Genomic DNA, 114,066 nt, shown 5'->3' with positions numbered 1-114,066 from the left:
TCAGGTTAGTAATTCTCGTATTTAAAATATCCATCTTAGGCTGAACAAAGGATTGAAAGTGGTCAGTCACTGCTAGTTCCCCATTTGCCATACGCACCCGTACGGCGCCAATCTCAATAATTTCCGATAACCTGTTCGTCATTTCCAGATCATACACAATATAATCCATTATCTTCACTCCATCCCATTCTTCTTGCCTGCAGTGTCTGCTTTTTACTTTCTATTTTAGTTAATTTTTGAAGGTATTGGAATGATGTTGCCATTATTTTTATACGTTCTGCTGGTCATATTTTTTATTGTATGTCGGCAGTGCTGATTATTGCCTATACCATCAAGAAAAAACCTGGGTTGGCAGGCTTCATTTCTTCCGTTATAATATTCAGAAATAAATAATTATTCACATTTGAATAAAAAGGGTGATAAGCATGACATCTCAACCATGGAATGAAAATGAAGCAATCCTCCATTCTCTTCAGGATGATATTCTCGTTACTAATCTTGATGGTACCATTTTAAAAGTGAGCGAGGCGACTGGAAAAGTATACGGAGTATCCTCTGAAAGTCTGCTCGGGAAATCAGTCTATGACCTGGCAGCAAAAGGCATGTTTACCCCGATCGCTACCCCTATGGTCCTGAAGGAAAAGAAAAAAATCACGTTCGTTCAGACGACAAATACCGGAAAGAAATTGCTTGTGACCGGCATCCCTGTGCTTGATGAGAACGGAAAAATATATAGAGTGGTCAGCTACTCGCATGATGTGACAGAGCTGCTGGAGCTGAAGAAGTTCCTCCAGACGATGGAGGGAGAAATGGAACGGGTAAAAAGCGAGCTGGATCTATTGCGCAGCCGCCAGCTTTACGACAGCGGCATTATTGCCAACAGCACAGAGATGAAGAACGTCATCACCACTTCCCTCCAAGTAGCAGAAGTAGATGTGAACGTCCTGCTGCTAGGGGAATCAGGCGTCGGCAAATCGCTGATCGCAAAATTTATTCATAACAAAGGCAGCCGGAATAAGGGAGCGTTTATTGAAGTGAACTGCGGAGCAATTCCTGAGAACTTATTTGAGGCTGAGTTTTTCGGATATGAAGCAGGGGCTTTTACAGGAGCGAATCGGAAGGGAAAGCTGGGACTGGCTGAACTGGCTGATGGAGGCACTTTATTTCTGGATGAAATCGGCGAACTGCCTCTTGCCCACCAGGTGAAGGTATTGAAGTGTATACAAGAAAAACAGTTTTACAGAGTAGGAGGAACAAAGCCGATCTCTGTCGATTTCCGACTGATCTCGGCGACCAATAAGGATCTTCTCAAGGCCATTCAAGAAAGAACGTTCCGTGAAGATTTGTATTTCCGGCTCAACGTTGTTCCATTAACCATTCCACCGATCAGAAAAAGACCTGAAGATATCATCCCTTTAATCCACTATGTACTCGATGTTTTTCAAGAAAAATATAAACGGGAAAAACGGCTCGATGAAGCGGTTCTCCACCATTTTCTTCAATATGACTGGAAAGGAAATGTCCGTGAACTTATTAATCTCATAGAACGCCTTGTTGTCATTTCCCCCGCCACGCTTATTACAACCGAACATCTTCCCGATTACATAAAAGCCTCTCATTCTATCCCTGCTCCCCCCTCCAATCTGTCAAAGCCTCTGAAAGAAGTGTTAGAGGATGTGGAAAAACAGATGCTGCAAAGAGCGCGCAGAGACTATAAAACTACCGTACAGATGGCAGAGGCGCTAGGGATCAGCCAGCCTTCCGTCGTACGAAAAATGCAGAAATATGACATTGATTAAACAGATTGGCACAATACTTGCAAGATAAAAAAGTAAGACTGCAAATGTCCCCTTAGAATCAAACACATGAGGAGGTACGTGATTGTGCCACAAGAACTAAACACATTGATGAACGAGCTTTCCGATTTGCTGGCTCCGACCATGGCCAAGGACCACCCAAATCTGCCTGTCGTAAAAGAAGAAGGCTGCTATTACTACGGACTGGATGGCAAAACATACCTGGATTTCACCTCTGGAATTGCTACCGCTAACACCGGCCACCGCCATCCGAAAGTGGTCAAGGCCATTAAAAAAGCAGCAGATGAACTGATGCACGGTCCTTCAGGTGTCATCATGTACGAATCCATCCTCAAGCTGGCAAAGGAACTGCGTACGGTCCTGCCTGCAGGATTGGATTGCTTTTTCTTCGCCAACAGCGGAACCGAGGCCATTGAAGGGGCGATCAAGCTTGCCAAGCATGTGACCCGCCGGCCGTATGTCGTTTCTTTCACCGGCTGTTTCCACGGCAGAAGCCTCGGAGCTTTAAGCGTCACCACATCAAAGGCCAAGTACCGAAAGTATTTGCAGCCAAGCGGTCTGACATATCAAGTTCCTTACGCTTCAACAGAAGGATGTCCAAAAGGTATGGACCCCGGCAAATTTGCAGCTGACAAGCTGGAGAAAGACTTAACTTCTCTTTTCAAGCACCAGGTTACACCGGAAGAAGTCGCCTGTATGATTGTCGAACCCGTTCTAGGTGAAGGCGGATATGTTGTGCCCCCTGCTGCATGGCTGAAAAAAATGAGGGAAATCTGCAGCAAGCACGGGATCCTTCTCATTTTTGACGAAGTACAGACAGGTTTTGGCCGTACTGGAGAATGGTTTGCGGCTCAGACTTTCGGTGTAACACCGGATATCATGGCGATCGCTAAAGGCATCGCGTCCGGGCTGCCCTTAAGCGCTACTGTCGCCTCAAAAGAACTGATGAAACAATGGCCGCTCGGAAGCCACGGGACTACATTCGGCGGCAACCCTATTGCCTGCTCTGCCGGACTGGCTACTCTTGAAGTTCTAAAAGAAGAAAAGCTGGTGGAAAACTCAAAGGCGATGGGAGCCTACGCGCGTGAAAAGCTTTTAGAAGTAAAAGAAAGACATTCGGTTGTAGGCAGCATCCGTTCCATCGGGCTGATGATCGGCATTGAAATCATGGATCCGGCTACCGGTGCTCCAGATGGTGAAGGCGTGATCTCCATCCTTAACAAGTGTCTTGAAAAAGGAGTATTGTTTTATCTTTGCGGCAACGAAGGAGAAGTCATCCGGATGATTCCTCCGCTGACCGTCAGCCAGGATCAGATCAACGAAGGCATTGCCGTGCTGGAAGAGTCGATTGCAGAATACGAAGCAGAACGGCTACCGGGGCGCAAACTGCAAAATGTATAACAGCTGAAAGGAGACAGTATCCATGTATAAACCAAAAGATTCTTCAGCCTCTCCCCGCTTTTGCGGTGTGAAGACATTTATGCGGCTGGAACATGTTCAGACAACCGAAGATGTCGATTTCGCGGTGATTGGTGTGCCATTCGATACGGGTGCTTCCAACCGTACAGGCCAGCGGAATGGCCCGCAGCATATCCGCAACTTTTCCACCCTTCTCCGCCCGTACAACCCTGATCAGGACATTAACATTTTTGATCATTGCGGCGGTGTGGATTATGGGGACATCGACGTAGTGCCCGGCAACATCCATCAAACGTACAGCAACATGGAGAACTTTTTGCAGCCTCTGCTTTCTTCAGGGGTCACTCCTGTCATCATGGGAGGCGACCACTCCATCTCGCTCGGCAACCTGAGAGCATTTGCTAAACAATACGGACCAGTGTCACTTGTGCACTTTGACTCTCACAGTGATACGTGGGATCACTATTTTGGCGAAAAATACACCCATGGCACGCCATTCCGGAGAGCTGTGGAAGAAGGGTTGATCGATGTCGAACATTCCATCCAGGTCGGCATGAGAGGTCCTCTTTACGGACAGGAAGATATTCAGGATGCACGCGATCTCGGATTTGAAGTGTTAACTATGAGAGACGTCCGCAAGCTCGGCTACGATGAGGTAATCCGGAAAATCCATGAGCGCACAGGGGACAAGCCTGTTTTTGTATCCTTTGATATTGATTTCGTTGATCCTGCTTACGCACCGGGAACAGGAACACCTGAAGCTGCCGGTCCGACGAGCCATGAAGCGCTCGACCTCGTCCGCAATCTTGATGGGCTAAATCTGGTCGGCTTTGATCTTGTTGAAGTACTTCCTGCCTATGACAGCGGAGAAATCACAGCCATGCTCGCAAGTACTGTGATGTTTGAAATGATTACATTGATTGCTCTGAAAAAAGCAAGACTGACATCAAGAGTGGAACAAGCAGCACAGCAGTAACTATTCAAAAATGAATAAAGGAGGGCATTAAAATGGGGATCTTGGACACAGTTATCATTTTTCTTTATTTTGCAGTGTTAATTGCGGTAGGTATCATCGGTTCAACGAAGGCTAAAACGACAGAGGAATTCGCTCTCGCCGGCCGTAACCTCGGGCTTTTCATGTATCTTGGCTGTTTGTCTGCTGTTATTTTGGGTGGAGCGTCGACCATTGGTACCGCCAAGCTGGGCTATGAATTCGGAATTTCAGGCATCTGGTTCGTTACGATGATCGGCCTTGGCATCATTCTTTTGGGAACATTTTTTATTAAACGCATCTCCAAGTATAAAGTAACAACGATCAGTGAACTGCTCGGAAAAAAATACAAATCCGAAGCAAGGCTCATCACTGCTATCGTCGCCTCCATTTACACACTCATGGTCGCGGTTACCCAGGTCATCGGGATGGGCACAATCATCAATGTGCTTCTCGGCTGGAATTTGACAACCTCCATGTTTGTAGGCGGCGGAATCGTTCTGTTCTACACCATCCTTGGCGGAATGTGGAGCGTTACCGTAACAGACATCATCCAATTCGTCGTCATGACCATCGGAATCTTTGCCATCATGCTTCCAATGAGTATTGTGAAGGCAGATGGAATTGGCAATCTGCTAACAAAATTGCCGGAATCTCATCTCAGCCTGACATCGATCGGCTATCAGCAGATCTTTCAGTACTTTTTACTGTATACGCTTGGCATGGTTGTTTCACAAGACATCTGGCAGCGTGTATTCACAGCCAAAAACCCGTCCATCGCGAAAAAAGGTTCTATGTATGCCGGCCTCTATTCCATCGCCTATGCTTTGGCAGGCAGCATCATCGGGATGTGTGCGTTTATCATCCTGCCAAACATCGACAACACTCAGAATACCTTTGCCATGCTGGCTTTAAAGATCTTGCCAACGGGCATCCTCGGGCTTGTGCTCGCGAGCGTGATCTCAGCGCTCATGTCAACGGCTTCCGGCACCTTGCTCGCTTCGTCCACCCTGATCACTAACGATATTCTGCGCCAATATTTTATTAAAGATATCAGCGACAAGAAGTTTTTGGTGCTCTCTCGTGTGACGACACTTGCTGTCGGCCTGCTCGCCATTACGTTTGCAGTATGGATTCAGGACGTTCTCGTCGCTCTTGATGTTGCCTATGCTATTCTTTCCGGCGCGATTTTCGTACCTGTGCTGCTCATGTTCTTCTGGAAGAAATCAACGGCCAACGCCGGTTTTTATTCTATTCTTGCCAGCACGGTCGTTGTCATCGGCGGATTGCTCATTGAAGGGCTCTCTTCCACCAATCCGATCATGTACGGCATCGTCACTGGCTTCGTGGTTTTGGTAGGAATCTCCCTGATGACCAACTACCGAAACAAAGAATCCCTCGTCGGATCGTTCAGCAACACGAAACAAGGCTAACTTATAGCCGTCGCCGCTAAAAATCCGCTCATGCCTCGGTTTCTCAGCCTGCTTGGTATCATATGATGTATGGAGGAGGAGGGCAACCTCTTAAATAAAATAATCCGGGAGTGAAGATAATGTCTGGTGGTATCTTTAACAACTTTAGTTTAATTGTTGTCCTATTCATCCTGCTGATTATTGTTGGATGCACCTGTTACGGCGGTTACGGCGGCTTCGGCGGCTTCGGCTACGGGTACGGATATTAAAAAGCAGGAAAACCGGTCTTCTATGGAAGGCCGGTTTTTTTGGTTCTTTTGGTACATTTTGAGCGTTGCGGTGATAAAGTAAATTGGAGAGACGAAGAAGTGTGAATATTTAGATCGGTTTAATTCCATATTTTCCACCACAAAAAAGAACCCTCAGCACAGCTGAGAGCCCTTTTCTTACCCTATGAAACTCGTTCTTCTTTGGAAATGATCTTTCTCATGGCTTCTGCCACTGCTTCAACGTCCGTTCCGACGACTACCTGGACATCGGTGGAGCTCAATTTGAGTACTGCTCTTGCTCCCGCCTTCTTCAATTCGGGCTCATTCACTTTCTCAACATCTATTACTTTTAATCGCAGCCTTGTGACACAGTTATCCAGAACCTCAAGATTATCTGCACCGCCTAAGGCAGCAAGATAACGCGCCGCAATTCTATCGTACTTGTCATCGCCTCCTCCTTCACTCGTATCTTCAACGATGCTTTCATCATCTTCATCTTCACGGCCCGGAGTCTTCAAGTTCAACTTAACAATCAAAGCATAGAAGACGACATAATAAACCGCTGCAAAGACAAGTCCGAGCAGGACCAGAAGCCATGGCCGTGTTGCAAGATCCAGGTTTAAGAAGTAATCAATGGCTCCCGCGGAAAACGTAAAACCATGATGAATGTTTAATAGAACCGCAACCGCCATGGAAACTGCCGTGAGAAGTGCATGAATCACGTATAAAAGCGGGGATAAGAACATGAATGAAAACTCAATCGGTTCCGTAATTCCTGTTAAAAAGGAGGTAAATGCCAAACCAAGGAGCATTCCGGCAACAGCTTTACGCTTTTCCTTTTTAGCCGCCATGATCATCGCGAGACAAGCAGCCGGCAAACCGAACATCATGATTGGGAAGAAACCAGCCATATAGAATCCTGCAGAAGGATCTCCTGCAAAGAAACGCCATAGATCACCATGGGCATTTTTGTAATCGCCGAACACGAACCAGATAAAATTATTTAAGACGTGGTGAAGGCCTAGAGGAATCAAAAGACGGTTTAAGAATCCGAAAACAGCAGCACCAAAAGCACCTGCGTTAACAACCCAGTGTCCGATCGCTTCAATGCCATCCTGAATAGGCGGCCAGGCAAACCCAAACACCCCTGCTAGTACGACCATGGCCCCGGCGGTGACTATGGGGACAAACCGCTTTCCTGCAAAGAAGCCGAGATAGTCTGGAAGTTTAATATTATGGAACCGGTTATAAAGAAGTCCTGCCACGATCCCCGAAACAATACCTCCCAGCACTCCAACATTGATGGTCTTATCGATGGCAGTTGCCCCGCTCGTCAAAACAAAATACCCGATAGCACCTGCAAGAGCTGCTGCTCCATTCCCATCCTTTGAAAAACCAATCGCCACACCAATCGCAAACAAGATAGCCAGATTTTCAAAAATGGAATTCCCCGCTTTTTCCATGAACGGAATATGCCATAGTGCACCGAGTCTTAATACAAGCCCCGCTGCCGGCAGTACCGCGATCGGCAGCATGAGCGCGCGGCCGATCCGTTGTAAAAAACCTAACATTGTAGGTCCCCCCTATTTTTAGTTTTGATAATGAGAATTTATCCCTTAAATTCCTTGAGCGACTGTTTCAGCATGCCGTTTTTCTTTTCCAAAAGTGTTTTCGTTTCACTTGGAGAAAGCTCAGTTAACAGCTGCAGAATCGCTCCTTTCGCATAACCATCATGATCAGAAAGCGCCTGTTCCGCTTCTTCAGGTGAACAGCCCGTCGCTTCGACCACGATATTCTTCGCACGCTGGACGAGTTTCTTATTGGACGGCTGTACATCTACCATCAAATTACTGTACACTTTGCCGATTCCGATCATTGATGCTGTGCTGATCATGTTCAGAACCAGTTTTTGCGCGGTTCCCGCTTTCATGCGGGTAGATCCAGTCACCACTTCCGGACCGACGACCGCAGCGATCGTGTGTTGTGCCACCTTGCTCATTTCGGAATCAGATGAGCAGACTAAAGCAGCACTCACCGCCCCGATCTCATTCGCATACTCCAGAGCACCGATCGCATAAGGCGTCCTTCCGCTGGCAGCGATGGCAACGACGACATCGTCCTTTGTTAGGTCAAGGTTTTTCAGATCATTCATACCAGCTTCTTTGTCATCCTCAGCTCCTTCAACGGCCGTATGGATTGCTTGGCCGCCTCCTGCAATAATGCCGATGACCATCTCAGGCGGTGTTCCATAAGTTGGAGGACATTCCGAAGCATCAAGAATTCCCAGCCTTCCGCTTGTTCCCGCTCCTGTATAGATGAGCCGTCCTCCATTGCGGAACGCTGCAACGACCTGGTCTACGACAGACGCGATCTCAGGCAGCACCTTTTCAATCGCTGCCGGGACCGTTTGATCCTCGTTATTGATTTTTCGTACGACTTCAAGGCTCGAACATTCATCGATGTCCAAAGTATTTGGATTTCTTTTCTCAGTTGTTAGGTGATTAATTTTCATGAAAATTCCTTTCACAGCACTAAAAATTTTTGTCCCGGACCAATATAGGGAAGCAGCATCAGATCTTCTTCACGAACTTGGCCGAACACGTTCACTCGTTCATCAGCCGGCAAATCGGTCTTCGTAATCTGAAGTTCCCCCGCATATCTCCCGTATTTTTCATTATCGATCGTGATACTTCCTAACGGACGGGGCAACGGCGGATTCTGAGGCGCAGCTTTTTCACCATTGTTCAACGCATACGACCGGGATTCCACGGAACGAATCACATCCCGTGCGGCATCCTGACGATTCGTATGAACCCCCGATACAGACTCTCCCTCCATCCAATCTACTCTCAACGTTAAAATGCCGTCCTTCCATGCTGAAAGTCGCTCCAGCGTCTCGTCACTGGCTTCCACATCACCAATTAAAATGTGATCAGTCTGAAGGCTGCCCAGCTCGACAGCGGCGTGAAAAGGATTGGCTTTCCGGTGCTTTTCAAGAGTTGGAAGCCCTTCAAAAACAGGCCCTCTGAGGGTCTTGTCACCGGGTACAAAAGCCGCCGTTTGGAGCCCGAGCGATTTTAAAAAGATATTTTTCTCCCGCAAGAATGACGAGGGGATGCCTGTGTTTTGGCGCGGATAAAAATTATGCCACGCTTCCACATTTTCAGTCAGCAATCCGTTATCTTTCCAGTTGTTCACCGTTTCTTCATCAAGGGTACTCGCGTTGATTCCTACTTTCATTTCCTGTGACAAGGTGATGATCTCTTTATCAGAAAAACCGTAATCAGCACGGATCCCATCAATGTTCCATTCACGCAGGTGCCCGATCGAATCCATGCTGATGCCGATGCTCTTCAGCGATTGCGGCCCTGCATCTGCCATGAGGGCCATACCAGCCTTTCCTGCCGCTTTTCCGAGAAGAATCAGCCTCTCCCGCAAAAGAGAGGCGTCTTCCTCAGGAATATGAAGCGAGGTGAAGATTTTTCGAAAACCGCAGGAGCCGGCTTTTTGGATCCACTTTATGTTCTGGTCAGGATCATTCCCGAGATAGACTGAAATTCCTAACATGCCTGCCACTCCCTGCTATTTATTGCTTTAGATATTCTTGGCCATTGACTCTTTGTAGCCAAACAGCCATGTGAAGATGAATCCGAAAATATACGCTAGTAAAAGTCCGACGATATAAAGAATGATCTGGTTCGTATTTTTAATCAGGAACGCCAACGGAAGTCCGGAAACACCAATCGCGATCGTGCCAATTTTAAAGAAGGCCTGGAACGCACCACCGACAGCTGCACCCAGACACGCTGTAAGGAACGGACGTCCTAGCGGAAGGGTTACACCGAATATCAGAGGCTCTCCGATTCCGAGGATACCAACTGGCAGGCCGCCTTTGATGACGCGTTTCAGCTTGGCATTTTTTGTTTTAAAGTAGATAGCAAAGGCTGCACCAACTTGGCCTGCTCCACCCATCGCCAGAATCGGAAGCAAAGGATCCACTTTAATCGAGTTCAATAATTCCATATGAACAGGTGTCAAACCTTGATGCAAACCGGTAACAACAAGCGGAAGGAAGGTACCTGCAAGGACGATTCCGGCAAAGATACCGCCAATATCAAGAAGGTTTAATAATCCTTTTGTGATCAAGTCAGAGATGAAGCCACCGACAGGCTGTAGAACGAACAGTGTCGCGATTCCGGTAGCCAGCAAAGCTAATGTAGGAGTTACAATAATATCAACTGCAGCTGGTACGAAACGGCGGATTCGTTTTTCACTCCAGGCAATAAAGACAGCAGCAAGCATGACACCGATCAGACCGCCTCGGCCTGGCAATAGCTTTTCGCCAAACAATGTGATGTTGGCAAGCGCCGGGTTGATGAGCATGATTCCGGCCGCGCCGCCAAGTGCCGGTGTTCCGCCAAATTCTTTTGCGGTGTTGATTCCGACGAAGATCGCAAGGTAACCAAAAAGCCCCCATCCGATCATATCGAGCATCTGCATAATTGGTACTTCTTTTGGAACACCGCTTCGGACCAAAACGTTAGTAATACCGGCAATCAATCCGGAACCGACAATCGCCGGGATTAACGGAATAAAGATGCTGGCGATTTTACGAAGAAACAGCTTAAACGGTGTAGCGTTTTTCCGGTTGATTTCATCTTTTGTAGTCTTGGCGAGATCATCTTCTCCATCTTCATCCAGTGCTGAAACTTGAAGTCCCGTATTTCTGGACATCTCATCGGCTACCCGGTTGACTGTTCCAGGTCCGACAATGATTTGAAGGGTCTCATCCCCTACAACACCCATGACCCCGTCGATGTCTTTGATGCCTGCTCTGTCCACTTTGGATTCATCCTTCGGCGTTACGCGAAGCCGTGTCATACAGTACGTTAAGCTATGAATGTTTTCGGCGCCGCCCAGTTTTTCAGTTATCTGCTGCGCCATTAATTGTTCTTTTTTCATGATCTTATCCCCCTTTTAAGAAAAGCGTAGCGTCCCGTTAAGGTCCGACAAGCGCTGGAACTCTTACACAGCAACACGCTTTTTGTGTTGAGGGGTAAGAGTGAAGCGACCAAAGACGAATTGTGTTTTTCAATTCGTCCTCCGAGGACCTATGCTGAAAACAAGAAACACGTTTTCTGCTTTGGACGCTGGAGCTAGACATCACTTCTATGCGAGTTCAAATACAAAAAAGCGCTTACATCATCCCCGCTGCATATCGATGATGAATTTATAGCGGTCCCCTCGGTAAATTGACTGCACGAGCTCCAACGGACGCCCGTCTGTCAGGTAGGTGTATCTTCGAATAAATAAAACCGGTGATCCCTTCGCGATTCCAAGAATCTCGCTTTCAGCTTCGCGGGCGACAGAGGCTTCGAGCTCCTGTGTTGCATAATCAATGCTGAGTCCAAGCTCCTCCTCTACGTATTGATAGAGTGAACCTTGTACGATCTTTTCGTTCAGTCCTCTGACCAAGTCAGCCGACAGGAACGTGGTTTCAAGCGCCATCGGTATTTGATCGGCGAGCCTGACCCGCTGGATCTCATACACCGCAGCCTCCGCTTGAATTCCTAAACCTGTGGCCGTTTTCCCCTGGGCTTCACTCAGTTTAAAATCCAATAGTTTGATAGATGGCGAGAGCCCTCTGGCCTTCATGTCTTCTGTGAAGCTCGTCAGGCCGACCAGCTTTTGCTCAATCTTTTTGTTGGCGACAAAGGTTCCCTTGCCTTTTCGGCGGGTCAGGTAACCATCATTGACGAGGTTGGTTATCGCCTGTCTGACAGTCATCCGGCTGATTCCGTAAGTTTCAGCGTATTCCCGCTCGGAAGGAATCATCTCCCCTTCTTGAAGTTCTCCTTTTTCAATCCGTCCTTTGATCGCTTCTTCAATTTGAAAATAGATCGGCAGTGGTGAGTATTTATCAATCATTTCTGTATCACTTCCCTAACGAGTTCACCAGTTTTAATGCCTGTGAATCTGCAATAATGGTTACATTTCCATGCATGTTCAAGGCCGATGCCGGTACGGTTTCTGTAATTTCTCCGCGCAACAGATGGAACAGCGCGTCCTGTTTCTTTTCTCCCGAGGCGAGAAGAAGGATTTCCTTGCTTTGCAAAATGGTGGAGATGCCCATCGTGAGTGCTCGTGTTGGCTGTTTGGAGAGATCTGTAAAATACTCCGCGTTTGCCTCAAGCGTCGATGGCGTTAAGTCCACCACATGTGTTTTTGATGAAAAAGGCGTTCCCGGTTCATTAAACCCGATGTGCCCGTTCTGCCCGATACCGAGCAGCTGCAGGTCGACGCCACCGATGCTCTCAATCAGTGAGTCATAGCGCAAGCATTCTTGAAGGAGTTCCTCAGCCGATCCGTTTGGAATGTTCGTTTGATCAAGCGGAATGCTCACCCGGTTAAAAAGGTGCTCACACATGTAGGAAAGATAGCTTTCCGGATCGCTTGACGAAAGTCCCACATATTCATCGAGATTGTACGTGTGCACATGGTCATACCGCGTTCCGTTTTCCTCATGATCCCTAACGAGCTCCTTGTACGTGCCAAGCGGTGTGCCGCCTGTCGCAAGTCCCAGTGTGACATGTTCCTGGCTCTTGACTTTTTCCAACATAATTTGGGCACTAACCCTGCTCATTTCCTCGTAATCCGCAACTTCAATGATTTTCATGTTATACGTCCTCCCTCCGCTGATAAGAAAGTTTTCCACGGCAGAAGGTGAAGATAACGTCTTTTTCCTCGTTAAGCACGACAACATCGGCATCCTTGCCTGCTGTCAAACTTCCCTTGCGTTCATAAACTCCAAGCTCTTTCGCCTGGTTAATGGCGGTCATCTGAATGATGTCCTCCGTGGAACACCCGGTAAACTCCCTCATGTTTCGGGCCGCGTCCTTCATCTTTAAGATACTGCCGGCAAGCGTACCGTCTGCCAGCGTCGCTTCGTTTCCATCGACCGTTACGTCCTGCCCGCCAAGTGTATATGAACCATTGCCCATACACTTTGCCCGCATGGAATCGGTAATGAGTACGACCCGCTCGCTGCCTTTGTTGCGGTAGGCGAACTTCACCATCTCAGGCCGGGAATGAATGCCGTCGACGATGATTTCTGTTGTGATCTCATCATGCAGCAGAATCGCTCCTGCCACTCCGGGTTCACGGTGGTGAAGACCCCTCATTCCGTTATACAGATGAGTCGCATGCGTAACACCTGAATCAATGCTCTTCACAACCTCCTCATACACCGCGTCAGAATGGCCGATCGATGCGACAACTCCAGTTTCTTTTAAATAGGAAGACAGCTCGTATCCACCCGGTTCTTCGGGTGCCAAAGTTACGAGTTTAATCGAGTTGCCAGAAAGCTCCTGCCATTTCTGAAACAGCTGGACGTCCGGATTTTTAATATGGTCCAAAGGCTGGGCTCCTGCACGCTTCGGGGAAATAAACGGCCCTTCTAAATGAAGGCCGATGATCTCCGCCTCCCCGGGAGAATTGTTTTTCCCCATGTACTCTCTGACGTTTTGCAGTGCGCTTTCAATTTCCTTTTCGCCTTGCGTCATCGTCGTTGCAAGAAAGCCCGTCGTTCCTTCTTGTGGAAGGGTAACTGCCATCGTTTTTAGGGCTTCCTCTGTCCCGTCCATCACATCTGCGCCAGCAGCACCATGAATGTGCAGATCAATCATTCCGGGAACAACAGATGACTTGCCGGGCAGCTCAAGAACATCATAATCTTCAAGATTTAATGCATCAGCTCCTTTGCCCACCTCTGCTATTTGCTGGTCTTTAATTATGAGGTATCCATTTTCCAGCTCACCATTTTCTGTATAAATGGTACCTCCTGTTAATAGTAATGGTTTCATCTCCACTCACCATCCTTATTATCTCTATGCACAGGGTACCATGCTTATAACTAGTCGTCTATACCAGTCGAACTATTTTGTTAATTCAGAAAATAGTTCTTATCACCTTATTTATAGAGAAGGTAGTGCTTTCTGATCTTTTTGAACTGGTCAAGCTCAGGCATCCACTTCTGTCTGATCTCTTTTAAAGATGTTCCCTTTTCGATTTCTTCCCGTACCCAGCCGTTTCCGATCAGGTTATCAAAATATGAAATTCCCTGGCTGTTTTCTGCTCTGAACTGAAAATCATTAGGATACAGATCATGTATCGTTTTCACAACCGCAAGCCCTGTATCCACAGAATTATAGGAACCATAATCGGTCACATGAATCTGAACACCGTTCGACAGCACATTTGCAAATTTTGAGAACGTTGGGGTGAAGGAATTTGAACGGAACATCACTCCCGGAAGCTTCAGTTCGTTCAATTTTTGTGCGAGCACATCTCCGTCAATGAACGGGGCTCCGATCGTTTCAAACGGCCTCGTCGTTCCTCTTCCTTCTGACACATTTGTTCCTTCAATCAATCCTGCTCCAGGATAGACGAACGCGGTGTCCACAGTTGGCATGTTAGGCGAAGGCATCACCCACTGAAGCGGTGTTTCGTAATACGTCTTCCAGCGGTGCCAGCCTTTCATTTTAACAACCTTCAGATCCGCATTGATATTGAACTCCTTGTTAAAAAGCATCGCGAGTTCACCGACCGTCATCCCGTGGCGAAGAGGAATCGGATATAAGCCGACAAACGTTGCATACTTCGGCTCAAGCACCGGCCCTTCCACTGCTTCCCCGCCGAGCGGATTCGGACGGTCAAGCACGACAAACTCGATGTTGTTTTCCTTCGCCGCTTCCATCGCGTACGCCATCGTATAGATGTACGTGTAAAAACGGGTACCCACATCCTGGATGTCAAAAACGAGAACATCAATGCCCTTCAGCATCTCCGGGGTTGGTTTTTTCGTTTTCCCGTAAAGGCTGTAAACCGGAAGCTGTGTTTTCTTATCAATGTAAAAATCAACATACGACCCTGCCTGCTCGCTTCCCCGAACTCCATGTTCCGGACCGTATAAGGCTTTCAGTTCAAAGTTCGGGTTGTTGTGCATCGCGTCGACGATACTGTTCAGCTTACCGTCAACTCCTGTTGGGTTCGTGATGAGCCCGACACGCTTCCCTTTTAAAAGGTCTTGTTGGTCTTGAAGCAGCACTTCTGCACCCGTTTTAAAATTTCGCGGTGAATTTTTATGATGATTGTCATCCTCTGCCATCGCCGACGACAGCAAGGTGATCACCAAAACAAATAACATCCCTGCACTCAACCACTTTTTCATCTTATTTCACCCCTTAATAAGATAGTCCGTGCCCGTATGGATACAATGTTTCTTTGTTGCTGTTATAGATGGTTACTGGCAGCTTTCCCGACGGATTATTCTTGCCGAAAATAGTATCCGCCACTGCTGCAAAGCTTGCTGTTCGGAAGCTGTATTGTGCGAGATATGCATCTACATCAGGAAACGCCATAATGTCATATGGATTTCGGATCCCGACCGCAATGACTGGTTTGTCACTTTCACTGTTCACTTGATTCACCATTTTCATTTGGGCACTGTCAGGGGCTCGTCCTGCTACAGAAGATGTGTACGTTCCAACGATGACAGCTTTTGCTGATTTTACCGTTTGAAGCTGATCATTCGTTAATGGGCCAGCGGCTTTAATCATGACACTGTTTGGATACAGCCGTTTCACTTGAGCAGCCAAATCTTCTACATACGTGTTGCCGATCACGACAACTGGTGCACCCGGATCCGTACTCAATGGAAGAGTATTTTGGTTTTTAACGAGTGTAATCGACTTTTCTGCTGTTTCCTTTTCGATCTGTTTATGTGCAGGGGAACCGACGACTTGTTGAGCATTTTCAATGAGCTTGTTTACATCTGCAGATTTTTCAGCTTTAAAGATGCTGCGTTTCACTTTCAATGTAAGAAGCCGTTCAACAGACTGGTTCAAGCGTTCCTGTGTAATTTCACCTTTATGGACCGCATCATATAAACCATTCGCTACGGCCTCAAGACCGACAGGCATGAGTACGATATCCGTTCCAGCGTTTACCGCACGGATGGCAGAGTCTACAGGTCCAAAGTTGTCAGAGATCGCCTGCATGTTCATCGCGTCGGTTGTAATGACACCTTTATAGCCCATGTCCTCTCTCATCAGTTCTGTCAGCACTTTATGGGAAAGTGTGGCTGGGATGGCAATCGTGCTGCCGTCTTTCTTGGAAATAGCGGTAGATGGATCGATTTTTGGGAACGTCACATGAGCAGTCATGATTGCGTCCACCCCAGCATCCATCGCTTTTTGGAAAGGAAACAGCTCTACTTTTTTCAAGCGCTCCAAGTCATAGGGTACTTCCGGAAGGCCGATATGGGAATCAACTGCTGTGTCCCCATGGCCCGGGAAATGTTTTGCTGCACCCGCGGTGTTTGTGGACTGCAAGCCTTTGATGTAAGCAGTTCCTAAATCTGTAACGAGCTGAGGATCTTCTCCAAAGGAACGAGTTCCAATAACAGGGTTGTCCTGATTGTTGTTTACATCAAGCGAAGGTGCAAGATTAAAGTTGATCCCAAGCGCGTTTAGTTCTTCACCAATCGCTTTCCCTACCTTTTCAGCTAACTCAGGAGATCTTGTTGCACCAAGTGCCATGTTTCCTGGAAAATCTGTTCCGCTTTGAAGGCGGGTAACAATACCACCCTCTTGGTCAATCGAAATAAGCAATCCGTTCTTTTCTGAAGCTTCCTGATAATTGGCCACAAGTTTGGTTGTCTGTTCTGTCGTTACAACATTTTCACGGAACAAGATGATGCCGCCTAGATGATATTTCTTCACGAGGGCTTTAATCTCTGGTGTGACCTCTGTTACGTTCTTGCCATTAAACGTTCGGAAGTCCGGCATTAGCATCTGACCTACCTTTTCTTCCATACTCATCTGTTTGATGGCTGCCGGAATCACATTGTACTTTTTCCCTTTTTGCTTTTGGATTACAGCTGTCTTTGTTCCTTTATGGTCTTTCACGGAGATTTGTGTATGGTCGATCTTTCGTCCGTCCGTCACAAAAATGCGAGTTTCGCCGCTGTGGCCTTTAAGTGTTACAAGTCCTTTGGGGTCTACTGTGGCAACCCGCGGATTTGCCGACCACCATCTTAAAGCTTCCGTCTCCGTGAAATGGCCGTCCACTTTATACACATGAAGAGCATGAAGCTGGATTTGACCACCATTAACCTCCTTTAACGCCTGTGGAATGTTGCTGGAGATGATCAAATCTTTTTGATCAGGATGGCTTGCTGCAGCTGTCTGCTTTGGAACCGCTCCAAGGAACGAAGCAACGACGAGCATACAGGCCATCGCATATAAAAACGCTAGTCTTTTCTTCATTGCATGTTATCCTCCTTTAGTTTTATGAACGATACTTCTTTCTGGAGGAATTTGTCGTTTCCTTTCGACTCAGGCGAAAACAAAGCAATAGGCCCAGGAAGGTTTTCTGCCATATAGTTCTAGTTGTCTATACCAGTTAACTTTATTCACAAAAGAGTGGTAATAAATCCTTATAAAGGAAAAAAGCTGTGGAAGGAGCTCCACAGCTTTTAATAACTTTGTCTTTATTGCGTGGGTGGGTTATGAGGAAACTGGGACATGTACCCGGTAAACTGCTGGGCAGCCTGCTGCAGCTTCTGCGGCTGTTCCGGCGTCAGCGCATACCAGCCTTTTTGGAACATAAGCTCATAGAGTTCACGCTGCATGTTCTTCGTCTCATCAAAAATCGAATGAATCTCCTGATAGAGCGCGTCATGGCTCGCTTCATTCATGGCTGTTGAATACGAAGCGGTCATGTACTTTTCATAGGAAAGAATGTCATTCAGGAAATCCCGGTCATTCATCTGAGGCGTTTTCGGCACCTGAGACTCTGGATTTTGAATTTTGTTCTGATTGTTATTCATCTTCCGTTCCCCCTATTGATTCATATTCTGGCTTCCGCCGGATTGAAGTTTCTGCAAGATCTGCTGATAATGCTTTTCGTGCATGTGGCACGCCTTCTCAAGCGCCGCACTCACCTGCTGGTCCTGACACTGGCTCGCTGCAAAATGCGCCTTCTTAAATCCAAGCAAATTCCATGAAAGCATGTCGGTTAAGTAGTTAAAGTCTTTCCCTGTGATCACATTCGGCGGCTGTTGATACATTGGCTGCTGGTTCTGTCCCTGATTCGGTTGCTGCTGTTGCATACGTACGTCCTCCTTTATTCCTTGATTTACCATGTTAGCTTTCCATCTTTTTGAGAAAGTATGCCAATAAGTTGGTAAATTAATGGAACTTGAAAAGATGAGCCCTGTTAAGGCTCATCCCTCATTGAAAGAATTTTTAATAAAGAGGCTTGCTTTTCTTTCTGCTTCTGTTATATAATTTTTCTTGTCAGCAACAACCATCGTGGGGGCTTAGCTCAGCTGGGAGAGCGTTTGGCTGGCAGCCAAAAGGTCAGCGGTTCGATCCCGCTAGTCTCCACCATATATAAATTATCCAAACCCTTGGTAATCCAAGGGTTTTTATTTATGTTTCGCTTTGCATGGTTACGCATATGAAAAAAGTTACAATGGTCACAATCGGGTCACACAGCATTGTATATAAGAATTTCATTTAGCCTAAAAAAGGAGTACATGCAGCACTCCTTTAAGTCGTTCCTATTTACTTAATTTTGTGATGCGGCCCTCAATTGCAGGGTAAACTTCCCCTTTAGATTTGATATAGTTGATCAACGCATCCAGGTCGGGAATATCAACCATTTTGTTTTTTCCATCCTTTAAAGCGGTAAATCCATCCCCGCCGCTTGCCATAAAGCTGTTGACGGTTGCAGTATAAGTTTTCGATGGAACAATCGCAGTACCATCAGGAAGGGTGGCTTCAACGATGCGGTCACCTTCTCGACGAGAATCAACATACTTTACGTTTAGACCCGAAATCTGAAGGATATTTGTTTTTTCCGGATCCGCCCATTGCTGATTCAACAACTGTTTCACTTGATCCCCTGTTAACTCCATTTTTACAAGATCGTTGCCAAATGGCTGGGCTGTAAATATTTCCTTCCACAAAATTTCGCCCGCATCAATGTCCGCCCGTATTCCACCTGGATTCATAAATGCAAATTCTGTATGCGTTTGGGCTCTCATGGCATCTGCAATCATGTTTCCTAATGGAGATTCTCCGTTCGCATTTTGTTGTTTACTGATTGGAGAAGAGGCTTTTCCAATCTTTTGACTTAGAATTGGAGCGACATCAGCCGTATAGTTATCCACCATCTTTTTGGTTTTTGCATCCGGTTTGATTTTGTCACGATGGGTAATCACAATTTCTGCTTTCTTCTTAAAAATATCTTTGGTTACGGGGTTAATCACCAGATGAACATCAGAAAACGCAGTTCCGTAGGAGTAAGACTCCACAAGTAATTTATGGTCAACCGTGGTATTGGTTAACGCATGATTATGGCCGCCAAAAAGCACGTCTACTTCATCATCTGCTCCTTTTGCAATGTCTACTAATTCTCCAGAAGCCTTTGAACCATCCTCATTAGATGTAGCCGGATTATGTGCTAATACGACAATGGATTTAATTCCTTTAGCCTTTAATTTTCCTGCATATTTATTGATCGCTTTCGTCTCATCAGTAAATCTGACGCCATCTGTTCCGCCTGGCATGACGACGCTAGGTGTATCGGATAACGCAATACCAATAAAGCCAATAGGAACTCCACCTACTTTTTTAATGACGTATGGGGGGAGCAATGGCTTATTTGTTTTCTTATCAATAACATTGGCTGCTACATACGGAAAGTTTGCACCTTCAAACTTGCCATATTTGTCCACCGTTTTAGGGTTGCTGCCTCCGTTTATAAGACGGAGCATCTCGCCTACTCCCTCATCAAACTCATGGTTCCCAACAGTTCCTACATCAAAGCCCGTATGATTTAGAAACTCAATAGTCGGTTCGTCCTCAAGCAAAGCCGACACTGGAGAACTGGCACCAACCTCATCGCCAGCATGAACCATAAGCGTGTTTTTTGGATTTGCAGCTTCCCTTTTCTTAAGATAGGCTGCAAGATATTCCGCACCCCCGGCGTTGAGTTTTTTATCATACGTATCAAGCTGTCCATGAAAATCATTAATACCAAGCAATTGAACATTCACATTCTTTTGCTTATGCGCTTTATCATCAGCGAATGCATTTACGGCGTCTACTGCCCAAGGTATGGAAAGTACAGATAATGACATGGATGCAGCTATAATAGTCCATCTTAATTTGGTAAATGGCTGTTTCCACATGAACAAATCCCCCCTATGAATCTAGTTGACAGCCACATTACAGTTTTCAAACATTAAGCGAAAAGGGTGTAATCGTAAAAGTTAAGTAAAGGATTGTACTTGTTCCTTGAAAACACCAGCCACCAAAAAAAAATAAAACGAAGCCGCTAACTTGCGGCTTCGTTTTTCTTATTAAGAACAGAATTTATCTGTTGATTTCGGGACGGATAATCCGAATAACGGACGGATATACAAAGCAAAAAAGGTTCCAAGCATCGCCATAACCGCCCATACATAGCCATGCAGGCTAAAGGATGCGATCCCACTGAAATACGCTCCAATATTACATCCAAAAGCAAGGCGTGCTCCATACCCCATGAGCAGTCCGCCGATGATCGCCGCGGCGGCTGTACGAAGAGGCACTTTCTTTAGAAGGAATACACCTCCAAGCGTAGAAGCAGCCAGTGCCCCAACAATAAGGCCAAAGTCCATTACACTGGTTCCATCCATGAAAACAGATTGATGGAGAGGCGCTGCTTTTTCACCTGCCCAGTAACCCCATTGGGTAACGTCGACTCCCATTGCCTGTGCGGCTTTGGATCCCCATAAGGCAAAAGCGGAAGTAATACCCCACGGACTTCCTTTAACAAGTAAAGTTGCGGCATTAAGAACTGCCAGGAGGACAGCCGCAGTTAATATTGGCCATGAGCCGCGGATGACACGGGCCCAGCCTTTTGCACCTGGAATAGGAGCCATTTTTGGGGGACGTCGTTTCTTTTCAACTTTAAATGTCAGCCAAGTGATACCCCCCAGTATAATCATTTGGATCACCCAGCCACCAAACCAGCCAAGACCTGTACTTGTCGCCAGGGAAAAAGGCTTAAATGCAGGGAGATTCATCCAAAACTCGAAGTGCCATGCTCCAAAAACAGAGCCGACTATAAATGCAATTAATGTGAGAAACATTTCAGAACGGCCGCCGCCTACAGCATACAATGTGCCAGATGCACAACCGTTGCCGAGCTGCATTCCGATGCCGAAAAGAAAAGCACCCACAATTAAGCTTACCCCGACCGGAGAGACATTTCCAACCGGACTTCCGCCAAATAGGGTAACGTCAGCCGCAAATATAATCGCAAACAACGTACTGGCAACTGCCAGCATGAGCATATGGGCACGAATAGCTTCACCGTTCCCGACTGCCATAAACCGTCTAAAGGCAGATGTAAAACCAAACCTTGCGTGAAAGAGTGTAAATCCAAGCAAAAGGCCGAGCCACAAGAGCATTCCTTGCTTTAAACCTCCAGCCTGGATGCTTGCATAGCTCAATATAACTGTTAACAAGCCTGCAAACACAACCCAGTAAGCCTGAACCGCCCCCGTGCTTTTCCCTTCACCAGTCGGCTTTCTTTCTTTATTTTGTGACGTATTAGAAGAAGCTAATCCCATCAAATCACCCCTTAATCCCATAAAACTAGTCGGAAATATCCTTTCTCTGTATACTACAACTTATATTGAAAAAGGGGAACCATTTTGCTTGTGTTAATTTTAGAGAATATTAAAAAAGCCCGAGCCCCCTTTAAAAAGAGGACTAGCTGACTAAATTCAGGTTGATTTGAACATTCCTAACGGTAGTAAAAAAAGATTTTGGCAGGCGGAAACAAGCATTTGTTTGACTCGTCCATCAATTGCTATTTTTTTCCTTGCCTAATTACATAATTATTATAAACTACGACAATTACAATGGTTTAGTTTGACAAAGGTATGGCTTGATTCAATACTGTATCCATACATCGCTGTATTTGTTCCTTCTTTTCAGCACTTAAAGGACGTGAAGGTGCCAATACATCGGTAGAGATCTCAATTCCACGCATCCGTATGGCTTCTTTAGCTACATTCACAAAAGGAGAATCGAGTTTATATAAAAGGGGAAATGGCGCTAACTTTTTGTGTAATTCAATCGCTTTCCCGTAGTTTCCTTCCTTAAAAGATTGATAGAGGCCAACAGTAAGCTCAGGGATAAAATTGGCCGTTAGCGGGATGGCACCGTCCCCGACAACAGATAATGTATTTAATAAGTGATCATCGTATCCAGAGAGAACCGCAAAATCTTCTTTAAAGGACTTCACCGTTAAGATCATTTCCCTGGTATGTCCCACTGATTCAACCGTTTCTTTAATGCCCACGATATTTGGATGCGATTTCACAAGCTTAAGTACAAATTCTGGTGATAAATCTTGTCCTGTTAATCCAGGGAAATTGTAGAGCAGAATGGGTAAATCAATCGCTTCAGCAATATCGGCATAATGTTGAAAAAGATTCTTCTGTAAGTTGCAAATAATAAGGGTTAATGACAACAATACCGTCTGCTCCAGCCTCTTTTGCATGCATACTAAATGAGATGGTTTCTAGTGTGCTTGGAGTACCTGTTCCAATTAGAAGGGGACTCGGCCGTTAACATACTGAATGGCAAATTCAGCTACAGCTTTTCTTAATTCAGCCGTCATCTGGCTGAATTCACCACCTGTCCCTTAAAAGAACAGTCCATCTACTTTTGATTCAATTAAGAAATCAATCAGATTTCCCATACCCTTTTCATCTAGTCGTCCATCTTTATGTAATATGGTTGGAATCGGTGGAATAACACCTTGGAATTTTGCTGACATATGATCTCTCCTTTTTTAAAAATGGCTGTTTTCGTAACCTTTGTTGCTCTTAGGAGTGGTTGATTTCCATTTCAGGCTGCTCGCTTTCAGCGGGGCGTGCGGTGAGCCTTACCGGCGCCAGCGCCTACTTTCTCGGCGCATGGCGCCTGTGGGTCTCACCTGTCCCGCTAGTCCCGCAGGGCAAGGAAGGCTTCGGCAGCGTTATATCGCACGAAGAAAATGTGAAATTTATTTTCGAGGAGTCTCGCACCTTGCACTCCAATCAACTTGTCAATGAAGATTCTTTAAAAAATGTGCCTAAAGCAACAATCTTTTAGAAAAGAGCCTTAAAAATTGATAAATAGTATTAAAGCAGATTTGAGCTATATAAACCCCCTTTCTATCTAAAGGGTTTTATAATATCAAACAAGGTTTCTATTCTCTGAATTATTTTCCGAAAAGTTAGAGTTGCGTGCCGATGGATTATAAAAAAAATGACCTCTGTTGAATACAGAGATCGTCTTATAAAAACTGCTTAGTTTTTTTTAATGTCCTTGTTTACTTCATTACGGTTGTGTCTATACTAGTCGTCCAGTTTTGCCGCAGTTAAGTTAGCGTCAAAGAGATTAATTTGTGTAGCAGTTGCATTTTTCACTTGGAGAACTTCGTTTTCCTCTAAACAAACGATTTTACCCACTTTAGCCAAAGTGGTGTTAGGGAGAACGGTAACAGAAGCGATCAATCGAGCGTTAGCGAAGATTTCGAAAGTTGCATTTGTACCGCTCTGTAAATTCGCATTAAACGTGATTCCATAGGTGCCAGATTTTTTGATCGCGAGTCCGCCAATTGGAGAAATGTCAGTACACTCTGCAATCACTTCATTGTTTAACGGTATAAATTCATCGGGGTCAAATAATCTTCCATTATTAGCACTGAACGAAGCATATCCAAGGACTTCATGACACTTTCTGCATTCCTTTTTACACGTAGAGGAGCTAGAGGAACTCTCGTGTTTGCACTTAAATGAACTGGAGCTGGAGCTTTCATCTTTATGAGAATCCAACCTCGCCGCAGTTAAGTTAGCGTCATAGAGTGTAATCGTGGTAGCTGCTTTCACTTGGAGAACTTCGTTTTTCTCTAAACAAACGATTTTCGCCACTTTAGCCAAAGTAGCGAAAGGGTAAACGGTAACGGACGCGATTAATCGAGCGTTAGCATAGATTTCAAAAACTGCTGGCGTAATTTGTCCACTGCCTGCTAAATTCACATTAAACGTGATTCCGTAGGTTCCAGATTTTTTGATCACGAGTCCGCCAAGAGGAGAAATGTCAATACATTCTGCAATTACTTCATTGTTTAACGGGATCAGTTCTCCGGGATTAAAAGTCGTACCCTCAAAAGTAGGAGCACTGAACGAAGCAAATCCAAGGACTTCTTTACACTTTCTGCATTCCTTTTTACACTTCGAGGAGCTGGAGGAACTCTCTTTTTTGCACTTAGAAGAGCTGGAGGAGCTAGAGGAACTGGAACTTTCATCTTTATGAATATGGCATTTTTTTATAATTTTAACACCCTTCTTTTTAACTCTCCTATTCGAGGAGCTAGAGGAACTAGAGGAGCTAGAGGAACTGGAACTTTCGTCTTTATGAAAATGATGACTTTTTTTCATAATTTTACCACCTTTTTTTTAAATCTTCTATATTATATTAATTTCATAATTCTATGTATGGTTGAATGATAGAGGACAAACGTACATTTAATAGTAAAGAGTAGCCAATTATGATAGAAACAAGAATAGCGTCCATGTTTTCGCTCTTGTGTTACTATCCACTATCGCCAGATCACCCTTTGTGACCATTCCGTTACTTATGCTTTGGTCCTTCTCTGCATGGTCGTCTGGCCCAAGTTGCAGTATAACCCGGTCTGTCTCGCTCCAGAAGCTTCAGAAATTCTACTTAGCCTGTATGGTTCTTGCATACAGTTAGGCATAGCAGCCGCCGCTGGGGTTTAGTTGAGAAAAAGCGCATTAATTCCCTACCACTGGGAAAACTTTGATTATGCATGATAGACAAACTAACTATGAAAAGGGGTATGAACCATGAAGAAAGACCACGAACAAAAGCCATCGGTCGCTCCAGGCATGAATGATGCAGAAGAATTAAACCAAGAGGCTACACAGGAAGAAATTGAAAGCGGCAATTATACAGAAGTAACAACGATGTCTTGGGACGAAGTGGATCCAAGTGAATAAGGCTATATAGCTTTTATGAGCCAGAACAAAGCCCGTACAAACTATAAAAAGGCATTATAATGCCTCTTTATAGTTGTTTTATTTTGCTTTTCTTACTCCTGGCAGCATGAGAGCCCGTATAACTAGACGTTCTGTTCCCTCTGTTCGAAATAATGGATAGGCCGGATCTCAATGCCCCAACCAAACTGCTCACCAGCTCTGACTTGCGTGGTCGGATGTAGTAAGGCTATCCGAATCGCATCCTCCATGTCCTTTGCTTCAATGAGGAACGCACTGCCGATCAGCTCTTTGGTCTCTACAAAAGGACCGTCCGTAACCATTACCTTCCCGTTCTCCCGGCGCAAGCATTTGGTTTCTAAGTCGAGCCCAGCATCCATCATCACTTGACCGCTTTTGTAGAATTCCTTGAGGTGGGGCTCACATTCGCTCATGACAGCCTCAATCTCCGCCTTGGGACGGCCATCCATTTTTTCTTGATTGAAGTAACCTAAACATAGATATATCATTTTAACATCTCCTTTATATCATTGATATTGGCTTACATTTTGCTGTTTGTTTTAAGTCGACGATCGGCATACAGTAAAATGGACACATCACTAATTGTTTTTCTAGACTTTTTTCATCGGTTTTTGCGAGTTATTCCTCCATACATTCAGAGGCCCGCTTCAGAAGCAGTTCCAGCTCGGGTGCATTGCGGGTAAAATCCATGTGGATCTGGCATTCGTATCGCCCATTCTATTGCTTCTTCTCTAGATTTAACCTCTATGAGAGTAAAACCAGCAATCATCTACTTTGATTCTGTAAATGGTCAATCTATTACTTTTGGTTCCTGCCAGGTTCGGGGTACGAGATTCGAATTCCGTTTGAGCTTGGATGAAGCCCTTCAGCGGCTAACAGAACACCTGCTTTCACCAATTCCTCGTTATATTTCATCATGGCATCCATAAGTTCTTTACTAGGCAATACACCTGCCTCTAATCCTTTGTGGCCTTAACAATCATCATGAATCGGATATAAATTCCTCCCACTATTTATTTACTTTGGTTAGATCACTAGGTTATAAAAAACTTTTGAACTCTGCCTATACTATTACAACGAACGAGGAATTACTAAATCGACATGAAAAAATATTTTAGACATTCATTACTATCGTTAAATTATTCAATAAAAAAGTGCACAACACCTTTTGAGTGTGCAGTGATATCTATTTTTATCTCATTGAAAAGAAAGTCATTTAAGTTTCAATACTTCATAAACCCCTTTAGTTACAAATAAAAGCTTTACTTCTTATAATGCAATGTCCAACCATTACAAATCGCTCTTGCCTGGACCATCCGTTCAAGCAACGTCATAGCGATTCCAAAAGCGGTTCAAAAAGAACATGTTATAGCAAATGCCGAAGCGGCAATGATTGAGATTACTGAAGAAGATCTCAATAAACTTAATCAAGTATTTTCTAAACCTACAAAGAAAATGCCATTGGATATTATTTAAAAGGACTTTTTTTATTTACATTTGTGATTGAAAATACGTGAAGAGAGGAACATAGAGAAGAGAGTATTTACTTATGGAGGCAGATAAAAGATGAGCACGGAAATCAAAGCTTTTGTTTTTGATGTGTATGGAACATTATTTGATGTCCATTCTGTGAAGGAAAAATGCGAGGAATTCTATCCTGGAAAAGGAGAGAAAATCAGTCAAATCTGGAGAACGAAACAAATTGAGTATTCCAATTTACGCCAGCTTATGGGCAATTATGAGACGTTCTTAACGATTACAAACGATGCCTTAAAATATGCCATTAAAGCCAGTGAAGAAGAATGGGGCGAGGAAAAAGAAAAGGCATTGATTGAAGCTTATTTGCAATTAACTCATTATCCTGAAGTAGAACGTGTACTTGTGCAGCTAAAAGATAAAACATTGGCCGTCTTCTCGAATGGTTCCCATGATATGCTTGATCCCTTAATCCAACAGTCCGGGCTCTCCCCTCTCTTTGACGCCATCATCAGTGTGGATGAAGTGAAACAGTTTAAACCCACACCCGCTTCGTATGATCATGCGCTAAAAACATTGAATGTCAAAAGAGAAGAAGTATTATTCATGTCTTCCAACGGCTGGGACATTTCCGGAGCAAAAAACTTTGGATTTCGTACGGCATGGATCAACCGAAACGAGCTGCCCATTGAGGAATTGAACCTTGCTCCTGATACCATATATTCTGATCTTAATGGAATTCTTGAGTGGAAATAATAAAGAGGGAGAAGCCGTCATGGCTCCTCCCTGTATTTTTCCCTGTAATGGCATAGAGCAAGAAGTGGCCAGACATGATTATAGCTATGGTAATAGATATAAAAGCTTCCTGGCAACCCAGCGCCTGTTGGGTAGGTCAGGCTTTGAACATTATAATTTCCACGGTTTAATAGATAATCAATGCCTCTTTTTATGGTTCTGTTCGGTGTGGGACAAGCAGTGATCAAGGCATCAAGTGCCCAGGCTGTCTGGGTTATGGTGCTGTATGAAAGGGAAATATATTTCTTTTCGATATCACTTCTGCATGATTCTCCCCAGCCACCGTCGGAATGCTGAATTTCTGACAGCCATCCTATTGCCTTTTGAATGGTGCGGTCTTGCTCACAGATGCCCGCTGCCATCAATCCTGTCACACTTGCCCAGGTTCCGTAAATGTAACTAATTCCCCAGCGGCCGTACCAGGAACCGTCATTTTCCTGATTTCTTTTTAACCATTGCACGGCTGCTTTAATCCGAGGAGACGGCAGCAGCAAACCGTCATAGTTACAAAAAAATTCGAGGGTACGTCCTGTGAGATCAGCAGTGGAAGGATCCGTAAGGGCATCTCCCGCGTTTTCAACAGGCAAAATCCGCAGCCATTTTTTATTGGCGTCCTTCTCAAAAGCCCCCCACCCTCCATCCTTATTCTGCATGGATAACAGCCAGTCTCTTCCTCTTTTATAGGCATGATTCAGGTTCTTGTTTATTCTTTGGTATCGGTTTATTGTTCGAAGGGCAGCCTGTGTGTCATCTACATCAGGATGGCGGGTATTGCCTTCACTGAAACCCCATCCGCCTGGAGATGCATCCGGATTATGATACTTCCAATCACCATAGCTTGAATGCTGATTCTTCAGGAGGAACTGAAGGCTTTTTTTCAGACTGGGATGTGTAGAGGCAACCCCAGAAGACAATAAAGCATAGTTTATCAGAGAGGTGTCCCATATAGTGGAGGGAGAATTTTGGATATGAAAGGTCTGACCGTTATAGCACAACAAGGAAATAAGGCCATGAACGGCTTGTTTTATCATAGGTGAATCCTTCTTATAGCCGATTGAGATAAGCCCATACACCATAAGAAAGCTGGTACTTGCATAGTTAAGCAATGTACCGTCAGCTTCAATACGCTTTAAAATATAGTTTTCCAGAAAGGCAGTTTGATAAGAATACGAAGCCTTCCTACGAGTGACCTGTGTCTCATCCCATAAGCCATCTTCCATTTTTGTAAACAAATGTTTCAGACACGGCGTGCTGCCGCTTCGTAATTGGAACTTTTGTGACATACCTAACAAAACGGGGGCAAAATGTGCCCTGGCATAGCTGCTGATATCATAAAAGTTTAAGTTAACTTTCTCCATTATTCGAAAAATCCTTGCAGGATCAGCTGTATGTTTCGGCCAGGGGTATAGGCCGTTAAACGCAAAAAAGACTTTTGTCATCAAACTTACTTTTTTTAAACCGCCCTGATTTCTAATAAAACTGACGGCTTGCCTTAGACGGTTTGTCTCATTTGGCACGTGCCCTGAAAAGAGGAGAGCGGTATACGCTTCTGCTGTCGCCGTCAAATTCCCCTTTTCCTCATCAGGATAGGCTTTCCACACTCCATTCGTTTCCTGCTTGGACAACAATCGTTGAACGAGCCGCTGAATCAGTTTTTCGTCTTTCCATCCCAGAGTCCGCAATAAAATAATCATGTAAGCGTCAGTCATTAAAGCATTTTCGAAGCAACACCTCCATGATCCATCCTGTTCCTGCAGCTCAAGAAGGCAGGAACTGCGGCTGTCAATTTCCCTATTTACCTCAGCAAGTCTGTACATGGCATCCATCACTCCGGTTAAGTCCCTTGGCAGTTGCTTTACTGCCTATAATGTATGTGTGTACAAGGGTACCTGTGACTGATATCTTTAATGCCATTCTAAGATTTAAAGATTGATATACTATTTACAATCTATTATTTTGCATGCATAAAATAGGTGTTCAATAAGGGAGTGATTCTAATCAATAACTTACATAGCAAAATTGCACTCGTAACCGGAGGAACAAAAGGCCTTGGCAGACATATCAGCGCAGCCTTGGCACAATCAGGAGCAACCGTTATCGTCAATTATGCACACAGCCGGGAGACTGCCCTCCAAACCGTCGACTTCATTCAATCCAGCGGAGGAAAAGCATTTGCTGTTCAAGGCGACGTAACAAATGAAGAATCCGTAAATCGCCTAGTTAAAGAAAGCGAAGAGATAACGGGCGAGACAATTGATATTCTGGTAAACAACGCTACCGGCCCGCAGCCAGAGCTCTCACTTGAAGAAAGCACATGGGATGACTATTTGGATCAGCTGAACTTTTTTGTGAAAGCTCCTCTGTTATTAACGAAGGCGGTCTTGCCGGGGATGAAAGAAAAAGGAGAAGGCCGAATCATTAACATTGGAAGTGAAGTCATCCAATTAGGGAACGCAAACTTTGCAAACTATGTAACTGCGAAATCCGCTCAGCTTGGGATGACCCGATCTTGGGCGAATGAACTCGGACGTTTTGGAATCACGGTGAACCTTCTGAACCCCGGCTTTATACCAGTGGAGCGGCATGAAGGGATCGATCCAAGTAATTACCAAAAAGGCGTGCCCCCCGGCCGCATGGGAGAACCCCTTGATATCGGAAACGCGGTTGTATTCTTGGCATCCCATGAAGCCAAGTTCATCACCGGACAATCACTATCCGTGAACGGCGGGAAAACGTTTGGTATATAACTTCTTTATTCCCTTTTGATTCATGCACCCAGTTAACGGTTCCTTCATATTTTAATGGAAAAAAGGAAGGTCTCTCATGCCCTCTTTTGGCCAGTTGTGTCAGCAATACGCCCAAATATTGAATGGAACTCCCAAGGTTGAACATGGGGTATGCTCGGTAGAGTTCCAGCGCAATCTGCATGTTACCATTCAAGGACGTCCGAGCCGCGGCGAACTTCATGCTGGTCTGATGTTTGAATCTGTGGATCAACAAGGAAACGCCCTTAACCTGGGGGAAGTGGTTTTATTAGAAGAAGAGGTACCTTTGTTCACGAGTATTCTTGTTAAAAATAAAATCATGATAAGCGCACTTCATAATCATTGGATGTATACAAAACCGAGTATCCTTTATCTTCACTTTCAATCTGTTGAATCTCCCTTAACGTTTGCTCATAAAATGTCAGAAGCATTTAGAGCTCTAAAAATTAATGTCTCATGATACTAACTTTAAATAACTAAGTAAATAAGCCCCCTGGGAGATCAAGGGGCTTTTCTAATTATGACGTAGTCTCAGCGCCAACAATCTCTGGACATTCACTATCATCCTCTTGAGCAGGCAGCTCATTAAGCTTTGGAAGCGGTGAAAATACAATCCACAATAGAGCGGTCAGGGTACCTATCGCGCCTACAACGAGGGTGAGACGCAACCCAATGAATGTTCCGAGGTACCCTCCCAGAAGTGCTCCAATCGGGGTAACTCCTGAAACGACAAATCGATAGCTTGCATTCATTCTGCCAAGGAGATTCTCAGGTTGATGGATTGGCGGAGGCTGATGACATGAACGTTGGAGATGACGACACCCACACCTCCCAAGAAGAATGAAATGATAAGAATAGGAGATGTGATGTAAAGTCGTCCGCTAGCCATAGGAACGAGAAGAGGTGCCAGGGGCACGCGACAAACATGGCTCCGAAGATGGTCGGACCCGTTTTAAAGCGTGTGCCGATATAGTTGGCAAGAAGTGAACCAAAGAATGCGCCGACACTTGCCATTGCCAGGATGACCACGAGTAAAGTGGGTCCGATCTGCAAATCGTGCGTCAGGCCCACGCGGGAGATGATCCGAATGAATGGGTCGAAATCCATGGGCTTTTTCCATCTACTGCTTTACCTTTTTAAACGCCTCTTCTGTATACTTATTCTTCGGATTCCAGAGCAAGTACTCATCCACACCAAGCTCCTGCCCAGCCCGAATCTGATCCTTCACCTGCTGTGGCCCGTATTCAATATGGCCGTCCACCCAGGTGGCAGTGAAATCCTGGTACCACGGACGGATTTCAGCGACCGGTTTCTTTTGTTTTTCGAGCACCTTGTCCCGGTCGACAGCATACTGGAGAGCTTTCTTGATCAGTTCATACGGCTTGGCATCCGGAACACTTATGCCGTACACCCCTGGTCCGTAATGGGACGGGTACGTCATTGGGCTGATCACATCGACGGTCGGAGTAACTGACTCCCACTGCTGGCCGATGCCCGAATCGTCTTTTTGGCTTGTGGACACACCGAACACATCTGCTGATACTTTGACGCCGTAAGGCTTCAGATCCTTTTTCGCATAAAGAAGGAAGTCGTGAATGTTTTGCTCTTTAGACTTTTTAGCCGGGTTATCAAACTTCACTTCGCGATCCACCTGCGCCCCGTTGTCGGGGAATCGGACATAGTCGAACTGAATCTCATCAAACCCTTGCTTTGCAGCTTCTTTCGCAATAGAGATCACATAGGACCAATACTCTTCATTATACGGATCAACCCAGGGAATGCCATCGTTGTAATACAAGCCACCGCTTTTCTTCTTCATGGCATACTCTGGTTTTTTCTTAGCCATATAAGGATCCTTAAAGGTAACGATCCTGGCAATTGTATATATGTCTTGGTTCTTCAGCACTTTCATCCGCTGAGAGATATTGCTGATTTTCGGGTGCTGATCTGAGCCGTTTTGATTAATGGCAGGCACCTTTGAATCATATGTAATCTTCCCGTCATCTTCTTTTACATCTACCACGAGTGCATTGAGTTCTGTATCATCCACCAGCTTGACCAGTTCATTAAACTTTTCATTATTTCCGGCGGATGCTCCTGACATGTAGACTCCCTTTACTTTCACATCTTTCGGTTTTTTAACAGGAACTTTCCTTTCCTTTGCTGCTTCTTCTTTCTTTACCGGCTGGTCTTTTGCTTTCGTTTCATTCGTTGTGCTTCCCGACGTCTTTTCTGCGGTCCCGCATCCAGCCAGTCCGCCAACTACAAGCAGACAGGTTAACGAAATGCTTCCGAACGCTCTCTTCATTTGGTGCTTCCCTCCCCTGATGCAGCATCTAGCTATGTTCTATGGTTCGCAGTGTTAATACCCTCTTTTAGAGAGTTTAAGCGCTTTCTCTGCTTTTTTAACAATCATTTAATAGAAGGAAGAGAGAACTGATACCAACTGGTTTTATTTGGTCATACTAAAGGGAAATAAGTAAATAACTCGCAGAAGTTAACTTACCATATATGTCGCAGGAAAGGTTGGTGCAGGAGTTGAAGAAAGAAGAGGATTTGCAGCGGGGGTTGAAAAATCGCCATATCCAGCTGATCGCCATCGGCGGAGCGATTGGAACCGGTCTTTTTTTAGGCGCGGGAAAATCGATTCACCTGGCGGGGCCGTCCATCATGCTGAATTACGCACTTATTGGAGTTATGCTGTTTTTCATGATGCGTGCCTTGGGTGAAATGCTCATGTACAGCCCGACATCCGGCTCGTTCACTCACTTTGCCGAATCGTTCATCGGGCCGTGGGCAGGTTTTATCACGGGGTGGACGTACTGGTTCTGCTGGATCGTAACAGGAATGGCCGAAATTACAGCGGTCGGATTGTATGTGAAATACTGGTTTCCGAGTATTCCTCAATGGCTGACGGCACTGGCCGCTGTACTTGTTTTGCTGCTCATTAATATGTCGGCGGTTAAAGCGTTCGGGGAGATTGAATTCTGGTTCGCTCTTATTAAAATCATTACCATTATTGCGCTCATTGGTATTGGAATCGTGCTGATCGTCATGGGCTATGAAAGCCATGGCACTCAGGCTTCATTATCCAATCTCGTAAATCATGGCGGATTTTTCCCAAACGGTTCATCGGGCTTTGTTCTTGCCTTTCAAATGGCACTCTTCGCATTCGCAGGAGTGGAGCTTGTCGGCGTAACAGCCGGTGAAGCACAGGATCCAGATAAAACCTTGCCAAGTGCCATCAACAACATCCCAGCACGGATTCTTCTCTTTTATATCGGGTCACTGATCGTCCTCATGTCCGTCTATCCATGGGATAAAATAGATCCAGACACAAGCCCGTTCGTGTCGGTCTTTAAGTTGATCGGCATTCCGGCAGCATCGGGCATCATCAATTTCGTCGTCCTCACTTCCGCAATGTCGTCTTGCAACAGTGGCCTGTTCAGTACGGGACGAATGCTTTACACACTGGCGAATGAAGGAAAAGCACCTAAAAAGCTTGGATTGCTAAACAAAAAGCAAGTGCCGGCACCCGCTCTTATCGTTTCAACATTTTTCCTCTCGTTTGGCGTTTTGCTCAATTATTTATTGCCGGAGGAAGTGTTCACGCTGGTGACAAGCATCGCGACCATCTGCTTCATCTGGGTATGGGGAATCATCCTGGTCGCCCATCTCCGCTTCCGGAAACTAAAGCCTGAGGACGCGAAAAAGAGTGCATTTAAAATGCCGCTTTCGCCGGTGATTAACTGGATCGTACTGGCATTCTTCGCTTTTGTGATCGTTGTGCTTGGTTTTGCGGCAGATACACGGATCGCCCTGTTCATTACACCTGTCTGGTTTGTGATTTTGATCATCGCTTACATGATTACAAAAAGAAACACTGAAAAAAGCGTTCGTTAATTTTAAAACCCCCGAGAACTCATACCGTTCCGGGGGTTATTTGTGTTTTACAGTAATTTACATAAAGTGTAAAATAATAGGTAACTTGTGTATATTGTGGAGGGATGTATTTGTTTTCTCTATTAAAAAATTCTTTTTACCTGCGATTTTGGCTTGGGCAAGTCATTTCCCAACTTGGAGATGGAATCACAAGAATTGGGATTACCTATCTTGTGGCAACGCTATCCAAAGATCCGCTATTAATCGGACTTGTCATTTTCGCCCAATTGCTTCCCACTGCAGTCTTTGGAATTTTTCTGGGTCCCCTCGCTGATCAATGGAACAGAAGGTGGCTGATGGTTAGTGCCGATCTGTACCGGATGGCTATGGTTATAGCCATGATTTTTTTCTATGATTCTGTTCCAGCATTAATCATTTTGACTGCTTTTCACGGAATCGGAACGGCTCTTTTTGATCCTGCACGTACATCTTCCATTCCAGACCTGGCCGGAGAATCCAACCTCTCGGAAGCCATTTCACTGTCTCAATCTACAAAAGCTGCAATGGATATCATCGGCCCGTCGTTAGGGGCTTTGCTGTTAATGAGTAAGCAGTATTCCATCATTTTTTTAATTGATGCAGCTACATTCGCCGGCTCTGCACTTCTTCTCTTTACACTTTTTTCTATTGGAAAAGTACATGCCTATTCGCCTGAGGACAAGAAGACCTATTTATCTTTTATTACCTCTGGCATAAAGGAGTCACCGGCATGCCTTCTCTGCGCTTTCTTCTCTTACTGCTGCTTCCTATCACACTGGTCGTCGGTATACTGAATACAAACCTGGTGGCTGTATTGACCACTACATTCCATGTATCTGCGTTTCACTTTAGCCTGATTGAATCTTCCATGGCGATCGGGGTGATCATCGGAGCTGTCTGGTTCGGTCCTTACCTTATGAAACGATTAAAAGCAAATACTCTTTTAATCTCAGGAACGGCTGTTATCGGCATTTGGATGGCACTCATTCTTCCCCTTGACTGGATAAGGGAAGAAACAGGAATTGGAGCGATCTATATTTGGTGCACATTAATAGGAGGTTTTAATGCCCTGATTAATGTTCCGTTAAGTACCCTTTTCCTTCAGGTAACTCCTCCTGATTTCAGAGGCAGGGGATCTTCCCTATTAGGGCTGACGAGCAGTTCAGCGCAAATGATTGGCATACTGTTCGGAGGCTGGATCGCAAAAGAAACCGGAGTTCTCTACGGCACAGCTCTTTCGGGTTTGCTTCTAATCCTTGTCGCCATTATTCTTCCATTTGGTAAAGGGTATAAAAATTTGTCAAATTCGGATCACAGTAAAAAGAGGAAGGAAGCTGCTGCTCTATAACAAGGTTTCTGTTAAACTCACAATGTATTTGAAACACTTGCCCAACGTGATATAATAAAAAAAGAAAATGTTCATCGTTCTTCGGTAATATCAAATTGCTGGAAGAGCTTGTCATTTAATGGAATAGCGGGATGGATGGCTGGTATTTAAAATGCTTAGCAATTAACCCACTGTAAAGGAATTTGTGCAGCAAAAGCACAGATTGTTTTATAGTGGGTTTTTTTTATGTTTTCTAATAGGAGGAAAGTAAAGTGGCAAACAAGATTAGGATTGAAATAAACGGGAATTTACAGGAGGCTGAGGAAGGGACCAGGGTACTGGATCATCTTCTGGCACAAGGTGTAGAGCACCCGCACATCTGCTATTCGGAAACACTGGGGCCGATCCAGACGTGTGATACGTGCATGTGTGAAATCGATGGAAAGCTGATGAGAGCCTGCTCCACCGAAGTAAAGGAAGGCATGAATATTCTTACCTCCTCTCATTCTGCAAAATCAGCCCAGAACGAGGCGATGGATCGAATTTTAGAGAATCACCTTCTCTACTGTACGGTTTGTGATAATAACAATGGAAACTGTAAGGTCCACAACACGGCAGAACTATTGGAGGTAGAGCATCAAACTCGCCCGTTCCGTGAGAAAGGTTATGAAGTGGATATGTCCCATCCCTTCTACCGCTATGACCCGAATCAATGCATCCTTTGCGGAAAATGTGTAGAAGTATGCCAGGATCTTCAAGTGAATGAAACACTGACGATTGACTGGGAAAGAAAGATGCCCAGGGTTATATGGGACAACGATAAATTAATCAATGAATCTTCCTGCGTCTCCTGCGGTCAATGTGCAACCGTCTGTCCGTGCAATGCCTTAATGGAAAAATCAATGCTTGGGGAAGCGGGTTTCATGACCGGAATCAAGCAGGACCTGCTCAATCCGATGGTCGACCTCATAAAAGAAGTGGAACCCGGATACAGCGGAATTTTTGCAGTTTCTGAAGTGGAAGCTGCCATGCGTGAAACCCGTACAAAAAAAACAAAGACTGTTTGTACCTTCTGCGGAGTCGGCTGTTCATTTGAAGTATGGACGAAAGGCCGCCAGATTTTAAAAATTGAACCTTCCGAAGATGCACCAGTTAACAGTGTTTCTACCTGTATCAAAGGGAAATTCGGGTGGGATTTTGTGAACAGTGACCAGCGCCTCACTGCACCGCTCATCCGCAAAGGCGATGAGTTTGTATCAGCAACCTGGGAGGAGGCTCTTTCCCTTATCGGTGAAAAATTGAGCCATATCAAAAATACGTATGGGAGCAATGCGTTAGGTTTTGTCAGTTCATCCAAAACGACAAATGAAGATTCCTATCTTATGCAGAAACTGGCCAGGCAAGTATTTGAAACGAACAATGTGGATAACTGTTCACGTTATTGCCAATCCCCTGCCACCGACGGTTTGCTTGCAACAGTCGGGTACGGCGGAGATTCCGGTACGATCAAAGATATCGCAAGAGCCGGACTTGTCATCATTATCGGGGCCAATCCTACAGAAGGACATCCTGTATTGGCCACACGTGTCAAACGGGCGAAGAAACTTTATGGACAAAAATTGATTGTTTCTGATCTTCGCAGACATGAAATGGCGGAGCGATCCGATCTTTACCTGCACCCGAAACAAGGTTCTGACCTCGTCTGGCTGGCGGCGGTAACCAAATACATCATCGATCAAGGCTGGCATGATGAGGACTTTATCAGGGAAAGGGTTAACCAGTATGAGGACTACCTTCACCTGCTTAGAAAATATACGCTTGAATATGCAGAGGAAGTCACAGGACTTTCAAAAGAACAGATGATCAAAACGGCGGAAATGATTCATGAAGCAGACGGCACCTGTGTTCTTTGGGGAATGGGTGTTACGCAAAATATCGCCGGATCCCATACGTCTGCTGCGATTGCAAACCTGCTGCTGGCTACTGGCAACTTCGGGCGCCCGGGTGCAGGAGCTTATCCGCTGCGCGGGCATAATAATGTACAAGGCTCCTGTGACATGGGAACTCTTCCTCAATGGCTTCCCGGGAACCAGAGACTGTCCGATGATGCTGCACGTGCAAAATTTGAAGAAGCATATGGAGTATCCATCTCCCCTAAAGCAGGATTTACAAACATTGAAATGCTTCAGGAAGTGGAAAAAGGCAATTTAAAATCCATGTATTTGATGGGAGAAGACATGGCCTGGGTGGATTCCAATTCCAATCATGTCCATGACATGCTAGGCAAACTGGAATTCTTTGTCGTTCAGGATGTTTTCTTTACAAAAACGGCTCAATTTGCCGACGTTGTCCTTCCAGCTTCTCCATCACTGGAGAAGGATGGCACATTCACCAATACAGAACGCCGCGTTCAGCGTTTGTATCAGGCGCTTGAACCTATGGGAGAATCCAAGCCGGACTGGTGGATCATCCAGCAGATCGCTAGGCAGATGGGAATGGACTGGAACTATTCACATCCTCGTGAAATTATGGATGAAATTGCACGCCTTGCCCCTATTTTTGCCGGAGTCAGCTATGACCGTCTAGAGGGATGGAACAGCCTCGTCTGGCCGGTGCAAAAAGATGGCAGTGATGAGCCGCTTCTTTACACTGAGCGCTTTAACTTCCCTGACAGCAAAGCACGCTTCTCCCTTGCTGAATACGTGCAGCCAGTGGATTATGAAAAGGAATTTGATCTGATCTTGAACAACGGCCGTCTGCTTGAACATTTTCATGAAGGCAATATGACAAACAAGTCAAAAGGCATCCAGTACAAGCTTCCTGAAGTCTTTGTTGAAGTTTCGCCTGAACTCGCCAGTGAAAGAGGCCTTCAGGACGGCTCTTCTGTCCGCCTGATCTCACCGTACGGTTTTATTAAATTGCGCTGTATCGTCACAGACCGGGTCAAAGGAAATGAATTGTATGTACCGATGCATTCTGTAAGCCACGAAAATGCCATTAATATGCTGACCGGCAGTGTTGGTGACGTCCGGACCCAGACTCCTGCCTATAAGCAGACAAAAGTACGAATGGAACTTATTCAAGTTAAAGGCAGAACACCGCTTCCAATGTATAATCCGCGATATGCAGAACGGAACCCTCAGGCTGGTGTTCAGGTCGAACGCAAGTGGGCCCGAGAGGATTACGTGCCAATTGCCGATATTAATGTACCAGTGGGAGGCCGACGATAATGGCACAGCCTATTACAAAGATTGTTCATTCAACACGAACCGAAAAAGAAATGCAGGAGCAGCAAATTGAAACGATTGTAGAGGATCTTGCAAAGAGTGCAGATGGAATAAAGGAACTGATCAAGCTTTTTCAGCAGCTTCATGACAGCGGAATTTTAGGATCGGTGAATGGCCTTGTTGAAGCGAAGGAGAAGGTGGCGGGGATTGCGGTTGAACAGCTGCTCCGCCCCCAGATGACCAATGCCATTAATAATATGATGGCGGCGGCCGGTGTCTTGTCCGATACCAACCCTGAAATGACGAAGAAACTGATGAGCAGCCTTGGCAATGGAATTCAAAGGGCGGAAAAGGGACTTATCAGTAATGATAAGGTAGGCATTTTCGATCTCATGAAAGCCCTAAAAGACCCTGACATTAACAGGGCAATCGGATTCGGTATGAACCTGTTAAAAGGTGTCGGGGAAGGATTGAAGGAGTAAGATGGTCCGCATGCTAGAAATAATCTTACCGGAAAAGTGGAAAACCATCAGTAATGGTTTACAAAAATTATTAAATCTCTCCCTTGTTCTGCTTGGCGGTATGCTGGTATTTTTTCTTTTCAGAGAGCTTATCTATATTTTCATGGACGCCTGCACAGGGAATCACAATGTTCATGATATACTTGGTAAAGTACTCGTGTTTTTCTTATATTTCGCCTTTATTTCCATGATTGTGACCTACTTTAGCGAAAGCCACCACTTTCCGCTTAGCTATCTTCTATACATTGGAATTACGGCGGGTGTCCGTTACATTATCGTCAACAACGCCAATCCATTAGGAAACTTTTGGCTTTCAATCGTCATCCTTCTGCTGGTTATCAGCTATATCATGCTGACGCCTAAAGGCAAACGATTAAAGGATACAAGGAGAAGGATACAATGACCAAAAATATAGAGCATCAATTCAGTATGCTTGTCCGTGAAATACGCAAGGAATTTGTCGGCAACGGTCCAAAGGAAATCAGCACACGCTTTGTTGGCTCTTGGGCCGTTAGTGAGATGAAAGGAAACCTTACGAATATCGAAAAATTCATGATGGGTTCAAAAGAAGGCGAGAAAATGGTTCACGAAGCACGTACCGGTCTCGTGAAAAAAATTTATACCGATCTCAGTGTCCGCAGAAAGTTTGAAGATCTTGCTGGTGCAGCCATCCTGCGTATTTTTTCTGATATCGACATTGAGGCTGATATTGCCATGACAATCTTTGTCTTTGACCGCCCCTTATTTTCTAAAGAGAAATAATAAAAACCCGGATCCTTTGTCAGATCCGGGTTTTCTCGATTTAAAAAAGGATTTATCGTACAGAGCTGTTTACGGTTAAAATATCATCAATTCTTTCTAGCTCTTCATCACTGAAATCAAGGTTATCCAGTGCTGCAATATTTTCTTCAATTTGACTCACTCTGCTTGCACCTATTAAAGCAGAAGTTACCTTACCGCCGCGAAGAACCCATGACAGTGCCATTTGAGGAAGGCTCTGTCCTCTGTCTGCAGCGATTTCATTGAGTCTGCGGACTCTTTCAACTACTTCAGGAGTGACTTCATTCTCTCCCAACGCTCCAGTCGATTTTGCCGCACGTGAATCAGACGGCACACCGCTTATATATTTTTTCGTCAACAAGCCTTGGGCAAGCGGGCAAAACGCGATGGACCCTACCCCGTTTTCCTCTAAAACATCCTGAAGTCCGTCTTCGATCCAGCGGTTTAGCATGGAATAGCTCGGCTGGTGGATAACGAGCGGTGTTCCCAGATCATTCAAAATTTTAATAGCTTCCGTCGTTTGTTCCGGGCTGTAGCTGGAAATCCCCACGTAAAGTGCTTTCCCCTGGCGAACGATAGCATCCAGCGCTCCCATCGTTTCTTCAAGAGGAGTATTAGGATCCGGACGGTGGGAGTAAAAAATATCCACATAATCGAGCCCCATACGCTTCAGGCTCTGATCCAGGCTTGCAATCAAATACTTTTTGGATCCCCATTCCCCATATGGTCCCGGCCACATGTAATAACCGGCTTTGCTCGAGATGATCATTTCATCACGGTACGGAGCGAAATCAGTCTTTAACATCTTACCAAACATTTCTTCTGCAGAACCTGCAGGCGGTCCATAATTGTTAGCCAGGTCAAAATGGGTAATACCGAGATCAAACGCTCTTCTCAGCATCGCGCGGCCATTTTCAAAGCTGTCGACTCCGCCGAAATTATGCCAGAGACCAAGAGAAATCGCAGGAAGAAGCAGCCCGGAGCGGCCGCTTCTGTTATATTTCATAGACTCATAACGATTCTTTTCTGCTGTATAGACCATCATTTATCTCCTCCTCAATTCTAGTAAAGCGCTTTCACTTTCAGTCAAAGAAATGAAGTTCAATGCATTCCGCCAATGCCTCCGACCCTTTGCTGCTTGGATGAAGGTGATCCCCCGAATCGAATTCTCGTAAAAGTCTTTCAGGATGATTTGGATCTTGTACAACTGCCTCAAAATCAATGACTTGATCAAATTCTCCAGAGTTCCGGATCCAATGGTTTACCTTCTGCCGCTTGGCTTCCTCGGTATCAGTAACCCCTCTATATCCGCCGAAGGGCAGGAGCGTCCCGCCGAATATCTGTATATTTTTTTCATGCGCCCACTTGATATAAGTTTTTAAGCCTTCAATAATTTCTTCCGCTTCAACTTCTTCTGAGATTGGATTTGATCCACAGGAATGAATGATATCATTCACGCCATGCAGGACAATTACATACTTAACATCTGAAGTTCCAAGTGCATCCTGCTTAAATCGTTTAATGCCCGATACACCAAAATTATAATGTTCTGGGCTGTCAGTTAATACCTTGTTCCCGCTGATTCCCCGCCTCAGCAAATGACACGGTACGGATTCTTTCACCAATCGCTCTTTAAAATAATCCGGCCATTCCATCGCGGTTATCGAGTCTCCGAAAGCAACGATAGAAGGAAGAAACTCCTTCTCCCTCTGACTCTCCTCGATTCCATTTGTCATATCTTTCTTATCCCCTCGCTTTCAAGGTATACTGTAAGATTCAGGATCACAAACCATACAAACATAGAATAGATGCCCAGAGCAAAAAAAACAAAGAATATGATCATTCGATGACGTTATTTCGATGGATTAACGGTTGTCACATCGAATTATCGTACCCAGGTGCCTTTTACATTTACCTTTTAATAAATTTTTTATTTAACATAGCGTGAACTCCTTTTACCCCGTTAACCACTTGAGTAATTCGCATATCCACACCTAAACTCGCCAAAGTCAGTGCTTCTTTTCGTTTTAGCCCGTATTCACTCTGCATGATATCAAGCATGCCATCAAGCGCAATAATCATAGCCTCATCGAGACCCTCATGAAAACCAAAAGAGATCCATTCTGTTTGCGTTTCAGCGCTGGGCATTTTCAGTTTCAAATCATCCCTTACAATAAACGTTAGATCGACACGTTCCATTGGACATTCTAATGCCGATACGCCAACCTCGCCATCTCCCTGGACACCATGACCGTCTCCTGCTGAAAACAAAGCGCCCTCTACAGAGATCGGCAAGTACAATGTTGTCCCAGAAACAAGCTCTTTGCAATCTATATTGCCTCCGCAAAAACGGGGAGGCGTTGTGGAATGGATTCCCTCTTCATTCGGAGGCATCCCCATAATCCCCATGAAAGGCTTCAGCGGAACTTCATGTCAAAATTGGCTCTTTCCTGTCATGTGAGTCGAATCTAATCCCCAGCTGAGAAGAAATTCCTCCCCCTCTGCCAGTCCTAGCCCATCGTTCACACTATGAGGGTATCCTCCCTCCCGGAACAATATCATTTATCCTAATTTCCAATGTCTTGCCTGGTAAGGCTTCATGGATATAAACAGGGCCGCAAAGAGCATGTCCCTGGTCCCTTGGCATTTCCCGAGGTTCGAACTTTTTCCTTTTTTTGGCGAGACTGACCAATGGTTCTAACCCCCAGCCCTCATCTAAAGTCTGAAACCGGACAGATTCCCCTGAATGGATTTGAAGAATTGATACATAATCCCTTCCCTTGGTCTGCTATTATTTGGAATAACCCGATACTTTCATTATCTTTTTATGACAACCTTATGAGCCATAAACTTTCAAGGAGTTTTATTTGCCTGTTTTTGTATTAAAAGCACAAAGTTTTCATGTATAATTATTCAGTATAAAAAAGTAAAATTTTGTGGACTACTGTCCATTCAGAATAGAAGAAAAACAGGTAGATGAGGGGTTGCGATGACCAACGAAATTATTCAATTTAAAAATGTGACAAAGCAATATGACGATGATCCGGCAGTGCTCGATAACGTCAGCTTTGAAATTGAACGGGGAAAATTTTATACGCTTCTCGGTCCTTCCGGCTGCGGAAAAACAACCATACTTCGCTTGATCGCTGGCTTTACGGAGGCATCTGAAGGAGAAATTTATTTTAACAACAAGAAGATTAATGATGTACCGGCGAATAAACGCCAGGTTAATACCGTTTTTCAGGATTACGCACTATTCCCGCATTTAAATGTATTTGAAAATGTGGCATTCGGACTTCGTATTAAAAAGTTGAAAAACAACGAGATACAAAAGAAAGTGAAAGAAGCGCTCAGCTTTGTTAACTTGGAAGGCTATGAGACGCGTGAGATCCGGGAAATGTCCGGAGGCCAGCGCCAGCGTGTGGCCATTGCAAGGGCTATCGTCAACGAGCCGGAAGTCATCCTGCTTGACGAGCCGTTATCTGCTCTCGACTTAAAACTGAGGACAGAAATGCAGTATGAATTGCGTGAGCTGCAAAGGAGACTGGGAATTACCTTTATTTTTGTTACCCATGACCAGGAAGAAGCTCTTGCCATGTCTGATGAGATTTTTGTATTAAACAAGGGGAAAATTCAGCAAAGCGGTACGCCAATTGATATTTATGATGAACCGATCAACCGGTTTGTCGCTGATTTTATCGGGGAGTCCAATATCGTAGAAGGAAAAATGATCAAAGATTATCTTGTAGAGTTCGTCGGAGGACAGTTTGAGTGTGTCGATAGAGGACTGAACGCTAACGAACCGGTAGAAATTGTGATACGTCCGGAAGATTTGGAGATTACAACGCTTGAACGAGGAAAACTTAAGGTGCGTGTAGATTCACAGCTGTTCCGCGGGGTTCACTATGAGATCAGCTGCTACGATAAAGACGGCAATGAATGGCTTGTCCATTCTACGAAAAAGGCAGATGCAGGAAACGAAATCGGATTATATTTCGATTCGGAAGCCATCCATGTCATGCGGTTTGGGGAGTCAGAAGCAGATTTCGACCGGCGTCTTGAGGCTTATACTGCTGGAGATGCTCATGAACAATAAGATCACCCGAAATCTTTACCTTTTGCCTTATGCAATATGGATTGTTCTTTTCGTTATTGCACCGCTTCTTCTTGTTCTTTATTATTCGTTTTTTGATATCGAGGGTCACTTTTCACTGGTGAATTACAAGAACTTTTTTACGCCGGTTTATTTGAAGATGACCTTCAGTTCGTTCTGGTATGCGTTTTTGATCACACTTATTTCCTTTATCATCTCTTACCCGACGGCTTATTTGCTGACGAAAACGAAGCATAAGCAGCTATGGCTGTTATTGATCATCGTTCCTTCCTGGATCAACCTGCTCTTGAAAGCCTATGCTTTCCTGGGCATCTTCGGGACAAAAGGAATCGCGAACAGCTTCTTGGAAGCCATAGGTGTTGGATCGAAACAGATCCTGTTCACTGATTTCAGTTTTATATTTGTATCGGTTTATATTTTCATACCGTTCATGATTTTGCCGATTTTTAACTCATTGAATGAAATGAATCCTACCTTATTGGATGCAGCCAATGATTTGGGGGCATCCAAGTGGACAACATTTCGCCGCGTCATCTTCCCTTTAACGATTGATGGCGTAAAGTCAGGCTGCCAGGTCGTATTTATCCCTGCGCTGTCTCTATTCATGCTCACACGCTTGATCGCAGGAAACCGCGTCATTACGCTTGGTACAGCGATTGAACAGCATTTTCTTGTCACCCGTGACTGGGGCATGGGTTCGACGATTGCGGTTTTCTTAATTATTATCATGTTCCTGATCATGAGTGTGACAGGGAACCGGAAACGAGGTGTATAAGTTGGATAATAAAATAAACTCGATGTCACGAATCTTTCTCGTGTTGATATTCCTTATCCTTTATGCACCGATCTTCTTTCTTGTGTTCTACTCGTTCAACACCGGTGGAACGATGTACGGCTTCAAAAGCTTTACACTCTATTGGTACAAGGAGCTCTTTCAGGATTCACGCTTGCTGATCATCGTGCTGAATACGTTTGTGATTGCTCTTCTTTCCTCTTTATTTGCAACCATTATCGGGATTTTCGGAGCACTAGGCATCCACAGCATGAAGAAACGGCAGACGAAAAACACGCTGCTGTCACTGAACAACGTACTGATCGTCAGTCCGGACGTTATAATTGGTGCCTCCTTCCTCATCCTGTTCACGATGGCAGGAGTGAAGCTTGGCATGTTTTCCGTCTTGCTCTCACATATCGCGTTCAGTATTCCGATCGTCGTTCTGATGATCCTTCCCAAGCTGTCCGAGATGAGTCCGACGCTGATCGATGCAGCCAGAGATCTTGGAGCAAGCCACTGGAATGTGTTGACCAAAGTTGTTCTGCCCTACATCACGCCTGGAATTTTTGCCGGCTTCTTTATGGCGCTGACGTACTCTCTGGATGATTTTGCGGTTACGTTCTTTGTTACCGGAAACGGTTTTACTACGCTTTCTGTTGAGATTTACTCATTGGCCCGCCGTGGAATTTCGTTGAATGTCAACGCGCTGTCCACCCTCTTGTTCCTTTTTACACTCGTGCTTGTGGTTGTGTATTATTTCATATCTCAGCGCAACAAGCCGAACGGATGGGGGGTTAAAAAATGAGGAAGCTTGTCCGTTTTTTCCTGGCGATCATTCTTGTTTCTGCGGTTCTCTTTTATACTGTTTCTGAGCTGAACAACTCAGAGGGGTATTCAGGGCGGAATACCCTGACGATCTACAACTGGGGCGATTATATTGATCCCCAGCTGATCAAACGGTTTGAAAAAGAACACGGCATTAAAGTCATCTATGAAACGTTTGATTCGAATGAAGCAATGCTGACAAAGATTGAGCAAGGCGGGACTACGTATGATATTGCTATTCCGTCTGAATACATGATCGATAAAATGAGGAAGGAGCATCTGCTCATTCCTCTCGATCATTCCAAGCTTCCGAATTTGCATTATATCGATAAGCGATTCATGGACCTCCCGTTTGATGAAAACAATAAATATTCAGTTCCTTATTTCTGGGGTACAGTCGGCATCGTCTATAATCCAAAAATGCTCGGCGGCAAGAAGATTACGAGCTGGAACGATTTATGGGATCCCAGCCTTCGGAACAAGATTCTTCTGATCGACGGAGCCCGCGAAGTGATGGGCATGGGACTCAACAGCATCGGTTATTCCCTGAATGATACGAATCATGCCCACCTTCAGAAGGCAAAAAGAAAACTGGATACTCTGACACCGAATATCAAAGGCATCGTTGGGGATGAGAGCAGATTGCTGCTTGAAAATGAAGAAGCTTCAATCGGGCTTGTCTGGTCCGGGGTCGCTTCAGAAATCATGAGCGAAAACAAGGACTTAGAGTATGTTGTTCCTAAGGAAGGCTCCAACTTGTGGTTCGACAATATGGTCATCCCGAAAACAGCAAAAAATAAAAAAGCGGCACACAAGTTCATCAACTTTATGCTTGATCCAAAGATAGCCGCTAAAAATGCAGAATACGTCAACTATTCAACGCCAAACAAAAAAGCTCTATCTTACATGCCGAAAGAAACCGTGAACGATGAACGCTTTTACCCGTCGCCACAGCTTACTGAAAAGCTTGAGGTATACGAGAACCTTGGGAAAAAGAATTTGGCGTACTATAACGAGCTGTTCCTGGAATTTAAAATGCACCGCAAATAAAATAAGAGGAAGAGCTATTGCTTACAGCTCTTCCTCTTTTCTTATGGCTATTTTCGTAAAGGTTGTGATTCATCCTATTGATTAAGTTTATGTACCTCACGAGCAATGGATTCCAGTATATAAACAACAGGCACTTGTGCAGTAATATTAGCCTTCTTCAAAAGATTCCTCGGTTACATAATACGGAATGTTTATATCAGAAATTTTCGCAATGGTAGATAGTTTATTGTTTGTAATACTGATTATTTTACTTCCTTCTTGTTTAAGAATGTTAAGATGAGTGACTGTAAAATTATTTTCTCCTGAGACAGATAAAGCAATGGTTACGCTATTATTGCGGAGTTTGGAGTGAATCGGAAAGATATATAACGAAAATTTACCTAAACTTGAGAAATATCTAGCTCCATATTCAGCAAGAATACCTGAGCTTCCTATCCCGCTTTGGTGACTAAACTTGCAGCTTTCCTGACTTTTTCTTCTATATCACCTTTTAAAGTCCGTTCAAAAAATTCTACTACTGATTGTTGGGAACTTTTGATCGTCGTCTTTTTATTCTCTTTTAATTGCATTTTAAGCCTTATTTTAAATTCGGAAAAACCCTCACAATTTAGTTTCCTGCAAAAACGTAAAATCGTAGCTGTTGATACATGCGTTTTATCTGCTAGTTCACGAATTCGCATATAAGCCACTTTATCCATGTTTTGACTAATGTAGTTGTATAAAGAAGTTTCTAATTCATTGAAAGAAGCGATGATTTCGTTCGACCCTCACCCATTACCTGCCCGTCTTTCATGGCAGTGGTGCCGGCAACTTCTACACGTTTACGTATACGGATAGCTCTGCATTATCCTACGACCGGCTCCCACGGTGAACCTGTTAACACCATTGTTCGATGATCCATTAAAAGCATCCCCGCTCTCTTACTGATTTTTCCTTTTGAGTCTCACGTATCTCCTAAAGACATATTAACCGCTTCAGTTGCATGTATTAAAGCTGTATCAAATAATGGCACTTCTGAATCTTCTGGTTTTACGAGTAATCCGATCTCTGTACAGCCCAAAATAATCCCTTCCGCTCCAGAAGCAACCAATTGATTAATAACCTCTTTATAATAATCCTTTGATGATTGCTTAATCTCCCCTAAACATAACTCTTCATAAATAACTTGATTAATTCTTTCCCTATCCTCTTTGTCTGGTACAAAAACATGAATACCTTGAGACTCTATTCGTGATTTGTAGAAATCCTGTTCCATCGTATATTTAGTGCCAAGCAATCCAACGTTTTTTATTTTTGATTTGTGAATTTGAAAAGCTGTGGCATCAGCAATATGCAGTATGGGTATATTTATTTTTTTCTGTATATCATTGATTACTTTATGCATGGTGTTCGTACAGATCACAATGAAATCGGCGCCTGCTTTTTCTAAGGACCCAGCAACATTCCCCAGGATTTTTCCGGCACTTTCCCAATCGCCTGCTGCCTGACAGCGTTCAATCTCTTCAAAATCAATGCTGTATAACAGGCACTCTGCTGAATGCAAACCACCTAATCTGTTTTTAACTTCTTCATTTATTTTTCGGTAATATTCTGCGGTGGATTCCCAGCTCATACCACCAATTAAACCGATCGTTTTCATAGAATCACCCTGTTTTCCTATTTACTTTAATTGAAATATTTTTCAATATCCTGGTTGTTCTTTAATATAATCAGTTTGTGATCATATTGGTTTAGTAGTTTTAATATTTTGGGTTTACTTTCCTTTTCAAAGTAGGAGTTCCATATAAACATGTTCCTGAAGATCTTTAACGTTGGCCTGTAATTTGCCTTTTCGATTTTTAATTTTTGATAAACGAATCTCTTTATGATTCTAATAGTCCGTTTAGAATAATCAGTATCTAAGAGGATAATAACATCTGCATTTTGAAAACTTGGATTCACCCAAGTATGGTGAACTCCCTCTACAATCCATTTTTCAGAGGAAATGATTTCATTCAGATACTGATCCCTCTCTTCATCACTTCTTCTTATATCTTCAGGCTTGTTCCTTTTCCATACGACGTTGTCCAGTTCAATGTACGGAACATTTAAACGAGATGAAAGTGTCCTTGCTAACGTTGTTTTCCCGCTTCCTACTGAACCAATAATATGTATCTTACTTGGATTTTTAATCATTTTTTCCTTAATAACTAACCATCCCTTTTATTATTTTAAAAGCATTGCGGTTTTTCTTCCCTGTTTTGAATCCTTCTTTCGTATCAAAAATAAACACGGTTTTAGCCATCCAGATCCGGAAATAAAGAGAATGAAATTTATTCCCCCTAATGAACACCAAATTAACTTCGATATGAAACCCATTTTTCCTTCTTCAACCACCTAGTGATGGAAGTAACGTTACGAACCTTGAAATCGTCTAATGATAAAAAGAGGGCTGGACAGATGAAATTACAGATGATGGCTTTTTCTTTTCTTGCTTGGGCTAGTCTCTCATGGAGGTGCCTTTTATGTCTTTACTTTGAAAGTCTTTTAGCGAAAAAAACAAGCACCTCCGCTAAGAGATGCTTGGCTGTTCTATTTGCTGTAAACTGCATTGGAAAGCAGGCGGAAAAGATAATCGGTATGATCCCTGAAGCCCGCTTCGATTCCCATAAGCGTGACGTCCTTGGACTGGTCCTTGATTATGACAGCCTGTCCCTGGGCGGCCTGGCGATTTTTCCAATGCCCTGCCATAAAGAATTCGCTGCTGTTTTTAAAAGAAGCTGCCGTTTCATAACCATCCGTATTGGAGTACCAAACTGGGCCGTATACAAATCCGTAATCACTCTCATTGTAGCCTTGAGTCAGGGCGCTTTGATTATAATCGACGCGAACAATCCCATTGCTGTCAGGGTTTCCTTTGTTGATGGTCACATTGGTCAGCCCAAGCGTTTTTGTAGCACTTGCTGCTCCAGAACCAATAGCAATGTACTTCCCGCCTCCATTAACAAAATCAGTAATGTTCTTTTTCAAGGCTTGGAATTGTGCTTCGTTTTCCAGGCCGAACTCCGCGTTTGCTTTGCTGTTTTTATAGGAAATGAGATTGGATGTTCCGTTATAGAAAAATACATCAGTATTGCCAAGTCCTTTAACTGCGAGATCTCTTGGTGCGAGTTCTCTCACGTTAAAGCCCAGCCGTTCAAGGGCAAGCTTTGTTCCGGAGTGGGACTGAGTTTTGCCCATTCCTCCATCTTTTAAAATGGTGACATGCAGCTGTTTTACGTTTTGGGCTTGATTAGGAATGGCCGCACTTTTGACGATCAGTCCAGACTTTCTGACGAATTGCATAAGATCATGGTTCACTCTGCTTTTAATGTAAAAAGAACCTTCTGTCCCGCGTTGGACTGCGTAGCCTCTGTTGATCAGCTTGTTGGCAAGTTCAACTGATTTTACCGATGTGTTCGGAATTTTATATGGCCCTTTCCCGATGAGCTTGCCCTCATCGTGCGCACTTTTGACATCCTGTAAAGAGAATTTCAGGTTACTGTCAGCCGGTACCTGAATCGCGTCAAATCCCCACAGTTCCGGGAGACTCCATGCTGAAATGTCGTACATCGCTGGAGTATCATCCGTGATGTCTTCCCCATCCCAAAGCATCGTGTTGGCCAGTCCTGCTTTCGCCTGGCTCATGTTCACGATGTACGTTCCGGCAGGATAGGTCTTGCCATTAAAATTGAACGTTTTTTTTGATTTGCTTACTTCAATATCGTTTTTCATGAGATGGCTGACCGCCTTTTCTGTTGCTGAAGAATCTGTTGGATCAGAAGGCAGGATATAAGCCTTCGGGAAGAATCCTTTTTTATGGAACGGATGATCAAAGTTGATGCCTCGTTTGAAGACTTCAATCTGATCCTTCACCATACCGGTTTTATTTTGGCTGGCGTAGTTCAGAGCACCCATTACCGCGTCGTAATGCCACTTTACGCCATCCCAGTCATTAGTCGGCGTTTCAAGAGTATAGCCGTAAGATCCGTGATACATGGCATACATCGGAGTGAAGATCGGCGGATAATCGTCCCAGCCTGCTGTGTCATCCCGCTGTGGTATATAGGCTCCCTTCATGTTCTGGTAATCTACTTTTGAAGTAGCCGTATTCGTATTCTTATAGTCTTTCCGGTTGCTGACGATTTCAGACTCCATTGCTTTCGCCTGGTTCATCGCCCAGTTGGAGAAAAGGTCATATTCATAGTTTGGATTATGAGGCGGCGTACACGGCTCGATCAGCCCCGGTTTATCTGGACCGCCATAGTCTTTTACATAACCATGAAGATCAAGAAACACCATCGGGTTCCACTCTTTGATGAGTGACACCATCGCTTGAGTTTCCGGCTGGGATTGCGTGATGAAGTCGCGGTTTAAATCAATGCCGTTGCCGTTAAAACGGGTCGCATCAATTCGTCCATCAGGGTTGGCCACTACATTAAAGATAAGGATCTGATTCCTGAGGATCTGCTTTGTGTCTGCGTCGTTGTTTTTCGCAAACCGTTCAATGAGCTGAAGTACGGCATCTGATCCAGCAAACTCTGTTCCGTGGATTGATCCGTTGATCATGACAGGCACCTTGACGTCCGGATGCTTGTCAATAAAGACTTGAGCTTTTTCGGGATTCTTAAACATCTCTTTTCTAAGTTTCTTGTAAAATCCTAATTGCCCTTTTGCTTTTTGGTCAGCGATTGTGACCACATACATATCCCGGCCGTTTGCTGATTTCCCGTACTTGGTGACCGTCATCCGATGGCTTTGCTTCTGAATCTTCAGAAGCTGCTGGCCGATCTGTGAGTATTTCGTAAAGTTATAGTTCTCGCTGTTGAATAAGCTGCCGTCTTTTTCACTCAGAGTTTCAAATGCGTTTACGTTATGCCATTGCGGCGTTGCTTTTCCCGGTGATTCTGCCCATGCCGCATACGGTGCTGCCAGGATGCTGAGGCCGATCAGCCCTGCTGCTGCTTGTTTCTTAAATCCCATCTTTCAATCTCCCCTTTTCCAAGAAATGAAAAAAATATACTATATTCATAGTATCGTATATTTATTCGACAAAGCATCTGTAGAAAGCCCTAATTTGCATAAATGGTGCCAGGCACTCCAATTACACACTTGTGTAATTGGAGTGCCTGGCACCGACAAAGAAGCCTATATTAATTTACTAAAACCTAAAAGGAGAGTTATTGATATGCCCAAAAAAATTCTGATGATCACATCTCTATTTTTTCTTCTTATATTAACTGCGTGCAATGAGGAAACCAGTGCTGTTGAAAAGTTAAAAGAGGAATATCCAAGGGATATAAAAAAAGTAGCTGAGGCCTTTCCAAAAGATGTTCAAAAAGAATTGGAGGCTCCAACGAAATTTCCTTTCAAATCCAAAAATGCCGACTTAACTTTTGCAAGTGAGCCTGCGGGAGATCCGAAAGGGAAAATTATTATGACAGAATTTATATTTGGCAATGGAGTCGACTCCGTTTTGCATGCCTCGACCTATCATAATAAAAACACAAGTTTTGATTCAGACGGCAAGAAGCCTAAAACGGTTAAGTTAAAAGACGGAACGAAAGCAACCATAGTAAATAACAGCAAGACTTCAAAAGTAATCCGATGGAAAAAAGACGGCCTTTATCACTCCATCATGCTGATTAAATCACCTAAAAGCAAAAAAAAATATTCCATTAAAGACATCGTAAAAACCGCAGATTCCATGCATCACTGATCCATTCTTTCAGAGCACCTATGTTTTTTGGTGCTTTTTCCATTTCTTGCTTTAAACTAAAAGTAAGAATGAATAAATCAAAAGGAGGCCGCTATGGACCGTCTTACCGATCATTTACTCGTCATATCATTCGATTGTCTTTCGTCACTGGACTTCCCTATGCTGCAGGAGCTTCCCCATTTTGCCGAACTCCTGCAGAACGGATCCTATTGCAAGAATGTTGAATCAATCTATCCATCTGTCACCTACCCTTGCCATGCCACGATCGTTACCGGCAATTATCCCAACAGGCATGGCGTTGTGAATAATACCTATCTTCAGCCAGGCCGGCCCTCCCCTGACTGGCATTGGCACCGACGGCATATTAAAGGCACAACCCTGTATGATGAAGCGAAGAAAGCAGGCATGACGACCGGAGCCCTTTTATGGCCGGTAACCGCCAAGGCTGAAATGGATTACAACATGCCAGAGATTTTCGCCAACCGTTCTTGGCACCATCAGATACCTGTCTCTCTTTTTAATGGAAGCGTCACCTATCAGCTCGAGATGAACCGCCGTTTTGGCCATATCCGAAAAGGGCTTAGTCAGCCTGAGCTTGATGATTTTGTCCTGGAATCAACCGTCCATACCATTCAAACAAGAAAACCGCAGCTCTTGCTCGTTCATTTTACCGATCTGGATACCAATCGTCATTACCATGGCTTTTCTTCAGATGAAGCGATGGATGCCCTCAGACGACACGACGCTCGGCTCGGCCGGATCGTAAAGGCGCTCAAGGAGAGCGGTATTTACGATCAATCGACCATTGTGGCACTCGGTGACCACAGTGCCCTCGATGAATCCATTGCCATCCAGCCTAATGTCTACTTCAAGGAACAAGGACTAATTACCGTTAATAACAGAGGAAAAGTCACAAATTGGAAGGCATACTGCCATAGCTGCGACGGCTCGGCATATATATACATAAGTGACAAAAATGATCGTGACACAAAACACAAGGTTCAACAATGGCTGCAGGAATTATCACAAGATGAAAGCAGCGGAGTTGAACAGGTATTAACTGGAGAAGAAGCCGGAGCCAGAGGTGCGGATGCGCACTCTGATTTTATGCTGGAGGCACGAAGGGGTTATTATTTTAAAGAAGCGCTGAACGGCGGCTTCCTGCATCACATTACAGCTGAAGATGTGAAGGCAAAGCGATACACCTGGGGTTCCCATGGCTACTCCCCTGAAAAGGAAAACTACTGTACGTTCTTTGCAGCGGCAGGCAAGGGAATTGTCCCTCATCAGGCCATTCCGTCCATGCGCCTCGTAGATGAAGGACCAACATTTGCCCGACTTCTTGGTCTTCACTTAGGGAATACAGACGGAGCGGCTGTTGAAGGATTATTAACGCTATAGGGAGAAATAAGAAGCGGAAAGAATGAAAATGGGAATAAAAAGGGGATAAGAGGATGAAGCGTTTCTCGAAGGAAGAAAGCAGCTGGATGTTTTATGATTGGGCTAACTCTGCGTATTCGATTATCATCACAACCGCTGTGTTTCCGCTTTTTTATAAAGCGTCCGCGATGAAAGCCGGTGTAAGTGGTGCTGATTCTACTGCGTACCTGGGCTATACAATTGCCATTGCGACCTTTATTCTGGCTATGCTTGGACCTATCCTCGGAACGATTGCGGACTATCAGGGAATGAAAAAGAAGTTCTTCACCTTCTTCTTTACACTGGGTGTCGTCTCAACTGCTGTCCTTGTTTTTGTTCCAAGTCAGCACTGGCTCCTGTTATTGATCATCTACACGTTTACAGCCCTGGGATTTAACGGTGCTTTAGTTTTTTACGATGCGTTTCTTATCGACATCACGACGGAAGAACGGATGAACCGTGTTTCTGCCCGTGGATTTGGGTTAGGGTATATCGGAAGTACCATTCCTTTTCTCATCAGCATCGCCATCATTATCCTTGCTCAAAAAGAAGTGCTGCCCTTCTCTACTGCCGCTGCAAGCAAGATTGCCTTTTTTATTACCGCATGCTGGTGGGCTCTGTTTACGATCCCCATGTTTAAAAATGTTCATCAAAAATATTACGTTGAACAGGAACCTTCTCCTGTAAGAAATAGCTTTAAACGCCTCGGCAAAACCCTAAGGGAAATCAAACAATATCGTTCTCTATTTCTTTTCTTACTCGCCTACTTCTTTTATATTGATGGAGTCGGCACCATTATTTCCATGTCGACCGCATACGGAACGGATTTGGGAATCAGTTCAACGAGTCTGCTCATCATTTTGTTTGTCACACAGGTTGTTGCTGCACCATTTGCCATTCTGTACGGCAGACTTGCTGAAAAGTTTACGGGTAAAAAAATGCTGTACGTGGGAATTGCCGTTTATATCATTGTCTGCATTTATGCCTATTTCTTAAAAACAACGCTCGATTTTTGGATCCTGGCAATGCTGGTCGGAACGTCACAAGGAGGGATCCAGGCGTTAAGCCGTGCTTATTTTGCGAAGCTTGTACCGAAAAAGAACGCCAATGAATTTTTCGGATTTTACAACATCTTCGGAAAGTTTGCTTCCATACTCGGGCCATTGCTGGTCGCTGTCACCGCTCAGGTAAGCGGCAATTCAAGCAGCGGTGTGTTCAGCCTGATTCTGCTTTTTATTATCGGCATGATCATCCTCGCTTATGTCCCTGAGACAAGAGCAGATGCAATCGATCAGTTCGATGAAAAAAAGCAGACAAAAATAACATAATTTTCCCGGCAACTGCACATAATAATCGCGATATTCATTGAATATCACCCTTGTTTCTTAGGGTCTACTCTTAACGGATGAGGTGAAAAGCAATGAGTTACAAAGATCATTTAGATCCCCACTCAGGTAAGTTTCACCACAATTGGACACGGCCGAAACGTTCAAAATCTCAAGTAAATGGACATACTGAGATGTCTCAGAACAACATTATCTTGAGAAGCAACGCTAAAGCCCACCACTGGTAAGGATTGCGAATAAGAAACAAAAAAAGAAGGCCACAGCGCCTTCTTTTTTATATTTTTCTGCATATAAAAGGATTGAAGCTTTCTTTAGAAAGTGGAGATCTTATGGATCCTAACACCAGAACCGTGAGAGTATTTATCGCCAGTCCCTTCTTTGATAAGGAGCAGCTGGAACGAATTCAAAGGCTTGAGAATGCCTTAACCCGAAATCCATATGTCGCGGAATTCTATTCTGCCCGCTTCCACCAAAATCAGCAATATCCATGGGGATCCAAGGGATGGAGAAAAGTTGTTTTTAACCTTGATCTCTATTATCTGCGAAGAGCGGATGTAGTAGTTGCCATTCACGATTACGAAGGATTATGTACTGACAGCGGAACGGCATTCGAACTTGGCTATGCCTTTGCCTTTCAAAAACCGATCATCCTTATTAAAGAAAAAACAAGTGTGCCAAATCTTATGCTGATTGAGAGTCTCCATGCCTATTTGACGAAAGCCGATGATATTGCAACCTATGATTTTCACCTGATGCCATCCACTCGGTATGAAGGTCCACTAATTTAACCTGCTCGTCCAAGCAAATGCTAGAGTTCTCCATATAATGATAGAGAGAAGAGAGTTATATTCTCTTTTCTCTATTATTCAGTTATTGGGGGATGATTGAATGTCAAGTCGCAGGAAAAAAGTCAAATGCAGAGTGAGAACTAGGCGTACAAGCGGTGGCCGCCGTGTTACCATTATTAAATGCAGAATTAAAAACAGAAGAAGACGCAGATCCAGCTCATTTTAAGCTTACAGGGATGCTACCAAATTGGTGGCATCCTTTTTTATTTTTTTTTTACCTTAAGCTTACAATTGCTTCACTCTTTCGTAACTATACCTTCATAATGCACTGTTAGTCTAACACTGCATTACGATAAAGGAGGTTGTTCAATGAAAGTTTTGAAATCACTTATCATGTTTTTTACCATATTTTCTTTCGCTATTCCTGTTACTCAAGCTCATGCCATAAGCGGCGGTGGAAGCCAGGATGGAGGGGTCGGAAATTCAGAGCACTATCTTGATCAGGATTCCAGCATGACAGCAGATCCCAAAATTAAAAACATCATCTATCCGCTGATGTCTACACCAGCCATTAAGAAAAAAGGCAGCAGTTTCACTATACAAGTGGATACACAAGGGAAAACACCTTCAGGATGGGGTGTGAAACTTCAGGAGAACACGGCTTCCCAGGTTGATGGAGAGTATGCCCTTCCAGTGACAAAGGTTGAGAAAGGTACATCTTATTGGAAAGACAGCTCCTCGATTTACAATGTTACAGTCACGATTCCCGATGACATCCCTGAAAAACTTTACGATTTAAATATTTCTTATTCGGCCGACGGCGCTCAAGTGAGTGATGAAGAACCGAATTCAGTAAAAGTTGTGAATGAATTTAAAAAGGATTTTCGTTTTATTCACTTAACGGATATCCATGTCGGTTCTCCCCGTAATCTAGCTAAGCCGGAAGATGCTGCGGAGGCTGGATTTTGGACTCCTGATGAGTCCAAAAGATGGCTGTACCTGCAAAAGACCATTCGGGAGGTCAATCTGCTCAAGCCCGATTTCGTCGTACTAACCGGAGATTTAATGTTTGGGCAGATGAATCCTAAGGAATATATTTATGAGTATAAAGAAACGTACCGCATGCTGAAAAAATTTAATGTACCAGTCTATGTTGTACCAGGCAACCATGACTATTATGCACAGGATGCTACATTAACCGATGGCGCCAAATATTGGGAACAATACTTTGGACCGCAGTATTTCTCTTTTGATTATGGCCCTTATGCCCATATGATTGGATATAACTCGTTTGACTGGGATAAGTTTGACCGGCAAGGACATGGTTCCGTTTCTGTTCCAACATGGGGCGGACAAGTGAGGCAGCAGCAGATGGACTGGATTAAAAACGACCTTGCAAAAAACGCTGAAACTGCCGATGCGGAACAAATAAAAGGTCTCTTCTCCCACCACAATCCATTATGGCGGGACCGTGATATCTGGCCTTCGAGCGATTCACAGGTTGCAGATTATTGGAAGAATTATGACGCTAAGCATGACCCGCAAAATCTTCCTACATTGCTGCAAGGAGAAGTCCTTGGCCAAAAGTATGATCAGCAGTGGCACGGTGAAGGAGCTCAGCAGATGATTGATTTAATGAAACAGTATCATGTGAACTTATCGCTGCATGGACATACACATATTGACAACATTACGAAAAAGGATGGCATTTTATACTCTACAACCTCTTCCATCGAGCTGACCGGGCAGCCATGGGTAGGTTACCGAATCTTCCAAAAGAATCCTGCCAGCCCTGATTTTAGTTCCTATATCTACGAAGGAACAGAGCGTTCTACGCCTGTCTATCAAAATGGGAATACAGCAGCGGGCACGGTTTCTTTTGAGGCCAATTACACCCAGCCGAATGACGGAACCCAGAGAAAACAGACCGTTACAGCTGTAAATCGTTTGAACAAAGAAGTAACATTGAACATTCCTTTATATATGAAACCCGGAAGCTACAGCTCCACAGAAGGTGAAATCACTGAAAGTAAAGCATATGGACTGAAGCAATGGATGGATGTAAAAGTCACCGTCCCTGCGAACTCCAGCAAGGACGTCACCATCCAGCCAAAATAAAAAGCTTTGCTTTAAAGGGGCTGTCCAAGAAGTCTGTAAGCTGTTGATTTCTGTTCCAGGCTGCTCGCTTTCCGCGGGGCGTGCGGTGAGCCTTACCGGCGTGAACGCCTACTTTTTGGTGCAAGCACCGGCGGGAGTCTCACCTGTCACGCTAGTCCCGCAGGAGTCTCGCATCTTCCACTTCAACTAACTTTTCATTGAAGATTTTTCAAGCCAAAAAGGGGCTGCCTGAAGGTCAATTTTCGACTTTCTGGACAGCCCCTTTTTGTGGTTTTCTTTTATCTTTCAAGAGCCTTTACTTTCACTTTTTGTCTGCCATTCCTGGCGGAGTCAGCTGTTCTTTTTGTCTTACTAAACGGGCTGCTCCACCCTCTGAAGCATCGTACCGTTCTTTTCAAAGTTGATATGCCAGGACAGCGCTTTTTCCAGGATGTGAGGCGTTTGTCCTCCTCGTTTCTTCGCTTCCTCATAATAGGCCGATAACTGCTCGCGGTACATCGGATGGACACAGTTTTGAATAATCTTTTCCACACGCTCTCTAGGTGCAAGTCCACGCAAATCCGCATAGCCCTGCTCTGTGACAATCACATCCACATCATGTTCATTATGATCCACATGTGATACGAACGGAACAATGCTTGAAATGTTGCCGTTCTTGGCAATGGATTTGGTCACAAAAATGCCGAGGCGGGCATTGCGGGCAAAATCACCGGAACCTCCGATGCCATTCATCATTTTCGTTCCCATCACATGAGTAGAGTTCACGTTTCCGTAGATATCCAGCTCCAGTGCTGTATTGATTGAAATAATCCCCATTCGGCGGATCAGTTCAGGATGATTGGAAATCTCCTGCGGCCTGAGCATCAGCCTGTCACGATATTTTTCAAAGTTAGAAAAAACCTTGTCCATCTTAGACGAGGATAAGGTGATTGAACAACAAGACGCAAAACGTACTTTATCCGCATCCAGCAGATCGAAAACCGCATCCTGAAGCACTTCTGAATAAACCTCCAGATCGGTAAACTCTGAATCCAGTAATCCATGAAACACGGCATTGGCGACCGATCCAATACCGGATTGAAGCGGAGCAAGTTTATCTGTCAGACGGCCAGCCTTGATTTCTTCCCGCAAAAAAGAGATTAAATGCTGCGCCATGATGACTGTTTCATCATCCGGTTCCACAATAGTTGACGGGGAGTCGAGTTGATTCGTAAACACAATCCCTTTAATTTTATCCACATCTACTTTCATACCGGGTAGTCCGATTCGGTCGTCCGGCTTTGTCAATGGGATGGGCGAACGTTCCCCTTGTTTTTCCGGTTCATAAAGATCATGAATACCTTCTAGTAATTCAGTCTGTGCTGTATTGATTTCTACAATTATATTTTTTGCGTGCTGTGAGAATACCATGGAGTTGCCGATCGATGTCGTTGGAATAATCATTCCGTCTTCGGTGATTGCAACCGCTTCCAGAATAGCGTAGTCAATAGGTTCCAAAACATTGGAGCGAATCCATTCTGACGTATGCGACAAATGCTGATCAACAAAATGAAAGTCTCCCGCGTTAATGCCTTTTCTCATAGTCGCATCGGCCTGGAAAGGAAGACGCTTATTCAGCATGTTCTTCTCCGCAAACAGTTTATCAACATCTGAACCTAACGAAGCGCCTGTATAAACATTCACTTTCAGCGGTTCGTGTTCTGCCCGTTTTGCCAAAGCAAACGGAACGGCTTTCACATCTCCTGCCCGTGTAAAGCCGCTCAAGCCAAGGGTCATCCCATCATGGATCCACGAGGCAGCTTCCTCTGCTGAAACAATCCGATCATGTAAGCGTTGATCTCTAATTCTATTGTAAACGCTTTCCATTCTCTTCACTCCTATCTCGCTCTTTTCATAAGTGTAGCAAAGGATCAATATCGGAAGAAAAGAAATGGATAAAATCACGAAAAATTAGGATAAAACAGAACATTCAGTTCTTGAAACAGAAAAAAATCCGCCTAGAATCCAAGCAGATTTCTGAAATAACTTGCATACGACTGGCTGACGGGAACCTGATCTCCGTTTTTCATTGAAAGTAAAAATGTGGAGTGGGTTTCCGGATAGATCTCCCGGATGTGATGAACATTGACGATGAACGAGCGATGGCATCGGACAAAGTCATCTTTCGGTAAAAGAAAATCAAATTCATTCAGCGTATCCTTATGGCTGCCAGTATGTTTTTCACCGACCACATACGTCTTTCGTTCCTTCGCCTCCAAATAAAGAATATCTGCGAACGGAATCGGAATCCAGCCATCCTCGCTTTTTATGGTAACGACCGTCTTGCCGCTCGTTAATGCCGGAAAGATAGCTGTGACACACCCCTTCAGCTCTCCTTCATCCATCAAGGGGACCGCCATTCCGTAATATGGGGTGCCGAAAATATCACGGTTAATAAACTGCGATACTTTTTGTTTGGAAACCAGCGCTTTATGTGTAATGGTGCCTTCTTTAATTCCATCACCCGGCTTGATCTTCAGGTTGATCCTTTTGCTTGGCTGGTAGTAAATATAATGGTCTGTATCTGTTACTGCAATAGAAGCTTCATGTGAAAACAGGTCACTGATTACATCAAGAAGTGCCGATGTTTTAAAAGGTTCCATGGCTCACACCTTTCCTTTGTTTAGCTTAGCTTCTTCTTATTCTATCATGAAAAAAGAGAACGGGTTTCCGCTCTCTCTCTTCACCCTTATTCTTTTTCCGTAAGCTCAAGAGCAAAATCACCAACAGCGTTCTCTTTGTACAAATCAGTGATAGACGTAGAATACTGGCTGATTTCAGCTCGGAATCGGAGGTCTTTTTCAGGGACTTTTACTTCAAAATCGTTTTTGTAAAGAAGCGTCGTAATGTCGTGATACTCACTATGCTCTACTTTAAACTTGAAATGGATCTTTTTCAGTTGGCTGGCTGTAGTAGTAAGATGCAAATCTGTTACATCAAATTTCCTATCATTGAGAATGACGGTATTCAATATGATAAACAACTCCTAAAATGGATGACTGCCCTCAAATGCTGCAGGAGCTGTCAGAGCATTGATCATCCTTATTTTCTTTCTTCTCACTGCTGATAATCACTTGGATCGGGCTTTTTTGCTGTTCTTCTTCCTGCACCTTTTCTAGGACTTCGGTAAAGACAGCTTCCGGCTGTGCGCCTGATACACCATACTTTTGATTGAAAACGAAGAAAGGAACACCGGTTATCTTAAGTTGTGATGCTTCCGCCTCGTCTGCACGGACATCGTCTGCGAATTTCCCATCTCTTAATACAGCAAGTGTTTCTTCCTGATCAAGACCGGCCTCTGCCGCAAGCTTCGCCAGTGTTTCATGCTCACTGATATCAAGGGCTTCTGTAAAATAACCTTTAAGGATACGTTCTGTCACTTCTTTCAGCAGTCCCTTTTGTTTGGCAAAATGAGAAACCCGGTGGGCATCAAAGGTGTTCGTCGGTTTCATATTTTCAAAATCATAGGTTAAGCCAACTTCTGCCGCTCTCTGTGTCATCTGATCATTCATTCCTTTTGCTTGCTCATAGGACATGCCGTACTTTTCAGCCAAAACGGTATGCATGTTTTTATTTGTTTCATTTTTGAAAGAAGGATCGAGTTCAAAACTCCTATAAATGACTTCCACGTTTTCACGGTCTTCAAAGTCGTTCAGCGCGTTCTCAAAACGTCGTTTTCCGATATAACAAAATGGACAAACATAATCTGACCATATTTCAACTTTCATAGTTTTCCCCCCTATTACGTACAACTATTCCCTATTGTATCCATAATCAGCGAATCATGCAGAAATCCTGCTCAAAAAAGCCTATTGAGACGGGAAGATTCCTCCGTCCGGGATGGTTACTTGCGAGTTGACAGGAAATACTTGCGAAATTGGGCCATTACTTGCAGTTCGACAAAGATTACTTGCGAAAAACGGCCCGTTACTTGCGGTTCCACAAGCTTTACTTGCCAAACACATCATTTTCATAAAAAAGAGAAGCCAAAACGCGCTGCCTTGGCTTCTTTTCCTCTTCTTACTCCACATTCTCACTATACCTATGTTTTTCGAGTTCAGACCTGATGTCTTCCGGAATCACTTCCGATTTACCCTTTTTAACATCATGATTTACGTAGACGGCCGTCCCTTTTGCACAAAGCCTGTTGTCCTGGCGAATTTCTTCATACAGCTCGAGGCTTGTATTTCCGATCCGTTTTACCCACGTATACACTTCGGTATCTTTTCCGAAATAGATCTGATCCACATAATCAACATTCATGTTCAGGATGATCATTTTCCAGTTTTCGAAGGAACTGTCCGGTGTGAACAGTTTAAACAGTTTGTTCCTGCCCGCCTCAAACCAGATGGGTATCGTCGTATTGTTGATATGTCCAACCCCGTCTGTTTCTGAAACGCGCGGTTCGATGATCGTTTTAAACATATTTTTCTGCCCTTTCGATTGGTTTGGTAGATGGAATAGCAGGTTCCCCTGTAGCAGCCGTAAAAATAATCCAAAGTCAGCTTCCTCCACACTTACGAGAATCGTGCGTATCTTTTTCAATCTTTTCTACTTCGCTCTGTACTTCTTTAATCCTTTTAAAATAAATAAAAACGAAGCAGCCGAAAGCGGCTGCTTCATTTTTTATATCCTTTATACTTGTCGTGCCCAATGGCGATGCTGCGCCACAGCTTGAATAAAGGACTCGCTGTTCCTGCTTTCCAGGATTACCACTCCAGCGGCCCTGGAGTCAACACCCGCTGCTGCCAGCAGTTCCGTTCCTTCTCCGGCTGTACCGATCGCTTTGAAATGTGCAAATGCCTCATTCACAAATGTCGTTGCTTCTTTTACTGCTTTTAAGCTGTTCACACTGTCTTTTCCGCCGGCCACATAAACGGCGTCATAGAGTACCGAATCACTCGTAAGCAAAGTTTGATCGACTTCCAGCTCCTGTCCGTCGCTGCTCGAGATTGGATTAAGTGTTTCACTGACAATTTCAGATGTGATTCCAGCCTTCTTCAATGCATCCTTCAACCCGCTGACTTCTTCAAAGTTAAACCCGTCTTCTGCCAGAATGGCGACTTTTCTTGTTGCCGGAGCTTTGATGGTGTTTTCTTGGCTTAATGCCGGTGATGACGCGGTTTCCTGAGAAGGTTGAGCACTGTTCGAGACTTTTACACCCACTCCTGCTGCAATCTGTTCAGCAAGGTCGGCATCAACATGGCTGAACAGATTTACAACCTGCTGCTGAACACTTTTGCTTTTCACCTTTCCGACTTCAAAACGGAACGCTTTAATAATATGCTGCTTCTCGACTTCTGACATGCTGTTCCAGAAGAGCTTCGCCTGGCTGAAATGGTCCTTGAAGCTGTCGCTGCGCTGCTGAACCTTCCGCCCTTCCACTTTCTCCTGATAATGAGCATAGCCGCCCTCTTCCTCAGTGGCTGGCGCTGGATCGTTATTTTCCAAAGAGTTTTTATGATAAGCAACAGGCCCTTGATTAATCGTCATGCGATGCATACCGTCTCGCTGGTTATTGTGGAACGGGCACACCGGCCGGTTAATCGGCAGCTCATGGAAATTCGGACCGCCAAGACGGGAAAGCTGCGTATCTGTATAGGAGAATAAGCGCCCTTGAAGGAGCGGATCATTCGAAAAGTCAATGCCGGGTACGACATGTCCAGGGTGGAAGGCTACCTGTTCTGTTTCAGAGAAGTAATTATCAGGATTGCGATTAAGTGTCATCTTCCCGATAATTTTCACAGGAACAAGCTCTTCTGGCCAGATTTTCGTGGGATCCAGCACATCAAAATTAAATTTAAACTCATCTTCCTCCTCGATCATTTGAACACCAAGCTCCCATTCCGGGTAGTCTCCTTTTTCAATGGCTTCATAAAGATCTTGGCGGTGGAAGTCAGGATTTTTACCGGCAAGACGCTGTGCCTCGTCCCAAACGAGGGAATGCACACCGAGCTTCGGCTTCCAGTGGAACTTAACGAAGCGAGCCTGCCCCTGTTCGTTCACAAAGCGGAACGTGTGCACACCAAAACCTTCCATCATACGGTAGCTGCGGGGAATGGCACGGTCGGACATCGCCCACATTACCGTATGAGCTGATTCCGTATTGTTGGCAACAAAATCCCAGAACGTATCATGAGCAGTGGATGCCTGAGGGATCTCATTATGCTGCTCCGGTTTAAATGCATGAACAAGATCCGGAAATTTAATCGCATCTTGAATAAAAAAGACAGGGATATTATTTCCTACGAGGTCATAGTTCCCTTCTTCCGTATAAAACTTGGTGGCAAATCCCCGCACATCACGTACAGTATCCCCGGAACCGCGTGATCCGGCAACTGTGGAGAATCGGACAAATACTGGTGTTTTCACAGATGGATCCTGAAGAAACCCAGCCTTCGTAAACTCTTTCATGGATTCATAGACTTCAAATTCACCGTGCGCCGCATACCCTCTTGCATGCACAATCCGCTCAGGGATTCTTTCATGGTCAAAGTGAGTCATCTTTTCACGGAAATGAAAGTCTTCCATTAATGTCGGTCCCCGCACTCCAGCTTTTAGTGAGTGTTCATCCTCAGAAACGCGAAGCCCCTGATTGGTGGTCAGCTTCTTCCCTTTATTGTTCACTCTGAATGCTTGAAGCTGCTTGTCCTTCTTATTTTCCCCGCTGCTGTTTTTCGGATCATTCGTACTCAAAGTTCAATTCCTCCTTGTAGGGCCGTATTCAGACTATAAATTATGTATATCCATAAGTACGTTTCCCTTCCTTTCCAAAATTAAACTAGTTTATTAGATTGCAGGTGGCATTTAATAAAACAAAAAAATCAGCCGTAAAAGGGCTGACTATAGTATTTATCTATTCATTTGATTTTTTTTCACGATGGATTTCACAGCTCCTTCAATTTCCTCGTACCCCGTGCAGCGGCATATGTTGGAATTCAGCCACTCAGCGATTGTATCGTCTTTGGCATCTGGAACTTTTTCCAGCAACGCATGGCAGTTCATAATAAATCCCGGAGTGCAGTATCCGCATTGAAAAGCAAAATGCTCAATAAAGGCCTGCTGGATGGGTGTTCCTTTTAAGCCTTCGATCGTTGTAATCTTCTTGCTCAGACTTTCCACTGCGAGCATCAGGCAGGATTTCATCGCGAGCCCATCGACGTTTACCGTGCAGGCGCCACAGTCTCCGTTCAGACATCCTGGCTTTGCTCCCGTTAATCCCATCTTCTCTCTTAACACGAACAGCAAAGTGTCCGTTGGCTTGATGACTACCGCTCTTTCTTCATCATTGACATGTAAGACTGCTGACAGACTCCGTGCTGCATTCATCGGTTATCCCCCTCGAGCTTTTCTATAATGTCAAAGAGCGTATTTTTTAGTACAAAGAGCCGATATTGCGATGAGCCTTCTACATCATCCAGAACCGGTTTGGGAAGGTGCTTAAGAGATGCAAGAATCCGATCCTGTAAAGAAGAATCGTTGGCATTAAGCGCTTTTTCCATCTCTCGAGATCGAAATGGAAAAGGACAGACTCCACTGAAAGCAACTCTGATTCCCTCTTCCGCTTTGATCGCAGCAATCGTTATCAGAGGATAGCCGGTGTCCCACTGCTGACGCTTTTTCACACAGCAATAGGGAAGGTCTAAATAATGTTTATCGGTCTGAAGCTGTACGAGAAACTCTCCTCTTTTCAGACTTAGCGTCTTGTTAAAAACATTCATCAAAGCCACTGTCCTGTTGCCATCCATGCCGGCAGCCACTATTTTACTGTCCGTTAATAGATACGGAAGAACTGCTTCACGGTAAAAGATCTGTCCGCAGATGTTTCCCCCGATCGTAATTTTATTTCTCGCCGTGTGGTCAGCCACACCGCTTGCCGCTTTGCTGAGAAGCGGAAATCCATTATGCTCCTCTATAGCAGTCAGGCTGAGCGCGGCACCAGTGACAAAAGAATCGCCATGACTTTCCATTACATTGCATTCCGGAATTCCTTTGATGTCAATGACCGCGTTCGTATACACAAGATTCAATCGTCCGAGCGTGATGATTTCCGTTCCGCCTGAGTAATAGAGCGGATATTTCCTTTCCTGGTCCAAAGTGTGAAAGAGCTGCACCGCTTCCTCGATACTTGTCGGATGATAATAATCAAACTCAAAGGAAAGCATGGCTGGCCCCTTCCTTTTCCTTGGTTCTCCAGATCAGCTCAGGGATAAGCGGAAGTTCGTTTAACTTTACACCGGCAGCGATGGAAAGAGCATTTCCAAGAGCTGCAGGCATTCCCAGGATTCCGTGTTCGCCTGCTCCTCTTGCACCATACGCGGCATCGATCTGGGGAGTTACGACAAAATCCACAACGTATTCAGGATGTTCACCATAACGGAGCGGCCGGTACGTTCGGAGCTGAGAATTCAGCACTCTCCCAAACTCATCGAATCTAAAGGTTTCACGGCCGCCAAATGCGAGCCCCATGCTCATCGCTCCCATCACCTGGCCCCTTGCGGCCTTCTCATTCAAAACCGTTCCGATGTCAATAACAGAAACCGCCCGTACGATCCGGTACGTCAATAGCCGTTTATCAAACTCAACCTCAACGGCCTGAGCTCCTACAGACCATTCCGGCCCCGGCTTGCCTGCGCCTGTTTCTTTATTCATATAAGTAAGGTGACGCAGATTGTAATGTCCCCTTCCGATAATCTGGCCGCCGATCGCATTGCCATTAGAGAACGTGTACCCGTAGGCAATATCCTTCACATCGATTCCAATGCTTGGATCGTCCCGTAAAAACACCTTTCCAAACGCTACCATCAGATCTGATGCTTTAGCTCGCAATACACAGGATGCGATGTTTTTCAGCTGGCAAATCACATCGTCTGCCGCTTCAAGGACCGCTCTTCCCGCCAAGAAAGTTCCCCGGCTTGCAACGGTTTTCCAGTGTTCGGGAGTACTTTGAGTATTCACTTTCATCTGAACATGTATCTGGCTTATTTCCATCTGCAGCCGCTCTGCCAGAATTTGTGCAAGCACCGTTTTTGTCCCTGTGCCGATCTCAATGACGCCTGATATTAAATTGATGCTGCCGTCAGGATTGAAGGTTAAAATGACCCCTGAACCGGCATCCGATTCGATCGTGGAAGTCTTCCAGATGCAGCTCACGCCTTTTACAAGTACTTTGTTGTTCCCTATTTCTTTGGCCACTCCTTCATCCCAATGGATGATTTCTTTCAAACGGCGGATGCAAGCTGGGAGATTCCCTACATTGCTCTTGTTCAGCGGCACTTGTGTCGGTGTTGTATCACCGGGTTTGATCGCATTTTTGTAACGCAGCAAAAGTCGGTCCATCCCGATTTTTTCAGCTAAAGAATCCATTGTCCGCTCGACGGCAAATAAAAGCTCGGAATGGCTGAATCCCCTGAAGGGCGCCGCATATGGGTGATTCGTATACATGCAGAGCGAATCACACCAGACGTTATCAATATCATAAGGACCAGTGCAATCTGCTGCAGCCGCCTTGCTGAGATCCGCTGCTTTATCCGAATAGGCTCCCCCATCAAACAAAAACTGGAGCTCGGCAGCTTTGATCTTTCCTTCCTTTGTACACCCCAATTTTACCGTGGCATCCAGTCCGATGTGCACCGGTGAAGTCAGTAGATCCTCCTCACGGCTATTAAGCAGTTTAACCTTTCTTCCTCCCACCGCTCTAGATGCTAAATAGGCGAGCAGTTCAAGCTGGATGGACGCCTTCCCTCCATATCCTCCACCGACCAGAGGTGTTTCCACGATCACTTTTCCAATGTCCACATCAAAGTATTCATGAATCAGCCGTTTGATCATAAAAGGAGCCTGGGAAGAAGAGGTAATGATCACATCCCCGTTCGAACGAATCTCACATGATGAACATCTCGTTTCCATGGCGGCATGATCGGAAGGCGAAAATGAAAAGTGCTCTTCCACTGTTACTTCACTTTCTTTCCAACCTTTCTCCATATTTCCTTTCCTGATTTTTGTCTGGTTAGCGATGTTGGTGCCAGGCACCGGGTATACCCGCTCTTCTTTTTTATAGCGGCCCAGATGCTCGTGTACGAGAGGGGCATCCTTTTTTAAAGCTTCTGTTGGATTATGGACAACGGGCAACGGTTCATATTCTATTTCGATCAGATCGGCTGCCTTTTTAGCCTGATGGGGTGTATCAGCTACAACAAGAGCAACAGCCTCACCATGATACCTTACTCTTTCAATCGCCAATGGCGGACGGTCACGGATTTCTTCGCCCGTGAGAGGGAAATGGTCTCCGGCAAGGATGGCACGGACACCGGATACTTGTAACGCCTTTTCTTTTTTAATGCTCTTTATACGGGCATGTGCATAAGGACTGACAAGGAGTTTGACATGAAGGGTACCAGGGGATGAGTCATCAGCTGTGTATTTTGCTGTGCCCGATACTTTATCCCAGGCTTCTTTTCGGATTACACTTTTTCCAATGTACTCCACTTCCACCCTCCCCTTTTCATCAGCTTTTTGATCTCAATGTAATCTTCTTCTGTATCAACATCTACAAAAAGAGAAGGGTTATTATAGTGAATGATTTTACCGTTTAAATACTTTTTATTTCTATATATATGACGTGCACCATGATCTCCTGTTATTCCTTTCACCTGTGCTGCCAGGTGTTTTGAAAAAATCACCGGTGGCCTAAAACAATTCTTATGGCATGCAGCCACAAACGCTATAGGAGACTCTTTTTTAAAGCAAAGGACCAGTTCATTAATCATTTCTTTTGTAATCAAAGGCTGGTCAGCAAGAAGCACGATTATTCCGTTGGGTAAAAGCTCTTCTGCTTTTTTCACCCCTGCAACAAGAGAAGCAGACTGTCCCTGCACTGAATTTTTGCAGGTCAGCTGACTCCATTTTCGACGATAAGGACTTTTAAAGAATGAAGAGTCCATCCAGTCGAGGCGATCATTCTCTCTCGTCACCACAACGATATGGTCTATCAACGATTGAAGAGCCGCCCGAAATGCCCAGTTTCCAAGACATTCATGACCTAACCGAAGCCACAATTTTTGAAAACCCATCCTCTGGCTGCTGCCGGCCGCAAGAAAAATAGCCACAATCTTTCCCTCTCTCATAAAAAGCTTTCCGTCGGACGCTTTTTTTCCAGCCGATAAACTGCTATCATCTCTGCGAGAATACTGACTGCAATCTCCTGGGGACCTGATGAACCAATCGGGAGCCCTATAGGTGAAGAGAGGTATTCTGGTATTTCCTTCGTTTCCAAAAGCTTCTCTGTCCGATTTCGTGGCCCAAGCACGCCAACATAGCGAAGATTTTGTTTGAGAAGCTGAGTCAGAAATTCTTTGTCTTGTTGAAAGTTATGGGACATGATTACTGCAAAATCTTGAGAGTCAAAAGCAAGCTTATCAAAAAGGTCTGGCGGATTACCAACGATTAAGTGATCCGCAAAGGGAAATTCAGCACGGTTGCAAAATGCTGGACGCCAGTCACAAATGGTTACCGACCACCCTGTCTCGGTTGCCAATTTAGCCACCGATTTCGCATCTTCACCTGCTCCGAAAATGACTAGCCTTGGCATGGGTTCAAACAAATAAAAAAAAATCATCTCCACGCCATTCGTTGAAATAAGGCCATTTTTGAAAAAGGATTTCTTATCCGTTTTTTCAAAGTGATTTTTAATGTTTAGCCGAGTTCCATCAATAAACAACTCTTTACTATGCAGAACTGGCCTCCCTTCTTCCAAGGACCGTTTTACATCAAGAAGCTGGTGACGAAGCTCTTCATCCACCCTCTCTACTAAAACATGGAGGACCCCGCTGCAACCGGTTCCAGTTCCCCACAAAAGGTCTTCATCGCTTCTTTGGTTATAGACGGCATATTGAGGCTGGCCATCCAACATGACCTGCCGGCTGCGTTCCTCCAGATCGCTCTCTACACATCCTGCACTGATCATACCTGTTTTACCATCCTGATGAAAAAGCAGCATCGCGCCTTCCTTTAAGTAAGAGGAACCTTCCACATGAAGGAGTGTCGCGATCACACACCCTTCCTTCAATTTTTTCAGCCTGTCAGCAATCTCGTAAAAATACATCTCTTCGTTCACCCCCTGTTTGGCTCCCTGCAAAAATACCTTCCAGTGAACGGAAACGACCTCATCAGCATGATTATATTCGTGAAGAGCATGACCTTAGAATAGGGGATTTTCATTCTAATAAACTTCTATTGACACCTAAGTACCATGCGTTTACAATGAGAATCGAATCATTGAGATGCAAAAAAATCAAGGTCATAAAATAGATAGAAAAACTAGACTCCAAAGGGGAGCAGCATACAGTTTTGTTGTTTGCGAGACCTTTACCGAAGGGCATCGGAAAAGGTTTTTAACTTGATATTGTTACTGGAGGTACTTTACTTGTTAAAAAAATGCATGAGCTTATTTAAGCTCGGACAGGCTACGATCGATCTTAAACTCGATTCCTATGAATTAAAGCCTGGAGAAAATGTTAACGGCTTTTTCCTTCTTAAAGGAAGATGGATGAAACAAATCATCAAACGGCTCGAATGTGATCTGATTGTTCAGAACCAAGAAGATAAAACAGAGCGGATGATTGAATCTGTCACTACCATCTATATGTATAAAGAGCTTTCTCCTGATGGAAGCATTGAAATCCCGATGTCCTACCAATTGCCCGATGATCTTATTTCTTCCTCCCCTACTGTTACGTACCGCCTACAAACGCGGCTCATCTGCGATAACACCCGCTGTATAGATCATTATGAGATTACAATCTGCGGATAAACAATAAAAATCCAGCCGTTTTCATTCGGCTGGATTTATTTTGTGGTTATTTTCAGATGATGTTTCGTAATGATTCTCATTCCGCATTTGCATCGCATGCTGTGTTTCAAGAATTTAATTTCACTCTGGCACTTGGGGCATTCGATATGTTCGGCAACAGCCATGTTCACGAGCCTCACTTATTCTTTTTATTTTATTCTGCACTCTTTGCATAAACCGTAGAATTCCAATGTGTGATGATGAACGTCATAATCTGTTAATCGGGAAGCTGCATACTCCACTTCAGTCAGCCTTGGATAGTTAAAATCAACGATCTTTTGGCAAGACTCACAGATGACATGGTAATGTTTTGCATCAACAACTTCATACTTGCTGCTCCCATTTCCAAATGATAACTCTTGGATGATCCCCAAGTTAACAAATGATTTCAGGTTATTATAAACCGTAGCCAGTGTAATGAACGGGGGAAGCTGCCGATGAATCTCCTCTGCCGTCAAATGCCCCCCGCATGAAATGATGGCTTGTAAAATCAAGACTCTTTGAGGGGTAATTCGCAAGCCGCTTTCTTTTAACTTTAATTTGGTCACTTGCTCCGCATCCACGGTCAACATCCTCTTTTCATTCGTTTAGAAACAAGTACCCGCACAAACAGCGGATACTTGTTAACTGAGAATTCACTATACTAATTGAGAAAAAAGTCGAATCATAGCGCTTCTTGCGGAACCGCTAAACCAAGTCCGTCCGCAATCCTTTTCCCATAATCAGGATCTGCTTTATAAAAATGCTGGATCTGGCGAAGTTTAATTTCTTCTTTCTCTACAGGCTTCATAGCATCCACAATAGTATTTACAAGACGTGAACGCTCTTCCTCACTTAACAGACGGTAAAGATCACCAGCTTGCGTATAATGGTCGTTATGTTCATACCCTACGCTTTCAGCAACTCCGTAAACGGGATAAGCGGCCTGTTTATTTTCAGGTGTTTCTTTAGGGCCACCGAAGCTGTTCGGTTCATAATAAACAGAACCTCCACCGTTGCTGTCAAAACGCATCTGCCCATCACGCTGATAGTTGTTCACTTCTTTTTTCGGACGGTTGATCGGAAGTGCCTGATGATTTGCTCCTACTCGGTAACGATGCGCATCTGAGTAGGCGAACAGGCGGCCTTGAAGCATCTTATCAGGCGAAACGTCGATACCGGGTACCAGTGTTCCGGGTGAGAAGGTTGCTTGCTCCACTTCTGCAAAATAGTTTTCAGGATTTTTATCCAGCACCATTCTGCCCACTTCAATCAACGGATAATCCTTTTGTGACCACACTTTAGTAACGTCAAACGGATCAAAGCGATACGTATTGGCATCTTCGAGCGGCATAATCTGAACATACAGTTTCCATGCCGGGAAATCTCCTTTTTCAATCGCATTAAATAAATCTTCTGTATGGTAATCAGGGTTATCACCTGCAATTTTTGCAGCAACATCCGGAGCAAGATTCGCTACACCCTGCTCTGTTTTAAAGTGATATTTAATCCAGACACCGTCACCATCAGCGTTAACCCATTTAAACGTATGGCTGCCGAATCCATGCATGTGGCGGAAAGTTGCCGGGATGCCGCGGTCGGACATCAGAATTGAAACCTGATGCAGTGATTCAGGGGAAAGTGACCAGAAATCCCATACTGCGGTAGGGTTTTTCAGATGTGTTTTCGGATCTCTTTTTTGTGTATGGATGAAATCAGGAAACTTAATGGCGTCTCTTATAAAAAAGACCGGTGTATTGTTCCCAACGAGATCATAGTTACCTTCTTCAGTATAGAATTTAACGGCAAAACCGCGAGGATCACGGACGGTATCTGCAGAACCATTTTCGCCGGCTACAGTGGAGAAACGAACAAACAGCGGCGTGCGTTTTCCGACTTCAGATAAAAAGCCGGCCTTCGTATGCTTTGAAACGTCGTTCGTTACTTCAAAATATCCGTGGGCTCCGGCACCTTTCGCATGAACAACGCGTTCAGGAACTCTTTCTCTGTTGAAATGTGCCAGCTTCTCCAATAAATGAACATCCTGGATCAATGTTGGTCCGCGTGAACCAGCAGTGATTGAATTTTGATTATCTCCTACCGGTGCTCCCCAGCTGGTCGTCAAATGATTTTTATTCGTCAATGTTATCACCTCATAAGTTATTTAGAATGATTATAATTTAATGATAACACTTATCACTATGAAATCAATACTTTTTTATAATTATTATTAATAAATAACAAAAATTATTTATAGCCTGTCAAAATTGAAAAGCTTTAATGTTTTTCTCCTTTCACTCATAGACTAATTACAGCATACCGATTTCAGCAGATGGAGGATTAATGTATGAGTAAAAAAGTGAATTTCGACTGGGCATCCATACAGGAAAAAGTAGATGGTGTTCTCGGAAATGATTTTTGGCAGGACTTAAACCGTGTAGTGCCAAAACGGACGGCCTGTACCGATTTTTATGAAAACGAAACGGAAGGATACCTTGTCGTTGAACTGCCGGGTCTGCGGTCTCAAGAAGACCTGAACATTGTACTTGAAGCGAATCAGCTTGTATTGGAAGGAAACATTCCGTATACGTATCCGGTTGAAAAAGAAGCACTGAAGATGAATGAAAGATTGTCCGGACCTTTCAAAAAAGTCATTCATATTCCCTTTCAATATTCACCTGACGAAGTGAAAGCAGAATACAGACATGGCCTGCTCGAAATCAGACTTGTAAAGATGAAAAAAACGAAACCCATTACGATTTCGTTTACGGAAGAAAATCAGAAGGATCCGTCGTAATATGCATCTCCCGGAATCATCACTCTAGAAAAGCTTATTCCTATTCTATAATTTTGTGCATTTAAAAAAAGGTGTTTACGAACACTTGTTCTTATGTTAATCTATAAAAGAAGGCGCGGATGGTAGCCGCACCTCCCCCGAATAACTTTCTTTGGCCAGCTTGCTAACCTTGCTGGCCACTTTTTTTGCTTAATTATTCAAAATTTCAAACATATAAACATTCCATTTCCCCGGACAAACCCACACTCTTTCCTTTTTCTTTCATAGAAATAATTATCAGAGTATGTGGAGGTATATGTGTGCCCATTGATCTATACATCCAGGGAATAAAAAGAGGGGTAATTTTACGAACAAATCTCCCGCACTATTTGCAATTTTTCAAGCAGTTGGGCTGTACTATAACCTGGAATCAAAAACAACAAAGACTTGATATTACTCTTCCTTCTATCGATTCACCGATAAGGATTCAAACACTTTTTCAAAATAATGAAACACCAAGCAGTTTTCATCAAAAAGCAATGCAGCTTTTTAAGGAACAATTAATCTCCTATGGAGTATCTTGTCCTGTAAAAAGAAGCCAAAAGGATTCAGAAGTTCTCATCCTTAACATCTCCTTTCAAGAAAGCAATAAGTTCGATCGTACAAATCTTACACTTTACAACTATGGACAAACCGGCCATAGCCTGTCTAAAAAATGGGCGAGCTCCTTATACTCACCAACCTTCCAAGTTAAAGCAAAAAAGCGATGGAGTCTCTTATCCTATCCCATATTGGAAATCCATTGTATCTTTCCAGAGAACTACGATCCTGACTGCCTCAAGAGACAAATTGATATACTCGCTCTTACCCTGGCCGTCATTCACCTTGATTTTTATAACTCAAATTAATAATTAAAATCCCTCTCTATTAAAAAAGAGAGGGATTTGCTGATTTATCTATCTTTTGAAAACTTCTGAGACAATTTCATAGGAACGCAATCTTTCTTGATGATCAAAAATCTGAGCGTTGACAATCATTTCATCCGCTTGAGTTTCATCAAGGAAAGCCTGAAGTTTTGTTTTAACTGTTTCCGGTGTGCCGATGATGGTTGTTCGAAGTGACTGTTCGACAGAAGCTTTCTCATAATTGGACCAGATTCCTTCCATCGTTTCAACAGGTGGCTTAAGTTTGGAAGGAATGCCTCTGACAAGATTTAAAAACTGCTGCTGCATGGAAGTTGCCAAATAAGCGGCCTTCTCTTCTGTTTCAGCAGCAATCACGTTAACTCCCACCATGGCATACGGCTTGTCCAATACCTGTGATGGTTTAAAGTTTCTGCGGTACACATCAAGAGCAGGCAAAGTATTGTCTGGAGAAAAATGGCTCGCGAATGAAAAAGGCAAACCGAGCTCAGCAGCCAGCCGCGCACTGAATCCGCTTGAACCAAGCAGCCAAATCGGAATGTCCAGCCCCTCACCTGGAATGGCCCTCACCGGATTGCCTGATCCGTCTGGTTTTAAATACGCACGGAGTTCATCCACTTGTTCTGGAAAGTCTTCCCCGTTGCTCATATTTTCGCGCCTAAGAGCTTTAGCTGTCACCTGGTCTGTGCCAGGAGCTCTACCTAATCCAAGGTCTATTCTGCCTGGGAACAATGACTCGAGAGTTCCGAACTGCTCAGCGATGACCAAAGGAGCATGGTTAGGCAGCATAATCCCCCCGGACCCTACACGGATTTTCTCCGTTCCTCTTGCTACATGGCCAATAACAACGGCGGTTGCAGAGCTGGCAATGCCAGGCATACTATGGTGTTCAGCCAGCCAGAAGCGGTTATAGCCCCACTTTTCGGCGTGCTGTGCCAAATCAAGGGTGTTTTGAAGCGATTCTGAAGCGTTTCCTCCTGTTACGATCGGAGATAGATCCAATACAGAAATCGGGATATCCTGGAGCTGCTTTTTAGCAGATGATTGATTTTGCTGGGACATTGTAATTGTCCTCCCTTCTAACGTCTTGCTATAAAAAATGATTTTAGAAAATATTTATTTAAACCTTACTTTTTATTGTAACAACTAAATTTAAAGTATCTAAATTTTTTGCTCAAGTTGAGCAAGCTAAACATTCATTGGCTATCAGCTCATAGGAACGAACACGATCCTTTATATCATGTGTAATCGTAACAATCATCATTTCGTCGGCTTGATAGTGTTCTCTCAGCTCCTCAAGACGCCGCTTAACATAAGAAGGGCTTCCGATAATGGACCGTTTTTTCATCGAGTTCAGCATCTCTTTTTCCTCTGGAGTCAATGAATAATGCTTCGCTTCTGCAAGGGATGGGATTCCTTTTCTTCCCTCTCCTTTTGCCAGCTGGATCTTCCAAATTTGATTAGGCAGTGCTAAATCTTCAGCTTCTTCTTTTGTCTCCGCACAAAGAACGGATACGGCTGCAATCGTGTTTGGTACCGGCGACCAATTATTCGACCTAAACTCAGATTTGTACTGATCAATAATATCGGTAACGTCCTGATCGCTCATAAATTGGCCGAAAGCATAAGACAACCCGTGTTTGGCAGCAAGAATGGCACTCTTTTTGCTCGTTCCGAGAATCCAAGGCTCTGGAAGGATGTCAGGAACCGGTGATGGAGTGATCTTAGAAAACATGTCATCTGAAGGAAAATCATTTTTGAAAAAATGCAGCAACGTGTCTACTGACTCAGGCATCTTTCGGACTTGTTCCAAATAGTTATCCGAGAGTGCCATCGTGGCTTCTGCCGATCCGCCGGGTGCTCTTCCGATGCCTACATCTATTCTCCCAGGAAATAAAGCAGCGAGGAGATTATACGTTTCTGCCACTTTATACGGCTTGTAATGAGGCAAAAGAACCGCTCCGGATCCTATGCGGATCGTTTCGGTCTGCCCGCCGATATACCCGAGCATCACTTCCGGAGCCGGACAGGTCAGTCCAGGAAAATCGTGATGCTCGGCAATCCAGTATCGCGTGTAGCCTAGTTTCTCTCCTGCCTGTGCCAGGCTCAGCGAGTCATGAAGAGCCTGCTGAGCGGTTTTTCCGCTTGAGGCAGGAGATTGATCAAGAATGCTTAATTTCAATTACGGTTCCTTCTTTCTGCAAAGAACGTTCTTTGCTTATCTTTGCCCCTATTTTATCCAATTCATGTGATTCATCAAAATAAAATGATCTGACAAAAGAAAAGCATGCCCCATGAGTCAGGCATGCTTTTTCGCAGAATGTATGGTTGTTGTTTTGTTTTTCGAAAAAATCTACTTATCCCCAGTAAATTTAATGCCTTTGACAAAATAGCGGTTGAAGAAGGCGTAAAGAACCAAAATAGGCAGGGTAAAGACCATGGATGCAGCCATGATATAGTTCCAGAAGCTGATGAACTGCCCCATTGCCGATATCCGTCAAAAGAACTCTTACATCCAGGATCCCTCGCTCGACCAATCTCTGGAGTGCTGGGTAGTCACTTTCAATTTTGGTTATTCCTGCTTCCCAGTCTTTATATGATGACTCTAATTTTCCAAGTGCTGCTTCAGGCGCGATAGCTGTTCCAGATTTTCCATCAATCTCAGTAATAACGGTAAAGGTTACAGATTGAACCTCGCCGTGGTTTAATGAGAAACGGAAGGTGATTCCTTCTTCCTTTGATACAGCCTCAGCATCAGGGTTCCAGCTCACCTTGGTCGCGCGTTTTACATGATCAGCTTCATCATAATAGTAATGGATCCCATGAGAGGTAGGTTTGTTCTTCGCCTGAGCGCTTCCCAATTTCTCCATATTGAAAGCCTCGGATAATAAACATGTCAGTAAAGTCTACATCCAGCAATAAACTGATGTCAAATTCAACTGGTTTTGGAAAATAACTTTTTACTTGAATGGTTTCGTAAAGAACCACGTCATAGATTAAGCGCTTATATTCAAGCTCTATGGATTCTCTCCAAAGTATGAGTTCTCCGTCTTTCTCCATATGGGGATTTGTCAGCAAAATTCTCGCACTGTAATTTTCATCCGCAGAAGAAGAAAGAAGGATTGGATCTTCTCCATTAATTTTCAGATCAAACTTGCTTAAAAAGCGTGTATCTTTCGTATAAAAACCCAAGCCATATGTATTGTCAACAGGAATATTGCCCTTGTCATCCGTTAATAAAAATAAGTCGTTTTCTTTAATCACCCGATAGTCCATATTGGCGTTTTTTAATCATACACACAAACTAAAATTGAAGGTTATTGTGACAATAGCATTCAGGCCATCCAAATCAGGTGGCCTGTTTATTTTTTTATATAAAAAGGTTTGATTACAAAGGAGAAGGGGAATATTTTTATAGTTAATATAAAAACTCTTCAAAAATAAAGGAAATTTAAAATAGGAAAAGAAATAGTTTTTTAACACTGGAAGGAGAACAGCAAATGGACAGAGTACAGCAAAGAGAAATTATTGAGTTTATCATCAGTCGGAGAGAAGAGTTTCAAAATAAGCTGCTATCCGAGGCTGTAGAAGTCGCGCCTAAAATAAATGATATTTTACAATCAGGGAATATTGATCTTTTGAAAAACGCTGAGAAGATGGTAACGTATGTGGTGGAAAGGAAAGAGAACGAACTCATTTCCTTTGCCAAGCAAGAAGGGGTAGCCTGGGCAGAGCATTCTTTAACTCTTACTCTTAAGCTGGAGTGGGTACATGCGATTAGAAGGACGGTCTGGCACTACCTGTTAAAATACGATCAACTGAATACCCCTGTAGTCAGTATTTCAGACTACAGAGCAATGATTTATGAGATGGAGATGCAGATCAATGACGGCATCGATAAATTTCTTAATAGTTTTTTCATTAGGTATTCATCTTATAAAGATGAATTAATCAACTCTCAGCGAAAAATAGTTGAGCATTTATCTGCGCCTATTATACCGATCAGTCATCAAATAGCCGTCCTTCCTTTAATCGGTTTAATTGATGTGTACCGTATGGATACCATTGAGGAAAAAATATTGATGGATATTTCAAATTTAAAAATCCGAACGTTAATCATGGATCTATCAGGCATTACAGATATGGATATTGAGGTAATACACCAGTTTCAAAGAGTGATGAGCGGGGTTTCCTTGATGGGATGTGAAGCGGTCATTACCGGTCTGCGTCCAGAACTTGTCAGGAAAATGATTCATTTGGATATTTCGTTTAATGAGTATGCATCAACTAAAGGTACGCTTCAGCAAACATTAGCCGATTATTTAAATGCAAATCTGATTTAATACAGGAACGATCAACAAATTCAGTTTTTACTTTCTTTTTTGAGGGAAAGGAATACTCCTCAAAACTTATTGAACTAATAAATGGGTTTAAGAAAAAGCGATTTTTTCCGTCAAGTCAGGAAACAAAAAAATTTACTTTAATTTCAAATAAATTTTAGGTTGAATTTTGATAATCAACAAAGGCGGAGCATCCAAATTGGGTGCTCTTTTGTGATAAAGGAATATCCTGGCTTCTTGTCGAATTATTAAAGCGGAATGAGGTTATTAAATGGATTACAGTACTTTGTTGAATAGATTAAAAAATGCCAGTCAAAACGGTGAAACATTTACAATTTTTATAAATACAATTAGTGATCAAGAAGATGATCAAGTAATGAGGACAGCGAAGAATCTCCAAAGTGAATTGTTTATACGTTTAAGAGTTTGTGAAAAACAAAAAGATGGCGGAATGATTGAGCAGCTATAAATTTTTTAGGCAACCTTTAGAGGGTTTTTTTTTGTTGCTGCCTATAGAGAAGACTTTGAGGCCATACCAGGCACTTAATGATCGGGGTGGTCGAATCAATTTGTATCCATTAATAAAAATCTCGAATTTTTGGTGTTTACGCTAAATCATTCCGGGTATACACTATAAAAACAATAGAGCGGGGATTGATATGATAAGAAAACCAGAGGAATATAGACATGAACTCATTGCAGGTAATAAGAAGATTTTTTCAGGAACTGGTGAACAACTTTTGTTATTGCTTTCTAATAATAAACCCATTATATCAATCGGTGACACAATTAAACTGCACGGAAATAAATTTTTAGTAAGGCGAGGTAAGTTTATAAATAAAAAAAATCAAAAAAATCTTATTAGGTATTATTTAGAAACAGCCTTATAAAAATTGTTTCCTTTTGCCGAAATATGAAAGTATCGTGGGATATGGTTTGAAGGAGAGGTACAAACTGCTTCGGGCAAAAATGAAATGATTGTGCCGCTCAGTCCGTCTGAGCGATATGGGTCCAGCTCCCAAATCCGGAGATGGAACTGACGAAATGGTAGTTTCCTGCGGGATCGATCCGGGCAGTTCGCCCTCACCAGTATAGGCATTGTAGAAGAGCACGCTACCGTTAGAGGTTCCGGTGATATGCGTCCAGCGTCCGAATCCGGAGATGGAACCGACATAACGGTAGTTTCCGCCGGGGTCAAGTGTTGCAGTCGCTGCCTCCCCTATATTGGCATTGTAGAAAAAGAGTGTACCGTTGGCGGATCCGACTACGTGGGTCCTTGTTCCAAGTCCAGAAATTTGACTGACGTAATTATAGATTCCGTCGGCGTCAATCGTGGCGGTTGCTGCAACCCCATTAATGGCATTGTAAAAAAAGAGAGGTGTGTCAAGTGCACGTTTAATCATTTGTCTCAAGTCGGGGCGGCTTCCTATCCGAGGCAAGCGCGAAGTTATCCTTACCTGGGGTGAACCTGTTCATCGGAGCAATCTTCTCGCTCTCGCTGGAATCAACGGGTTTCTCCCACGAGACCGCAGGACACCTTGCAGGCAAGCCAAATCGCCTACCACCATGGCAGCAGCGCTAGTAGTGCCGGCAAAAACATTGGTGTACCATTCGAGCTCATTCGTGCCGTCCTGGAGATCCCCATAACCTGTCGTTGTCACCTCACGGCCCCACCCTTGAGCATCAAATAATTTCCCATAATTCGAGAAATACAGGCGCATCCTATTTCCCAGCCATGATTCATGCCGTGGGTTCCTGGGGGTGGTGCACCAGCTCCCACGAGAATGCTCTCATCCTTAAGTTCTAAGAATTCGTGTTCATTAACTTTTGTTAACCATGGTCTAGTTTAACTCCTTCACATAAAGCTAATAATCTATGCGTAAAATTCAATTTTTACGAAACTTTATTTACATAATAAAATTATTTAGCACTAATTGATTGTACGGGTACTTTTACATATTCGAATTGGGAAGGGTAGAGCGCTTCTAGATCTAAGATTGCTGTTTCAGCAGCTTTCTCGCCCTTAAAAATGGTTTCAATAGTAAAGGCTTCCATATTCGTATTTACGTGGAACACACGAATTTTATAGTCCATATAAAAACCTCCAATATCATTAGGTTTGAAGTATTTGTTTTGTAAACTCTTTAAAATCACCAAGGTGTTTTTCAATAATTTGTTTTAAGATCTCAATATTAATGGATTGATAGTCATGGACAGCGATATTTCTAAAACCAACCATTGCTTTTAGCCTTTTGGCCAGAATTTCATTTATGATGGCATTCTCCTGTAGCAAATCAAAAGCGTCTCTACTTGATTGTGGGAGTCCAAGGCGTTTATCCGCAATGATATGCATCGCCAGGTCTATGGAAGCTTCGCATGCACGTTGAACATTTAATATCATGGAATCTTGTTTTGTGTAATCCTTAAGATTCTCGGTATTGTTGTCATAAACTTGGTTGATCCTATTTATACAACGTTCAATCACATTTATTTTATTTAGAATCACGTCGTTTTTCATAAATGGACCCTCTTTCATCAATTTTGTTTAAAATACTTTTCCGTTCTTCATTTAACTTGGCATACATGCTTAAAGCGGTCATTTGTAAGTTCTTATATAAGTTGTCGTCAACACAATAAATTAACCGACCAGTTGAGTAGATCTGAGCTTTGAAAACGGTTGATGCTGCACTAATGTCCACTAAATCAACATCTACTTTGATTAAGTCCGCTAGTTCTTGAGCGAAAAGAAAAAGATCATAGGTATTAAATGATATTTGTGAAGAATAGAAAGCAATATCAATATCGCTTTCTTTATGTACGGAATCTTTCGCATGGGATCCAAACACAATAATAAATGTTGGATCAATTTTATTTATTAGGAAATCCTGGATGATTTGAAACATATCTGGTTTCATTTACACACACTCCCTAATATTTATGTCTACATTATACCAAACGTTTATTAATAAGTATTTTACGAAAAGTTAATAAAACTCACCATTAATATAAAACCGACTGCTGTCAGACGCTTTTCAGGCGGAAACATCTCTGCCGCATAAACGAAAGAGATCGGAGCAAAAGCTGCTGCAATCAATCCTTCAAGCACCCGGAGCATCACTAATCCTGAAAAATGATCAATAAATCCAATGATAAAAGAAACAATCGCTAACGCACTAATGCTGCCGGCAAGAAAAATTTTACGGCCATACATATCAGAAAATGGTCCATAAAGCAGGCATCCGATCGCGTAGCATAACGAAAACGCACTGCCAATCCAGGCCGCCTGATTGGCCGTTATATGAAAAGTGCCTGTAAATACTGTGGTCAGCGGGATGGTTACATGCTCGAAACAATGACCAACCCACTCCACAGTAAAATAAGAGTCATGATTGAATATTTCTTTTCCACTAAAAATCTCCTTTACTTTCCACTGAACGCTGGCAAAATACCGGCAATGACATGGTCCACCTGCTCGGAAATAAAGAGCTCATCCGGTGTTTGTTTATAAATGAGGATACGAAAATAGATCGGATCGATAAGCATATCGAGCAGAATATCGATGTTTACTTCGGCTTCAATCCCGAGGCTGAATAATGGCCTCGTTCAGTCTCTCCCTGTCAATTAACGTTTGTATGTAAACAAGCGAAAAAGAAGCACCGTTGTTTGTTTGCCTCTGTACGATTTTCAGCATCATCCATTTTCGCTGTTACATTTTTTAATAATTCAAGCGTCACAGCTTCATGCGTAATCCTGTTCTTCTCTTCATTTTTATTTTTTTGATTGGCTGCTGTCCTTTTCTTTTTACGGAATATCAATACAAATGTTCAGGTGAATAGATTTTAACAAAAAAAAAAGCAAGTGCTCCGCCCATGTGCTTTGCCATGCACAAGAAAAACTGCCGGTCATATATAGGTATATCGGTTCAAATCGGATGAGGGAGATGATGAAATTTATGCTGCCTATGGAAAAATATTTCGGTAAGTTTGAACTCGTTCATTCATTTTATGGGGCTATGCCTACAGGAGTTACCGTGTCAGAAACCGGGCGTATTTTCGTTTGCTTTCCGAAATGGGGAGATGACGTGAAATTTACGGTGGCGGAAATTGCCGGGGGTCAATTGCAGCCTTATCCAAATTTAGAAACAAATTTGACCAACCCGGCAAACGTTGCGATGTCATTTATCAGTGTCCAAAGTGTAGTGGCTGATGGAAGGGGAACACTTTGGGTATTGGATACAGCAGCACCCAATTTTTCGGAACCGATTAAAGGGGGAGCAAAACTCGTCGCTGTTGATTTAAAAACAAATACAATCAGAAATGTATATACCTTTACAGAAGAAGTCATCCTGCCAACCACATATTTGAATGATGTTCGCTTTGATTTTCGCGTAGGAAAAGCCGGTTATGCCTATATCACAGATTCATCCTCCAAAGGTCCAGGAGCGATCATTGTTGTGGATTTAGAAACCGGAAACGCATTCAGACGGTTAAGTGGAACCCCACCTACATCACCCGATCACTATTTCTTGCCAAAAGTAGAAGGTAAAATACTGATGAACCGCAATAAAGACGGCTCCATTTCTCCCTTTCGACTGGCGTCTGATGGTATCGCGATTTCTGTGGATGGAAAGACATTATTTTTTTGTCCATTAACGAGCCGTCATCTGTTCTCCATTTCAACAGAAGCCCTGAGAGACAGAACGATACCGGAGAAGGACTTACCTTCCCGGGTGGAGTATTGGGGAGAAAAAGGGGCATCTGACGGAATGATTACCGGAGCAAAAGGAAACGTCTATGCAGGGGATTATGAAAACAACAGCATACGAAAGATCATGCCGAACGGAAACATGGAAACCATTGCACATGACCCGAGGCTGTTATGGCCGGATACGTTTTCGATTGGCCCGGATCAATACTTATATGTGATTGTGAACCAATTACACCGGCAGGCCAGGTTTCATTATGGAAGGGACCTGCGAGAAAAGCCGTATAGTTTGCTTCGCATGAACATAGATGAATTCCCTGCTCCTGCATTCTGACAATAAATAAGGAACAGTTTATTCGTAAACTGTTCCTTTACATGATCTATAGTGTTGGCAAATCCAAAGCTGTCTTCATATTTGTCAAGTTCAAATGGATTTGCTCGTTTGTATCCCAAGCGTGATACCATCCTTTTTCCACTATATAACCGGAAACTTGTTCATGCATCTCAATGGCTTCCTCCAAATGCCGAGTTAACATTTCTTTGATTTCAGGTGTTCCGGCTTCCGTAACAGCCATGGCGTAATTTCTAACTCCACTTTTTGCCGCAATCAATAAATCCATCGCAACAATCCGGTCGGAAAGGGCATCCATTCCTGTTAAGTTCTCAATGATTGAATTCAATTTTACTCAGCTCCTAACGATTGCTTTGCATTAGATAAAACAGAGGTATATTCGTTTAACTGGCTGGTGGAAAGATCAATGTCTTGCTGCATAATTTCTTTTAGCCTTGGGTCACTAACCAGTGCTTTCATTGTTTTAGACTTGGTTAAACAATTTGTTTTAAAAGCGGCCATTTCTTGAACCTCAAGAACTTCGTGTAGGGCATAGTTCATTTTTCATTCCTCCTTCCTCAAGGCTTCAAGACGACTTTTATACAATCATCCGTTTTGGTGTCAAAAATCTCATAGCCACGCTTGGCTTCACTGAGCGGAAGGACATGGCTGACCACATCTCCCGGATCAATCTTTCCTGTAGAAACCAGTTCAAACATATAAGGCATATAGTGAATAACAGGTGCTTGTCCGGAGCGAATATTTACATTGCGGTTCATAATATCTCCAAATGGGAAACCGTTATATTTTCCCCCATAAACGCCGGTCACCTGGATATTGCCACCTTTTCGGACGGCCTGGGTCGCCATGATAAATGCACCAAATGCACCACTCTGAAGTTTTAATCCGCTGGCAAGAAACTCCATATCGGTCATTTTTCCGTCCATCCCAACAGCATCAATGACTACATCGGCACCGCCCTTGGTGATTTCCTTCAAGTATTCTCCACAATTTTTATGATCCTCAAAGTTCACAATTTCAACTTTGTTTGTCCGTTTCGCATGCTGCAAGCGATAATTCACATAATCGACTGCGATCACCCGCTTCGCCCCTTTTAGCCAGCAAAACTTTTGTGCAAAAAGTCCCACGGGACCACATCCCAAAACGATAACGGTGTCCCCGTCCTTTACCCCCGCATTATCAACACTCCAAAAACCAGTGGTCATCGCATCCGCAATAACCGCTAACTTTTCATCAGGTTCCTCGCAGGTCTCCGGGATTTTAAAATGAGTAAAGTTGGCAAAAGGGACTCTCAAATATTCCGCTTGCCCGCCTGGATAACCGCCAGTTGTTCCGGAATATCCGAAATAGGCTCCCATATCTCCATTATCATTTGAATTGTCGCATTGACTTTCCAAATGGTCTTTACAGTAACGGCATTCACCGCATGCGATGTTAAATGGAATGATTACGCGGTCTCCCTTTTTTAGTTTTGTCACTTCAGGACCAACCTCTTCAACGATTCCCATCGGTTCATGTCCAATGACATAGTTCTCTTGCAGGTTAGGGATCATGCCATGAATTAAATGCAAATCAGAACCACATATCGCTGTACTGGTCACTTTGATAATCATGTCATCTGGTTTTTCAATCTTAGGGTCTGGCACTTCTTTCACAACAACATTTTTTATCCCTTGGTACGTTACCGCCTTCATACTATATAACCTCCAGTGTTAATGTTCATCAGGTGTCCGATCAAACATGCCCTTTCGATTGGTCTCAATGGGAAACAGGTTCATTTTGCCAATCTTAATCGTATTGTTGGCCGAAAGCTGATCCAATTGATACTGTTCCGTTAGTTCGTAAGGATGGAACCATTTTTTCTTGATCATCAACTCAGATATTTCCTGATGCATCGCAATGCCCTGCATCAATTGTTTTCTTAATGCGGCACGAACATCAGGTGATGCGGATTCGGTTAATGCTACAGCTATGTTGCGAACGCCTTCTTTGGCACGAAGAAGAAAGTCCATTGCAAAGGTGGTGTCTGCTAGTTCAGGCATATGCAGCGAGTTTATCGGGTCCAAATAATCATTATTCAATGAATGGTTCCTTCCTTTCCATTAATGATGGGGGTTGGGCGATTTTGAGGAACAGGAGCTTGAAAAGGTGCTCGTTCATAGAGGGATTGCAATTCAGTAAGATCCTGTATCGATTGTTCAACATCTTTTTTCATTAAATTCCTAAGATCATCATCAAAAACCAATCCTTGCATTAATTTAGACTTGGCGATACAAAGCGTTTTAAAGTTAAAGGCCTCATGTAAGTCCAAAGACTCGTGGGCAGCTAATAATTTCTGTTGATCCATTTTGATTCCCCTCCTTTTTATCCTAAATACAATGGTATTGTTCCAAACATAGAATGAAGTATGCTTTACAATATTTCTTACAAAAACCAATTACTTACAAGGGTAGAACCACGAAAGGCAAGCAGAATAAATCATCAGCAAATTCAAAGCTCTGTTATCCTTAATAATTTATAGGACGGTATAAAGCTGTAGCTTATAAATGGTTACCTTAATGGAATTCTAATTTTTTATTCTATATTCCAAAATCCCATTAAAAAGGAATGGACTTTTTTTAGCATGTTTTTTAATCATTTTCAAAAAAGAAAAATCCCGGGAAACTTAAAATTAAAAGTACTCCTAACGTACTTAGAACTAGAAAACCGATGCCCCCCATCAAAAATAACGCTTTTGGATAAATAAATGCCACAATTAATCCTATAAGTAAGAGCCATATTATCGACTTGAGAGTTACTTTGAGAAATTTCCAGATAATATAACCAAAGCTCTCCCCCCTTCAGTACATTCTCACCCGAAAAAAACCTTCACTACATAACGGAAGGAAAATGCGGAAGCCTCGTACGAACAAACCACGTATTTGTTATACATAACGTTTTATTTACATTTTATAAGATTAAACGGTGTTATCCCCCACGATATCAACCACAGGGGCTTTAATTCTATTGTTTTATAGAAGTTTCTGTTATTAGGTAACTTTTCTGAGAGTGAACATCTAAAGTTTTATACTAAAACCATCCCATCTTCAACGAGCTGTTTTTGAAGCTCTTTAATATCAATGTTTGATGGAGTTGTTCCGTTGGTATGGGTCATTGCAGCTGCTGTTCCAGCCGCCTGCCCAACAGCCATTGCACTTGGAGTTAACCGGGTTGTGGCAAGTGCTTCATGAGAAGTTGACATACAGCGTCCTGCTACAAGTAAATTTTCGATCTTCTTAGGAACAAGGCATCCATAAGGAATGTCGAACGAACCGTCCCCTTCTATCCATGAGATTCCATTTCCGCTTGGAGCATGGATATCAATTGGATAACCGCTTTTTGCAATAACGTCGTCAAACTTTCGTCCGGCTGCCACATTCCTCTTTTGTTAATACATAGTTCCCCTCAATTCTGCGAGATTCACGAATTCCAATTTGGGCACCAGTGCTCGATATAGAAGCGTTTTCAAAACCAGGAATTGAATTTTTGAGAAAATCAGCCACCATTAACACTTGCTTGCGGCCTTCAAATTCGGCCTTTGTTAAATCCTCAATTTTTGTGCTATCCAGATCCTGAGGATGCGGGGAGTGGATTTGAAAAAAGTCAAAATAATCGGATTCAATATATACAGATCAACCGTTGTGTCCCTCGTTTAGTCGGATTTCACTAAAAGAGAAATCTTTTTTTATTATTTTTTGATTTCAACCGATGAATATTTGAGTTATTCATAGTAGCCTACTTTTATGTACTTTCATCAGTTCATTGCAAAAATAAACGGCCGTGAAATCGCGTGGTTATGAGGTTTTTGACAAATAAAAAATGGGTACCAATTGTCAAATCACCCATAGGATAAAAATACGGAGAGAACCGACGAAAATGGAAGATGAGGCCCCTTCCGGAAAACGTGCTTTTTCCCTCTCTTTGGCACAAAGCAAAACCCTGAATTTAGGCTGATTTGGCCAAATTCAGGGTTTTGCTTGTTCACTTGCTCCCGTGAACTGCCTTTATGTTAACTAGGTGCTAATTTTACCTTTTTGTTGAACTAACCGGGCAGTTTAGTTGAATAAGAATAGATGGTATATTTAATGCAAAAAGATAAAGTGAGGCAAATATGGAAATAGGAAAAAAGAAAAAATATAAATATTTAAAAATGGAGGGTGCTGAAGATGACAGTTGAAGGTATTGATGATATTAACGGTCTCAAAGAAATTGGAAAGATCGTTGCGTTGACAATAAGTGAAATGAAACGTCAGACACGTGTCGGCATGACAACCCAGGAATTAGATGATATTGGGGGACGGTTATTAAGAAAGTATGGGGCGGTTTCTGCACCCAATTTGACTTATAACTTTCCCGGCAATACATGCATTAGTATTAACCAAGAAGTTGCTCACGGAATACCGGGAGATCGGAAGATTCATGGAGGTGACTTAATCAATATTGATGTTTCCGCTGAACTCCGAGGTTATTTTGCTGATGCAGGACACTCTTTTCAAATGCCTCTATACAACCCTTCCGTGACGCGCCTTTGCCAACATACACACAACACTATGATGAAGGTGATCTCTTCTCTTAAAGCTGGTGTAAAAGTGAATGAAATCGGGAGAATTATTCAAAGGGAAGCCCGAAAAAGCGGCTATAAGGTCATCATGAATCTGTGCAGTCATGGCATTGGAAAATCCCTGCACGAAGCACCTGTAGAAATTTTACCTTTTTATAGCAAGGATGATAAACGTGTGTTGGAGGAAGGTACTGTTATTACTATTGAGCCTTTCTTGTCAACTGGTGCAGAATATGTCATTGAAAGTCCGGATGGATGGACTGTAAGGCTACCTAATAAGGGTTTTTGTGCACAGTACGAGCACACAATAATTATTACAAGAGATCAACCGATCATTACAACGATTGCTTAGTGATTATTTTCAGTTGATATAGATTTCTTCCTTATAAATATTGGAATTTTTACTATTTTTTAAATTAATTATCATTTTAAACCTTTAATAAATGTTAAAAGGTCATTATTTAGCCGGTCTGAATGTGTGATGTATAGTCCATGCGGGGCATCTTTATACAAAATAAACCGGTTCTTGGGTAACAGCATTGCTGATTTTTGACCGGAGATTTCTACCGGGATTGATCGATCTTTATCACCGTGGATAATGAGTATAGGTACGGTAATGGACCGCATCTCCTCGCGAAAATCCGTTTCGATGATAATCTTATTACACTCAATCACTGCTTTTAGCGATGTCTGCAACATATCCCACCGGGTCCAGTCACCCATTGCGCAAGTATCAGCACGATTGAAGTACGGCAATTCATTCTGAATCAACCAAGTCGGGAAATCCCGTTTCCAAGTGTCTCGCACCATGTCAGCAACTTCCTTGGGCACTCCGTTCGGGTTATCCTCTGTTTTCATCAAAAAAGGCACAATGGCAGCGACAAGCACGGCACGCTCCACCCGATCGCTGCCATGACGTGTTAGATATCGAATCACTTCACCACCACCCATAGAATGACATACAAGCGTGACATTTCGAAGATTCAAGTATTCAATCAGTGCAGCGAGATCGTCTGCCAGGGTATCGAAGTCGTATCCGTTCCCCGAGTCATCGGAACGCCCATGACCGCGTCTGTCATATGCTATACACCTCAAGCCCTGATCTGCTAAAAAAATCCTCTGATAATCCCACATTCTAGAACTTAGTGACCATCCAGAAACAAAAACTACCGGATCGCCTGTACCCCAATCTTGGTAAAACAGTTGCAAACGGTCTTTGGTTTCGAAAAATGGCATCGCCAATCCCTCACTCATATTATAGATTTTTTTAAGATCAAAAAATCAGGACTGTGATCATGAGATTATTTCACTTTAAGTATAAAGATCTATATTTTCTTTTTAACACATAGGAATTAGGAAATCGAAAGCATCCGAAGCCTCATGTATTGAGAAACCTTCTTACGGCAGCTAAGAAGGCTGGTAAATAATCATCGTGAACATAGTGTCCCGCACCCTCTATCATCACCAATTCGCAATTCGGGATAAGCTCAGAAACTTCTTGCAATTTGTTTTGAGGAGTTTTACTAGATCCACCACCTATAATAAGAGTCGGCATGGTAATGTCGGTAAGACGTGTCCACCATTCGGGTTCATTGTGTTGCCCTAGTATCGAGGGAATAACCAGCCAATCAAACGGTAGAGAATGAGACGGCCTGGAAGGAATTTCTTTTGGTTTATCTTCAAAAGGAGGAATAATGTCTTCAACAATCAAACGTTCTATTCTTGACGGATATGTTTCTGCGAATTGGTAGGATACTATTCCCCCCATTGAATGACCCATTAGTGTAAACTGCCCCAAAATGAAGCAAGTCCTCGTACATGAGTTGTATTAGATCTCGCACTCCCACCGTGCCCCCGTTGATCTAAAGCTAAGACGTGGTATTTTTCTCCTAATACAGCCGCCGTTTTATCCCATGATTCTGAGCTTTCTCCTAACGCGTGAAGTGCAATAAGCGGCGGTGCTGAAGGTTTTCCACTCTCTCGATATTGAAAAGTGAGTCCATTCAATTCAATTTCATGTACCTTTGTTTCCATCTCGCTCATCTCCTAGGGTGGGCTTCGCCATTTGAAACCCGACTTATTTCATTTTCATACCTGCATATTTCATCGAAGGTGTGAGTATTGCCTGCGATCTCAAACAACCTGGCAACAAAGACCTTTTAAATTAAGAAGGGTTCATCTATTTTATAGTTAATATTTTCACTTACCTTTTTAGGCGGAACAAAATTCTTGAATGATTTGTTTTTTTATTTCTTCTATCGGAAACTCTTGTGGATAGGTAGATATCATGAACATAATACCTTGTAGGACGGATGAAAAATATAACGACCGTTTCCTCGGCTGCTTTACTCCCAGCCTTTCAAACATTTTACATTGTACTTCAAACATTCTAGCGTTTTCTTTAATAAGTAGTTTACTGTATTTAATCAACTCTTCGTCTGCCTCGGGCTGAGTTTGTAGGTGCAGATAGAATCGATGGACTTCTGGACTTTGATGGATATTATCAATCGCTCCTTCGATAATGTGTTTAAGTTGCTCACTAGGTGTCTCGCGAGCGGCTGCTCCTTCCATTACTTCGATCACTTCCCTGATTCTAGCCTCGACCATTTCAGAAAGCAGCTCTTCTTTTCCTTTATAATAATTGTATAGTAACCCTTTAGAAATGCCCGCTTGTTTAGCTACATCGTTAATAGAGGTTGCATAATATCCCTGTTTAATAAATAACTCCATAGCGGCAGCACGAATCTTTTGTTTTGAAAGTTGGCGAATACGATCATTCTCTTCAGATGTTCGCGGCATTTTAACTTCAATCCTCCATAAAAGCAGTGCTTTCTTCATATAAATGTTCAAATATGTTAGTGTCAACATAAGTTCAGCATAATCTATTTTACTTAAACACCCAGATATTCTTTACCATTAATGTCTTAATGAATACACACCACGACCTCCATTATTTAACATAATTTACAGCATTATTTTATTATTGAATGAACGGTTAGTCAATGGTCCTTTTCTTCCTTTCCTGGTCTATATCGATTTCAATCGATTTTTTTCTTGTTCACAAAAGGCCTTTACCGTAGATTAATGCCAATATTTTTTACCATTACCTAAAGAGAGATCAGCTTCAGGTATTTTCCCTCGTTCATAATACAAGTTCTCTCCTGCGAAAAAGCTTTTTTGTCCATTTTAATTAGATAAAAAAGAGACCCTATCCGGTGAACTGCCGGCTAATAGAATCTCCCTGCATTTTTTATTTTGCATTTCTTACGTTAAATTGATCTTCAAGCATGCTCCAGTTATGAGGGAACGGTTCACCAAGAACCCAATAGGCAATTCCACGAAGGTTATAATATTTTACCTGATTGAATTTTGCTTGAGCGCTTTCTTCGTTCTCAAACCAAACCACGTGTTTTTTACCTTTGTCATCTGTGTAGTTAAAATATGGAGAATGAGCTTTGTTGTCGTATTTAATGTCTGCGCCTTCCTTGATGGCAAGTTCCGTGGCTTCCTGAGGAGCGATCCGTTTGGCGAAAGGATTGCCCTTCTTATATGGAAGTATCCAATCATAACCATATAACGGAGCGCCCATAACGATTTTTTTGCGCGGGATGACCGAGGCAGCATAATCGATAACTTTGCGAACTTGCGGAACAGGAGAAACAGCCATCGGCGGACCTCCAGACCAACCCCATTCGTACGTCATTAAAATAACAAAGTCCGCAAGCTCCCCATGTCTTTTATAATCATGGGCACCGTGCCACGGTCCTGACTGTTCATCACTCGTTTTAGGTGCAAGCGCCGTTGAAGTGATAAATCCTTCCTTTTTCACTCTTGGCAAAATCGTTTCAAGGAATCCGTTGTATAAATCTCTGTCTTTAGCGTGGATGTGTTCAAAATCGATGTTGAGTGCTTTGTATCCTTTTGTTTTCATCGTTTGGATAACGTTTTTGATTAATCGCTCGGATACCGTTTTGTCCGTAAAGATTTTATGTGCTACGTCAGGAGAGAAATTCCCTTCTGTAAAATTGGTCAGCACAAGCATCGGAACGGCCCCTTGTTTCCTTGTAGCAGCCAGTGCCTGATCATCCTTGATGCCGATTAAATTACCGTCAGCTTTTACACGATAGCTGAAAAAAGCAACATATGATAAATGCCTGCCCACATCTTTAACTTCTTTGACAGCAGCCCGTTGGTCAACAGGCTCTAAAAAACCAATGGTCGTGATTTTTGTTTTTTTATGAGTGGTCTGTGACGGTGTTATATCTTTTTGTTTGCTGCCATTGTATTTTACTTGCTGCAGCCTTGGGTGTTCTTTCCCTGTCTTGTCTGCATCAGCAGCACCTTGTTCTTGCCCCTTTATACTGCCGCAGCCTGCCAGGGTCAGCGTTAGGGCAAATGTTATTGCGAGAATTTTCTTCAAAGGTGTACCTCCTTTTTTCCTTATGCTTCCTTTCTGAAAAGGCGGATATACGAAGTTGGAGGGAGCAATTTTTGGAAGGGGGCCAGCAAGTCCGGACAATCATACCTCTTCTTTGTTTTTCAGCCGATTCTATACAGGGTCTTCAAAAATAGGTTGAATTGCGATACGCTTGAAAAAAGATGAGGAGAAACGAGGTGGGCAATGAATGAAATGGCCCTATATATGGATTGCAAGCGGTGCGGCTCTATGGGGAACAATAGGTATATTCATTAAGGAACTGTCTTCATTAGGGTTTACCCCGATTCAGATTGTAGTATTGCGTGCATTAGGAGCGGCCATTGCGTTTATCATCATCACGCTTTTTACGGACCGCTCACTGCTAAGGATAAAATTAAGAGATACTCATTATTTTATTGGGACCGGCTTGCTCAGTATCGCGTTTTTTAACTGGTGCTATTTTAAAGCGATGGAAGAAATGTCTCTGTCCGTTGCAGCCGTCTTGTTGTATACAGCACCTGCATTTGTACTGATCTTGTCGCGTATCTTTTTCAATGACTTGATCACAGGAAAGAAATTAACAGCTCTTGGTGTCACGTTCCTCGGCTGTCTGTTCGTTGTCGGTTACATGCCATCTGCTAAGGCAGGCATTACTTTGTCCGGGCTTCTTACGGGTTTAGGAGCTGGACTGGGTTATTCTTTGTACAGTATTTTTGGCAAAGCCGCATCTGCTAAATACCATACACTTACGATTACGACATTTACTTTTATTTTTGCAGGTCTGGCTCTGTTTCCTGTTAGCGGGCTGGCCTCATCCATACATTTACTCGAGAATGGAAAAGCATTCCTTTATATTTCAGGACTTGGAATTATTCCGACTGTCTTCGCCTATATCCTTTACACCGTAGGACTCCGACAGGTTGAACCGAGCCGGGCTGCCATCGTTTCAACCATTGAGCCCGTTGTTGCTACACTCACCGGGTTCTTCCTTTTCAAGGAAGAACTGACTCTCTTGCAGACCATCGGTATTCTGCTGGTTATCTCAGCTGCAGTTCTTGTACAGGACAAAAAAACATCGGCATCCCTTCATCAGAAGACCACCAACGTTTCATGAAAAAAGGCATAAAAAAGAGGCAGGATCCATTCCATTGAATGAATTCAGCCTTTTTTTTCCTTTATTTTTTCTTGGCCAGCCATTGAGCAACGTTCTCCGCTTCCTTGCCCTGGATTAATCCAGCAGGCATACCTCCACCTCCGTTTCTAATCTGCTTTAATATTTCCGCCTTGGTATGTTCTTTTCCGATGTCTTTCAAAGCCGGCCCCGTACCGCCTTCAAGATTGTTGCCGTGGCAGCTGGCGCAGTTTTGTTTAAACGTTTTCTCCGCAGAAGCGGTATCCATTGAGCCTCCTTTTCCTCCTCCGCTGTCCCCGCCTGAGGAGCAGGCTGTTAGAGCCAGAACGATTCCTAAAACGAACGTAATCTTTTTTATCATGCAAATGACCTCCCAAGTAAAATAGATAAATATTCCATTACAACCACAGTTTCCACAACATTTAACGATTTAAACCTTTTTCCTGTTTAATTATCTTTTCTAGTGAAACTTCTCCATTTTGTTTACAATGATAGTATGACTACTACTTGAAATGAGGAATACAAACGATGAAGGCTTTAACATTTAATGAATTTGGGGGACCGGATGTCTTACAATATCAGGACGTTCCGAATCCAGTGCTGCAAAAGAATGAAATACTTGTTCGCATGAAAGCGATCGGACTTAACTTTGCGGATGTGTACCGGAGGAAAGGGAACTATCACTTGAAGGGCACCCCTCCGTATATTGCCGGTTATGAAGGCGCTGGAATCGTGGAAAGGATCGGAGAAGGGGTAAATGGGGTGATGCCTGGAGATAGAGTGGCCTTTGCCGATGTACCGTATGCTAATGCTGAACTTGTCGCTGTACCGGAGGATCACCTGATTCCTTTGCCTGATGACATTTCATTTGAAACCGCGTCCTCTCTGCTGCTGCAAGGCTTAACGGCTCAATACCTGACTCGTGACAGCTATCCCGTAAAACCCGGAACACTTCTTGTTGTCCATGCTGCGGCAGGCGGTGTAGGCCAGCTTCTCATCCAGATTTCCAAGGCACTGGGCGGAACGGTAATTGGGCTGACATCTTCTGAGGCGAAGAAAGAAGCTGCTTTGTCCGCTGGAGCCGATCATGTTTTTCTTTATGATGAAGCCTGGAAGCGTAAAGTAAAAGAAGTTTCTCCTGAAAATAAAGGAGCAGATGTAATTTATGATTCTGTAGGCAGTACCCTTAAGGATAGCTTTGAAGTGGTAAGAATCGGCGGAACGGCTGTATTTTATGGAATGGCAGGCGGAGATCCGCTGCCGGTTGATCCACGAATGCTGATGGACACTTCAAAAACACTGACAGGCGGTGATCTCTGGAATGTTATCACCTCCCATTCAGAAAGGGTGTCCAGGTCTCATCAGTTGTTTGATATGATTCGTTCGGGCTCTGTTAAGATACCAGAAACCACTTCATTTAAGCTTGAAGATGGTAAAGAAGCCCACCGTTTTCTGGAAAGCCGGAAAAGCACAGGAAAACTCCTGCTTATTCCTTAAATGTAAAAGCGAGTGGATCAATTTCGTTGATTCCACTCGCTTTTTAATATTTATATAAAAGATTCAATGCCTTCATCCGTTCTTTCGTCATGGATAGCAGCAATTGATTATTGAGTGTCTTTGCCATTTTGTAAGTTAGTCTTAGAAACTTTTCCAATCCTGATTTATATCCTTTCGTAAAAGCCAGTTCATCACATCTCGTTTCTGAATGCAGATCAATCTTCCCTTCCAAAACAGGATATTGCGAATGGCCGATCTCATGCCAAATGATAGCTTGCTTTATGTCCTGATCTTTGCAGAACAGCGAATAATCGTACACTACAATAAACCGGTCAAACTCGGGATCCAAGGAGGAAAAACACAATGTTAAAATTCTATTATCAATATTCCAAAGGCGGAGCCACTGTTCATTTTCCAGGCCAAAGGTCCTCATGATCTCTTGTTTATCCTCTATAATCGCTATACGCTCATGATATGTTTCTTCATTTAAAACTTCACATAAACAGATCACAGCCATTTCTCCTTTTCCCTATCATTTCACCTCTCTCATTTAACTTATGTGACAACCTCTTTAAGTATTCTGCGAGATTTTTTTCACACAGCAAAAAAGCATATTCTTCTCAGAATATGCTTTTTACTACTCTACCCTTTTGCAGCTGCTCTACTTTTTTGCGACAGGCAGCAAGATGGTTACTGTTGTTCCTTCATTAATTTTACTCGAGAATGTAATGGTTCCTTTAAAATCAACCTTAACTAAATTTATAAGATTTCTCTCTATTTTCCATCCATCATAGCATAATCTCTCTTTTACATAAATTGTCTTTATTCCTATTTTTTTAAAAAAGTGCTTAACAGCGCCTTTTTTTCGTAAAAGAGGTTCTTGTCCCTTTCTAGCAACACACGAAATGAATACAGTATCTCGAAAGGGGTGAAATAAATGCCAAGAAGAAGTGAATCCCAGCGCAGGAGAAGTGAATCCTCCCGCAGAAGACGTGAATCCTCAAGAAGAAGTGGATCCCAGCGCAGGAGAAGTGAATCCTCAAGAAGAAGTCGACGAAGCGAGTCCAGCTCATTAATAATGAGATTTGAATCATCTTCAAGCAGTTCCAGCAGCTCTAGCAGCTCTAGCTCCAGCTCTAGCTCCAGCTCTAGCTCCAGCAGCAGTTCATTTAGAATGCCGTTTTCTGTACAGATGCCTGTACAAGGTGCTCAACAAAACCGGAACCGCAACCAGCGGCCGATCCAGGTCGTCCAGAACTGTAACTGCGGACGACAGTCCAATGAAAACCCAGTGATGGGTGCAATGGATAATAACCAGCAGCCTTCTCTAGCACGGCCTAGATGCCGTCGATTCTGCCAAAACGTGTGCCGTTCCTTGTTTGGAAGGGACAGAGAACAGTGTATTGCAGATTGTTTGGCGTGCCGCGGCAACCAGGGCAATACCAAGGGCCGCATGGACGACAATGATGATTGCAGTTGGAGGTCTTCCGGTCCAAGAGGCGATGTATTTAGTGTCCAAAGTGATATGAATGACGGACATTATTGGGATTATGAAGACTAAGGTCCAAGTGCTCCCATAATGAAAGACCCCTTGTCTCATAGTGGACAGGGGGTCCTTTACATATTCGGGATAAAACGTTATACACTAGGGAACTCTTTTATTAGAGATGGAGGTGGATGAAATGAAACAGTTTGATTTGGCGCAATTAACGAGTGAGCAAAAAGCTAAATTGGATCATATGGAGAAAGAACTGGATGTCGTACTCATTGCTTGGGACAAGCAGGGTAATACAGACAGCACACAGCAAAGCAATAATTTTGATATCTAAAAAACCCTTCAGCGAAGGGTTTTTCTTACGTTCTGTTCTTATTAATGCAAAAAAAAAGGATCTTAAGCGAGGGCTAAAGATCACATGTACTCTCCACGGTATGAATCAGCTGCTTCAATAAGCCGATGGAAGGCTCAAGTGCCAATGAATAGAAGCGCTGTGTTCCTTTTTGCTCAATCGTCACCAGCTGTATGTCCCTCAAAATCTTCAAATGGTGAGAAATAGCCGGTCTTGATAAAGTAGAATGCTCTGTAATTTCATTGACCGTCAGCCGGTCATGCTGAGCAAGCAATAAAATAATATCTTGTCTTGCGGGATCACTTAATGCCTGCAAGAGCGGAATACAGGAACGAAAAACATCTATAGCCTGCTGTCCCATATTCATCCCCCTCTGCGTCTATTTGTTTAATCTCATAAACCTATATATGCTCATGATAGATAACTTCGTGTTCTTTTTCAAGTGGATCATGATTTTCCCTGGACATTTCTCACAGTTGCCGTTACCCACTTCCTCGGTATAAACCGGATGGAGTTAGCGAGCAGCCTGTTTTTAAAACCAGGGATCACGATGGATTTTCCTTTCATTAATCCTTCATAGCCAATGCTTGCTACACGTTCTACTTCCATTACGCCGCTCTTAAAGAGCTTTGACTGTCCCAGATTTGCACGTGATTCAAAACCTGTTTTCGTTGGACCTGGACATAATGCCGTAACGGTCACTCCCATGCCCTTCATTTCATTTTCGAGAGCTTCTGAAAATGACAGAACATAGGCTTTTGTTGCATAATATACAGCCATTAAAGGTCCTGGCTGAAAAGCGGCCGTTGAAGCAACATTTAAAATTTTCCCATTCTCCCTCTCCTTCATTCCCGGGAGGAATAATTTAGTCAGGGTTGTGAGTGCTTTTATATTAATGTCGATCATGGATAATTCATCCTGTAGATCCGTCTCCGTAAATTCTCCAAATAAGCCATATCCAGCGTTATTCACTAAAAAGTCGACTGTGATCTGCTGTCGCTGCAGTTCTTGAAATAATGCTTCTGCCTCACTGTACTTAGACAAGTCCTTTACATGTACAGTGCATTGAACGTGAAATTGGACTTCCAGTTCCTGTTTGAGGATTTGCAGTCTTCGCTCGTTCCTCGCCACTAGCACCACATTATAGCCATCTCTTGCAAAACGCTTTGCAAGTTCTAATCCTATACCAGAAGAGGCTCCGGTAATCAAAGCCGTTTGCTGTCTCATACTGATCTACCTGCCTTTACGTTATATTTAACGAGTATGTCCAAACGTTCAAGATATCAAACGTTTAAACTTTTAAACATATTGTAATTAAGATATCTCACCGTGTCAAGGAAGCGAAAATAAAATTGGTGCCAGGCACCGCGGTTACACAAGTGTGTAAAGGCGGTGCCTGGCACCAATTCTTAAATTATTTGCAATGGAAAGTGACTGGCTGCATGTCAGGTTCAATTCGTTTGAACTGGTAGCCATTTTTCTGAAGATATTCCAGAAGCTTCGGCAGGCTCTCCAATGTTTCTTTCCGTTCGTGCATAAGAATTACGATAGGCTCTTTCCGATTAGCTATTTTCTTTAGTTGGTTTATGGAATTCTCCACATATTTCGGGCTTCGAAACGACCAGTCCATACTGTCGATCGTCCAATCCCACAGCTGGTAACCATGGTCTTTTACCGCTTTCTGATAAGGAGGTTTCATATAAGGAGCGCTGCCATATGGAGTCCGGATGAGGACCGTTTTTTTGCCTGTCACCTTTTGCAGCGCTGCATTATCTTGATCCATCTCCTGGACCACGGTTTCTTTTGTTCGGTAAATCTTTTTTGGATCGTGGGTAACACCATGAAGCCCAAGAGCATGGCCTTCTTGATCCATCCGTTTAACCGCTTCCGGAAATCTTAAAATATTTGGTTCCAGCATAAAGAACGTTGCTTTGGCATTATAGCTGCTGAGCACGTCCATGAGGCCTCCGGATACATTGGATGGACCATCATCAAACGTTAAATAGACCGTTTTCGGCTCGGCGGCACCTACTTTTTGTGGTGGTATTGATTTATGTATAGCAGGGTGCGAAATAGCTTGGGTTGGTTCTTTGTTCTTATTCTTAGGTGATTTTTGAACAGATTTGACTGCTGGTTGATGTTTTGCTGCAACCTTGTTTTTTTCTTTTGGTGATTGCTCTGAAGCGGATGGCTGGGAAGATGGCTGCCTGGTTGTTTTCTTTTCCACCTCTGCAATCGAACTGGATGCTTTCACTTTTTTCAGGCTCTTATTCTCATTTGCCGATTTTTGTTGTGATGTATGGGATGCCGAAGTTTTTGGCGAATAGGATTTCTTCTGAGTTTCTTCTTTATGATACTGCCCAACAACGGCGGTTGCCTTTATTTCATTGACATGCCATGTTCCAAAAATCACAAACAAAGTAAATAATGACAAAACTAATACAACCGCAGCTTCTCTTTTGCCTGCCCTATTTCTTGCTTCCCCTAAAGATCCTCTCACGCTCCATCACCTTATCTTTACATAACTTTTATACTCTCTCAGTATAAAGGTTTTTTTGTAAGAAAAGGTAAAAAAATAGAATAATTTACGAAAATAGTAAGAACTTCCTCAATGAATGACAGATTATGCATCTAGTCCTTTTTCACTTGGTCTGCCTGCGGTTCATCAATGGGAAGAAAAGACAAAACTTCTTTTACGATAGCATTGATCTTGCCGTCTATAAAAGATGAACCATACTTCTTTTTCGCCTTCTCGATCTCCTCTTGCACTCCCTTTTCAAAATTGATCAAAGGGATATCTTCTTCCGCTTCATTATAGAGATCAATCATGGCTTCAAGCCCTTCCTGCATGCTGTCGATGGCATCGCTGTAGAGTTTTCTGCTTTTTTTATTAAGCTTCATATTATCACCTGTTCTCATTATTTCCTTTTTTTTATACCTAAATCATTTCTTATAGTCATCTACCCTGTCCGTTTCCGGCAAAATTTCATAAATTGAAAAGTGAAGTAATTGTTAATCTCAAACAAAGGAGAGATCGTTAATGTATTACGGTTATGGCTGTCATCGTCCGCATGTCGTTGTTCACCCTACACAGTGCTGTGTTCAGCAGTATTATCACACTGAAGAGGTTATTCACGTCCATCCTGTTCAGATTCAGCATGTGAATCACATGCTGTACCAGCATGTCCATGAGTATCCTGTCTCTGAATATCAAACCTGCCAAGAGCATCACCAAAACATTTCATGCGGCGCACCTCCTTGCTGCTGATCACATTTAAGGCCTGTGTAACCAAATGTTAATGGTATACAGGCTTTTTTACATAAAACATAAACAAAGACGAACAAATGTTGAAACTCCTTTAAAGCCATGGTATATTGATTTCTTGTATAAGCAGGGCTTGCAGCCCTACAGGCCTGCAAGCCCTGCTAAAATGGACGCAAAAATAAAGCCAGCCCTTGTGGTTGGTTTATTTGAATGAATTTTTATTGTCAATGAAAGGGGGATTAAAATGAAAAGCTATTTGAAAGAGTTGATCCTGATTATTATTGGCTCATTCTTTTTCGCGCTTGGTGTAAACTGTTTCGCTATCCCAAATGAACTGGGAGAAGGCGGAGTTACCGGTATTTCTATGATCTTGTATTATCTCTTCTCCTGGTCGCCAAGCTATACGAACTTTATTATGAACGGCATTCTTTTGATTATAGGGTACAAGCTCCTTAACAAAAGAGTGACATTGTATACAATTTTCTGCATTGTTTTCACCTCGGTTTTCCTTCATATGACAGAAGGATTAGGAACACCTGTTAAGGATACAATTCTTGGTACCGTGTTTGCCGGTATTTTCATCGGAATTGGTTTAGGACTTGTTCTTCGTTCTGGCGGAACGACTGGAGGATCGACCATTTTGGCGCGAATGGCAAATCAGTATTTGGGCTGGAGCATCAGTGGGGCCATGCTGGGATTTGACCTGTTGGTCGTGCTCAGTTCCTATTTTGTTATCGGAGCTCAAAACACCATGTACACCGTTATTTCTATCTATATCTCTACAAAAGTCCTCGATTACATTATTGAAGGCTTTGATACCCGAAAAGCTGTCACGATTATCTCTCAGCATGCCGAGGAGATCTCCAAAAAGGTAAACGACGACATGGACAGAGGTGTAACGGTGTTTTCCGCCCATGGCAGCTATACGAAGGAATCGAAAGAAATTTTATATGTAGTCATTAATAAACAGGAATTATTTGAACTGAAAAAAATCGTACATCGCATAGACGAAAAAGCATTTGTGGTCATCCATGATGTTCGGGATGTTTTCGGGGAAGGATTCACATTTCCTAAGACAGAGGTCTCCTGACTCAAGTCTGCATGCTAAAAAAGGTCTGCCGTTACGCCCAAGTGGTTACGCCGGCAGGCCTTTTTTGTATTTATACTGCTTGTTTAAGAATAAATTCCCTGATGGCATGAGCTACACCATGCTCATCGTTTTCCAATGTAGTAAAATGGCAGATTTCTTTAATTTCAGGCAGCGCGTTGCCCATTGCAATACTCGTGCCCGCAAACTTCATCATCGGCCAGTCATTCATATTGTCGCCAATGGCCACAGTATCTTGATAAGGTATTCTAAGATGATCAGCCATCCCTTTTAATCCATTTCCCTTGTTGGCATTTTCATGATTGATCTCAAGGTTATGGTCCGCTGAACTCGTAATGGAAAGCCCTTCAAATGCTGAAGCTGATTCACGGATTTCCTCAAGCTTTTCTAAAGAATAAGAAAACGGAAGAATTTTATTGATCACCAGATCTTCTGTCCATATGGATTGGAAGGAAGAAATCGAAATTTGCCCAAATTGTTTCAGATATCCTTGAGCGGCTTTCCACAATTCTTCTGAGTTTATCTCTGGGTTTGCTGACTTTACGATATCAATTTCAACCTGGATTCCATTTTCGCCAAAATCAGGCGTATAGATGCCCTTATTCGTATGAAGATGGTAAAAGACGTTCATGTCCTCCAGTTGGGTAAGGATGTGGTAAGCATGTTCTTTCTGCAGAGGATGGCATTGTACAATTTTCCCTTCATCATAGAGTACAGCTCCGTTCGCCCCGATCACAGGACATTGGATCCCGGCATTCTCGAGCAGATTCAGTACATCTTCCACCCCACGTCCCGTACAGATCGCTACTGTATTCCCCTGAGCTTGAGCCTCTTTTATAGCCATAGCATTTTCTTTGCTGATCGTCCCCTGTTTCATCAATAGTGTTCCATCCAAATCAATTGCGATTAATTTCATGTTTTCCTCCTCTTACAGAATGATCGTTTCTACCCCAAACTGCTCTAATATTGTGGTTAAATGTGAATCCATTTCCTGATCTGTAACTAAAATGTCAATGTCCTCCAACCCGCATACCTTCTGAAAGTAACTGCGATTAAATTTCGTAGAATCAGCCAGTACGATGACTTGATCAGAACGCTTGATCATTTCCTTCAATAAAAAGCCTTCTTCCTCAAAAGGTATGGTCAGCCCGTTAGATGAGATGCCGCAGGCTCCAAGAAAGAGCTTGTTGACTCTGAAGTCCGACAGATGCTGGATCGTTCTTGCTCCATAAATCGACCGGTGTTCATTGTTCAGCAATCCTCCAAGCAGATGGATCGATACCTTTTCTTTACGTGACAGGATTCCAGCAATGTCGATAGAGTTGGTTACGACAACATTCCGCTCTGTTTTCAGGTTCTCAGCCAAAAACTGTACAGTTGTAGATACATCCAGAAGCAGATGATCTCCATCCTGAATCAATCCAGCTGCAAAGCTGCCAATTCGCTTTTTTGCATCAGAATCCTTTTTCAGGCGCTGGTCATAGTTAAACACTTCATGATAAAAGGTCGGAAATTTAGCACCGCCCCTCGTTCGGACGATCTTCCCTTCCTCTTCAAGCTTCACCAAGTCTCTTCTGGCTGTATCACGGGATACGTTATTCATTTTGCAGATGGTTTCCACATCTACCCGGTCATGCTGCTTTATATAGTTAACAATTGCTTCCATCCGTTCATCCTGATACATGCCTTTTTCACCCCTCGCTAAGTAATTATAAGTAAACTTAAGTATTTCCGCAACATTATATGCAGATTTTCATAAAAAATAAGCAAAAGCGGGCAAAAAACCTTACTTTTGCTTAGTTGGGGAAAAAGACTTGAGGGTCTCTTTTAAGCATCAGTATGCGTGGCCCATTATGAAAAAAAATCAACAATATGCTTTAACAAAGCCTTTATTTAAGAGAAGAAAACGTTTCATTCCAACGCTTGGCTTCTGCAATCGCTTGTTCATCTTTTAAAATGTCATGGGGTGCGTTGGCTGTTCCGATAATATATTCCTGAAAAGACATTCCCATAAAATCAAAAATATGCTGAAATTGCTGGATCAGCGGCAATGCCTTAATCTTTGGCTGATCGCCGCCACACGTAACCACATAGGCTTTCTTTTGGCTCATTTTCCTTTTAAATTCAAAACGGCTGTCCCGAAGGCTCTGTGACCAGCGATCTACAAAGTTTTTCATAAGTCCTGACATGCCATACCAATATACCGGGGTGGCAAAGATCAGAATATCATGCTCAAGCACCATATCGATCACCCGGTCATAGTCATCTGCAACCGGCTGAAAACCGCCATCCGCGTGCCTCAAATCATCAATAGGCGTAATCTGCTTTTCTTTTAAAATGATCGGTGTGTATTCTATACCTTCCAGCGCCATTTCCGTCAACTGTTGGGTGTTTCCATCCGCTCTGGAGCTTCCTATGATTGCTGCAATCTTCATTCCAATCCCACCTAAATAAATAGTTTCTTCCTGTATCATACAAGAGAACTAATCTTTCTGCCCAGCAACTGGACTTCCTGATCAGCGGAAATGCTCTTTTTTACGCAATTTCGCTTTGAATGCACACCACGAGTTTCTGGAAGCCGCATAGCTTCCAATGGCAGCATAGCCGTAAAAAAAGCCCATAAAGATTCCAGCGATCAGATGGTGGCGGTGGCTGTACAGGATGGAAAGCAAAAGGCCGATTAAAAGCGCTGTCGTGGGAATGAACGCCCGCGGTACAGGTGTAAACAGTTTAATCAGCTGCGTCAGGATAAGGACAATTGGGACAGCCAATACTCCGTCCCAGAAATTTGTATGAATAACTGGAAATACTTCCATTAAGAGTTCCTCTCTTTTATTAAAGTACCTACAGTATCACCATAGCTGAAAGGATTTAAAAGGCAATTTTAAAAAAGTGAGGTGCCAGGCACCACGATTACACAAGTGTGTAATGGCGGTGCCTGGCACCCCAAGTTGGCACCCCAAGTTAAACATTCAGCAGGCTTTCGACTTTTTGGTTTAAATCTTTCAATTCATCCTGGAAGGACTTCATCTTTTCCATTTTTTCCTGAAGCATATCCCGCTGTTCTATAAGCCCGACTGCAATCTCCTCTAATTCAGACTGCTGAAAGGTCTTGTCCCTTGACGTTTCGTACTGTTCTTTATGTTCCAATATGCGTTCTTTAATGCTTAGAAAATGCTGAACCTCCTGTAAAGAAAACCCTAGCACTTCTTTCGCATCAACTACTCTTTTTATCTGCTGAACATCCTTTTCAGTGTATAAACGGACCTGTCCGTCACTGCGTTCTGGCTGCTGTATGAGCCCAATCTCCTCATAATAGCGGATTGCCCTTTTGGTAATCCCGGTAATCTTTGCAACTTCGTCGATCTTAATCCAGTTCACCCGTATCACTCCCTTAAAAAAGTATACATTTTTCGTTACGTTGACGTCAACGTAACTTGTTGCCTGCTGGACTTCTGAAGTGGGAAGGCGCCGCAGAGCACGAGTAAATAGTTCGAATTTTCAACGGATCAATTCACGCCGATTAAGGCTCAATAAACATCTGTTTCCGCTCAAATTCCTCACCACAAACTGCCAATCCCCCGCAACAACTAAAGAACCGCCAAAAAAGGGCGGTTCTTCTTTTAATTCTATTAATAGTTTCGCTGTGACCATTGGTTTTCTGTAATTTTGCTGTGAATTTCTCTGTCAGAGCTGCTCATAGCTTTTAGATCTTTCACATACCAGCCTCGGCCATTGACAGAAGCATCTGTTTTATAGAGAAAACGGACAAATTTGCTGTTTGATGGAAGAACTGCAGTCTGCTGTTTCCATCCGACGCTTTTGCCTGTATATGTCGTTTCTGACTTCTGCCAAGTAACACCGTCTGCCGATGCTTCAACAATTCCGTTGTCGCTTCCCTTTTCAATCTCATACCAGGTCTGGAAGCTTATGCTTGCTGCCGGTTCGCTTAGTTCATAAACTAGTGGACGGGAAAGGGAGTCACCATAGCCGGCAAACCACGCTTTTTCGTTGCCTTTTAATGGAATTGAAATGGAGTCAGCGGCTGAACGTGCCACTTCCCTGCGGACAAGATTCAACGATGGAGTGTTTCTCGTCGGATGTACCCTGTTAGTCAGGGTCAGCACAATCATTTTGTTTTTCGGGCTGACGACCATTGTTGTTCCAGTAAAACCAGTATGCCCAAGGGTGGTAGCGTCAGAAAGAGCATCCATGTACCAGCCTTGATCCAGTTCCCAGCCTAGTCCATGTGAATCAGCGGGAAACTGCGGAAGCTGATTTTCTTCAAGCAGTTCGACAGTAGATGGCTTTAGGATGGTCTTATGTCCATATTTTCCTTTTTGCAGAATCATATGAGCAAACACAGCCAAGTCATGTGCTGTGGAAAAGACGCCAGCATGGCCAGCAACACCATCAAGTGACCATGCATTTTCATCATGCACCTCACCCCACACAATTCCCCGGTTAATATAAGGTTCATATTCGGTGGCGGCAATCCGCGGTTTTAAATATGCAGGAGGATTGTACATCGTGTCCCTCATTTTCAGCGGGTCTGTGATCACTTCTTTTACGTATTGATCCAATCGTTTCCCTGATAGCTTTTCCACAAGAACGCCCAGGGTGATCATATTCAAATCACTGTATGTATAGGTTGTACCGGGCGCATTCTTTAAAGGATGCGTCAGCGCAATATGGAGACGGTCCTCTCTGTTGCTTCCCATCTTATATAATGGAATGAACGGCTCAAATCCCGAAGTATGAGTAAGAAGCTGCCGGATGGTCACGTTTTCTTTTCCATTTTCCTTGAACTCAGGAATATAATCAGCCACACGGTCATCCAATTTGAATTTCCCTTGTTCATACAGTTTCATAGCGGCTGTGGTCGTGAAAATTTTACTGATGGATGCAAGATCAAAAATTGTATTCCTTGTCATTGAAACCGGATGTTCCATTTCTGTGAATTTATCATCGGTATAGCGGGCGGCATAGCCGTAAGCATCCCATTTAGCAATCGCCCCTTTTCTGGCAACCAATACAACTCCGCCAGGCAGCATCTTCGTTTCCATCGCTTTGTTCATGGTCGCATCGATGATGTTTAACGATTCTGGGTGAAGCCCTGCACTTCTCGGAGTTCCGTTATGGATGACTGGTGAAGAAGGGCCAGGATGGTTCCAGTCATTTTGCTGATGATCGTGCTTTGCACTTTGTTCCTTAGCCATTACAGGCACCCCTGCAGATAGAGCAAGATTGATTCCCAACAGAACTGCTGCTGGCTGTTTCCATCTTCTTAACATTGTAAATCCTCCATTTTCAGAATATTCACTTCTTTAAATAAAGGGTAGCAACGTTATACTAAAAAAGCCATACCGCGAAGGTCCTGATCTATATTTTTCCATTTCCTATTTTCCCATAACTTTCTTGTTTAATAGCCTTTTAATCTACTAATAACATTAGACTTTATTCCCCCTCACAAATCAACAAAGCATGACTATTGTACCTGTTATTTTCATGGTTTCCATACTATAATCTGATAGTTAATATTTTCTAAATATATGTTTATAGACAAGAACAACAAATGTTAAGAATGGAGAAATGGAGGGTGGTTTATGATCAGCTGGCTTAAAAGAAGGATATTCATTTCAAATACATACACATTGCCGGATAATGCCAATCCCATAGCTACCAGATCTTCAGCGGCAGCTTGTCTTGAGCCCAAAACCATTTCACCTGACAAAGAAGTTGAACACTATAAAAGCAGGCTTTTGCAATTTGGGATTGATATATGCCAGATGCCGAAATGGACACCCCAAACCAAGAATAGAAGAAAAGAAGCCTTCATCATCGCCTCATATATAGCTAACGACATCGAACTGCGATCATTTTTTCTTAATAAAAAAAGTCTGCCAACCTCCCAGCTTTTAAAAAATTTTCAAAAGAAGAGCATCACTCGATATGCCCCCTATATTATCGCTACGGCTCTTATTGTGATTGAAGACTATCATTATCTTAAAGGCTATTTGCCAGAATAGGAGGCCCCTTTCGATGACTAAGGGAATTGTGGTAGAAGTAAAACGTCGCCATTTGATCGTTCTGTCAGAGGGCGGAGTATTTCGTAAAGTTAAAATTTCAAATAGGCAATATTCAGTAGGCAGTGATATTTACTTACCAAACGAACTGGAAAAACAACGGACGTTCCGGCTTCCCACAATTAGCTGGAAAACAACGACAGTGTTTATGATGACCTTCGTCTTGTTATTTTTACAATTTTTTCCTTATACAGGACAAGGGGTTTACGCGTATGTAGGAATTGAAATGAATCCGAGCATCGAGCTTGAAATTGATGGTGACATGCTCGTTCAAAATATCACTGCTTATAATTCGGACGGGAGAAAGCTTCTTGCTATTCTTGAAGATTGGCAGAACCAGCCGATAGAAGAGGTTACCGAAAAAATATTCGAGATCTGCAGAGCAAAAGGCTTTATTAAACCAAATCAGGAAGTAATCGTCACGACCACGATCAATAAAGATGTTTCAAAAGAAACACAGCGAAAGATCGAACAAAAAATCAATTCTTTGATGGAAAAAAAAGCGCAGGAAAATAAAATTGACATGACTTCATTAATCATGTCAAACCAAGAACGGAAACGCGCTCAGAAAATTGGTGTTTCACCAGGGAAATATGCGATCTTCATCGCTGCAAAAGAAGCAGGAATCGAGATTACAAAAGCGGATATCAAGCAAAAAAGCATTCAGGAACTGTCAGAAGCGGTAGGCCCGATCAGTGATCTTCTTTCTACAGCACAATCTCGTGAGTATCCCCATGTTGCAGTTTTTGTTCATATTGAAACGATTGAGGGACAAGCGAAAGAGAATGCTGAGACTGTCTATGCGAATTCCATTACCATTGCAGCTGTTCCAAACATAGTAAAAGTTCCAGTACCAGCAACGGCTGAAAGCCTTCCAGCTGCTGCATCTGGTGGAAGTTCAGATCAAAATCAGACACCAGCAGCAATCATCACGCCAGATCCTTCTGCAGGAAGTGTTCCTGCACCAGCTGAGCAGCAAGGAAAGGCACCGGCAGCACCTGAGCCTGCCAAACCATTTGCACCTGCCGTAGAATCTTCCAAACTTACTGTTCCAGTGCCTGCTGCAAACTCTAAGCCGTATGTTATTCCTGCAGCACCTGAAAAAGAGAACAGCAAGTCGGTCACCGAAGATAAAGATCCTTCCCCTGTTACAGTCCCGGCGAGGGAAAAAGAGGGAACCAAAAACACAACACCTCCAGCGGACGTACCAAAGGTGAGAAAAAATGATTCTTCTTTACCAGCGGTACCTAAAGAGACAAAAGCTGAGTTTCCTCCAGCTGCCGGTCTTCCTAAAGAAGAACCTAAACCGGAAGTTCAATGTGATAAAGGCGAAAACAGGGGTACTGACTCAGACAATGACCATCAAGAGTCAGCGCACCAGAATCATGATTCTGAACCTGCCGCAGAACCTGCAAACGCTGTCCAGACTTATGCAGCATCAGGCTTATCCGCTTACAGAGCGTCAGCCCAAGAAGCAGAGCAAAAAGACAATCAAAATGAGCCATCTTCTTCAGCTGAGGAAGTAACTTCTTCACCAGAGGCCGATTCTCATGAAACAGCACCTGCAATAAAGGATACAGATACCGCTGTTCAAAAAGAACCGCCTGCAGCAACGGAAACACCAGCTGCGGAACAAGATAACAGCTTAGCTCCAGCTAATCCACCAGCCGTTCAAGAAGAACCGTCTGCAGATGCTGAAACTTCAGAGCATAGCGATGAAACTCTAAATCAAGAATCAGCTGAAACTGCAGCCCCTCTCGTAACTGAGGCTGCTGCTTAAAAAAATCCTGTCTGAACATTATTGTTCAGCAGGATTTTTTTATTGCAGACGCGTAAGCCGTTTCTTTAAATATTTATTTCTGTTTTTGATAAAGGCTAGAATAAATTCCGGCTCTTCATCAAAAATGGACAAAGACCGGTGTTTATATGGGTCTTTCACGAGATGCGGACGCAAAGACTGGTGTAAAGCAAGGATTTTTTGTTCCAAAGCCCTGCAAGTAAAGGCATCGTCGAGTACCTCTTCCATGATCCTTTTATACTGGCGTTTATAAGGCTTATGAAGCAAGAGCCGTGCTGTCAGTGTGTTATAGCCTTCAATCGGTACATATTTATTTCCCATGACATCACCGTGGATGTCTCTTCCCCACGTTGCATCATAATCCCAAGGCAGGATTTCAAAGCGTTTGCTCTCTCCATTTTTATATAACGCGTAATTATGGATAAAGCCGTCAAAATTTTGTGTACAGACCGCACCTGCAAGCCACCTGAAATATTGATCGATATCCAGGAGGGGTTCAATTCGCGAAGGAAACTCCTTTTCAGATGAATTTAGAATACAATGCATAAGTTCACGGAGGCTGTTGAACGATTTGTTCGGATCAAATTTTATCTCATAACCTGCTGTTACTGATCTCTTTTCTTTTCCAGTCGTCGGATTATACTTCGAAAAGTTTGCGTTTTCAGAGATCGCATAATAAATACTTCCTGCCGGCAATCCCCGTTTCTTTAAGAATTTCTGATCAACTGACTCAAGCTGAAGATAAACTCCTTGATAAAGCCCATTAATATACAATGTAACGTGCTGTGCTTCAGGTGACAGGACCCCGATATCACGAAAAAAATCCAAAGAAAGCTTATTTCTTATGAGAGACGGGTCATTGTATTCTGCATTCAAATGAATCCTTCTTGCCCCAAAAAAGGATTGAGATTTCATAAACAAAAGATCATAGGATTTTTTTGGAAATGAGCGAATATGGGCACCTCTGTACTTAATCAGCATTTCATATGGTTTATCCCCTGCTTTAATGACACCAGCAACAGCCTCGTTTGCCCATTTTCCTTTCTGAATCCATTTTACTCCCTTAAAGGGAACAGAAATGTTGTACTCCGGTATAGCGTTATTATGCATTTCTTCATTCTCCCTATCGTTGATACTTATCTCTATGATGAAGAGAATGCATGCGCTACATTCCAAGGTGAAAATGGGGCTGGTGAATTGTACTAACGCCCAAGCACTAATAAAAAATCAACGTACACTATGTTTGAAAAGAGATTGCTAAGTTATCTTCTTTTCGCCTACCAAAGGTATAGGAGGTTCAAGCATGAGCGTATGGCGTAATGATCCGTCTGAAAGTTCAAGTGGAAGAAGCAGTAAGCGTTCTGGAAAAAAATCCAGCAAAAGGTCTGGAAAACGTTCCGGAAAGCGTCCCGGGAAGCGTTCTGGGAAACGTTCTGGGAAAAGATCAAGCAAGAGATCCAGCAAGAAATCAAGCAAAAGATCAAGCAAAAGATCAAGCAAAAGATCAAGCAGGAGATCCAGCAAGAGATCCAGCAAGAGATCAAGCAAGAGATCAAGCAAGAGATCACACAAGAGATCACACAAGAGATCACACAAGAGATCAAAGAAAAGAAGTTCATCTTCTTCCAAACACTGTTGCAAGCGCAGCTCTTCCAAAAAGCGTTCTTCTCATAAGAAGACCTGCAAACAAAGCTCGTCTTCTTACGTTTTAGATTGCAAAAAAGTGAAGAAAAAAAAGAAACGTTCAAGTTCCTGCCACTAAAAATACTATTATTTTAACGGATAGAGCTTTGAGCTCTATCTTTCTTTTTATCCCGGGAATAGTAGGCAAATGTTTCTTTTTCATAGAAAGAGGCGCTTGTACCAGCGCCGAATGATGCTTGTTTACATATATACATACTATGCAACAACAAAAATGAATCTAAAGTTCTGAAAGGAGAACATGAATGTCTGACTATTATATCCAATCGTTGGTTGGCAGAAGGATAAATGTTAATAAAGGGGGTCCAGAAGCCAAAGCAGGGGAATTGCTTTATAGCGGCTATAACTATGTTGTTGTAGGTACAGATAAGGATGGCGTGGTTTATTATGCGACGAGTCACTTAAAGAGCTTTGGAGAGGTAGTCCAAAGTGACAATGAAACAGGAAAAGGCGATGAAAATGCCCTTCGCACATGGGATTATTTCAAACCTTCCTGCTTTTCAGCCATTATGGATAACATGCTTGGCGAGAACATCCAGATTAACCGAGGCGGTCCTGAATCAAGACAAGGGAAACTTCTTTTAAGCACTTATGATTATATCGTCCTGTCAACTGAAAAAGAAGGGGCTGTATATTATAAGACCGAACATGTAAAAAGCGTGAGTGTCGTTCAACGGAAAGCGGACGGAGAAGGAAATACTGAATCCAGCAATGAAAGCGGTAGAACGACCAGCAGAGCTTCTGGAAAGTCTACTGGAAAAGCAAGCGGCAGAGCTTCTGGAGGAAAGACTGGAAAAGCGAGCGGAAAACAATCTGGCAAGCAATCTGGCAAGCAACGTTGCGAGAGCAGCAGCCAATCCGCTAACACAATCGCTCCAGATCCAGAGTTTTATCAAGAGTATGGATTCAACGATCTTTTTGACCGCTTAAAACTAAGAAAAGTCAAAATCAACCGTGGCGGTCCAGATGCTATTGAAGGTATGCTAACAGAGTATGTCGGCGGCTATGTCGTTGTGTATGGTGAAAAAGAAATTCACCGCATTCTTCCTAAGCATATTAAAAGCCTCAGCTCACTGTAATTTAGCAGCTTACGATAAAGAAAGTCAATTGGGAAATTTCCGATTGGCTTTTTTGTCTTTTATCATTTTTCGGAAACATACTGGGCCAGCTTGGTTTTCCCTTACTTATTCTGGGACATACTTGTACTATCTTGCTCAAGGATGTGCTCCATGAAATTCGAGGATTTCTTTTTTTCATACTTGCGTCTTCCAATGCTGATTCGCTTGTTCAGCATCATCGGCTCACTGATGATTTTGTTTGGTGTTCTCATCCATTTTTTAGAGCCGAAAAATTTCCCTACTGTATTTGAGGGAATCTATTGGTCCGTCATGACAGCGGCAACTGTAGGATTTGGAGATTATGTTCCAAAGTCATTTATAGGCCGGTTTATGGCCATCCTCCTTGTTTTTTTTGGCGGTTCTTTTATCGCCTTTTTCACTGTCCACGCCGCTTCAGCTGTAATTAAAAGGCAAAATAAATTCAAAGAAGGGAAATTAATGTTTAACGGAACCGGACATTTATGTATTGTCGGATGGAATGAGCGGGCTAAGCAGACCATCAGCACCCTTGCCAAAGAACCGACAAGACTCACGATTATTCTTATAGATTCATCGCTGAACGAAAATCCCTTATCGAATCAGGGTGTTCTTTTTATAAAAGGCAGCCCGGCGCAAGACCAAACATGGGAGATGGCCAACATTAAACAGGCAAAAGCTGTCCTTCTGACCGCCGACCAAAACATGAAAGAAGCAGAAGCCGACATGCACACCATTCTTTCCATTATTACGGTCAAAGGACTCAACCCTACTGTACATGTTATGGCTGAAATATTGACGCCTGAGCAGCAGAACAACAGCCTGAGAGCCGGTGCTGATGAATTAATTAATACGACATCTCTTGCCAGTGACTGTATGGCCCAGATCAGTCTTCAATCCATAAGAGAAGGGTAAGGAACATGTCCTTACCCTTCTAATCAGCCAACAATTGAGACTCTGTTTTTTCAATAAGCTTTTTGCCAATCCCAATCCATTTGTCATCGATCGACGCATCAGGGTCCTGGGGTTCTGAAAACTGATTTAAGCTTCCCGACAGATTCCCTACACTGACATTGTCATCGAGGCCAATCTGATATTTATGAGCCAGAAGAAACGGTTCTCCCAAGGTCACCATTGCCCCTTGGTCCCCGATTTCTTTTTCATAAGCGGTAAATGGAACTCTGACAAACGTATATCCGACTTCATCATCCAGTTTATAGTCAAAATATCCGTGATCATAATCCCAGTTGCCTCCAATGGTATACCCGAGTTGTTTGAGCTTGTCCTCCAGTTCATTAAAAGCAAACACTTCATTCTCAAGCTTACTTTGTAATGGAATCATGCTTATCTCCTTTTAGAGTAACGGTTTACCTTTTATCATCTCCAAAAGTATAAAAAATAAAGGGGCTGTCCAAGAAGTCTGTAAGCTGTTGATTTCCGTTCCAGGCTGCTCGCTTTCCGCGGGGCGTGCGGTGAGCCTTACCGGCGTGAACGCCTACTTTTTGGTGCAAGC

Annotated in this window: 123 protein-coding genes, 1 tRNA gene and 7 pseudogenes (1 of these 131 cut by a window edge); 48 read left to right on the top strand and 83 right to left on the bottom strand. The window is 43.4% G+C overall.

Features of this window, described 5'->3' with window-relative positions; translation table 11 throughout:
• On the bottom strand, window positions 1-169 hold the start of the coding sequence (locus tag AR335_RS07015; protein WP_062233612.1) for a 3'-5' exonuclease. 485 nt of this gene lie to the left of the window's left edge; only the first 169 of its 654 coding nucleotides appear in the window; its start codon is at window positions 167-169; the stop codon falls past the left edge of the window.
• Window positions 170-425: 256 nt separating this feature from the next.
• On the opposite strand from AR335_RS07015, the gene AR335_RS07010 reads away from it, so the two are divergent.
• The 5 genes from AR335_RS07010 (at window position 426) to AR335_RS23010 (ending at window position 5,908) form a co-directional block, all read left to right on the top strand.
• Window positions 426-1,799: a sigma-54 interaction domain-containing protein gene (locus AR335_RS07010; protein ID WP_062233610.1), complete on the top strand. Its 1,374-nt coding sequence runs from the start codon at window positions 426-428 to the stop codon at window positions 1,797-1,799.
• A gap of 84 nt (window positions 1,800-1,883) precedes the next feature.
• Window positions 1,884-3,218 (top strand): aspartate aminotransferase family protein, encoded by a 1,335-nt coding sequence (locus AR335_RS07005; protein WP_255357552.1) that lies wholly within the window; start codon window positions 1,884-1,886, stop codon window positions 3,216-3,218.
• Between the two features lie 22 nt (window positions 3,219-3,240).
• Window positions 3,241-4,212 (top strand): agmatinase, encoded by a 972-nt coding sequence (speB, locus tag AR335_RS07000; protein WP_062233605.1) that lies wholly within the window; start codon window positions 3,241-3,243, stop codon window positions 4,210-4,212.
• A gap of 32 nt (window positions 4,213-4,244) precedes the next feature.
• Window positions 4,245-5,660, top strand: coding sequence for a sodium:solute symporter (locus AR335_RS06995; RefSeq protein ID WP_062233603.1), 1,416 nt, complete (start codon window positions 4,245-4,247; stop codon window positions 5,658-5,660).
• Between the two features lie 119 nt (window positions 5,661-5,779).
• Window positions 5,780-5,908 (top strand): YjcZ family sporulation protein, encoded by a 129-nt coding sequence (locus AR335_RS23010; RefSeq protein ID WP_082683388.1) that lies wholly within the window; start codon window positions 5,780-5,782, stop codon window positions 5,906-5,908.
• 182 nt (window positions 5,909-6,090) lie between these two features.
• Here AR335_RS23010 and nagE read toward each other — a convergent pair whose 3' ends face one another.
• From nagE to AR335_RS06935, 11 genes are all read right to left on the bottom strand, one after another.
• A complete protein-coding gene (nagE, locus tag AR335_RS06985; RefSeq protein ID WP_062233599.1) occupies window positions 6,091-7,479 on the bottom strand; it encodes an N-acetylglucosamine-specific PTS transporter subunit IIBC in 1,389 nt (462 codons plus the stop codon).
• Window positions 7,480-7,517: 38 nt separating this feature from the next.
• A complete protein-coding gene (murQ, locus tag AR335_RS06980; protein WP_062233581.1) occupies window positions 7,518-8,420 on the bottom strand; it encodes an N-acetylmuramic acid 6-phosphate etherase in 903 nt (300 codons plus the stop codon).
• Between the two features lie 11 nt (window positions 8,421-8,431).
• A complete protein-coding gene (locus AR335_RS06975; RefSeq protein ID WP_062233578.1) occupies window positions 8,432-9,475 on the bottom strand; it encodes a DUF871 domain-containing protein in 1,044 nt (347 codons plus the stop codon).
• Between the two features lie 27 nt (window positions 9,476-9,502).
• Window positions 9,503-10,870, bottom strand: coding sequence for a PTS transporter subunit EIIC (locus tag AR335_RS06970; protein WP_062233573.1), 1,368 nt, complete (start codon window positions 10,868-10,870; stop codon window positions 9,503-9,505).
• A 240-nt stretch (window positions 10,871-11,110) separates the two neighbouring features.
• Window positions 11,111-11,836 (bottom strand): GntR family transcriptional regulator, encoded by a 726-nt coding sequence (locus tag AR335_RS06965; protein WP_062233570.1) that lies wholly within the window; start codon window positions 11,834-11,836, stop codon window positions 11,111-11,113.
• Between the two features lie 7 nt (window positions 11,837-11,843).
• The gene (nagB, locus tag AR335_RS06960; RefSeq protein WP_062233567.1) at window positions 11,844-12,584 is read right to left on the bottom strand and encodes a glucosamine-6-phosphate deaminase; all 741 of its coding nucleotides are present in this window, start codon (window positions 12,582-12,584) and stop codon (window positions 11,844-11,846) included.
• Between the two features lies 1 nt (window position 12,585).
• Entirely contained in the window at window positions 12,586-13,770 is a 1,185-nt protein-coding gene (nagA, locus tag AR335_RS06955) for an N-acetylglucosamine-6-phosphate deacetylase (protein WP_062233564.1), read from the bottom strand.
• A 107-nt stretch (window positions 13,771-13,877) separates the two neighbouring features.
• On the bottom strand, window positions 13,878-15,137 hold the full coding sequence (locus AR335_RS06950) for an exo-beta-N-acetylmuramidase NamZ family protein (protein WP_062233560.1): 1,260 nt from the start codon (window positions 15,135-15,137) through the stop codon (window positions 13,878-13,880).
• 13 nt (window positions 15,138-15,150) lie between these two features.
• Window positions 15,151-17,235 (bottom strand): glycoside hydrolase family 3 N-terminal domain-containing protein, encoded by a 2,085-nt coding sequence (locus AR335_RS06945; RefSeq protein WP_062233557.1) that lies wholly within the window; start codon window positions 17,233-17,235, stop codon window positions 15,151-15,153.
• Between the two features lie 224 nt (window positions 17,236-17,459).
• Window positions 17,460-17,798, bottom strand: coding sequence for a spore coat protein (locus tag AR335_RS06940; protein ID WP_053357454.1), 339 nt, complete (start codon window positions 17,796-17,798; stop codon window positions 17,460-17,462).
• A 12-nt stretch (window positions 17,799-17,810) separates the two neighbouring features.
• A complete protein-coding gene (locus AR335_RS06935) occupies window positions 17,811-18,080 on the bottom strand; it encodes a hypothetical protein (RefSeq protein WP_062233554.1) in 270 nt (89 codons plus the stop codon).
• A gap of 204 nt (window positions 18,081-18,284) precedes the next feature.
• Here AR335_RS06935 and AR335_RS06930 point away from each other — a divergent pair.
• Window positions 18,285-18,360 (top strand) — tRNA-Ala (locus AR335_RS06930).
• A gap of 173 nt (window positions 18,361-18,533) precedes the next feature.
• Here AR335_RS06930 and AR335_RS06925 read toward each other — a convergent pair.
• The 4 genes and pseudogenes from AR335_RS06925 to AR335_RS25355 form a co-directional block, all read right to left on the bottom strand.
• On the bottom strand, window positions 18,534-20,168 hold the full coding sequence (locus AR335_RS06925) for a bifunctional metallophosphatase/5'-nucleotidase (RefSeq protein ID WP_062233551.1): 1,635 nt from the start codon (window positions 20,166-20,168) through the stop codon (window positions 18,534-18,536).
• A gap of 171 nt (window positions 20,169-20,339) precedes the next feature.
• Complete coding sequence (locus tag AR335_RS06920; RefSeq protein WP_062233548.1) at window positions 20,340-21,596, bottom strand: YeeE/YedE family protein; 1,257 nt, start codon at window positions 21,594-21,596, stop codon at window positions 20,340-20,342.
• 299 nt (window positions 21,597-21,895) lie between these two features.
• Window positions 21,896-22,538: pseudogene (locus AR335_RS06915) on the bottom strand (dihydrodipicolinate synthase family protein).
• A gap of 140 nt (window positions 22,539-22,678) precedes the next feature.
• Complete coding sequence (locus tag AR335_RS25355; protein WP_304438382.1) at window positions 22,679-22,813, bottom strand: dihydrodipicolinate synthase family protein; 135 nt, start codon at window positions 22,811-22,813, stop codon at window positions 22,679-22,681.
• 59 nt (window positions 22,814-22,872) lie between these two features.
• On the opposite strand from AR335_RS25355, the gene AR335_RS06910 reads away from it, so the two are divergent.
• Window positions 22,873-23,130: a hypothetical protein gene (locus tag AR335_RS06910; protein ID WP_062233545.1), complete on the top strand. Its 258-nt coding sequence runs from the start codon at window positions 22,873-22,875 to the stop codon at window positions 23,128-23,130.
• A 245-nt stretch (window positions 23,131-23,375) separates the two neighbouring features.
• On the opposite strand, the gene AR335_RS06905 is transcribed toward AR335_RS06910, so the two are convergent.
• Window positions 23,376-24,461 (bottom strand): hypothetical protein, encoded by a 1,086-nt coding sequence (locus AR335_RS06905; RefSeq protein ID WP_062233543.1) that lies wholly within the window; start codon window positions 24,459-24,461, stop codon window positions 23,376-23,378.
• A gap of 429 nt (window positions 24,462-24,890) precedes the next feature.
• On the opposite strand from AR335_RS06905, the gene AR335_RS24670 reads away from it, so the two are divergent.
• Window positions 24,891-25,043, top strand: a complete 153-nt coding sequence (locus AR335_RS24670) for a hypothetical protein (protein ID WP_199805065.1) — start codon at window positions 24,891-24,893, stop codon at window positions 25,041-25,043.
• Between the two features lie 122 nt (window positions 25,044-25,165).
• Here the strand turns inward: AR335_RS24670 and AR335_RS06900 are convergent, their stop codons facing one another.
• Window positions 25,166-25,549 (bottom strand): YciI family protein, encoded by a 384-nt coding sequence (locus AR335_RS06900; RefSeq protein ID WP_062233540.1) that lies wholly within the window; start codon window positions 25,547-25,549, stop codon window positions 25,166-25,168.
• A 146-nt stretch (window positions 25,550-25,695) separates the two neighbouring features.
• A pseudogene (locus tag AR335_RS06895) lies at window positions 25,696-26,056 on the bottom strand (YciI family protein).
• Between the two features lie 283 nt (window positions 26,057-26,339).
• On the opposite strand from AR335_RS06895, the pseudogene AR335_RS24860 reads away from it, so the two are divergent.
• Both AR335_RS24860 and AR335_RS06890 read left to right on the top strand, forming a co-directional pair.
• Window positions 26,340-26,537 (top strand): annotated as a pseudogene (locus AR335_RS24860) (aldo/keto reductase); the annotation flags it as partial.
• 90 nt (window positions 26,538-26,627) lie between these two features.
• Complete coding sequence (locus AR335_RS06890) at window positions 26,628-27,293, top strand: haloacid dehalogenase type II (protein ID WP_062233537.1); 666 nt, start codon at window positions 26,628-26,630, stop codon at window positions 27,291-27,293.
• Window positions 27,294-27,310: 17 nt separating this feature from the next.
• On the opposite strand, the gene AR335_RS06885 is transcribed toward AR335_RS06890, so the two are convergent.
• On the bottom strand, window positions 27,311-29,149 hold the full coding sequence (locus tag AR335_RS06885; RefSeq protein ID WP_062233534.1) for a terpene cyclase/mutase family protein: 1,839 nt from the start codon (window positions 29,147-29,149) through the stop codon (window positions 27,311-27,313).
• 171 nt (window positions 29,150-29,320) lie between these two features.
• Between AR335_RS06885 and AR335_RS06880 the strand changes: the two genes are divergently transcribed.
• Complete coding sequence (locus AR335_RS06880; protein WP_062233531.1) at window positions 29,321-30,079, top strand: SDR family NAD(P)-dependent oxidoreductase; 759 nt, start codon at window positions 29,321-29,323, stop codon at window positions 30,077-30,079.
• A 76-nt stretch (window positions 30,080-30,155) separates the two neighbouring features.
• A complete protein-coding gene (locus AR335_RS06875) occupies window positions 30,156-30,557 on the top strand; it encodes a DUF1259 domain-containing protein (protein ID WP_053357437.1) in 402 nt (133 codons plus the stop codon).
• Window positions 30,558-30,615: 58 nt separating this feature from the next.
• On the opposite strand, the gene AR335_RS23770 is transcribed toward AR335_RS06875, so the two are convergent.
• Genes AR335_RS23770 through AR335_RS06870 form a run of 3 tightly spaced genes read right to left on the bottom strand, consistent with a single transcriptional unit; the run spans window position 30,616 to window position 32,405 of the window.
• Entirely contained in the window at window positions 30,616-30,849 is a 234-nt protein-coding gene (locus AR335_RS23770; protein ID WP_156418886.1) for a hypothetical protein, read from the bottom strand.
• Between the two features lie 16 nt (window positions 30,850-30,865).
• Entirely contained in the window at window positions 30,866-31,168 is a 303-nt protein-coding gene (locus AR335_RS23765; RefSeq protein ID WP_156418885.1) for a hypothetical protein, read from the bottom strand.
• A 49-nt stretch (window positions 31,169-31,217) separates the two neighbouring features.
• Window positions 31,218-32,405, bottom strand: a complete 1,188-nt coding sequence (locus AR335_RS06870) for a putative glycoside hydrolase (protein ID WP_234293221.1) — start codon at window positions 32,403-32,405, stop codon at window positions 31,218-31,220.
• A 203-nt stretch (window positions 32,406-32,608) separates the two neighbouring features.
• Between AR335_RS06870 and AR335_RS06865 the strand changes: the two genes are divergently transcribed.
• From AR335_RS06865 to AR335_RS06835, 7 genes are all read left to right on the top strand, one after another.
• On the top strand, window positions 32,609-34,000 hold the full coding sequence (locus tag AR335_RS06865) for an amino acid permease (protein WP_062233528.1): 1,392 nt from the start codon (window positions 32,609-32,611) through the stop codon (window positions 33,998-34,000).
• Between the two features lie 110 nt (window positions 34,001-34,110).
• Window positions 34,111-34,812 (top strand): MFS transporter, encoded by a 702-nt coding sequence (locus AR335_RS06860; protein ID WP_062233525.1) that lies wholly within the window; start codon window positions 34,111-34,113, stop codon window positions 34,810-34,812.
• Window positions 34,749-35,366 carry an MFS transporter gene (locus tag AR335_RS06855; protein ID WP_062233522.1) on the top strand — a complete coding sequence of 206 codons (618 nt, stop codon included), beginning with the start codon at window positions 34,749-34,751 and terminating at the stop codon, window positions 35,364-35,366. The genes AR335_RS06860 and AR335_RS06855 overlap by 64 nt, the downstream gene beginning before the upstream one ends.
• A gap of 251 nt (window positions 35,367-35,617) precedes the next feature.
• Complete coding sequence (fdhF, locus tag AR335_RS06850; RefSeq protein ID WP_062233519.1) at window positions 35,618-38,575, top strand: formate dehydrogenase subunit alpha; 2,958 nt, start codon at window positions 35,618-35,620, stop codon at window positions 38,573-38,575.
• Window positions 38,575-39,054 (top strand): DUF1641 domain-containing protein, encoded by a 480-nt coding sequence (locus AR335_RS06845; RefSeq protein ID WP_062233516.1) that lies wholly within the window; start codon window positions 38,575-38,577, stop codon window positions 39,052-39,054. The genes fdhF and AR335_RS06845 overlap by 1 nt, the downstream gene beginning before the upstream one ends.
• Before the next feature lie 10 nt (window positions 39,055-39,064).
• Window positions 39,065-39,496, top strand: coding sequence for a phosphate-starvation-inducible protein PsiE (locus tag AR335_RS06840; RefSeq protein ID WP_062236928.1), 432 nt, complete (start codon window positions 39,065-39,067; stop codon window positions 39,494-39,496).
• Entirely contained in the window at window positions 39,493-39,855 is a 363-nt protein-coding gene (locus tag AR335_RS06835) for a DUF2294 domain-containing protein (protein WP_053357432.1), read from the top strand. Before AR335_RS06840 ends, AR335_RS06835 begins: the two co-directional genes overlap by 4 nt.
• A 52-nt stretch (window positions 39,856-39,907) precedes the next feature.
• On the opposite strand, the gene mgrA is transcribed toward AR335_RS06835, so the two are convergent.
• The 3 genes from mgrA to AR335_RS23760 all read right to left on the bottom strand — a co-directional run bounded on the left by mgrA (window position 39,908) and on the right by AR335_RS23760 (window position 42,267).
• Window positions 39,908-40,915, bottom strand: coding sequence for an L-glyceraldehyde 3-phosphate reductase (mgrA, locus tag AR335_RS06830; RefSeq protein WP_062236926.1), 1,008 nt, complete (start codon window positions 40,913-40,915; stop codon window positions 39,908-39,910).
• Window positions 40,916-40,955: 40 nt separating this feature from the next.
• The gene (locus AR335_RS06825) at window positions 40,956-41,609 is read right to left on the bottom strand and encodes a GDSL-type esterase/lipase family protein (protein WP_053357431.1); all 654 of its coding nucleotides are present in this window, start codon (window positions 41,607-41,609) and stop codon (window positions 40,956-40,958) included.
• A 175-nt stretch (window positions 41,610-41,784) separates the two neighbouring features.
• Complete coding sequence (locus AR335_RS23760; protein WP_199805064.1) at window positions 41,785-42,267, bottom strand: acetamidase/formamidase family protein; 483 nt, start codon at window positions 42,265-42,267, stop codon at window positions 41,785-41,787.
• Between the two features lie 595 nt (window positions 42,268-42,862).
• On the opposite strand from AR335_RS23760, the gene AR335_RS06815 reads away from it, so the two are divergent.
• From AR335_RS06815 to AR335_RS06800, 4 genes are read left to right on the top strand one after another with little or no spacing between them, the layout of a single operon-like run.
• Complete coding sequence (locus AR335_RS06815) at window positions 42,863-43,969, top strand: ABC transporter ATP-binding protein (RefSeq protein ID WP_062233513.1); 1,107 nt, start codon at window positions 42,863-42,865, stop codon at window positions 43,967-43,969.
• Window positions 43,959-44,762: an ABC transporter permease gene (locus tag AR335_RS06810; RefSeq protein ID WP_062233510.1), complete on the top strand. Its 804-nt coding sequence runs from the start codon at window positions 43,959-43,961 to the stop codon at window positions 44,760-44,762. Before AR335_RS06815 ends, AR335_RS06810 begins: the two co-directional genes overlap by 11 nt.
• Window positions 44,763-44,784: 22 nt before the next feature.
• Complete coding sequence (locus AR335_RS06805) at window positions 44,785-45,567, top strand: ABC transporter permease (RefSeq protein WP_369795825.1); 783 nt, start codon at window positions 44,785-44,787, stop codon at window positions 45,565-45,567.
• Window positions 45,564-46,637, top strand: coding sequence for an ABC transporter substrate-binding protein (locus AR335_RS06800; RefSeq protein WP_062233505.1), 1,074 nt, complete (start codon window positions 45,564-45,566; stop codon window positions 46,635-46,637). The genes AR335_RS06805 and AR335_RS06800 overlap by 4 nt, the downstream gene beginning before the upstream one ends.
• 74 nt (window positions 46,638-46,711) lie before the next feature.
• Here the strand turns inward: AR335_RS06800 and AR335_RS06795 are convergent.
• The 6 genes and pseudogenes from AR335_RS06795 to AR335_RS06775 form a co-directional block, all read right to left on the bottom strand.
• Window positions 46,712-47,392, bottom strand: a pseudogene (locus AR335_RS06795) (MurR/RpiR family transcriptional regulator).
• 8 nt (window positions 47,393-47,400) lie between these two features.
• Window positions 47,401-47,538, bottom strand: a pseudogene (locus AR335_RS24855) (RidA family protein); the annotation flags it as partial.
• A 42-nt stretch (window positions 47,539-47,580) separates the two neighbouring features.
• On the bottom strand, window positions 47,581-48,276 hold the full coding sequence (locus AR335_RS06790) for an aspartate/glutamate racemase family protein (protein WP_062233502.1): 696 nt from the start codon (window positions 48,274-48,276) through the stop codon (window positions 47,581-47,583).
• A 26-nt stretch (window positions 48,277-48,302) separates the two neighbouring features.
• Window positions 48,303-48,812: an AAA family ATPase gene (locus AR335_RS06785; protein ID WP_062233498.1), complete on the bottom strand. Its 510-nt coding sequence runs from the start codon at window positions 48,810-48,812 to the stop codon at window positions 48,303-48,305.
• Window positions 48,813-48,819: 7 nt separating this feature from the next.
• Window positions 48,820-48,921 (bottom strand): DUF3977 family protein, encoded by a 102-nt coding sequence (locus AR335_RS23750; protein ID WP_156418883.1) that lies wholly within the window; start codon window positions 48,919-48,921, stop codon window positions 48,820-48,822.
• Window positions 48,922-49,208: 287 nt separating this feature from the next.
• Window positions 49,209-51,638: a M14 family zinc carboxypeptidase gene (locus AR335_RS06775; RefSeq protein WP_062233495.1), complete on the bottom strand. Its 2,430-nt coding sequence runs from the start codon at window positions 51,636-51,638 to the stop codon at window positions 49,209-49,211.
• Window positions 51,639-51,843: 205 nt separating this feature from the next.
• Here AR335_RS06775 and AR335_RS06770 point away from each other — a divergent pair, with 205 nt between their 5' ends.
• The 7 genes from AR335_RS06770 to AR335_RS23745 all read left to right on the top strand — a co-directional run bounded on the left by AR335_RS06770 (window position 51,844) and on the right by AR335_RS23745 (window position 58,235).
• Entirely contained in the window at window positions 51,844-52,374 is a 531-nt protein-coding gene (locus tag AR335_RS06770; RefSeq protein WP_062233492.1) for a hypothetical protein, read from the top strand.
• A gap of 93 nt (window positions 52,375-52,467) precedes the next feature.
• Window positions 52,468-53,775 (top strand): alkaline phosphatase family protein, encoded by a 1,308-nt coding sequence (locus AR335_RS06765; protein ID WP_062233489.1) that lies wholly within the window; start codon window positions 52,468-52,470, stop codon window positions 53,773-53,775.
• Between the two features lie 53 nt (window positions 53,776-53,828).
• The gene (locus tag AR335_RS06760) at window positions 53,829-55,121 is read left to right on the top strand and encodes an MFS transporter (protein WP_062233487.1); all 1,293 of its coding nucleotides are present in this window, start codon (window positions 53,829-53,831) and stop codon (window positions 55,119-55,121) included.
• Window positions 55,122-55,213: 92 nt separating this feature from the next.
• Window positions 55,214-55,366, top strand: a complete 153-nt coding sequence (locus AR335_RS23000; protein ID WP_082316169.1) for a YpzG family protein — start codon at window positions 55,214-55,216, stop codon at window positions 55,364-55,366.
• Between the two features lie 102 nt (window positions 55,367-55,468).
• Window positions 55,469-55,927, top strand: coding sequence for a nucleoside 2-deoxyribosyltransferase (locus AR335_RS06755; RefSeq protein ID WP_062233484.1), 459 nt, complete (start codon window positions 55,469-55,471; stop codon window positions 55,925-55,927).
• A gap of 369 nt (window positions 55,928-56,296) precedes the next feature.
• On the top strand, window positions 56,297-58,045 hold the full coding sequence (locus tag AR335_RS06750) for a metallophosphoesterase family protein (RefSeq protein WP_062233481.1): 1,749 nt from the start codon (window positions 56,297-56,299) through the stop codon (window positions 58,043-58,045).
• 43 nt (window positions 58,046-58,088) lie between these two features.
• A complete protein-coding gene (locus AR335_RS23745; protein ID WP_156418804.1) occupies window positions 58,089-58,235 on the top strand; it encodes a hypothetical protein in 147 nt (48 codons plus the stop codon).
• 161 nt (window positions 58,236-58,396) lie between these two features.
• Here AR335_RS23745 and AR335_RS06745 read toward each other — a convergent pair whose 3' ends face one another.
• The 11 genes from AR335_RS06745 to AR335_RS06695 all read right to left on the bottom strand — a co-directional run bounded on the left by AR335_RS06745 (window position 58,397) and on the right by AR335_RS06695 (window position 70,199).
• A complete protein-coding gene (locus AR335_RS06745) occupies window positions 58,397-59,911 on the bottom strand; it encodes an acetyl-CoA hydrolase/transferase family protein (protein WP_062233477.1) in 1,515 nt (504 codons plus the stop codon).
• A 131-nt stretch (window positions 59,912-60,042) separates the two neighbouring features.
• Window positions 60,043-60,687, bottom strand: a complete 645-nt coding sequence (locus AR335_RS06740) for a LytTR family DNA-binding domain-containing protein (RefSeq protein WP_062233474.1) — start codon at window positions 60,685-60,687, stop codon at window positions 60,043-60,045.
• Between the two features lie 86 nt (window positions 60,688-60,773).
• Window positions 60,774-61,055, bottom strand: coding sequence for a DUF3219 family protein (locus AR335_RS06735; RefSeq protein WP_234293220.1), 282 nt, complete (start codon window positions 61,053-61,055; stop codon window positions 60,774-60,776).
• Window positions 61,056-61,089: 34 nt separating this feature from the next.
• Window positions 61,090-61,812, bottom strand: coding sequence for a DsbA family oxidoreductase (locus tag AR335_RS06730; RefSeq protein ID WP_062233468.1), 723 nt, complete (start codon window positions 61,810-61,812; stop codon window positions 61,090-61,092).
• Window positions 61,813-62,104: 292 nt separating this feature from the next.
• Window positions 62,105-62,629, bottom strand: coding sequence for an acyl-CoA thioesterase (locus tag AR335_RS06725; protein ID WP_234293219.1), 525 nt, complete (start codon window positions 62,627-62,629; stop codon window positions 62,105-62,107).
• A 90-nt stretch (window positions 62,630-62,719) separates the two neighbouring features.
• Window positions 62,720-64,780: a catalase gene (locus tag AR335_RS06720; protein WP_062233465.1), complete on the bottom strand. Its 2,061-nt coding sequence runs from the start codon at window positions 64,778-64,780 to the stop codon at window positions 62,720-62,722.
• Window positions 64,781-64,936: 156 nt separating this feature from the next.
• Entirely contained in the window at window positions 64,937-65,413 is a 477-nt protein-coding gene (locus tag AR335_RS06715; protein WP_062233461.1) for a (2Fe-2S)-binding protein, read from the bottom strand.
• Window positions 65,410-66,249, bottom strand: a complete 840-nt coding sequence (locus AR335_RS06710) for an FAD binding domain-containing protein (protein WP_062233459.1) — start codon at window positions 66,247-66,249, stop codon at window positions 65,410-65,412. Before AR335_RS06710 ends, AR335_RS06715 begins: the two co-directional genes overlap by 4 nt.
• Window positions 66,236-68,572, bottom strand: coding sequence for a xanthine dehydrogenase family protein molybdopterin-binding subunit (locus tag AR335_RS06705; protein ID WP_062233456.1), 2,337 nt, complete (start codon window positions 68,570-68,572; stop codon window positions 66,236-66,238). Before AR335_RS06705 ends, AR335_RS06710 begins: the two co-directional genes overlap by 14 nt.
• Window positions 68,548-69,192, bottom strand: a complete 645-nt coding sequence (locus tag AR335_RS06700; protein WP_175501785.1) for a nucleotidyltransferase family protein — start codon at window positions 69,190-69,192, stop codon at window positions 68,548-68,550. The genes AR335_RS06705 and AR335_RS06700 overlap by 25 nt, the downstream gene beginning before the upstream one ends.
• Before the next feature lie 14 nt (window positions 69,193-69,206).
• Window positions 69,207-70,199 carry an XdhC family protein gene (locus AR335_RS06695; RefSeq protein ID WP_156418882.1) on the bottom strand — a complete coding sequence of 331 codons (993 nt, stop codon included), beginning with the start codon at window positions 70,197-70,199 and terminating at the stop codon, window positions 69,207-69,209.
• Between the two features lie 309 nt (window positions 70,200-70,508).
• On the opposite strand from AR335_RS06695, the gene AR335_RS06690 reads away from it, so the two are divergent.
• Complete coding sequence (locus AR335_RS06690; protein ID WP_062233448.1) at window positions 70,509-70,895, top strand: sporulation protein; 387 nt, start codon at window positions 70,509-70,511, stop codon at window positions 70,893-70,895.
• Between the two features lie 188 nt (window positions 70,896-71,083).
• On the opposite strand, the gene AR335_RS06685 is transcribed toward AR335_RS06690, so the two are convergent.
• Both AR335_RS06685 and katA read right to left on the bottom strand, forming a co-directional pair.
• Entirely contained in the window at window positions 71,084-71,506 is a 423-nt protein-coding gene (locus AR335_RS06685; protein ID WP_062233444.1) for a Fur family transcriptional regulator, read from the bottom strand.
• 92 nt (window positions 71,507-71,598) lie between these two features.
• Window positions 71,599-73,056: a catalase KatA gene (katA, locus tag AR335_RS06680; RefSeq protein ID WP_062233441.1), complete on the bottom strand. Its 1,458-nt coding sequence runs from the start codon at window positions 73,054-73,056 to the stop codon at window positions 71,599-71,601.
• A 204-nt stretch (window positions 73,057-73,260) separates the two neighbouring features.
• On the opposite strand from katA, the gene AR335_RS06675 reads away from it, so the two are divergent.
• Window positions 73,261-73,710 (top strand): Hsp20/alpha crystallin family protein, encoded by a 450-nt coding sequence (locus tag AR335_RS06675; protein ID WP_062233438.1) that lies wholly within the window; start codon window positions 73,261-73,263, stop codon window positions 73,708-73,710.
• Between the two features lie 299 nt (window positions 73,711-74,009).
• Window positions 74,010-74,597 (top strand): hypothetical protein, encoded by a 588-nt coding sequence (locus AR335_RS06670; RefSeq protein ID WP_062233435.1) that lies wholly within the window; start codon window positions 74,010-74,012, stop codon window positions 74,595-74,597.
• Window positions 74,598-74,645: 48 nt separating this feature from the next.
• Here the strand turns inward: AR335_RS06670 and AR335_RS06665 are convergent, their stop codons facing one another.
• The 5 genes and pseudogenes from AR335_RS06665 to AR335_RS06650 form a co-directional block, all read right to left on the bottom strand.
• Window positions 74,646-75,674, bottom strand: a complete 1,029-nt coding sequence (locus tag AR335_RS06665; RefSeq protein ID WP_062233432.1) for an LLM class flavin-dependent oxidoreductase — start codon at window positions 75,672-75,674, stop codon at window positions 74,646-74,648.
• A 112-nt stretch (window positions 75,675-75,786) separates the two neighbouring features.
• Entirely contained in the window at window positions 75,787-76,794 is a 1,008-nt protein-coding gene (locus AR335_RS06660; RefSeq protein ID WP_062233429.1) for an LLM class flavin-dependent oxidoreductase, read from the bottom strand.
• Window positions 76,795-76,965: 171 nt separating this feature from the next.
• Window positions 76,966-77,103: pseudogene (locus AR335_RS24850) on the bottom strand (carbohydrate ABC transporter permease); the annotation flags it as partial.
• Between the two features lie 244 nt (window positions 77,104-77,347).
• Window positions 77,348-77,473, bottom strand: a pseudogene (locus tag AR335_RS25450) (hypothetical protein); the annotation flags it as partial.
• A complete protein-coding gene (locus tag AR335_RS06650; protein WP_199805062.1) occupies window positions 77,415-77,876 on the bottom strand; it encodes a glycogen debranching N-terminal domain-containing protein in 462 nt (153 codons plus the stop codon). The pseudogene AR335_RS25450 and the gene AR335_RS06650, both read right to left, overlap by 59 nt.
• Window positions 77,877-78,112: 236 nt before the next feature.
• On the opposite strand from AR335_RS06650, the gene AR335_RS06645 reads away from it, so the two are divergent.
• The 3 genes from AR335_RS06645 to AR335_RS06635 all read left to right on the top strand — a co-directional run bounded on the left by AR335_RS06645 (window position 78,113) and on the right by AR335_RS06635 (window position 79,842).
• The gene (locus AR335_RS06645) at window positions 78,113-78,955 is read left to right on the top strand and encodes an STAS domain-containing protein (RefSeq protein ID WP_062233422.1); all 843 of its coding nucleotides are present in this window, start codon (window positions 78,113-78,115) and stop codon (window positions 78,953-78,955) included.
• 268 nt (window positions 78,956-79,223) lie between these two features.
• Complete coding sequence (locus tag AR335_RS06640) at window positions 79,224-79,421, top strand: hypothetical protein (RefSeq protein ID WP_062233417.1); 198 nt, start codon at window positions 79,224-79,226, stop codon at window positions 79,419-79,421.
• Window positions 79,422-79,611: 190 nt separating this feature from the next.
• Window positions 79,612-79,842: a hypothetical protein gene (locus tag AR335_RS06635; protein WP_062233415.1), complete on the top strand. Its 231-nt coding sequence runs from the start codon at window positions 79,612-79,614 to the stop codon at window positions 79,840-79,842.
• On the opposite strand, the gene AR335_RS06630 is transcribed toward AR335_RS06635, so the two are convergent.
• From AR335_RS06630 to AR335_RS06610, 6 genes are all read right to left on the bottom strand, one after another.
• Entirely contained in the window at window positions 79,837-80,364 is a 528-nt protein-coding gene (locus tag AR335_RS06630) for a hypothetical protein (protein WP_062233412.1), read from the bottom strand. The two genes, AR335_RS06635 and AR335_RS06630, sit on opposite strands and share 6 nt — an antisense overlap.
• Before the next feature lie 60 nt (window positions 80,365-80,424).
• A complete protein-coding gene (locus AR335_RS06625; protein WP_156418881.1) occupies window positions 80,425-80,613 on the bottom strand; it encodes a hypothetical protein in 189 nt (62 codons plus the stop codon).
• 259 nt (window positions 80,614-80,872) lie between these two features.
• Window positions 80,873-81,046 (bottom strand): hypothetical protein, encoded by a 174-nt coding sequence (locus AR335_RS23735; RefSeq protein WP_156316338.1) that lies wholly within the window; start codon window positions 81,044-81,046, stop codon window positions 80,873-80,875.
• A 19-nt stretch (window positions 81,047-81,065) separates the two neighbouring features.
• On the bottom strand, window positions 81,066-81,470 hold the full coding sequence (hepT, locus tag AR335_RS06620) for a type VII toxin-antitoxin system HepT family RNase toxin (RefSeq protein WP_062233404.1): 405 nt from the start codon (window positions 81,468-81,470) through the stop codon (window positions 81,066-81,068).
• Window positions 81,445-81,867 carry a type VII toxin-antitoxin system MntA family adenylyltransferase antitoxin gene (gene mntA / locus AR335_RS06615; protein WP_062233401.1) on the bottom strand — a complete coding sequence of 141 codons (423 nt, stop codon included), beginning with the start codon at window positions 81,865-81,867 and terminating at the stop codon, window positions 81,445-81,447. The genes hepT and mntA overlap by 26 nt, the downstream gene beginning before the upstream one ends.
• 59 nt (window positions 81,868-81,926) lie before the next feature.
• The gene (locus AR335_RS06610) at window positions 81,927-82,322 is read right to left on the bottom strand and encodes an MFS transporter (RefSeq protein ID WP_062233398.1); all 396 of its coding nucleotides are present in this window, start codon (window positions 82,320-82,322) and stop codon (window positions 81,927-81,929) included.
• Between the two features lie 573 nt (window positions 82,323-82,895).
• Between AR335_RS06610 and AR335_RS06600 the strand changes: the two genes are divergently transcribed.
• Entirely contained in the window at window positions 82,896-83,990 is a 1,095-nt protein-coding gene (locus tag AR335_RS06600) for an L-dopachrome tautomerase-related protein (RefSeq protein WP_062233390.1), read from the top strand.
• Window positions 83,991-84,036: 46 nt separating this feature from the next.
• Here the strand turns inward: AR335_RS06600 and AR335_RS06595 are convergent, their stop codons facing one another.
• The 7 genes from AR335_RS06595 to AR335_RS25440 all read right to left on the bottom strand — a co-directional run bounded on the left by AR335_RS06595 (window position 84,037) and on the right by AR335_RS25440 (window position 87,601).
• Complete coding sequence (locus tag AR335_RS06595) at window positions 84,037-84,336, bottom strand: spore coat protein (protein ID WP_062233387.1); 300 nt, start codon at window positions 84,334-84,336, stop codon at window positions 84,037-84,039.
• Window positions 84,337-84,338: 2 nt separating this feature from the next.
• Window positions 84,339-84,548, bottom strand: coding sequence for a hypothetical protein (locus AR335_RS06590; protein WP_062233384.1), 210 nt, complete (start codon window positions 84,546-84,548; stop codon window positions 84,339-84,341).
• A 17-nt stretch (window positions 84,549-84,565) separates the two neighbouring features.
• A complete protein-coding gene (locus AR335_RS06585) occupies window positions 84,566-85,702 on the bottom strand; it encodes a zinc-dependent alcohol dehydrogenase (protein ID WP_062233380.1) in 1,137 nt (378 codons plus the stop codon).
• 18 nt (window positions 85,703-85,720) lie between these two features.
• On the bottom strand, window positions 85,721-86,089 hold the full coding sequence (locus AR335_RS06580; RefSeq protein ID WP_062233367.1) for a spore coat protein: 369 nt from the start codon (window positions 86,087-86,089) through the stop codon (window positions 85,721-85,723).
• Window positions 86,086-86,355, bottom strand: coding sequence for a hypothetical protein (locus AR335_RS06575; RefSeq protein ID WP_062233364.1), 270 nt, complete (start codon window positions 86,353-86,355; stop codon window positions 86,086-86,088). Before AR335_RS06575 ends, AR335_RS06580 begins: the two co-directional genes overlap by 4 nt.
• Before the next feature lie 717 nt (window positions 86,356-87,072).
• Window positions 87,073-87,423: an FAD-dependent oxidoreductase gene (locus AR335_RS25445; protein WP_062233361.1), complete on the bottom strand. Its 351-nt coding sequence runs from the start codon at window positions 87,421-87,423 to the stop codon at window positions 87,073-87,075.
• A complete protein-coding gene (locus tag AR335_RS25440) occupies window positions 87,401-87,601 on the bottom strand; it encodes an FAD-dependent oxidoreductase (protein ID WP_369795824.1) in 201 nt (66 codons plus the stop codon). The genes AR335_RS25445 and AR335_RS25440 overlap by 23 nt, the downstream gene beginning before the upstream one ends.
• 612 nt (window positions 87,602-88,213) lie before the next feature.
• On the opposite strand from AR335_RS25440, the gene map reads away from it, so the two are divergent.
• The gene (map, locus tag AR335_RS06565; RefSeq protein WP_062233358.1) at window positions 88,214-88,960 is read left to right on the top strand and encodes a type I methionyl aminopeptidase; all 747 of its coding nucleotides are present in this window, start codon (window positions 88,214-88,216) and stop codon (window positions 88,958-88,960) included.
• 71 nt (window positions 88,961-89,031) lie between these two features.
• Here the strand turns inward: map and AR335_RS06560 are convergent, their stop codons facing one another.
• The 5 genes from AR335_RS06560 to AR335_RS06545 all read right to left on the bottom strand — a co-directional run bounded on the left by AR335_RS06560 (window position 89,032) and on the right by AR335_RS06545 (window position 93,028).
• Window positions 89,032-89,844, bottom strand: a complete 813-nt coding sequence (locus tag AR335_RS06560) for an alpha/beta fold hydrolase (RefSeq protein ID WP_062233355.1) — start codon at window positions 89,842-89,844, stop codon at window positions 89,032-89,034.
• Between the two features lie 142 nt (window positions 89,845-89,986).
• A complete protein-coding gene (locus AR335_RS25135) occupies window positions 89,987-90,388 on the bottom strand; it encodes an alpha/beta fold hydrolase (protein ID WP_255357547.1) in 402 nt (133 codons plus the stop codon).
• Window positions 90,388-90,642, bottom strand: a complete 255-nt coding sequence (locus AR335_RS25130; RefSeq protein ID WP_255357546.1) for an alpha/beta fold hydrolase — start codon at window positions 90,640-90,642, stop codon at window positions 90,388-90,390. The genes AR335_RS25135 and AR335_RS25130 overlap by 1 nt, the downstream gene beginning before the upstream one ends.
• A 177-nt stretch (window positions 90,643-90,819) precedes the next feature.
• Window positions 90,820-91,407: a TetR/AcrR family transcriptional regulator gene (locus AR335_RS06550; RefSeq protein WP_062233352.1), complete on the bottom strand. Its 588-nt coding sequence runs from the start codon at window positions 91,405-91,407 to the stop codon at window positions 90,820-90,822.
• A gap of 451 nt (window positions 91,408-91,858) precedes the next feature.
• Entirely contained in the window at window positions 91,859-93,028 is a 1,170-nt protein-coding gene (locus AR335_RS06545) for a glycosyl hydrolase family 18 protein (protein ID WP_062236920.1), read from the bottom strand.
• A gap of 205 nt (window positions 93,029-93,233) precedes the next feature.
• On the opposite strand from AR335_RS06545, the gene AR335_RS06540 reads away from it, so the two are divergent.
• Window positions 93,234-94,139, top strand: a complete 906-nt coding sequence (locus AR335_RS06540; RefSeq protein WP_053357377.1) for a DMT family transporter — start codon at window positions 93,234-93,236, stop codon at window positions 94,137-94,139.
• Window positions 94,140-94,200: 61 nt separating this feature from the next.
• Here the strand turns inward: AR335_RS06540 and AR335_RS06535 are convergent, their stop codons facing one another.
• Window positions 94,201-94,518 (bottom strand): c-type cytochrome, encoded by a 318-nt coding sequence (locus AR335_RS06535; RefSeq protein WP_062233349.1) that lies wholly within the window; start codon window positions 94,516-94,518, stop codon window positions 94,201-94,203.
• Between the two features lie 167 nt (window positions 94,519-94,685).
• Between AR335_RS06535 and AR335_RS06530 the strand changes: the two genes are divergently transcribed.
• Complete coding sequence (locus AR335_RS06530; RefSeq protein WP_062233346.1) at window positions 94,686-95,654, top strand: quinone oxidoreductase family protein; 969 nt, start codon at window positions 94,686-94,688, stop codon at window positions 95,652-95,654.
• Between the two features lie 43 nt (window positions 95,655-95,697).
• On the opposite strand, the gene AR335_RS06525 is transcribed toward AR335_RS06530, so the two are convergent.
• Window positions 95,698-96,165 carry a hypothetical protein gene (locus AR335_RS06525; protein ID WP_062233342.1) on the bottom strand — a complete coding sequence of 156 codons (468 nt, stop codon included), beginning with the start codon at window positions 96,163-96,165 and terminating at the stop codon, window positions 95,698-95,700.
• A gap of 663 nt (window positions 96,166-96,828) precedes the next feature.
• Here AR335_RS06525 and AR335_RS24660 point away from each other — a divergent pair.
• Together AR335_RS24660 and AR335_RS23725 are read left to right on the top strand one after the other, a co-directional pair.
• On the top strand, window positions 96,829-97,215 hold the full coding sequence (locus AR335_RS24660; protein WP_199805061.1) for a hypothetical protein: 387 nt from the start codon (window positions 96,829-96,831) through the stop codon (window positions 97,213-97,215).
• Between the two features lie 121 nt (window positions 97,216-97,336).
• On the top strand, window positions 97,337-97,483 hold the full coding sequence (locus AR335_RS23725) for a hypothetical protein (protein WP_156418878.1): 147 nt from the start codon (window positions 97,337-97,339) through the stop codon (window positions 97,481-97,483).
• Between the two features lie 73 nt (window positions 97,484-97,556).
• On the opposite strand, the gene AR335_RS06520 is transcribed toward AR335_RS23725, so the two are convergent.
• The 4 genes from AR335_RS06520 to AR335_RS06505 all read right to left on the bottom strand — a co-directional run bounded on the left by AR335_RS06520 (window position 97,557) and on the right by AR335_RS06505 (window position 100,402).
• Entirely contained in the window at window positions 97,557-97,862 is a 306-nt protein-coding gene (locus tag AR335_RS06520; RefSeq protein ID WP_062233339.1) for an ArsR/SmtB family transcription factor, read from the bottom strand.
• 86 nt (window positions 97,863-97,948) lie between these two features.
• Window positions 97,949-98,728, bottom strand: a complete 780-nt coding sequence (locus AR335_RS06515) for an SDR family NAD(P)-dependent oxidoreductase (protein WP_062233336.1) — start codon at window positions 98,726-98,728, stop codon at window positions 97,949-97,951.
• A 187-nt stretch (window positions 98,729-98,915) separates the two neighbouring features.
• The gene (locus tag AR335_RS06510) at window positions 98,916-100,001 is read right to left on the bottom strand and encodes a polysaccharide deacetylase family protein (protein WP_062233333.1); all 1,086 of its coding nucleotides are present in this window, start codon (window positions 99,999-100,001) and stop codon (window positions 98,916-98,918) included.
• Window positions 100,002-100,132: 131 nt separating this feature from the next.
• On the bottom strand, window positions 100,133-100,402 hold the full coding sequence (locus tag AR335_RS06505) for a hypothetical protein (protein ID WP_053357370.1): 270 nt from the start codon (window positions 100,400-100,402) through the stop codon (window positions 100,133-100,135).
• 139 nt (window positions 100,403-100,541) lie between these two features.
• Here AR335_RS06505 and AR335_RS25435 point away from each other — a divergent pair, with 139 nt between their 5' ends.
• Entirely contained in the window at window positions 100,542-100,769 is a 228-nt protein-coding gene (locus AR335_RS25435) for a CotD family spore coat protein (RefSeq protein ID WP_082683385.1), read from the top strand.
• Window positions 100,770-101,010: 241 nt separating this feature from the next.
• Window positions 101,011-101,856: a YitT family protein gene (locus tag AR335_RS06500; protein WP_053357369.1), complete on the top strand. Its 846-nt coding sequence runs from the start codon at window positions 101,011-101,013 to the stop codon at window positions 101,854-101,856.
• Between the two features lie 70 nt (window positions 101,857-101,926).
• On the opposite strand, the gene AR335_RS06495 is transcribed toward AR335_RS06500, so the two are convergent.
• The 6 genes from AR335_RS06495 to AR335_RS06470 all read right to left on the bottom strand — a co-directional run bounded on the left by AR335_RS06495 (window position 101,927) and on the right by AR335_RS06470 (window position 107,168).
• The gene (locus AR335_RS06495) at window positions 101,927-102,790 is read right to left on the bottom strand and encodes a Cof-type HAD-IIB family hydrolase (protein WP_062233330.1); all 864 of its coding nucleotides are present in this window, start codon (window positions 102,788-102,790) and stop codon (window positions 101,927-101,929) included.
• Window positions 102,791-102,802: 12 nt separating this feature from the next.
• On the bottom strand, window positions 102,803-103,558 hold the full coding sequence (locus AR335_RS06490) for a DeoR/GlpR family DNA-binding transcription regulator (protein WP_062233327.1): 756 nt from the start codon (window positions 103,556-103,558) through the stop codon (window positions 102,803-102,805).
• 205 nt (window positions 103,559-103,763) lie between these two features.
• Window positions 103,764-104,309, bottom strand: coding sequence for a flavodoxin family protein (locus tag AR335_RS06485; protein ID WP_053357366.1), 546 nt, complete (start codon window positions 104,307-104,309; stop codon window positions 103,764-103,766).
• Between the two features lie 81 nt (window positions 104,310-104,390).
• Complete coding sequence (locus AR335_RS06480; RefSeq protein ID WP_053357365.1) at window positions 104,391-104,690, bottom strand: hypothetical protein; 300 nt, start codon at window positions 104,688-104,690, stop codon at window positions 104,391-104,393.
• A 148-nt stretch (window positions 104,691-104,838) separates the two neighbouring features.
• Entirely contained in the window at window positions 104,839-105,255 is a 417-nt protein-coding gene (locus tag AR335_RS06475) for a MerR family transcriptional regulator (protein WP_062233324.1), read from the bottom strand.
• Between the two features lie 251 nt (window positions 105,256-105,506).
• Window positions 105,507-107,168, bottom strand: a complete 1,662-nt coding sequence (locus AR335_RS06470) for a serine hydrolase domain-containing protein (RefSeq protein ID WP_082683384.1) — start codon at window positions 107,166-107,168, stop codon at window positions 105,507-105,509.
• 312 nt (window positions 107,169-107,480) lie between these two features.
• On the opposite strand from AR335_RS06470, the gene AR335_RS06465 reads away from it, so the two are divergent.
• Together AR335_RS06465 and AR335_RS06460 are read left to right on the top strand one after the other, a co-directional pair.
• Complete coding sequence (locus tag AR335_RS06465; RefSeq protein ID WP_062233320.1) at window positions 107,481-107,903, top strand: hypothetical protein; 423 nt, start codon at window positions 107,481-107,483, stop codon at window positions 107,901-107,903.
• A 13-nt stretch (window positions 107,904-107,916) separates the two neighbouring features.
• Entirely contained in the window at window positions 107,917-109,740 is a 1,824-nt protein-coding gene (locus AR335_RS06460) for an anti-sigma-I factor RsgI family protein (RefSeq protein WP_062233316.1), read from the top strand.
• A gap of 39 nt (window positions 109,741-109,779) precedes the next feature.
• On the opposite strand, the gene AR335_RS06455 is transcribed toward AR335_RS06460, so the two are convergent.
• Window positions 109,780-110,868, bottom strand: a complete 1,089-nt coding sequence (locus tag AR335_RS06455) for a CotH kinase family protein (protein ID WP_062233313.1) — start codon at window positions 110,866-110,868, stop codon at window positions 109,780-109,782.
• Window positions 110,869-111,015: 147 nt separating this feature from the next.
• A complete protein-coding gene (locus AR335_RS23720; RefSeq protein ID WP_156418877.1) occupies window positions 111,016-111,399 on the bottom strand; it encodes a hypothetical protein in 384 nt (127 codons plus the stop codon).
• 305 nt (window positions 111,400-111,704) lie between these two features.
• Here AR335_RS23720 and AR335_RS06445 point away from each other — a divergent pair, with 305 nt between their 5' ends.
• Together AR335_RS06445 and AR335_RS06440 are read left to right on the top strand one after the other, a co-directional pair.
• Window positions 111,705-112,538: a hypothetical protein gene (locus AR335_RS06445; RefSeq protein ID WP_062233308.1), complete on the top strand. Its 834-nt coding sequence runs from the start codon at window positions 111,705-111,707 to the stop codon at window positions 112,536-112,538.
• A gap of 150 nt (window positions 112,539-112,688) precedes the next feature.
• A complete protein-coding gene (locus tag AR335_RS06440) occupies window positions 112,689-113,468 on the top strand; it encodes a potassium channel family protein (RefSeq protein ID WP_062233305.1) in 780 nt (259 codons plus the stop codon).
• 19 nt (window positions 113,469-113,487) lie between these two features.
• Here AR335_RS06440 and AR335_RS06435 read toward each other — a convergent pair whose 3' ends face one another.
• A complete protein-coding gene (locus AR335_RS06435; RefSeq protein WP_053357357.1) occupies window positions 113,488-113,895 on the bottom strand; it encodes a YugN-like family protein in 408 nt (135 codons plus the stop codon).
• Between the last annotated feature and the right edge of the window lie 171 nt (window positions 113,896-114,066).

The sequence above is a fragment of the Fictibacillus sp. FJAT-27399 genome (assembly GCF_001510655.1).
Lineage (GTDB): Bacteria > Bacillota > Bacilli > Bacillales > Fictibacillaceae > Fictibacillus_C > Fictibacillus_C marinisediminis.
This window is presented reverse-complemented; position numbering and strand designations above follow the sequence as displayed.

Excerpts from the sequence above, each read along its gene's own strand:
- AR335_RS07010 (WP_062233610.1), top strand. The coding sequence starts at position 426 with ATGACATCTCAACCATGGAATGAAAATGAAGCAATCCTCCATTCTCTT.
- speB (WP_062233605.1), top strand. The coding sequence starts at position 3,241 with ATGTATAAACCAAAAGATTCTTCAGCCTCTCCCCGCTTTTGCGGTGTG.
- AR335_RS06995 (WP_062233603.1), top strand. The coding sequence starts at position 4,245 with ATGGGGATCTTGGACACAGTTATCATTTTTCTTTATTTTGCAGTGTTA.
- AR335_RS23010 (WP_082683388.1), top strand. The coding sequence starts at position 5,780 with ATGTCTGGTGGTATCTTTAACAACTTTAGTTTAATTGTTGTCCTATTC.
- nagE (WP_062233599.1), bottom strand. The coding sequence starts at position 7,479 with ATGTTAGGTTTTTTACAACGGATCGGCCGCGCGCTCATGCTGCCGATC.
- murQ (WP_062233581.1), bottom strand. The coding sequence starts at position 8,420 with ATGAAAATTAATCACCTAACAACTGAGAAAAGAAATCCAAATACTTTG.
- AR335_RS06975 (WP_062233578.1), bottom strand. The coding sequence starts at position 9,475 with ATGTTAGGAATTTCAGTCTATCTCGGGAATGATCCTGACCAGAACATA.
- AR335_RS06970 (WP_062233573.1), bottom strand. The coding sequence starts at position 10,870 with ATGAAAAAAGAACAATTAATGGCGCAGCAGATAACTGAAAAACTGGGC.
- AR335_RS06965 (WP_062233570.1), bottom strand. The coding sequence starts at position 11,836 with ATGATTGATAAATACTCACCACTGCCGATCTATTTTCAAATTGAAGAA.
- nagB (WP_062233567.1), bottom strand. The coding sequence starts at position 12,584 with ATGAAAATCATTGAAGTTGCGGATTACGAGGAAATGAGCAGGGTTAGT.
- nagA (WP_062233564.1), bottom strand. The coding sequence starts at position 13,770 with ATGAAACCATTACTATTAACAGGAGGTACCATTTATACAGAAAATGGT.
- AR335_RS06950 (WP_062233560.1), bottom strand. The coding sequence starts at position 15,137 with ATGAAAAAGTGGTTGAGTGCAGGGATGTTATTTGTTTTGGTGATCACC.
- AR335_RS06945 (WP_062233557.1), bottom strand. The coding sequence starts at position 17,235 with ATGAAGAAAAGACTAGCGTTTTTATATGCGATGGCCTGTATGCTCGTC.
- AR335_RS06940 (WP_053357454.1), bottom strand. The coding sequence starts at position 17,798 with ATGAATAACAATCAGAACAAAATTCAAAATCCAGAGTCTCAGGTGCCG.
- AR335_RS06935 (WP_062233554.1), bottom strand. The coding sequence starts at position 18,080 with ATGCAACAGCAGCAACCGAATCAGGGACAGAACCAGCAGCCAATGTAT.
- AR335_RS06925 (WP_062233551.1), bottom strand. The coding sequence starts at position 20,168 with ATGTGGAAACAGCCATTTACCAAATTAAGATGGACTATTATAGCTGCA.
- AR335_RS06920 (WP_062233548.1), bottom strand. The coding sequence starts at position 21,596 with ATGGGATTAGCTTCTTCTAATACGTCACAAAATAAAGAAAGAAAGCCG.
- AR335_RS25355 (WP_304438382.1), bottom strand. The coding sequence starts at position 22,813 with ATGTCAGCAAAATTCCAAGGTGTTATTCCACCGATTCCAACCATATTA.
- AR335_RS06905 (WP_062233543.1), bottom strand. The coding sequence starts at position 24,461 with ATGAAAAAAAGTCATCATTTTCATAAAGACGAAAGTTCCAGTTCCTCT.
- AR335_RS24670 (WP_199805065.1), top strand. The coding sequence starts at position 24,891 with ATGAAGAAAGACCACGAACAAAAGCCATCGGTCGCTCCAGGCATGAAT.
- AR335_RS06900 (WP_062233540.1), bottom strand. The coding sequence starts at position 25,549 with ATGATATATCTATGTTTAGGTTACTTCAATCAAGAAAAAATGGATGGC.
- AR335_RS06890 (WP_062233537.1), top strand. The coding sequence starts at position 26,628 with ATGAGCACGGAAATCAAAGCTTTTGTTTTTGATGTGTATGGAACATTA.
- AR335_RS06885 (WP_062233534.1), bottom strand. The coding sequence starts at position 29,149 with ATGTACAGACTTGCTGAGGTAAATAGGGAAATTGACAGCCGCAGTTCC.
- AR335_RS06875 (WP_053357437.1), top strand. The coding sequence starts at position 30,156 with ATGCCCTCTTTTGGCCAGTTGTGTCAGCAATACGCCCAAATATTGAAT.
- AR335_RS23770 (WP_156418886.1), bottom strand. The coding sequence starts at position 30,849 with ATGAATGCAAGCTATCGATTTGTCGTTTCAGGAGTTACCCCGATTGGA.
- AR335_RS06870 (WP_234293221.1), bottom strand. The coding sequence starts at position 32,405 with ATGAAGAGAGCGTTCGGAAGCATTTCGTTAACCTGTCTGCTTGTAGTT.
- AR335_RS06865 (WP_062233528.1), top strand. The coding sequence starts at position 32,609 with ATGTCGCAGGAAAGGTTGGTGCAGGAGTTGAAGAAAGAAGAGGATTTG.
- AR335_RS06855 (WP_062233522.1), top strand. The coding sequence starts at position 34,749 with ATGCCTTCTCTGCGCTTTCTTCTCTTACTGCTGCTTCCTATCACACTG.
- AR335_RS06845 (WP_062233516.1), top strand. The coding sequence starts at position 38,575 with ATGGCACAGCCTATTACAAAGATTGTTCATTCAACACGAACCGAAAAA.
- AR335_RS06840 (WP_062236928.1), top strand. The coding sequence starts at position 39,065 with ATGCTAGAAATAATCTTACCGGAAAAGTGGAAAACCATCAGTAATGGT.
- AR335_RS06835 (WP_053357432.1), top strand. The coding sequence starts at position 39,493 with ATGACCAAAAATATAGAGCATCAATTCAGTATGCTTGTCCGTGAAATA.
- mgrA (WP_062236926.1), bottom strand. The coding sequence starts at position 40,915 with ATGGTCTATACAGCAGAAAAGAATCGTTATGAGTCTATGAAATATAAC.
- AR335_RS06825 (WP_053357431.1), bottom strand. The coding sequence starts at position 41,609 with ATGACAAATGGAATCGAGGAGAGTCAGAGGGAGAAGGAGTTTCTTCCT.
- AR335_RS23760 (WP_199805064.1), bottom strand. The coding sequence starts at position 42,267 with ATGCCTCCGAATGAAGAGGGAATCCATTCCACAACGCCTCCCCGTTTT.
- AR335_RS06815 (WP_062233513.1), top strand. The coding sequence starts at position 42,863 with ATGACCAACGAAATTATTCAATTTAAAAATGTGACAAAGCAATATGAC.
- AR335_RS06810 (WP_062233510.1), top strand. The coding sequence starts at position 43,959 with ATGAACAATAAGATCACCCGAAATCTTTACCTTTTGCCTTATGCAATA.
- AR335_RS06805 (WP_369795825.1), top strand. The coding sequence starts at position 44,785 with ATGTCACGAATCTTTCTCGTGTTGATATTCCTTATCCTTTATGCACCG.
- AR335_RS06800 (WP_062233505.1), top strand. The coding sequence starts at position 45,564 with ATGAGGAAGCTTGTCCGTTTTTTCCTGGCGATCATTCTTGTTTCTGCG.
- AR335_RS06790 (WP_062233502.1), bottom strand. The coding sequence starts at position 48,276 with ATGAAAACGATCGGTTTAATTGGTGGTATGAGCTGGGAATCCACCGCA.
- AR335_RS06785 (WP_062233498.1), bottom strand. The coding sequence starts at position 48,812 with ATGATTAAAAATCCAAGTAAGATACATATTATTGGTTCAGTAGGAAGC.
- AR335_RS23750 (WP_156418883.1), bottom strand. The coding sequence starts at position 48,921 with ATGGCTAAAACCGTGTTTATTTTTGATACGAAAGAAGGATTCAAAACA.
- AR335_RS06775 (WP_062233495.1), bottom strand. The coding sequence starts at position 51,638 with ATGGGATTTAAGAAACAAGCAGCAGCAGGGCTGATCGGCCTCAGCATC.
- AR335_RS06770 (WP_062233492.1), top strand. The coding sequence starts at position 51,844 with ATGCCCAAAAAAATTCTGATGATCACATCTCTATTTTTTCTTCTTATA.
- AR335_RS06765 (WP_062233489.1), top strand. The coding sequence starts at position 52,468 with ATGGACCGTCTTACCGATCATTTACTCGTCATATCATTCGATTGTCTT.
- AR335_RS06760 (WP_062233487.1), top strand. The coding sequence starts at position 53,829 with ATGAAGCGTTTCTCGAAGGAAGAAAGCAGCTGGATGTTTTATGATTGG.
- AR335_RS23000 (WP_082316169.1), top strand. The coding sequence starts at position 55,214 with ATGAGTTACAAAGATCATTTAGATCCCCACTCAGGTAAGTTTCACCAC.
- AR335_RS06755 (WP_062233484.1), top strand. The coding sequence starts at position 55,469 with ATGGATCCTAACACCAGAACCGTGAGAGTATTTATCGCCAGTCCCTTC.
- AR335_RS06750 (WP_062233481.1), top strand. The coding sequence starts at position 56,297 with ATGAAAGTTTTGAAATCACTTATCATGTTTTTTACCATATTTTCTTTC.
- AR335_RS06745 (WP_062233477.1), bottom strand. The coding sequence starts at position 59,911 with ATGGAAAGCGTTTACAATAGAATTAGAGATCAACGCTTACATGATCGG.
- AR335_RS06740 (WP_062233474.1), bottom strand. The coding sequence starts at position 60,687 with ATGGAACCTTTTAAAACATCGGCACTTCTTGATGTAATCAGTGACCTG.
- AR335_RS06730 (WP_062233468.1), bottom strand. The coding sequence starts at position 61,812 with ATGAAAGTTGAAATATGGTCAGATTATGTTTGTCCATTTTGTTATATC.
- AR335_RS06715 (WP_062233461.1), bottom strand. The coding sequence starts at position 65,413 with ATGAATGCAGCACGGAGTCTGTCAGCAGTCTTACATGTCAATGATGAA.
- AR335_RS06710 (WP_062233459.1), bottom strand. The coding sequence starts at position 66,249 with ATGCTTTCCTTTGAGTTTGATTATTATCATCCGACAAGTATCGAGGAA.
- AR335_RS06685 (WP_062233444.1), bottom strand. The coding sequence starts at position 71,506 with ATGTTGACCGTGGATGCGGAGCAAGTGACCAAATTAAAGTTAAAAGAA.
- AR335_RS06675 (WP_062233438.1), top strand. The coding sequence starts at position 73,261 with ATGAGTAAAAAAGTGAATTTCGACTGGGCATCCATACAGGAAAAAGTA.
- AR335_RS06665 (WP_062233432.1), bottom strand. The coding sequence starts at position 75,674 with ATGTCCCAGCAAAATCAATCATCTGCTAAAAAGCAGCTCCAGGATATC.
- AR335_RS06645 (WP_062233422.1), top strand. The coding sequence starts at position 78,113 with ATGGACAGAGTACAGCAAAGAGAAATTATTGAGTTTATCATCAGTCGG.
- AR335_RS06640 (WP_062233417.1), top strand. The coding sequence starts at position 79,224 with ATGGATTACAGTACTTTGTTGAATAGATTAAAAAATGCCAGTCAAAAC.
- AR335_RS06635 (WP_062233415.1), top strand. The coding sequence starts at position 79,612 with ATGATAAGAAAACCAGAGGAATATAGACATGAACTCATTGCAGGTAAT.
- AR335_RS23735 (WP_156316338.1), bottom strand. The coding sequence starts at position 81,046 with ATGGACTATAAAATTCGTGTGTTCCACGTAAATACGAATATGGAAGCC.
- hepT (WP_062233404.1), bottom strand. The coding sequence starts at position 81,470 with ATGAAAAACGACGTGATTCTAAATAAAATAAATGTGATTGAACGTTGT.
- mntA (WP_062233401.1), bottom strand. The coding sequence starts at position 81,867 with ATGAAACCAGATATGTTTCAAATCATCCAGGATTTCCTAATAAATAAA.
- AR335_RS06600 (WP_062233390.1), top strand. The coding sequence starts at position 82,896 with ATGAAATTTATGCTGCCTATGGAAAAATATTTCGGTAAGTTTGAACTC.
- AR335_RS06590 (WP_062233384.1), bottom strand. The coding sequence starts at position 84,548 with ATGAACTATGCCCTACACGAAGTTCTTGAGGTTCAAGAAATGGCCGCT.
- AR335_RS06585 (WP_062233380.1), bottom strand. The coding sequence starts at position 85,702 with ATGAAGGCGGTAACGTACCAAGGGATAAAAAATGTTGTTGTGAAAGAA.
- AR335_RS06575 (WP_062233364.1), bottom strand. The coding sequence starts at position 86,355 with ATGGATCAACAGAAATTATTAGCTGCCCACGAGTCTTTGGACTTACAT.
- map (WP_062233358.1), top strand. The coding sequence starts at position 88,214 with ATGACAGTTGAAGGTATTGATGATATTAACGGTCTCAAAGAAATTGGA.
- AR335_RS06560 (WP_062233355.1), bottom strand. The coding sequence starts at position 89,844 with ATGCCATTTTTCGAAACCAAAGACCGTTTGCAACTGTTTTACCAAGAT.
- AR335_RS25135 (WP_255357547.1), bottom strand. The coding sequence starts at position 90,388 with ATGGGTCATTCAATGGGGGGAATAGTATCCTACCAATTCGCAGAAACA.
- AR335_RS25130 (WP_255357546.1), bottom strand. The coding sequence starts at position 90,642 with ATGGAAACAAAGGTACATGAAATTGAATTGAATGGACTCACTTTTCAA.
- AR335_RS06550 (WP_062233352.1), bottom strand. The coding sequence starts at position 91,407 with ATGCCGCGAACATCTGAAGAGAATGATCGTATTCGCCAACTTTCAAAA.
- AR335_RS06540 (WP_053357377.1), top strand. The coding sequence starts at position 93,234 with ATGAAATGGCCCTATATATGGATTGCAAGCGGTGCGGCTCTATGGGGA.
- AR335_RS06535 (WP_062233349.1), bottom strand. The coding sequence starts at position 94,518 with ATGATAAAAAAGATTACGTTCGTTTTAGGAATCGTTCTGGCTCTAACA.
- AR335_RS06530 (WP_062233346.1), top strand. The coding sequence starts at position 94,686 with ATGAAGGCTTTAACATTTAATGAATTTGGGGGACCGGATGTCTTACAA.
- AR335_RS24660 (WP_199805061.1), top strand. The coding sequence starts at position 96,829 with ATGCCGTTTTCTGTACAGATGCCTGTACAAGGTGCTCAACAAAACCGG.
- AR335_RS23725 (WP_156418878.1), top strand. The coding sequence starts at position 97,337 with ATGAAACAGTTTGATTTGGCGCAATTAACGAGTGAGCAAAAAGCTAAA.
- AR335_RS06520 (WP_062233339.1), bottom strand. The coding sequence starts at position 97,862 with ATGGGACAGCAGGCTATAGATGTTTTTCGTTCCTGTATTCCGCTCTTG.
- AR335_RS06515 (WP_062233336.1), bottom strand. The coding sequence starts at position 98,728 with ATGAGACAGCAAACGGCTTTGATTACCGGAGCCTCTTCTGGTATAGGA.
- AR335_RS06505 (WP_053357370.1), bottom strand. The coding sequence starts at position 100,402 with ATGAAGCTTAATAAAAAAAGCAGAAAACTCTACAGCGATGCCATCGAC.
- AR335_RS25435 (WP_082683385.1), top strand. The coding sequence starts at position 100,542 with ATGTATTACGGTTATGGCTGTCATCGTCCGCATGTCGTTGTTCACCCT.
- AR335_RS06500 (WP_053357369.1), top strand. The coding sequence starts at position 101,011 with ATGAAAAGCTATTTGAAAGAGTTGATCCTGATTATTATTGGCTCATTC.
- AR335_RS06495 (WP_062233330.1), bottom strand. The coding sequence starts at position 102,790 with ATGAAATTAATCGCAATTGATTTGGATGGAACACTATTGATGAAACAG.
- AR335_RS06490 (WP_062233327.1), bottom strand. The coding sequence starts at position 103,558 with ATGTATCAGGATGAACGGATGGAAGCAATTGTTAACTATATAAAGCAG.
- AR335_RS06485 (WP_053357366.1), bottom strand. The coding sequence starts at position 104,309 with ATGAAGATTGCAGCAATCATAGGAAGCTCCAGAGCGGATGGAAACACC.
- AR335_RS06480 (WP_053357365.1), bottom strand. The coding sequence starts at position 104,690 with ATGGAAGTATTTCCAGTTATTCATACAAATTTCTGGGACGGAGTATTG.
- AR335_RS06470 (WP_082683384.1), bottom strand. The coding sequence starts at position 107,168 with ATGTTAAGAAGATGGAAACAGCCAGCAGCAGTTCTGTTGGGAATCAAT.
- AR335_RS06465 (WP_062233320.1), top strand. The coding sequence starts at position 107,481 with ATGATCAGCTGGCTTAAAAGAAGGATATTCATTTCAAATACATACACA.
- AR335_RS06460 (WP_062233316.1), top strand. The coding sequence starts at position 107,917 with ATGACTAAGGGAATTGTGGTAGAAGTAAAACGTCGCCATTTGATCGTT.
- AR335_RS06455 (WP_062233313.1), bottom strand. The coding sequence starts at position 110,868 with ATGCATAATAACGCTATACCGGAGTACAACATTTCTGTTCCCTTTAAG.
- AR335_RS06445 (WP_062233308.1), top strand. The coding sequence starts at position 111,705 with ATGTCTGACTATTATATCCAATCGTTGGTTGGCAGAAGGATAAATGTT.
- AR335_RS06440 (WP_062233305.1), top strand. The coding sequence starts at position 112,689 with ATGAAATTCGAGGATTTCTTTTTTTCATACTTGCGTCTTCCAATGCTG.
- AR335_RS06435 (WP_053357357.1), bottom strand. The coding sequence starts at position 113,895 with ATGATTCCATTACAAAGTAAGCTTGAGAATGAAGTGTTTGCTTTTAAT.